General features: G+C 67.2%; 93 protein-coding genes, 1 tRNA gene and 1 pseudogene (2 of these 95 cut by a window edge). 49 read left to right on the forward strand and 46 right to left on the reverse strand.

What is annotated here, in order from left to right:
* A protein-coding gene (locus tag Pla123a_RS17900) for a hypothetical protein (protein WP_146589488.1) crosses the window boundary here: on the forward strand, positions 1-1,168 show its 3' end. It extends 2,258 nt beyond the left edge of the window; 1,168 of the gene's 3,426 nt are visible here — the last part of the coding sequence; the start codon falls outside the window, past its left edge; its stop codon occupies positions 1,166-1,168.
* A 9-nt stretch (positions 1,169-1,177) separates the two neighbouring features.
* Positions 1,178-7,645: a hypothetical protein gene (locus tag Pla123a_RS17905; RefSeq protein WP_146589490.1), complete on the forward strand. Its 6,468-nt coding sequence runs from the start codon at positions 1,178-1,180 to the stop codon at positions 7,643-7,645.
* A gap of 19 nt (positions 7,646-7,664) precedes the next feature.
* On the opposite strand, the gene Pla123a_RS17910 is transcribed toward Pla123a_RS17905, so the two are convergent.
* Positions 7,665-8,213 (reverse strand): helix-turn-helix domain-containing protein, encoded by a 549-nt coding sequence (locus Pla123a_RS17910; RefSeq protein ID WP_146589492.1) that lies wholly within the window; start codon positions 8,211-8,213, stop codon positions 7,665-7,667.
* 602 nt (positions 8,214-8,815) lie between these two features.
* Entirely contained in the window at positions 8,816-9,403 is a 588-nt protein-coding gene (locus Pla123a_RS17915; RefSeq protein WP_146589494.1) for a glycosyltransferase, read from the reverse strand.
* Positions 9,404-9,685: 282 nt separating this feature from the next.
* Here Pla123a_RS17915 and hisI point away from each other — a divergent pair, with 282 nt between their 5' ends.
* On the forward strand, positions 9,686-10,072 hold the full coding sequence (hisI, locus tag Pla123a_RS17920; RefSeq protein ID WP_146589496.1) for a phosphoribosyl-AMP cyclohydrolase: 387 nt from the start codon (positions 9,686-9,688) through the stop codon (positions 10,070-10,072).
* 89 nt (positions 10,073-10,161) lie between these two features.
* The gene (locus tag Pla123a_RS17925) at positions 10,162-10,629 is read left to right on the forward strand and encodes a RidA family protein (protein ID WP_146589498.1); all 468 of its coding nucleotides are present in this window, start codon (positions 10,162-10,164) and stop codon (positions 10,627-10,629) included.
* A gap of 75 nt (positions 10,630-10,704) precedes the next feature.
* Here Pla123a_RS17925 and Pla123a_RS17930 read toward each other — a convergent pair whose 3' ends face one another.
* The gene (locus Pla123a_RS17930; RefSeq protein ID WP_146589500.1) at positions 10,705-11,829 is read right to left on the reverse strand and encodes a hypothetical protein; all 1,125 of its coding nucleotides are present in this window, start codon (positions 11,827-11,829) and stop codon (positions 10,705-10,707) included.
* A gap of 175 nt (positions 11,830-12,004) precedes the next feature.
* Positions 12,005-12,796: a hypothetical protein gene (locus Pla123a_RS17935; protein WP_146589502.1), complete on the reverse strand. Its 792-nt coding sequence runs from the start codon at positions 12,794-12,796 to the stop codon at positions 12,005-12,007.
* A 342-nt stretch (positions 12,797-13,138) separates the two neighbouring features.
* On the opposite strand from Pla123a_RS17935, the gene Pla123a_RS17940 reads away from it, so the two are divergent.
* The gene (locus Pla123a_RS17940) at positions 13,139-13,993 is read left to right on the forward strand and encodes a radical SAM protein (protein ID WP_146589504.1); all 855 of its coding nucleotides are present in this window, start codon (positions 13,139-13,141) and stop codon (positions 13,991-13,993) included.
* 109 nt (positions 13,994-14,102) lie between these two features.
* Positions 14,103-14,489 carry a hypothetical protein gene (locus Pla123a_RS24725; RefSeq protein ID WP_197528083.1) on the forward strand — a complete coding sequence of 129 codons (387 nt, stop codon included), beginning with the start codon at positions 14,103-14,105 and terminating at the stop codon, positions 14,487-14,489.
* Between the two features lie 146 nt (positions 14,490-14,635).
* Here Pla123a_RS24725 and Pla123a_RS17945 read toward each other — a convergent pair whose 3' ends face one another.
* A complete protein-coding gene (locus Pla123a_RS17945) occupies positions 14,636-15,214 on the reverse strand; it encodes a hypothetical protein (protein ID WP_146589506.1) in 579 nt (192 codons plus the stop codon).
* 144 nt (positions 15,215-15,358) lie between these two features.
* Positions 15,359-16,876, reverse strand: a complete 1,518-nt coding sequence (locus Pla123a_RS17950) for a trypsin-like peptidase domain-containing protein (RefSeq protein ID WP_146589508.1) — start codon at positions 16,874-16,876, stop codon at positions 15,359-15,361.
* Positions 16,877-17,218: 342 nt separating this feature from the next.
* Here Pla123a_RS17950 and metG point away from each other — a divergent pair, with 342 nt between their 5' ends.
* Positions 17,219-19,369: a methionine--tRNA ligase gene (gene metG, locus Pla123a_RS17955; protein WP_146589510.1), complete on the forward strand. Its 2,151-nt coding sequence runs from the start codon at positions 17,219-17,221 to the stop codon at positions 19,367-19,369.
* 132 nt (positions 19,370-19,501) lie between these two features.
* Here the strand turns inward: metG and Pla123a_RS17960 are convergent, their stop codons facing one another.
* Genes Pla123a_RS17960 through wbaP form a run of 6 tightly spaced genes read right to left on the reverse strand, consistent with a single transcriptional unit; the run spans position 19,502 to position 27,015 of the window.
* Positions 19,502-20,689, reverse strand: coding sequence for a glycosyltransferase family 4 protein (locus tag Pla123a_RS17960; RefSeq protein ID WP_146589512.1), 1,188 nt, complete (start codon positions 20,687-20,689; stop codon positions 19,502-19,504).
* A gap of 22 nt (positions 20,690-20,711) precedes the next feature.
* On the reverse strand, positions 20,712-21,602 hold the full coding sequence (locus Pla123a_RS17965) for a sulfotransferase domain-containing protein (RefSeq protein ID WP_146589514.1): 891 nt from the start codon (positions 21,600-21,602) through the stop codon (positions 20,712-20,714).
* 10 nt (positions 21,603-21,612) lie between these two features.
* The gene (locus Pla123a_RS17970; protein WP_146589516.1) at positions 21,613-22,749 is read right to left on the reverse strand and encodes a glycosyltransferase family 4 protein; all 1,137 of its coding nucleotides are present in this window, start codon (positions 22,747-22,749) and stop codon (positions 21,613-21,615) included.
* A gap of 47 nt (positions 22,750-22,796) precedes the next feature.
* Positions 22,797-24,173, reverse strand: coding sequence for a hypothetical protein (locus tag Pla123a_RS17975; protein WP_146589518.1), 1,377 nt, complete (start codon positions 24,171-24,173; stop codon positions 22,797-22,799).
* A 49-nt stretch (positions 24,174-24,222) separates the two neighbouring features.
* Positions 24,223-25,443 (reverse strand): glycosyltransferase family 4 protein, encoded by a 1,221-nt coding sequence (locus Pla123a_RS17980; protein ID WP_146589520.1) that lies wholly within the window; start codon positions 25,441-25,443, stop codon positions 24,223-24,225.
* A gap of 33 nt (positions 25,444-25,476) precedes the next feature.
* Positions 25,477-27,015: an undecaprenyl-phosphate galactose phosphotransferase WbaP gene (gene wbaP, locus Pla123a_RS17985; RefSeq protein WP_146589522.1), complete on the reverse strand. Its 1,539-nt coding sequence runs from the start codon at positions 27,013-27,015 to the stop codon at positions 25,477-25,479.
* Between the two features lie 964 nt (positions 27,016-27,979).
* Between wbaP and Pla123a_RS17990 the strand changes: the two genes are divergently transcribed.
* Together Pla123a_RS17990 and Pla123a_RS17995 are read left to right on the forward strand one after the other, a co-directional pair.
* A complete protein-coding gene (locus tag Pla123a_RS17990) occupies positions 27,980-29,644 on the forward strand; it encodes a PEP-CTERM sorting domain-containing protein (RefSeq protein ID WP_146589525.1) in 1,665 nt (554 codons plus the stop codon).
* A gap of 103 nt (positions 29,645-29,747) precedes the next feature.
* Entirely contained in the window at positions 29,748-30,635 is an 888-nt protein-coding gene (locus Pla123a_RS17995) for a hypothetical protein (RefSeq protein WP_146589527.1), read from the forward strand.
* Positions 30,636-30,654: 19 nt separating this feature from the next.
* Here the strand turns inward: Pla123a_RS17995 and Pla123a_RS18000 are convergent, their stop codons facing one another.
* The 3 genes from Pla123a_RS18000 to Pla123a_RS18015 all read right to left on the reverse strand — a co-directional run bounded on the left by Pla123a_RS18000 (position 30,655) and on the right by Pla123a_RS18015 (position 33,772).
* Positions 30,655-31,437, reverse strand: coding sequence for a segregation and condensation protein A (locus Pla123a_RS18000; RefSeq protein WP_231956532.1), 783 nt, complete (start codon positions 31,435-31,437; stop codon positions 30,655-30,657).
* 169 nt (positions 31,438-31,606) lie between these two features.
* The gene (locus tag Pla123a_RS18005; RefSeq protein ID WP_146589536.1) at positions 31,607-32,185 is read right to left on the reverse strand and encodes a hypothetical protein; all 579 of its coding nucleotides are present in this window, start codon (positions 32,183-32,185) and stop codon (positions 31,607-31,609) included.
* A 951-nt stretch (positions 32,186-33,136) separates the two neighbouring features.
* On the reverse strand, positions 33,137-33,772 hold the full coding sequence (locus Pla123a_RS18015; protein WP_146589538.1) for a hypothetical protein: 636 nt from the start codon (positions 33,770-33,772) through the stop codon (positions 33,137-33,139).
* 215 nt (positions 33,773-33,987) lie between these two features.
* Between Pla123a_RS18015 and Pla123a_RS18020 the strand changes: the two genes are divergently transcribed.
* A complete protein-coding gene (locus Pla123a_RS18020; protein WP_146589540.1) occupies positions 33,988-34,638 on the forward strand; it encodes a hypothetical protein in 651 nt (216 codons plus the stop codon).
* Here Pla123a_RS18020 and Pla123a_RS18025 read toward each other — a convergent pair.
* Positions 34,635-34,967, reverse strand: coding sequence for an ASCH domain-containing protein (locus Pla123a_RS18025; protein WP_146589542.1), 333 nt, complete (start codon positions 34,965-34,967; stop codon positions 34,635-34,637). The two genes, Pla123a_RS18020 and Pla123a_RS18025, sit on opposite strands and share 4 nt — an antisense overlap.
* A 125-nt stretch (positions 34,968-35,092) precedes the next feature.
* Here Pla123a_RS18025 and Pla123a_RS18030 point away from each other — a divergent pair.
* From Pla123a_RS18030 to Pla123a_RS18060, 7 genes are all read left to right on the forward strand, one after another.
* Positions 35,093-35,165 (forward strand) — tRNA-Gly (locus tag Pla123a_RS18030).
* A 365-nt stretch (positions 35,166-35,530) separates the two neighbouring features.
* A complete protein-coding gene (gene tig / locus Pla123a_RS18035) occupies positions 35,531-37,036 on the forward strand; it encodes a trigger factor (RefSeq protein WP_146589543.1) in 1,506 nt (501 codons plus the stop codon).
* A 109-nt stretch (positions 37,037-37,145) separates the two neighbouring features.
* On the forward strand, positions 37,146-37,853 hold the full coding sequence (locus tag Pla123a_RS18040) for a ClpP family protease (RefSeq protein ID WP_146589545.1): 708 nt from the start codon (positions 37,146-37,148) through the stop codon (positions 37,851-37,853).
* A gap of 134 nt (positions 37,854-37,987) precedes the next feature.
* Positions 37,988-38,575 carry an ATP-dependent Clp protease proteolytic subunit gene (locus Pla123a_RS18045; protein ID WP_146589547.1) on the forward strand — a complete coding sequence of 196 codons (588 nt, stop codon included), beginning with the start codon at positions 37,988-37,990 and terminating at the stop codon, positions 38,573-38,575.
* A 125-nt stretch (positions 38,576-38,700) separates the two neighbouring features.
* Positions 38,701-39,420: a hypothetical protein gene (locus Pla123a_RS18050; protein WP_146589549.1), complete on the forward strand. Its 720-nt coding sequence runs from the start codon at positions 38,701-38,703 to the stop codon at positions 39,418-39,420.
* Positions 39,421-39,472: 52 nt separating this feature from the next.
* Positions 39,473-40,207, forward strand: a complete 735-nt coding sequence (locus Pla123a_RS18055; RefSeq protein ID WP_146589551.1) for a hypothetical protein — start codon at positions 39,473-39,475, stop codon at positions 40,205-40,207.
* Between the two features lie 149 nt (positions 40,208-40,356).
* A complete protein-coding gene (locus Pla123a_RS18060; protein ID WP_146589553.1) occupies positions 40,357-41,343 on the forward strand; it encodes a hypothetical protein in 987 nt (328 codons plus the stop codon).
* 69 nt (positions 41,344-41,412) lie between these two features.
* On the opposite strand, the gene Pla123a_RS18065 is transcribed toward Pla123a_RS18060, so the two are convergent.
* A complete protein-coding gene (locus Pla123a_RS18065) occupies positions 41,413-41,949 on the reverse strand; it encodes a TlpA family protein disulfide reductase (protein WP_197528084.1) in 537 nt (178 codons plus the stop codon).
* Positions 41,950-42,337: 388 nt separating this feature from the next.
* Between Pla123a_RS18065 and Pla123a_RS18070 the strand changes: the two genes are divergently transcribed.
* From Pla123a_RS18070 to Pla123a_RS18100, 7 genes are all read left to right on the forward strand, one after another.
* Positions 42,338-43,012, forward strand: a complete 675-nt coding sequence (locus Pla123a_RS18070; RefSeq protein ID WP_146589557.1) for an NfeD family protein — start codon at positions 42,338-42,340, stop codon at positions 43,010-43,012.
* 64 nt (positions 43,013-43,076) lie between these two features.
* Complete coding sequence (locus Pla123a_RS18075) at positions 43,077-44,738, forward strand: flotillin family protein (protein ID WP_231956533.1); 1,662 nt, start codon at positions 43,077-43,079, stop codon at positions 44,736-44,738.
* Between the two features lie 147 nt (positions 44,739-44,885).
* A complete protein-coding gene (locus tag Pla123a_RS18080) occupies positions 44,886-45,131 on the forward strand; it encodes a hypothetical protein (protein WP_146589561.1) in 246 nt (81 codons plus the stop codon).
* Between the two features lie 205 nt (positions 45,132-45,336).
* The gene (locus tag Pla123a_RS18085; protein WP_146589563.1) at positions 45,337-46,668 is read left to right on the forward strand and encodes a DUF2254 domain-containing protein; all 1,332 of its coding nucleotides are present in this window, start codon (positions 45,337-45,339) and stop codon (positions 46,666-46,668) included.
* 245 nt (positions 46,669-46,913) lie between these two features.
* A complete protein-coding gene (locus Pla123a_RS18090; RefSeq protein WP_146589565.1) occupies positions 46,914-47,618 on the forward strand; it encodes a hypothetical protein in 705 nt (234 codons plus the stop codon).
* Between the two features lie 236 nt (positions 47,619-47,854).
* Positions 47,855-49,504, forward strand: coding sequence for an exosortase U (gene xrtU, locus Pla123a_RS18095; protein ID WP_146589567.1), 1,650 nt, complete (start codon positions 47,855-47,857; stop codon positions 49,502-49,504).
* 163 nt (positions 49,505-49,667) lie between these two features.
* Positions 49,668-51,395, forward strand: a complete 1,728-nt coding sequence (locus Pla123a_RS18100; RefSeq protein ID WP_197528085.1) for a tetratricopeptide repeat protein — start codon at positions 49,668-49,670, stop codon at positions 51,393-51,395.
* 94 nt (positions 51,396-51,489) lie between these two features.
* On the opposite strand, the gene Pla123a_RS24730 is transcribed toward Pla123a_RS18100, so the two are convergent.
* Entirely contained in the window at positions 51,490-51,636 is a 147-nt protein-coding gene (locus tag Pla123a_RS24730) for a hypothetical protein (RefSeq protein WP_197528086.1), read from the reverse strand.
* A 526-nt stretch (positions 51,637-52,162) separates the two neighbouring features.
* Between Pla123a_RS24730 and Pla123a_RS18105 the strand changes: the two genes are divergently transcribed.
* Entirely contained in the window at positions 52,163-52,633 is a 471-nt protein-coding gene (locus Pla123a_RS18105; RefSeq protein ID WP_197528087.1) for a rhodanese-like domain-containing protein, read from the forward strand.
* Positions 52,634-52,728: 95 nt separating this feature from the next.
* Here Pla123a_RS18105 and Pla123a_RS18110 read toward each other — a convergent pair whose 3' ends face one another.
* Positions 52,729-54,630, reverse strand: a complete 1,902-nt coding sequence (locus Pla123a_RS18110) for an ABC transporter ATP-binding protein (RefSeq protein ID WP_197528088.1) — start codon at positions 54,628-54,630, stop codon at positions 52,729-52,731.
* Between the two features lie 282 nt (positions 54,631-54,912).
* Here Pla123a_RS18110 and glmS point away from each other — a divergent pair, with 282 nt between their 5' ends.
* Positions 54,913-56,787 (forward strand): glutamine--fructose-6-phosphate transaminase (isomerizing), encoded by a 1,875-nt coding sequence (gene glmS / locus Pla123a_RS18115; protein ID WP_146589575.1) that lies wholly within the window; start codon positions 54,913-54,915, stop codon positions 56,785-56,787.
* A 1,409-nt stretch (positions 56,788-58,196) separates the two neighbouring features.
* Here the strand turns inward: glmS and Pla123a_RS25330 are convergent.
* Positions 58,197-58,919, reverse strand: a complete 723-nt coding sequence (locus tag Pla123a_RS25330) for a hypothetical protein (protein WP_391542764.1) — start codon at positions 58,917-58,919, stop codon at positions 58,197-58,199.
* Between the two features lie 351 nt (positions 58,920-59,270).
* Here Pla123a_RS25330 and Pla123a_RS18125 point away from each other — a divergent pair, with 351 nt between their 5' ends.
* Entirely contained in the window at positions 59,271-60,053 is a 783-nt protein-coding gene (locus Pla123a_RS18125) for a PEP-CTERM sorting domain-containing protein (protein WP_146589577.1), read from the forward strand.
* 72 nt (positions 60,054-60,125) lie between these two features.
* Here Pla123a_RS18125 and Pla123a_RS18130 read toward each other — a convergent pair whose 3' ends face one another.
* Positions 60,126-62,189, reverse strand: coding sequence for a cellulase family glycosylhydrolase (locus Pla123a_RS18130; protein WP_146589579.1), 2,064 nt, complete (start codon positions 62,187-62,189; stop codon positions 60,126-60,128).
* Positions 62,190-62,630: 441 nt separating this feature from the next.
* Here Pla123a_RS18130 and Pla123a_RS18135 point away from each other — a divergent pair, with 441 nt between their 5' ends.
* From Pla123a_RS18135 to Pla123a_RS18150, 4 genes are all read left to right on the forward strand, one after another.
* Positions 62,631-63,665 carry a hypothetical protein gene (locus tag Pla123a_RS18135; RefSeq protein WP_146589581.1) on the forward strand — a complete coding sequence of 345 codons (1,035 nt, stop codon included), beginning with the start codon at positions 62,631-62,633 and terminating at the stop codon, positions 63,663-63,665.
* A gap of 191 nt (positions 63,666-63,856) precedes the next feature.
* Positions 63,857-65,551 (forward strand): HD-GYP domain-containing protein, encoded by a 1,695-nt coding sequence (locus Pla123a_RS18140; protein ID WP_146589584.1) that lies wholly within the window; start codon positions 63,857-63,859, stop codon positions 65,549-65,551.
* A 93-nt stretch (positions 65,552-65,644) separates the two neighbouring features.
* Positions 65,645-66,133, forward strand: a complete 489-nt coding sequence (locus Pla123a_RS18145) for a hypothetical protein (RefSeq protein ID WP_146589586.1) — start codon at positions 65,645-65,647, stop codon at positions 66,131-66,133.
* Positions 66,134-66,282: 149 nt separating this feature from the next.
* Positions 66,283-66,603, forward strand: coding sequence for a DUF4235 domain-containing protein (locus Pla123a_RS18150; protein WP_146589588.1), 321 nt, complete (start codon positions 66,283-66,285; stop codon positions 66,601-66,603).
* Between the two features lie 61 nt (positions 66,604-66,664).
* Here the strand turns inward: Pla123a_RS18150 and ygfZ are convergent, their stop codons facing one another.
* Together ygfZ and Pla123a_RS18165 are read right to left on the reverse strand one after the other, a co-directional pair.
* Complete coding sequence (gene ygfZ, locus Pla123a_RS24740; protein WP_197528090.1) at positions 66,665-67,483, reverse strand: CAF17-like 4Fe-4S cluster assembly/insertion protein YgfZ; 819 nt, start codon at positions 67,481-67,483, stop codon at positions 66,665-66,667.
* Positions 67,480-68,685: a hypothetical protein gene (locus Pla123a_RS18165; protein ID WP_197528091.1), complete on the reverse strand. Its 1,206-nt coding sequence runs from the start codon at positions 68,683-68,685 to the stop codon at positions 67,480-67,482. The genes ygfZ and Pla123a_RS18165 overlap by 4 nt, the downstream gene beginning before the upstream one ends.
* Positions 68,686-68,962: 277 nt before the next feature.
* Between Pla123a_RS18165 and pgk the strand changes: the two genes are divergently transcribed.
* The 7 genes from pgk to Pla123a_RS18200 all read left to right on the forward strand — a co-directional run bounded on the left by pgk (position 68,963) and on the right by Pla123a_RS18200 (position 75,836).
* Positions 68,963-70,354 (forward strand): phosphoglycerate kinase, encoded by a 1,392-nt coding sequence (pgk, locus tag Pla123a_RS18170; protein ID WP_197528092.1) that lies wholly within the window; start codon positions 68,963-68,965, stop codon positions 70,352-70,354.
* A gap of 138 nt (positions 70,355-70,492) precedes the next feature.
* Positions 70,493-71,197 (forward strand): Uma2 family endonuclease, encoded by a 705-nt coding sequence (locus tag Pla123a_RS18175; RefSeq protein ID WP_197528093.1) that lies wholly within the window; start codon positions 70,493-70,495, stop codon positions 71,195-71,197.
* Positions 71,184-71,423, forward strand: coding sequence for a hypothetical protein (locus Pla123a_RS18180; protein ID WP_146589595.1), 240 nt, complete (start codon positions 71,184-71,186; stop codon positions 71,421-71,423). Before Pla123a_RS18175 ends, Pla123a_RS18180 begins: the two co-directional genes overlap by 14 nt.
* A 15-nt stretch (positions 71,424-71,438) precedes the next feature.
* Positions 71,439-71,894, forward strand: coding sequence for a carboxypeptidase-like regulatory domain-containing protein (locus tag Pla123a_RS18185; protein ID WP_146589596.1), 456 nt, complete (start codon positions 71,439-71,441; stop codon positions 71,892-71,894).
* Between the two features lie 147 nt (positions 71,895-72,041).
* Positions 72,042-73,565 (forward strand): right-handed parallel beta-helix repeat-containing protein, encoded by a 1,524-nt coding sequence (locus Pla123a_RS18190; RefSeq protein WP_146589598.1) that lies wholly within the window; start codon positions 72,042-72,044, stop codon positions 73,563-73,565.
* Positions 73,566-73,811: 246 nt separating this feature from the next.
* Positions 73,812-75,413 carry a DUF7453 family protein gene (locus Pla123a_RS18195; protein ID WP_146589600.1) on the forward strand — a complete coding sequence of 534 codons (1,602 nt, stop codon included), beginning with the start codon at positions 73,812-73,814 and terminating at the stop codon, positions 75,411-75,413.
* A gap of 168 nt (positions 75,414-75,581) precedes the next feature.
* Complete coding sequence (locus Pla123a_RS18200; protein WP_146589601.1) at positions 75,582-75,836, forward strand: DUF202 domain-containing protein; 255 nt, start codon at positions 75,582-75,584, stop codon at positions 75,834-75,836.
* A 190-nt stretch (positions 75,837-76,026) separates the two neighbouring features.
* Here Pla123a_RS18200 and Pla123a_RS18205 read toward each other — a convergent pair whose 3' ends face one another.
* Complete coding sequence (locus Pla123a_RS18205) at positions 76,027-77,262, reverse strand: PEP-CTERM sorting domain-containing protein (protein ID WP_146589603.1); 1,236 nt, start codon at positions 77,260-77,262, stop codon at positions 76,027-76,029.
* 399 nt (positions 77,263-77,661) lie between these two features.
* Between Pla123a_RS18205 and Pla123a_RS18210 the strand changes: the two genes are divergently transcribed.
* The gene (locus Pla123a_RS18210; protein ID WP_146589605.1) at positions 77,662-78,327 is read left to right on the forward strand and encodes a hypothetical protein; all 666 of its coding nucleotides are present in this window, start codon (positions 77,662-77,664) and stop codon (positions 78,325-78,327) included.
* Here Pla123a_RS18210 and Pla123a_RS18215 read toward each other — a convergent pair.
* Positions 78,324-78,968 (reverse strand): YdcF family protein, encoded by a 645-nt coding sequence (locus Pla123a_RS18215; protein WP_146589607.1) that lies wholly within the window; start codon positions 78,966-78,968, stop codon positions 78,324-78,326. The two genes, Pla123a_RS18210 and Pla123a_RS18215, sit on opposite strands and share 4 nt — an antisense overlap.
* Before the next feature lie 121 nt (positions 78,969-79,089).
* On the opposite strand from Pla123a_RS18215, the gene Pla123a_RS18220 reads away from it, so the two are divergent.
* Both Pla123a_RS18220 and Pla123a_RS18225 read left to right on the forward strand, forming a co-directional pair.
* Complete coding sequence (locus Pla123a_RS18220) at positions 79,090-80,004, forward strand: ceramidase (RefSeq protein ID WP_146589609.1); 915 nt, start codon at positions 79,090-79,092, stop codon at positions 80,002-80,004.
* 105 nt (positions 80,005-80,109) lie between these two features.
* Positions 80,110-80,529: a hypothetical protein gene (locus Pla123a_RS18225; RefSeq protein ID WP_146589611.1), complete on the forward strand. Its 420-nt coding sequence runs from the start codon at positions 80,110-80,112 to the stop codon at positions 80,527-80,529.
* Between the two features lie 80 nt (positions 80,530-80,609).
* Here Pla123a_RS18225 and Pla123a_RS18230 read toward each other — a convergent pair whose 3' ends face one another.
* The 10 genes from Pla123a_RS18230 to Pla123a_RS18275 all read right to left on the reverse strand — a co-directional run bounded on the left by Pla123a_RS18230 (position 80,610) and on the right by Pla123a_RS18275 (position 92,937).
* Positions 80,610-81,062: an SMI1/KNR4 family protein gene (locus tag Pla123a_RS18230; RefSeq protein WP_197528094.1), complete on the reverse strand. Its 453-nt coding sequence runs from the start codon at positions 81,060-81,062 to the stop codon at positions 80,610-80,612.
* 90 nt (positions 81,063-81,152) lie between these two features.
* Positions 81,153-82,511 carry a phosphoglucosamine mutase gene (gene glmM, locus Pla123a_RS18235; protein WP_146589614.1) on the reverse strand — a complete coding sequence of 453 codons (1,359 nt, stop codon included), beginning with the start codon at positions 82,509-82,511 and terminating at the stop codon, positions 81,153-81,155.
* Between the two features lie 597 nt (positions 82,512-83,108).
* Positions 83,109-83,960 carry a hypothetical protein gene (locus Pla123a_RS18240; RefSeq protein ID WP_146589616.1) on the reverse strand — a complete coding sequence of 284 codons (852 nt, stop codon included), beginning with the start codon at positions 83,958-83,960 and terminating at the stop codon, positions 83,109-83,111.
* A complete protein-coding gene (locus tag Pla123a_RS18245; RefSeq protein ID WP_146589618.1) occupies positions 83,945-84,655 on the reverse strand; it encodes a hypothetical protein in 711 nt (236 codons plus the stop codon). The genes Pla123a_RS18240 and Pla123a_RS18245 overlap by 16 nt, the downstream gene beginning before the upstream one ends.
* 47 nt (positions 84,656-84,702) lie before the next feature.
* On the reverse strand, positions 84,703-85,398 hold the full coding sequence (locus Pla123a_RS25335) for a DUF1559 family PulG-like putative transporter (protein WP_146589620.1): 696 nt from the start codon (positions 85,396-85,398) through the stop codon (positions 84,703-84,705).
* 94 nt (positions 85,399-85,492) lie between these two features.
* Positions 85,493-86,107, reverse strand: coding sequence for a hypothetical protein (locus Pla123a_RS18255; protein WP_146589622.1), 615 nt, complete (start codon positions 86,105-86,107; stop codon positions 85,493-85,495).
* Between the two features lie 145 nt (positions 86,108-86,252).
* On the reverse strand, positions 86,253-87,524 hold the full coding sequence (locus Pla123a_RS18260; protein WP_146589624.1) for a hypothetical protein: 1,272 nt from the start codon (positions 87,522-87,524) through the stop codon (positions 86,253-86,255).
* A gap of 819 nt (positions 87,525-88,343) precedes the next feature.
* Positions 88,344-89,705, reverse strand: a complete 1,362-nt coding sequence (locus Pla123a_RS18265; protein WP_146589626.1) for a PQQ-binding-like beta-propeller repeat protein — start codon at positions 89,703-89,705, stop codon at positions 88,344-88,346.
* Between the two features lie 196 nt (positions 89,706-89,901).
* Entirely contained in the window at positions 89,902-91,161 is a 1,260-nt protein-coding gene (locus tag Pla123a_RS18270; protein ID WP_146589628.1) for an aminotransferase class V-fold PLP-dependent enzyme, read from the reverse strand.
* 495 nt (positions 91,162-91,656) lie between these two features.
* Complete coding sequence (locus Pla123a_RS18275) at positions 91,657-92,937, reverse strand: ATP-dependent 6-phosphofructokinase (RefSeq protein WP_146589630.1); 1,281 nt, start codon at positions 92,935-92,937, stop codon at positions 91,657-91,659.
* Positions 92,938-93,333: 396 nt separating this feature from the next.
* Between Pla123a_RS18275 and Pla123a_RS18280 the strand changes: the two genes are divergently transcribed.
* Together Pla123a_RS18280 and Pla123a_RS18285 are read left to right on the forward strand one after the other, a co-directional pair.
* A complete protein-coding gene (locus tag Pla123a_RS18280; RefSeq protein ID WP_146589632.1) occupies positions 93,334-93,972 on the forward strand; it encodes a hypothetical protein in 639 nt (212 codons plus the stop codon).
* Positions 93,972-94,547: a hypothetical protein gene (locus tag Pla123a_RS18285; protein ID WP_146589634.1), complete on the forward strand. Its 576-nt coding sequence runs from the start codon at positions 93,972-93,974 to the stop codon at positions 94,545-94,547. The genes Pla123a_RS18280 and Pla123a_RS18285 overlap by 1 nt, the downstream gene beginning before the upstream one ends.
* A 21-nt stretch (positions 94,548-94,568) precedes the next feature.
* On the opposite strand, the gene Pla123a_RS18290 is transcribed toward Pla123a_RS18285, so the two are convergent.
* Both Pla123a_RS18290 and Pla123a_RS18295 read right to left on the reverse strand, forming a co-directional pair.
* On the reverse strand, positions 94,569-96,293 hold the full coding sequence (locus Pla123a_RS18290) for a hypothetical protein (RefSeq protein WP_146589636.1): 1,725 nt from the start codon (positions 96,291-96,293) through the stop codon (positions 94,569-94,571).
* Positions 96,294-96,427: 134 nt separating this feature from the next.
* Positions 96,428-97,750 (reverse strand): UDP-glucose dehydrogenase family protein, encoded by a 1,323-nt coding sequence (locus Pla123a_RS18295; protein ID WP_146589638.1) that lies wholly within the window; start codon positions 97,748-97,750, stop codon positions 96,428-96,430.
* A gap of 374 nt (positions 97,751-98,124) precedes the next feature.
* Between Pla123a_RS18295 and Pla123a_RS25235 the strand changes: the two genes are divergently transcribed.
* Both Pla123a_RS25235 and Pla123a_RS18305 read left to right on the forward strand, forming a co-directional pair.
* The gene (locus tag Pla123a_RS25235) at positions 98,125-99,456 is read left to right on the forward strand and encodes a methyl-accepting chemotaxis protein (protein WP_197528095.1); all 1,332 of its coding nucleotides are present in this window, start codon (positions 98,125-98,127) and stop codon (positions 99,454-99,456) included.
* A gap of 307 nt (positions 99,457-99,763) precedes the next feature.
* On the forward strand, positions 99,764-101,101 hold the full coding sequence (locus tag Pla123a_RS18305; protein ID WP_146589642.1) for a methyl-accepting chemotaxis protein: 1,338 nt from the start codon (positions 99,764-99,766) through the stop codon (positions 101,099-101,101).
* A gap of 124 nt (positions 101,102-101,225) precedes the next feature.
* Here Pla123a_RS18305 and Pla123a_RS18310 read toward each other — a convergent pair whose 3' ends face one another.
* Positions 101,226-102,437: an acyltransferase family protein gene (locus tag Pla123a_RS18310; protein ID WP_197528096.1), complete on the reverse strand. Its 1,212-nt coding sequence runs from the start codon at positions 102,435-102,437 to the stop codon at positions 101,226-101,228.
* Positions 102,430-103,827 carry a dicarboxylate/amino acid:cation symporter gene (locus Pla123a_RS18315; protein ID WP_146589644.1) on the reverse strand — a complete coding sequence of 466 codons (1,398 nt, stop codon included), beginning with the start codon at positions 103,825-103,827 and terminating at the stop codon, positions 102,430-102,432. Before Pla123a_RS18315 ends, Pla123a_RS18310 begins: the two co-directional genes overlap by 8 nt.
* 264 nt (positions 103,828-104,091) lie before the next feature.
* Between Pla123a_RS18315 and Pla123a_RS18320 the strand changes: the two genes are divergently transcribed.
* Positions 104,092-105,363 (forward strand): SpoIIE family protein phosphatase, encoded by a 1,272-nt coding sequence (locus Pla123a_RS18320; protein ID WP_146589646.1) that lies wholly within the window; start codon positions 104,092-104,094, stop codon positions 105,361-105,363.
* Positions 105,364-105,504: 141 nt separating this feature from the next.
* Here Pla123a_RS18320 and smpB read toward each other — a convergent pair.
* Positions 105,505-105,960 (reverse strand): annotated as a pseudogene (gene smpB / locus Pla123a_RS18325) (SsrA-binding protein SmpB); the annotation flags it as partial.
* A 118-nt stretch (positions 105,961-106,078) separates the two neighbouring features.
* A complete protein-coding gene (locus tag Pla123a_RS18330) occupies positions 106,079-107,221 on the reverse strand; it encodes a DUF1559 family PulG-like putative transporter (protein WP_146589650.1) in 1,143 nt (380 codons plus the stop codon).
* Between the two features lie 342 nt (positions 107,222-107,563).
* Here Pla123a_RS18330 and panB point away from each other — a divergent pair, with 342 nt between their 5' ends.
* The gene (gene panB / locus Pla123a_RS18335; RefSeq protein WP_146589652.1) at positions 107,564-108,355 is read left to right on the forward strand and encodes a 3-methyl-2-oxobutanoate hydroxymethyltransferase; all 792 of its coding nucleotides are present in this window, start codon (positions 107,564-107,566) and stop codon (positions 108,353-108,355) included.
* 119 nt (positions 108,356-108,474) lie between these two features.
* Here the strand turns inward: panB and Pla123a_RS18340 are convergent, their stop codons facing one another.
* Positions 108,475-108,972, reverse strand: coding sequence for a hypothetical protein (locus Pla123a_RS18340; protein WP_146589654.1), 498 nt, complete (start codon positions 108,970-108,972; stop codon positions 108,475-108,477).
* Between the two features lie 229 nt (positions 108,973-109,201).
* Between Pla123a_RS18340 and gyrA the strand changes: the two genes are divergently transcribed.
* Together gyrA and Pla123a_RS18350 are read left to right on the forward strand one after the other, a co-directional pair.
* On the forward strand, positions 109,202-111,955 hold the full coding sequence (gene gyrA, locus Pla123a_RS18345) for a DNA gyrase subunit A (protein WP_391542751.1): 2,754 nt from the start codon (positions 109,202-109,204) through the stop codon (positions 111,953-111,955).
* A 37-nt stretch (positions 111,956-111,992) separates the two neighbouring features.
* The gene (locus tag Pla123a_RS18350; RefSeq protein WP_197528097.1) at positions 111,993-112,499 is read left to right on the forward strand and encodes a GNAT family N-acetyltransferase; all 507 of its coding nucleotides are present in this window, start codon (positions 111,993-111,995) and stop codon (positions 112,497-112,499) included.
* A 28-nt stretch (positions 112,500-112,527) separates the two neighbouring features.
* Here the strand turns inward: Pla123a_RS18350 and Pla123a_RS18355 are convergent, their stop codons facing one another.
* The 4 genes from Pla123a_RS18355 to Pla123a_RS18370 form a co-directional block, all read right to left on the reverse strand.
* Complete coding sequence (locus tag Pla123a_RS18355; RefSeq protein WP_146589658.1) at positions 112,528-112,938, reverse strand: PilZ domain-containing protein; 411 nt, start codon at positions 112,936-112,938, stop codon at positions 112,528-112,530.
* A complete protein-coding gene (locus Pla123a_RS18360) occupies positions 112,935-113,936 on the reverse strand; it encodes an HD-GYP domain-containing protein (protein ID WP_146589660.1) in 1,002 nt (333 codons plus the stop codon). Before Pla123a_RS18360 ends, Pla123a_RS18355 begins: the two co-directional genes overlap by 4 nt.
* Before the next feature lie 174 nt (positions 113,937-114,110).
* Positions 114,111-114,557 carry a hypothetical protein gene (locus tag Pla123a_RS18365; RefSeq protein ID WP_146589662.1) on the reverse strand — a complete coding sequence of 149 codons (447 nt, stop codon included), beginning with the start codon at positions 114,555-114,557 and terminating at the stop codon, positions 114,111-114,113.
* A gap of 109 nt (positions 114,558-114,666) precedes the next feature.
* On the reverse strand, positions 114,667-115,343 hold the 3' portion of the coding sequence (locus Pla123a_RS18370; RefSeq protein ID WP_231956535.1) for a helix-turn-helix domain-containing protein. Its footprint extends 202 nt past the window's final position; only the last 677 of its 879 coding nucleotides appear in the window; its start codon lies off the right edge, out of view; it ends in the stop codon at positions 114,667-114,669.

The raw sequence follows: 115,343 nt of genomic DNA on the forward strand, positions 1-115,343 counted from the left end.
GCCGCTGCTGACCCCGCGCGGCGTGCCGCGGATCTCGTTCGACGCGGCCGTCTACGCGCCGGGCGAGGCCGAGCTCAAACTCGACGCGGCGTCCGCGGGCTGGGACGTCGACGAGTCGGCCGCCGGACGCCTCAAGGTCCGCGGGACGAGGGCCTCGGGGACGCTACGCGTGTCGACCGCGCCGCAGCGCAGGCTCCTCGAGGCGCAGCCGATCGTGACCCGAGTGCTGCGGCAGAGCTGGCGGCGGGGGTCGACCCTGCAGCAGCGTTCGGCCTGGCAGGTCGTCGGCGCTGGCGGCGAGGTGCGGCTGAAGCTGCCCACCGGCGTCGACCCGGCTTCGGTGCTGTTCCATGTCGACGGCGTCCGCGCCCCGCTGCCCGAGCCCCGGGACAACGGCGAGCTGCGTATCGCGTTGCCGGCGGACCTGACTGGCGATGGGGGGGCGCACACCATCGAGGCCCGCCGGGTCGACCGCCTGTCGTCGGAGAGCGGCGGCAGGATGACGCTCCGCCCACTTCAGCTGCTGGGGGACGACAGCCAAGCGTTCTGCTACTGGCAGGTGATCCTGCCGAGCGACCGCTGGCTGGTGGGGGCCCCGAAGGACCTGCGACCGGCGTGGCGTGTCGGCTGGTCCCGCGGCCGGCTCCGCCGGCTGCCGGCCAAGAACGCGGACGACCTCGAAAACTGGGTCGGCGCGTCGCACCAGAACCTCCCGCTCGCCGACAGCGAGCACGCCTACTTGTACTCGGCGCTCTCCCTCCCGACGGGGCAGTGGCGGACCACGACCGTCGACCAGAAGCTGGCCGCCCTCGCGGCGTCCATCGGCGTGCTGGCGGTCGGCCTGCTGGCGGTCTACGCCCCGGTCCGCATCCGCTACACCGTGGTGGGCGCGGCCTGCGTGCTGGTGCTGCTGGCCGGCTACTGGCGGCCGGCCGATCTGGCCCTGGCCGCGCAGGCGGGGGCGCTCGGGCTGGTCGCGATGTTCGCCGGCTGGATCGCGATGCTCACCCTCGCGCCGCGCAAGAGGCCGCTCGTTAGCCTATCGGACGACTCGACCTCCATCCGCCGCTCGACCGCCGGGCACTCGCCCCAGCTGAGCGTGGCGGGCGGCGCCGTTTCGACCAACGCGCAGACGGTCTCGCTCGAGACCTCCAAACCCCTCTCCTGAACCCGCGTCATGCGTCCGCAGCCCACCCCGCCGTTGCCCGTTGCGCCGCCGTTGCCCATCGCGCCGTTAGGGCTCATTGCGCCGCTGCTGCTAGCTGCGTTGGCGGTGGTCGCGGCGGCCGACGAGCCGGGGGTTGAGCCCTACCGGCGGGTCTACGCGCCGGCCGACCGGCCCGACGCGTGGCCCAAGACGACCGACGCCTGGGTGCCGGTCGCACGGGACGAGGTCGCGCGGCTGCTGAACGGCCCCCAGCTCTCTGCCCCGCAGGCCGACGACGCCGCTGAGCGTCTGACCGTGCGGGCGCGGGTCTCTCAGTCAACGCTGACCGCCGAGGGGGAGTTGACCGTGGAGCTGCACGGCCGCCCCGAGGCGTTCCTGCCGTGGCCAACTGGTCAGACGCCGGTGAGGTCGGCGAGCTGGGCCTCCGACCAGCAGCCCGCGGTGCTGGGCGACTGGGGCGGGGGTCCGAACCCCCCGCACGGGCTGCTGATCGACCGCGCCGGGGTGCTTAGCTTTGAGCTTAGCGGCAGCCCCGTCAGCGAGACCGCCACCCGAGCCGAGTACCTGCTCGGGCTGCCGGCGGCCGCCACCACCACGGTGACCCTCGACCTGCCGGCCGGCGTGACGCCGACCGTCGACCGGGGGATCGTTGAGGCGGGCCCGCCGGACGACAACCAAACCGAAGCTGCCGGCGACCAACGATGGGTCATCCGCGTGGCCCCGGGCGGGCCGCTCCGGATTGTGCTCGCGAAGCCGACCCCCGCGGCGGCGGCCGAGGGCCCTGGGTTCGACGCCACCCAGCAGGTGACCCACACGATTGACGAGGCCGGGGTGGTTTCGCACTGCCGGTTCCATCTGACCGCGGCCCGCGAGCTCCCGGGCGCCGTGCGGCTGATCGCGCCGCCGGGGGCGTCGTTGATCGGCGCGACGCAAGACTCGCTGCCGGTCACCTGGACGCTCCGCGAGGAGGAAGCGGCCGAAACCGTTATCCGCGTGGCGTTGAAAAGAAGCTCGGAAACAGAGTGCGACCTGGAGCTGGTCTTCGCAGCGCCGTGGGAGCCCGGCCAGGAGGCCGCGTTGCCGATGCCGGTGCTGCTTGGGGCACACTGGAAGGAGGGCTCCGCCGAGGTCCGCCTGTCCGAGCCGCTCGAGCTGATCGACATCGCGGAGCTGACCCACGCCCACCGGCAACCGACCCCGCCAGAAGATCAGGATCAGGCGGCGCTCTCGCTGCGGCTGTCGCGTCCCAACGCGAGCGTCCGCTTACAGGTAGCGAGTCGGACCGCGGCGATCGAGGCCTCCGTTGCGCGGCGGGTAACGCTGACCATCGATCCCCAGCGGGACCTCCTGCTGGCGCAGTCGACCGTTACGCTGGCAGTAGACAACCCCGCCGAGGCCCCGCGGCACGAGCTGCGGGCCACGCTCGACCGCAACTGGCGGCTGACCTCGGTCGAGGCGACGCCGAGCAGCATCCTCGAGAGTTGGGACGACGTCCAACACGGCGGCAAGCGGGTCGCGGTTATGCGGCTCGCACCCAGCGCCGCCGAGAACGCCGGCGCCGCGGTCACGTTGCAGCTCGCCCGCCGCGTCCGCCGGGGTGACGAGGGCGTCGCGTTGACCGAGCTGCTTGGCGTCGGCCTGAGCGGCGCGCGAATCCGGGCGGACTCACTGACCCTGACGACCGCCGCGCCATACCGGCTGCGGCTGCAGGACGCCCCCAGCCCGGCGAATTCTGCCGACACGCCCGAGGGTTCCGTGCGATTCGAAACCGGACGGACCCCGCTGCGTGCGCTGCTGGCGGGCGGGGTAGCGGAGGTTATCTCTGACCGCACCCCGCCGCCCGGCAGATGCGCGGTGCGGGTCGCTAATTCGGACGGCGAGTGGACCTACCGCGCCGAGCTCACCGCCCCGGCGACCGAGGGTGGCCAGCTGGCGCTGGTGAGGTTCGAACCGCCGCTGCCGGAGTCCGCCGTGCTGAGCGTCGGGGACCGCGTGCTGGGACGGTCGGCGCTGTTAGTGTCGCCGCGGGACGACTCATTCCCGGTGCAGGCGGGGATGCTGGCGTTGCCGCTGGAAGAGAGTGGGCCCACGCGGTTCCGCATCGACTTCAGCCTGCCCAACCAGGCGCCGCTGGATATCCCGCTCCCGTCACTCGACGGGGTCAGCGTGCAACGCGGAGTGCTGACGCTGGCCGGGGCAGGGCGGGGGAGCGTCGGCCTGCGGTCGAGCGGACTGACGCCGGCGGCCAGCGACGCAGCCGGCGACAGCGAGCTGCGGTTTACGTTCGACCCCAACCGGGTCGGCGCGCTCGACCTGTCGGCGATCGTCACCCGTCAACAAACAGGCCCCGCCGAGCTGCCGCTGCGGCTCCGCGATATCGAAACCCGCGTGCTCGCCAACGGCCGGCTGGTGCATCATGTCCGCTACCGGCTGCGGCCAACCAACCGCGAGCAGACGCTGCCGCTCCCTGCCGGGGCGGTGCTGCTCGGCGCTCAGGACGGGCTGGGGCTGCCGATTGCTCAGGACATCAACTCCCGGGATCAGGGGGTGCTCGCCTTCGCCGCCGCCGCCGAGCCGCGCGACGTCAGCCTCACCCTCGAGTCTATCGGCCAAGGCTGGTCGCCGGGCGCGCCGCTGCCACTGGCGGGCCTCCACCGCGGCGCCGCGGCGGGCTGGGTCTGGCGCGTATACCTCCCCAGCTCCTACGACCTCGGGGGCCCCTCGTGCGCTGTCATGACCGACTACGGCCGGCGGCAGAGCCGGCTGCTGGGGCCGGTGGCGGGCGTGCTGCGGGCGGGCGGGCTCAACCCGTTTGTCCCCCGCACTTGGTGGCCGACCGAAACCGCTTCACGGTCGGGCGAGCCCTGGAGTGCGCTCAACTGCCCCCCCGGCTGGCGTTGCTACGAAATCCCCTGCGTCGGCTCGACCACGCCGGACCTTGTGGTGCGGCATCATGATCAGCTGGTCGGTGGCGCCGCGACGCTGGGGGTGCTGGTCGCCTGCCTGTCTGCTTGGCGGTGGCCTCGCACGCCGCGCTTGCTTGTTACTGTCGCGTTGAGCTCGGCAGTGCTCGCGTTGCTGCTGCCGGCCACGCTGGCGGTGTGGGCCGCGTCGGTATGGCTTGGCCTGATCGCCGGCGCCATGCTCGGCCCCCTGGTGCGGGCGGCGGCGCGGCTTGCGCCGCTGCCGCTCGGCTGGCGGGCGCCGCTGACAGTCGCGACGCCGACCACCCCAACGACGGCGACAAGCCTCGGGGTGCTGTTGGCGGCGGCGGTGTTCACGGCGCCGACCGCCGCGGCGCCGCCGGACGCCCCCCCGCTGCCAACCGTGCTGATCCCGGTCAACGCCGACGCCGAGCCGGTCGGCGACAAGTGGTACCTCGAGGGCGAGTTCCTGAATCGGCTGCGGCAGGCCAACGGACCCCGGTCGTCGACGCCCGCCGAGTGGGCGCTCAACCGGGTCACGCTGCAGGGCGCGTTGCGGGGGCCGCTGGCCGCCGCCGGCGGCGGCGCCGAGCCGTGGCAGATGATCATCGAGGTGACCACCCGCCGCCGCGACACCGTGGCGGAACTCCCCCTGCGGCGGGGCGACGCGGCCTGGCCAGACAAGGCCGATGTCGACGGCATCGCCGAGCCTATCGAGTGGGACAGCAGTGGCGACGGCTGCGCAATCCGCATCGCCGAGCCGGGCCGACGGAGGATCGCGCTCACGTTCACCCCCGTCATCGAGGTCGACGAGATCTTGCCGGAGATCCAGTTGTCGCTGCCACGCTGCAGCCGCTCGCTGCTGCGGCTGGCGGTCTCCGACGCGGTGACGCCCGTGCGGGCGCCGGGGCTCGCCGCGCCGCTGCAGCGATCCGCCGGCGGTGATGAGGTGGTCGCCGACCTCTCGGGCGAGGACCACCTCGTGCTGCAATGGCAGGCCGGCGCCGAGAGCGCGCAGGTCGGTCAGGCGTTGTGCGACCAGCAGCAGTGGCTGCGGGTCACGCCCAACGGGGCGTCGATCGAGGTCCGCTGCGTGCTCGAGGGGACCGCCCCGCTCCCCCGCCAGCTGCGGTTCGCAGACGCCGGCTCGCAGCCAATGGCGGACGAACTGCTCCTTGCCCCCCTCAGCGATTGGGACGCCAAGCAGACCAAGCTAACCTACACCGGCCGGTTCCCGCTCGACCGCGAAAGCGGCTACGGCCGGTACAGCATCGCCGCCGCGTCCCCGGCCAACGTCACGGTCCGGTCGCGGTTGATGGCGTTCACCGCCGCGCGGGGGCTGTCGGTCACCACGCCAGCGACCAGCGGCGTCGCGACGTTCGACGCCGACGAGTTCGCGTTGCGGTGGAACCAGGGCGAGAGCGAGCCCGACGAGGCCCCCGACCGGGCGTTCGTCGCCTCGACCGTGTCGGCCCGCTGGGAGGTGCAGTCCGACCCGCGGCCCACGCAGCTCAGCATCGACGAGCAAAGCCTGCGGCTGGTGGTCGGGCAGGACGAATCGACCGCGCGGCTGACAGTCGCCTCCAACCGGAGCGGGTGGCCGCTCGGCAAGCTGGACATCGATGTGCCCGCGTCCTTCGAGCTGCTCGACTGCCGCCTAGTCGAGGGCGCCGAGTCGACGCCTCTGCGGGCCACCCGGCCGTCGCCTACGCGGGCGGTGGTATTCGCTACGCCGACGCCGGGCGCTCTCACCGAATCCGCGACCGCGTCCGGACCCGAGGTGCGGCTGTACGGCCGGATTGACGTCACCGCCGGCCGGCCCACGCCGCTCCCCGTGCTGCGAGCCACGGTCGCCCAAGCGGGCGCCTTGGCCATCGATCTCTGGCGGACGCCGGACAGCCTGGTCCGCTTGGCGGCAGAGCACACCGCCGCGCTCGACCCGCCGACAACCCCGCGGACGCAGCGGCGCGAAACCATGGTTGGCTCGGTACGACTCCTGCCCGGCCAGGCGGTGCCCGAGATCGTGGTTTCAAACAACAACCTCGGCTACCGGGTCAGCCACGTGACGGCCCATCAGCGGACGCCGGCCGGCGTGCGGCACCGCATCGCGGCGACCGTGCGTGTGGTGTCGGGCGAGGTGAGCGAGCTGCCGCTGCAGCTCGCCGACGACTCGCCGACGTTCAAGCTGGTTGCGCCCGAGGGCGGAACGCTAACGGCCGCCCCGCTGGAAGGCGTCGGTCGCTGGCGGATCAGTCTGCCGACCCCGCTCAGGACGGGGCAGGCGGTCGAGGTGCAACTGGAGTCGCGGCAGGAATCCGTTCCGGGAGAGCACTCGGCCGTGATGGCGCGGTTCCCCGACGCCCAGGAAAGCGACTCGCTAGTGGCGCTGCACGCGGGCCCGCACCTTGCCGAGGGGCGCTGGCTGACCGAGAACCTGGCGCCCGCGAGCGGACGGCACGAGGCGCCCACCGTGGCGTTCGCCGGCCCCGGGTGGACGCTCTACCAGGCGAACCGGTCCAGCCGCGCCGGGGTCGCCTGGACCCGCCGCGACAAGCGACGGCCCGAGTGCATTGTGCGACTCACCGAGACCACCGCCACGCCCGACCCCTTGGGCCGCCTGGCGATCACCGCCCGCCTATTGGTGGACCCCAACGGGGCGACGTTCTGTCGGCTGCAGCTCGATGAAGCGAGCGAGCTTGCCGCGATCGAGGTCGACGGCCGCGGGCCGGTTACGACCCGCGAGTCGCCCGGCGTGTGGCGGGTCACGCTGCTCAACCGCCGCACCCCCCAACTGCTGAGCGTCACCGCGTTGTGGACGCGGCCGGCCGGCAGGCAGGTGGTGATGGCGCCGCAGCTGGTCTCTGCGGAAGGCGAACCGATCGAGCCCGAGAAAGCGATGGTAGAGCTGGTCGAGTCGCCTGCGGCGCGGCTCCGCATCGCGACCACGGGCGACCAGATCACCGCCGACGAGCAGTCGATACTGCGTCTGCAGGCAATGCTCGAGCACCCGCCGCGCGCGGGCGAGGAATCGGCGTGGTGGCTGAGCCGGCTGCGGGACGCGAAGCAGTCGGTCGAGGCGGTCCATCGTGGTGAAGAATCTCGACGCGACCAGACAACCGACCAGGGGGGCATCCCGGCGGTCGCGTCTTCCGACTCCGCACTGCTGGCCGCGGCCGACAAACAGCTCGCGGCCGAGTTCACCTACCAGCCCAAAGCCGAAGCCGCCCCGATTGACGGCGAGCGCCGACTAATAACGCTGCCGTCGGCGGGCCCTGAACTAACTATAACCGTCGACGCGCGACGCGCGACCGACCTGGCCGGGCGGGTCGTGCTGGCGTTGGTCGCGGCGGCCGCCGCGGTCGGCTACCACGCGGTGTGTCAGCGGCCGGAGGTCATCGGCGTGCTAGAGCAGCGTCACAACACGGTAGTGGCCCTCGGCGGGCTGGCGTGGTGGCTCTGGCTGCCGCTGCCGGCCTGCGGCCTGCTGCTGATGGCCGCCGCTGCCGTGGCCGAGGCGCAGGCCCGCTACTGCCGGATCCTCTCGAACCGCTGACCGGCCTAAGCAAGGCCGCTCAACCGAGGCCGTCGCGGACGAAGCTGTCGGAGATGGTGCGTTCGGCGACGCGGCCCATCTCCTCGTGCGTGCGGCGCTGCCCCACGGTGTGCCAGGCGGTCACCTCCTGCAGCTCCGGCATGATCTCCAGCAGCTGGTTCTCCAGCATAGTGATGAACCGGTCCATGTTCTGCTCGTTGTTGGCCTCCTTCATGGCGCGGACGGTCTTCATCGTCCGCAGCATGCGGGCCCGGTTGAGCACAGCGCCGGAGAGGGGCGCCTCGGAGTCGACCAGCAGGTCCGCGATTGGCACCTCGAGAGCCTGCTGCCAGGTGTAGAGGTCCGAGAGCCGGAGGTCCGCCTTGGGATCGAGCTGCGAGCGGACCTGCTCCATGCTCATCCCGGTGCGGCGGACGACACTGCGGTGCGAAACGCCCTGTTCTTTCTGCACCTCGCTGATGCGGTGCAGGGGCCGGGTCTGTGCGGGTTGCTTGCCCGTCGGCGCGACGGGGGCTCCGCTGCCGTTGTTCAAGCCGGGGGTGGCGCTGCAGTCGTCGACAAGATTCATGGGGGCCTCCGTCCTCTAGTTCCGTTGGCAGATGAGAAAAGGGGGTGCCGGCGGTCCCCGCTCCCAACGTACGCACCTCGGGCGTCGTTGGATCGCTAGAGAACGCCTCATGTGCCGTGCAGTCGCCCGTGCCTGGCGACGCTGGTCTGCTGACAGCGAAGCCGTTTGCCGTGACACGGGCAGCGACGGACCCAGCACTTTCAGCCGCGGCGAATCGGGTCGCCGCCGGCGTTTGGGTCCGCAGGAGAAGGGGGCCGATCAGTGGCCGCCAATCCCCGTTCCGCGATCATCCTAAGCAGGTGATCGAGCCGGGGCAAGGTTTCTTGGCGCGAATCCTAACTGGCGACTCGGTAAGAAGTTACAGGCCGCGGCGGGGCCTGGGCGAATCGACACACTCTTGTGGTCGACGAGAGAACTTTTGGTCGATCTCACGACACGAAACCCGCCACGCTGTTGCATATTCGAGCACGCTGCAGCGTTCCGCATTTTGCGAAAATTTTTCTCCGTTCCAGCCGACGGCTTGACCGTTTCGCCGATTCTGGCGTTGCCGCCAGCCGGCGCCTGCGGCGCCGTGGTTGATGTCGCACCGGCGGCGTGCCGCATCACTCGCCGAGGGCAAAGTCGCCCATCGCGCCCAGGAAGTTGGGCTTCGGCAGCGGCGGGATCTGGCCGACGCCCGGCTGCGACTTACTCGCCTCCGCCCGCTCCCCACGCGGGGCCCGGAGCGGAGCGGGGACGTTGGCTTGCGCGGGTTCGACCTCGATCACCTGGAAGCCCCGCAGGCGGCTGTGCGCGGCCACCATCGCGGCGTGCGTCGCGGCCGGGCGGCGGAGGTCCTCGATGCTGAGGTCGTCGTCGGCGCCCATGTACAGGGTCCGGAGCTCATTGGCGTTGATCGTCGAGACCCCGTCGTGCACGATCACCACGCGGCCCGCCGCGCGACGCTTGACGTCGCGGAGCGTGCCGCCGAGGCCCTGCCGCGATCCGCTCCGCACCACCGACACCTGCGGGAACTTGGCCGCGATCTCGTTGGCGATCTCGAACGAGTCGTCGGTCGAGCCGTCGTCGACAATAAGGAGCTCGAACCGCGGGGTCAGCTCGGCCGCGACTTCCAGCACCCGCTCCACGTTGCGGCGCAGCTGCGCCTCGGCATTGTGGATGGGAAGAACGATGGTCAGAGAGGTGTCCATGGTAGGTTGGTTCCCGCGGGGGTACAGGGCTCGCGTCCGCAACAGGGACGCGTCGCGCCCTGGCTGCAACTACGCATCGACGGTTTGGGGCGCCCGCTCTAGGCGCCCGGCGAGTTGTCGGACTGCTCCACGTTTTCTGCCGGCAGTGGTGATCGGGGTGGCGCGTCTGGCGCCGGTCGCCCGACCGGGTCGCAGCGGTTTTGCGGCGTATGGCTGCGCGCGGCCCGTTGCGGTATGCTCGACCCTCTGGTTTGCCCCCTCGCCACGACACGCTACCCACCCATGGCCGAGCCCGCTTTCACCGACCCCACGACGCTGCTGCCAGCCGTGGCCCAGGACGCCGCGTCGGGCCAGGTGCTGATGCTCGCCTACATGAACCGCGAGGCCTACGAGGAAACCCTCCGCACCGGCCGCGCCGTCTACTACAGCCGCAGCAAGCAGCGGCTGTGGCGCAAGGGCGAGCAGAGCGGCAACGAGCAGCTCGTCGAGCAGGTCCTCATCGACTGCGACGCCGACGCTATTGTGCTGCGGGTCAAGCAGCTCGGCGGGGCCGCCTGCCACACCGGCCACCAGAGTTGTTTTTACCGCGAGGTCACCGACCAGGGGCTGCGGGTCGTGGGCGAACGCGTCTTCAACCCCGACGACGTCTACGGGCCGCCCCAGTCCTAAGCGGCCGCCCACGGCGGCCCCCACACGCATCTATCACCAACGCGGGAGGCCGCTGACCAGCGTCCCGGCCCGACGGAGAAAACTACCCCATGAGTGCAGAAGAACGACTCGCTTCGCTTGGCGTCGAACTCCCCCCGGCCCCCAAGGCGATGGGCTTGTACAAGCCCGTGCTGACGGTCGCCGGCCTGGCCCACACGTCCGGCCACGGCCCGCTGCACGCCGACGGCACGCTCACCAAGGGCCGCATCGGGGCCGAGCTCGACACCGCCGCCGGCTACCAGGCGGCCCGCCAAACCGGCCTGGCGATGCTCGCCACGCTCCGCGAGGAGTACGGCAGCCTCGACCGCATCGAACGCCTCGTCAAGACCTTCGGCCTGGTCTGCTGCACCCCCGAGTTCACCGACCAGCCGGCCGTGATCAACGGCTTCAGCGAGCTGATGCGGGACGTCTTCGGCCCGGACCACGGCGTCGCGGCCCGCAGCGCGGTCGGCGCGCCGGCGTTGCCCGCCGGCATGGCGGTCGAGATCGAGGCCGTCTTCGCCCTCAAGCCCCAGTAGCGCGGCAAACTCCGTAACGCGGCAAACTCAGCAACGCGGCAGACTCCGTAGCTCCGCAAACCCAGCAACTGGCGGCTACAGCTCGATTGTCTGCGGCACGACTTCGAAGTCCGCCGGCGGGGCCGGCGTCGGGAAGTTGCCGTCGTGGTGGAAGGTGCGGTTGACGCCGAACCGGGCCGACTCGTCCAACGCCTCGCGCAGGCGGTCGAGCACGTCGTCGCGTGACTCGGCGCCCGGCAGGTCGGCGATGGCGCAGGTGATCGTGTTGGTCAGCTCGTGGCCATCGACGACGAACTTGGTCTCGGCGATCTGCTGACGCACCGCGTCGATGGTGTCGGTCATGCCGTCGATGTTCCCCTCGTCCAGCATCAGCAGCAGCTGGTCGTCGTCGTAGGCGGCGACCAGCTCGGCGTTGGGGGCGGCGTCGCGGACCAGCTGGGTGATCTTGGCGCGGAGCTTGTCGGTGGCGCCCGCCTCCTGCTCGCCCTCGCACGGGTCCCGCCGCACGAGGACCGCGGCGCGGAACGTCTGGTCGGAGCCGTCGTTGAGCACGTCGTCGAGCTGCTTGAGCAGGCTGTCGAGCGTGGCGATGCCGGCCTCGGCCGCGGCGTCCGACGCCGCCGCGCGGCTCTGCTCTTCCTGCGAGTCGCGGACCTCGCCCACCTTTTCCGACAGCTCGCCCGACTTCTCCACCAGCTTCGCGCGGACCTCCTCGCTCTCCAGGCCCTCGTCGACCAGGGCGTCGAACTCACCGCTGATGCGCTCGACCTCTTCGACCCCCGCCGCCGCGGACTCACGCAGGCCCTCGTTGGGCAGTTGGTCGATCTGGCTCTGCGCGGTCTCGAGGTACGCGTGGTTGGCGTCCTGGATGCTCTTGGCGTTGGCGTCGAAGGCGTCGGCGTCGTCCTGCGACTCCTGCAGCTCCTGGCCCATCCGCGACAACTGCGCCTGGAACGCCGCCAGCCCGGACATCAGGTCCTCGTCCTCGGGCTCCTCGGCGACCGGCTCCTGGGCGGGCTCCTCGACCGGCGACGCGGCGTCGACCGGCGACTGCACCAACGGCTCCTCGTCCCCCTTCTTGCGACGCAGCGCAGGCAGCCGCACCGAGGGGAGCTCGAGGGCCATCCCGAACCTCGCCCCCAGCACGTAGCCCAGGCAGAGGTTGAATGAAGCGATCAGCGCGATAGTAAGCTGCAACATAGTCTCGGCTCGGCCGAAGGGAAGTGGGCGCACACGTGCAACCCTACGTCGCTCCGCGGCGCCACGCCGCCGGCCCTGCCCGGACCGCGACAACCGCCACGGGCGGGTCGTCGCGAATGCAACGGCAACGACAATCGCACCGGCTAATCCAATTCAAGAACAAGAGCCGGCGGCGTCAGCCGCCGGAGCAGCTCGCCGTGCAAGTCGCCGGCGCGGGTTCGGCTCCCCCGGCAGACGCCGGGGGCTCTTGGCTGGCTAGCGTTTGTGGGTCGACTTCGTTCTGTCCGAATATTCGCAGCGAGGGGACAAAACCCTCACCGGCCGGATCGCCGTCGTTTGTGTTTCCCCCTACTGCTGCAGGCTCTGCCGAGGTTTCCGACACACGCTGCGGCGCCGGTTTTGTCCGCTGCGCTGACTCCCGGTTGGCCGACGCTTTGATTTGATCTGCCATCTCACGCAGCGCTGCGGCGACCGGCGAGGGCCGCTTGGTTGTGCTTGCAGGCTGCGCGGCGGGGTGGGGCTGCTCCCCCGGCTGACGCCGGGGGCTCTCGTTGAGCGTGCAGCGCTCCCCTGCCGCTGGTCTCGCGGAAGCGATTTGCTGGATCTCTTGCTCGAGGCTCCACGGCTGCTTCGGCTTCGACTTGGCTAGCTGCTGCTTGCGTGTGGCTAGCTCACGCCGCGCGCGGCGCTCCCGCTCTTCTTGGCGGTCCTGCCGGTCGACCAACCACGCCGCGGCCCGCCAGTGCGTGGCCGCCGCCTGCCGCACCGCCTGCAGCGGCCCGAGCCGCGCCGCCATCCGCGCCCGGCGGACCCGCTCGTCAAAGCCGTCGTCGCGGGCCTGCTCCCGCCGGATCGTCTTCTCGCAGCAGCCGACATAGTCGGCCGCCTCGCGGACGGTCATCCCCGCGGTCAGCAGCGCACAAACCTCCCGCTGCTTCCCCTCATCCAGCACCCGTGGTCGCGCCATCATCGGCCCCCTGTCGTTGTCGGCTTGCTTGCGAACATATACATGCGTACACACAGCAATTCTCGCCGACACGAGGGCCAATTTCTACCGAAAAGCACCAAAGTAGCACGACTCTCCGAGTCGTGAAAAAGAGACGCCGCCCCCCACAATCGCCCGCCCAAACGCATCAACCGGACGTCGGGTGGCACGTTCTGAAAGGGCGTGGTGAATCAACAGCGGGGCCACCCGACGCCGCCATCAGCGCCGCTACCTGCCCCCCCGCAGCAATACCCGTCGGCAGAACGGTTTCGTACAATTCCTGTTGCGATTGCATCGGGATCGTTCGCCGCACTGCCCTGAACCATGTCCGCCCAGCCCCTCTACACCCAGCACCAGCGCCTGTTCGCGGGCAACAAGTTTGTCTACCCGGTGCTCAGCCGGCGGTCGGGGGGGATCTCAGTGGGGGTGAACCTGAACCCCGACAAAGTCTGCAACTTCGACTGCGTCTATTGCCAGGTCGATCGCACCACGCAGAGCCCGCAGCGGTTTGTCGAGGTCGATCGCTTGATCACTGAACTGCGTGACGTGCTGACGCAGGCCCACACCGGCGCCCTCTACGACACGCCAAAATTCGCCGCCGTGCCCCCCGCGCTGCGGCGGCTCAATGATCTGGCCTTCAGCGGCGACGGCGAGCCCACCACCTTCGTCAACTTCGACGAGCTGATGCAGCGCTCCGCCCAGGTCAAACGCGAGCTCGGCCTCGACGACGTGAAGATGGTGCTGATCACCAACGCCAGCATGCTGCACCGTCCCCGCGTGCAGCAGGGCCTCGCCACGCTCGACGCCAACCAGGGGGAGATCTGGGCCAAGCTCGACGCCGGCACCGAGGCCTACTACCGCCAGATCATGCGGACCGTGATCCCTCTCACGCGCGTCCTCGAGAACCTGACCACCGCCGCCCGCACACGGCCGCTGGTGATCCAAACCCTGTTCTGCACGCTCGACGGCGCGGCGCCGAGCCCGTCAGAACTCGGCGCGTACTGCGACAGCCTGAACGAGATCACGGCCGCGGGCGGCCAACTCAGCCGCGTGCAGATCTACACCGTCGCCCGCCGCCCGGCGGAGTCCACCGTCGGGCCGCTGCCGCCCGCGGAAGTCGATCGCATCGTCGAGCTGGTGCACCGCCGCACGGGCATTGACGTGCAGGGGTATTATTAGGGAGCGCACCCGCACAATGGGTGGCCGCGAAGCGAACACCCATCGCTAGCGGCTCGCCATCCCGCTAGCGGTGGGCCTGGGGGCCCACCGTACTTGAAATCGAGTTCAGATGGAAAACAGCACACCGAACCCGTACGAATCGTCGCGGGTCGATCGAGATCCCAACGAGAACGTGCTTAATGCGCACTTATCTGTGGCTTGCATAGTTTGGACAGTGATATCCATCGCAATCTGGTTCGGGCAACTACAAATGGCGCCGATCTACGCCGACTTCGGTGTTGAACTGCCTTCACTAACGAGAACACTAATGCATCCTGCATTTCCCTTGCTCCCCATGGCGACCGCAGGCTTCGTTGCTATCGCCGCTCCCTTTCTGTCGAGGCCACAACGTCATCGCCTCTGCCTTGCTTCGAACATCGTTGCGATTTCGTCTGCGTTGCTGGCCACCTATCTCCTATTTGTGCCTGTTGTGATTCTGCTCAACTCGCTGCGATGAACCGAAGCGTAGTAGGGGCGGTAACGAAGCGAATGTCCATCACGAGCGGCTCTCTATGGCGTCGGCAGTGGTTCTGCAGGCCAACCCGATTTGCTTTCGGCGCGACTTTTCTAGCCGGCCGTCGGGTGCTGTTATCGAACCGGACGCTAACGCGTGCCGGCTGATGGCCTTGCTGGGGGTTGCCCGCTGTCCGCCGACATCCCGTCGCCCGCAAACCACCGCCGCGCCGAGCGGCGCCCCAGCGCAAACACCGGCGTCCACAGGCAGAGCGTCGCCAGCGCGGCCCACGCCAGCGTGACCACTTGGAAGAACATGATGTCCGATGCGGCGACCGGCTGGCCGTTCACCGAGACGATGGTGGGCCCCGTGCTGCCCGGGGCCGGTGGCAGGAACATCACGACCACGACAACGAGCATCCAGGTCGAGAGCAGGGCGCCAAGCAGCACCGTCAATCGCGACAAGGCGCGGGCGGCCCGCCGCCGACTCAGCAGGCCAATCAGCAGGGCGACACCAACCGCGAACGGCGCCAGGGTACTCAGCGTCGAGCCCTGGGGCACATGCCGCAGCAGTCCCACCACCAGCCCCACGCCGAGGCACAGCGTGAGCAGCCCGAGGGACCCCAGCGACAGCTTCACGCTGACCGGCATGCGGGCGTCAGCCACGACGGCGTCATCAGTCGCCGCCGTCGCCGGCGAAACATACGGGTTGATCGATTCACCTGTCATGCGGCGCCCGGGAGAGGAGATTCAATAGATGGACCTGTCCCTGGTTTCTCCCTCAACCCGGCCAAGGAACCGGACGCTAACGCGTGCCGGCTGATGGCCATTCGTGGGTTCTCATCCCTCGCTCATCAGCGGCCATCAGCGTTCCTAAAACGCCGCGGGAGCAGCGTCAGGCTGCGAGTGGTACGCCGCCAGGAGCGCCCGGACGAACTCGGGCGAGACGTCTTCGATCGTCAGGACCTTGCTGCGGGACTTGCCGTCCTTCGAGCGGATGACGCACACCACTTCTGAGTTGCCTGCCTGCTGCACGATCTCTTGCATCGCGGCCCGCTCACGCGGCGACAGCGCGGCGAGCGTGTCGGTCGAGTCGGGGCCCTGCGAACGCACGGCGGGCTGGCCGAGGGGCGCCATCGGCTGGCGGTCGAACGTTGCCCCAGGTGCTTGGGCCCCAGGTGCCTGGGCGACGGATGCCTGGGCGACGGACGCCTGGATCGCAGGGGCCGGGCGGGTCGGCGGGGCAGGGCGTTCGTCGGCCAGCGACTGCAGCGGGCCGCCGCGGTAGATCGCCGAGAGCTGCAGCTTGTCGAGCTCGGCGTGCACCTCGGCCAGGGCCGCGTAGATGCCCTCGTCGTCTTCGTTGTCGGCGGCGTTGCAGACGCCCACCACCTCGCCCTTGGCGCTGAACAAGCCGCCGCCGCTGCGTCCGACGACCGGCGCACCGCTGGCGGTGATGTTGGCGGGGCCCTGGTAGCGATTGACCGCGGTCACCACGCCGGTCCGGACGCTCGGGTCGGCGCCGTGGTCGCAGCCGCTGCTGAGGACCGGGTCTCCCTGCCGCAGCAGGTTGGCGTCGGCCGCGATGCGGGCGGGCGCCACCTGGCCGCTGGCCTTGAACGCGACCAGCGCGACGTCGCTCTCGAAGTTGCAGCTCAGGATCGCGCTGAGCGCGACCCGCTGCACCACGCGGGGCTGACCGGCCTGGGCCTGGTACAGCTCGACCGTCACGGCGGACGGGTCGTTGATCGGTTGGCCCTCGGGGCCGCGGAACAGGTGGGCGCAGGTCAGCACGAGCGCCTCGCCCTCGCGGGCGTCGACAATGGTGCCGGTGCCGTAGCTCTGGCCAGAGGCGTCTTCGACCGTCATCCGCACCGTGGCGTTGAGCATCGCGTCGACGTCGGCCGACGGGGCGGGGGCGAGGGTCTTGGGCGCCCGGCCGGGGATGTCGATCGGCGGGGCCCCGCCCGCGGCTTGCAGCGTGGCGTTTGTCTGCGACGAGCCAGGGACCGTGCGGAAGGTCGCCGGGCCACCGCGCGGGGCCGCTGCGGCCGCCTGCTGCGGCGCGGCGCTGGTTAGCATCTGCCGGAGCGACTCGTACGAAGTCAACCCGACGACCCGTTTCACCTCACGGTCGCCGGCCAGCACCACGAACGTGGGGTAGCGGTCCACGCGGAACTGCTGGGCGACCTGCGGAGAGCGGGAGCCGTCGATCCGCTTGACGCGGAAGCCCTCGGACTCGAGCCGGCTGACTACCGGGTCCATCTGCCGGCACGGGCCGCAGGTCGGGAGCGAGAAGTCGAGCAGCGTCGCCTGCGCCGACGACTGTTGGGCCGGCAGCAGCAGCAGCGCGAGAACGAGAATAGCGGCGCGGGGAGTCGCGAAGACCATGCGTATCCCTCCTTGGAGACGTGGTCGCCTTTTTCAGGCATTTAGGGTGACGAGCGAACGCATCCTGCGGTCGCGGTGTCGTTGGTGCTTGTCCGTTGGGTCGGTCGTGGGTAAGTCACGTCAATGTGCGCCGGATCGGGGCAGCGGACAAGACCAAGTCCGCTCGGTTTCGCCCGCCGACGCTAGCAAGGGCCGCCCGGCGGCCCGCCCAACGGAACGGACACCCCAGAAGCAACGCCCGTGCCATCCGGGTCGCTAGCTCGGGGATGGAGCGTTAGAATGCGTGCCCGCCGATCTCCGTCCGGAGACGCTAGCAACCGGCCTACAACGCCCTTTTACACTATGCCCTCGCGTCGAATCCTCGTCACCGCGGCCCTGCCGTACGCCAACGGGCAGATCCACATCGGCCACCTGGTCGAGTACCTGCAGACCGATATCTGGGTCCGGTTCCAGAAGCTGCGTGGTAACAATTGCAAATACTTCTGCGCCGATGACACGCACGGCACCGCTATCATGATCCGCGCCCGGCAGGAGGGCCGCAGCGAGGAGGAGCTGATCGCCGACGTGCAGCGCCAGCACGAGGAAGACTTCGCGGCCTTCGGCATCGAGTTCGACAACTACGGCAGCACCAACAGCGCCGAGAACCGCGAGCTGTGCAACGAGATCTGGGCCGCGATCCGCCAGGCCGGCCTGGTCAAGGAGGCGGACGTCCAGCAGCTCTTCGACCCTGAGGCGGGCGCCTTCCTGGCCGACCGCTTTGTCCGCGGCGAGTGCCCCAAGTGCGGCGCCGCCGACCAGCCGGGCGACAACTGCAGCAGCTGCGGCACGACCTACACCCCGGCCGAGCTGAAGCACCCCAAGAGCACCCTCAGCGGCGCGACGCCCGAGGTCCGCAACGCCGAGCACCTGTTCATCGAGCTCGAGCAGCTGCACGGCTTCCTCGAGGAGTGGACCCAGTCGGGCGACTCGCTGCAGCCGGAGATCGCCAACTACCTGAAGGGCCACTTCCTGCAGGCCAAGGATGAGGACGGCCAGCGGATCCCGCTCCGCGACTGGGACATCAGCCGCCCGGCGCCGTACTTCGGTTTCGAGATCCCCGACTCGCCCGGCAACTACTGGTACGTGTGGTTCGACGCGCCGATCGGCTACATCGCCAGCACCCAGCAGTGGTGCGACAAGCACGACGAAAAGCTGGACGACTGGTGGAAGTCCGACGACTGCGAGGTGCACCACTTCATCGGCAAGGACATCACCTACTTCCACACGCTGTTCTGGCCCGGCATGCTGAAGACCGCCGGCTACAGCCTGCCGACCAAGGTGCACATCCACGGCTTCCTGACCGTCAACGGCGAGAAGATGTCCAAGAGCAAGGGCACCTTCATCACCGCCCGCAGCTACGTGAATCACCTCGACCCGTCGTACCTGCGGTACTTCTACGCGTCGAAGCTGTCCAGCCGCGTCGACGACATCGACCTGTCGCTCGAGGAGTTCATTGCCAAGGTCGACACCGACCTGGTCGGCAAGTTCGTGAACCTGGCGAGCCGCAGCGCGAAGTTCGTGGCCCAGACCGGTCTGGCCAAGGAGTACCCGGACGACGGCGGGCTGTTCGCCGCGGCGGCGGCCGCGGGCGAGGAGATCGCCGCCGCCTACGAGTCCTGCGACTACAGCCGCGCCACGCGGCTGATCATGTCGCTGGCCGACAAGGCCAACCCGTACGTGGAGGAGCAGAAGCCGTGGGAGCTCCGCAAGGACGAGTCGCAGGCCCAGCGCCTGCAGGACGTCTGCACGGTGGCGCTCAACCTGTTCCGGCAGATCGCCGTCTACCTGGCGCCGGTGCTGCCCGACGTGGCGCGCCAGGCGGGCGAGCTCTTGAACGATCCGATCACCGACTGGGCCCAGTCGCAGCATCCGCTGCTGGGAACCCCGGTCGGCAAATTTAAGCACATGATGAACCGAGTCGACGAGAGAAAGGTAGCCGCGATGATTGAAGAGAACAAAACGCCCGACGACGAGAACGCACAACAGGACGCCGAGTCGGTGATCGCCGACAACGAAGGCGACCTGGACGCCTCCGCGGAGCGGACCGCCATCTTCGTCAAACCAGGCGAAGAGGGCGACCAGTGGAACGACAGCGGTCAGCCATTAGCCGACGAGCCGCTCGCCGACGAGTGCAGCTTCGATGACTTCATGAAGGTCGACCTCCGGGTGGCCCGGGTAGTCTCGGCCGAGCACGTCGAGGAGGCCCGCAAGCTGCTCAAGCTGAAATTGAGCCTTGGCGGCGGCGAGTACCGCCAGGTGTTCGCCGGCATCAAGGCCGCCTACGACCCCGAGAAGCTGGTCGGCCGGCTGGTCGTGATGGTGGCCAACCTCGCGCCGCGGAAGATGAAGTTCGGCCTGTCCGAGGGCATGGTGGTCGCCAGCGGCCCCGGCGGCGAGGAGGTGTTCGTCCTCTCGCCGGACGACGGAGCGAAGGCGGGCCAGCGGGTGCACTAGCCAGCGCTACGAGGTGGGTGCCGGGGGCGCTCCGCGACAGCGGAAGCCCCCGACTGCCTGCGAGTCGCGGTAAGTACCTCTCGGGGGCTTCCCTAGCGGGAGCGCCCCCGGCACCCTGCATCTGCTGCAGGATCAACCGCCGAGGATCTGCTCGAACCGGTCGGTGATGCGCTCGATGTCGAAGGTCGCCTCGGCGTACGCCCGGCCGGCGGCGCCCATTTCGGCCCGCTGCTCGGGCGAGTCGGCCAGCTGCATGCCGGCGTCGCAGAACCCGGCAATATCGTCGGGCGCGACGATCAGCCCGGCGCCCGTCTCGCGGACGATTTTGGCAGCGAGATTCTCGGACGGCATCGCCATCAGCAGCGGCCGGTCAGCGCACAGGTAGCTGAGCACCTTCGACGGCACACTGAACACCCCCGCGTCGGGCTCGAGGATAGCGACCAGCACGTCGGCGCTGGCCAGCACGTCGGGCAGGTCTTCGAAGGGCTGGAAGCCCATCACCCGCATCGCCAGCTCGGGGCGGCTGGCGGCTTGTTCGCGCAGCCACTCCACGCCCGGCCCGCCGGAGACAACCACGAGCTCTCCCCGACCGGTCGCGGTGAGCTGCTCCGCGAGCTCGAGCAGCAGCCGCGGATTGTGCTTCATCGCCAGCGTGCCGGAGTAGACAAACCGCAGCTTGTCGCCGAGCTGCTGCTTGCGCGACCAGTCGTTGTCGCGGTCGCCCACGGGCAGCTGATCCACCAGGGCCCAGTTGTGGATCGTGTGGATCCGGTCTCGGGGGATGCCCCAGTCCGCGAAGATGTCGGCAAAGTCCTCGGAGATGACCACGAGGTCGCGGCTGCGGGCGGCGCACTGCTTGTCGATCCGCAGGAAGTGGTCGCCGACCATCGCGCCGACGATCGGCAGCTTGCTCTCGAGCACCTTCTTGGCCGCCATGCCGTAGATGTCCTGGATCCACGACACCAGCGGCAGGCCGGCCCGCGTGCACGCCTTCACCAGGGCCTGCTGCGCGATGGTGGGCGTCTGGCCCGAGATCACGACATCGGGCTTCCAGCTCAGGCACGCGTCGACGAGTAGGCCGCCGTACCGGCGTTCCATACCGAACCGCTTGAAGAACTTGGTCTTGGGGATCTCCTCGCCGAGGTCGATGACCTGGATCTGCCAGTTGTCGGGGTCGTCGGCGCGACGCTGCAGCTCGCCCCGCGGGGTGAGCGTCGATCCGCAGTACAGGTGCAGCACCTCGTGCCCACGAGCCGCCAGATTGCGGCTGAGCTGAATCGGGAACGCGTGGCCCGCGTAGTCGTGGACGATAATTCGCATGGTGGTCGTTGCCGGAGAAGTCTTATTCGGTTGATTGGACCCACTGGCGGTCGGCCTCGTAGCCGAGCTCGATCAAGAGCGGCCCGGCGACCTCGTCGAATAGCGCCCGCAGTTCGGGGGTGAAACTGTTCCGCCAGCCGCCGCGCTTGCCGCTGCGGTAGGTGTGCGATTTTTCCGGCGCGGCGGCGTCCTTCATCGCGGCGGCCAACGCGGCCGGGTCGACCGGGTCGCTCGACCGCGCGGCGTAGTGCTGGGCCATCCGCAGCAGCTCAGCCTCGACGCCGGGGCCGGTGAGGTCCTCGAACCGCACGGCGCAACAGTCCGGGTCGGAGAGCCAGCCGGCGCACTGGCCGAACCGCGCGCCGATGTTGGGGTACTCGAAGTCGGGGTGCTCGGCTCCGACGCCGGTGATCGCCAGCCGGATGGCGTCCTCGATGGTCGCGGTCTGCTTGAACACCTGGTGGAGCCGGTGCCAGCGGTTCATGTCGCGGAGGTAGTGGGCCTCCGAAACCACCACGTCGCGCGGGTCGCGGTAGATGTAGTAGTGGGCGGCGTTGACCGAGCGGAGCGCGTTGGAGGCCGGCCGGCTGTAGAACAGGTGCGCGCGGACGATCTCGCCCGGCCGGTTCCGCGCCATGCAAGCGGCGGTCTTCTCGTCCGGGACGCGGCGGAACACGAACGAGCTGGTCATCGACGAGTGGAACTCGCCGTAGTTCACCCGCCCGGGCAGGGCGCCCACCAGCTGGTCGAGCAGGTGGGTGCCGCTCTTCGGGAACGAGTTGGCGATCGCCGGCGGCAGCCGTCGCAGGTCCTCGGGACGCGGCGTCGGCTTGGCGCGTTTGGCCAGCCCCAAGGCCTTCATCGCGGCCTTGCGGACAAACGGGTTCTTGTGGTGGAGGGCGTCTTGCAGCATGGCGGTAGAGTCAGACAGCGGCGGCCCCGGGGAAGACCCATTCGCAGAACGCGTCGAGGTCGTGTTGGGCGTCGCGGCGGAGTTCAGCCGCGCGCTCCAGGGCTCGCTGCGAGGCGGATTGGTACTCGTCCGGGCGGGTGATCCAATTCTCGATCACGCCGCTGGCCTTGTCGACATAGTTTGCTTTCGGGCAGATGTTCCAGCTGTCGTTCGGGCCAATCAGGCCCGGGATGCACGACCAACCGATCGCGAGCACCGGCTTGGCCCGCTCGAACGCCTCGCTGATTACCACCGGCTGCGCGTCGAAACGCGACGGCAGCAGCAGCAGGTCAATGTCGCGGAAGAAGGCCTCCTTGTCGGCTCCGTACACCGGGCCGCGGTAGTCGAGGCGGTCGGGGTAGTCCCGCTGCGCCCCGGCGAGTCGCTCGCGCGCCTCGGCGTCCATCACCGGGCCGGCCAGGACCAGCTTCACCGAATCGTGTGACTCGAGGAGCTTGGAGAATACGCCGAACACGTGGTCGATGCCCTTGTCGTAGCTCAGGTTGGCGAGGTGGCCGACGCGGAACTCTCGCTGCCCACCGAACGGCTCTTCGGTCGATTCGGACGAGTCCTGCGTGGCGTCGTCGGCCCCGCCGGTCATCATTACCGTGCTAGGCAGCTGGAGGAAACCGGCGCGGCAGCCGTAGAGGCTCTTCAGGTGGGACTGCATATCGTCGCACAGCACGACGTGCACCCCGCTCGGGCCCATCACCCGGTCCAGCAGCTTGACCCGCCAATCCGGCTTCGTGATGTACGCGTAGATGTGGTGGTGGGCCGCGACCCGGCTGCCCCACAGGCGGGCGGCAGCGGCGGCGGCGATGTTGTACCACATCGCCCGGCGGGCGTTGACCGACATGTACAGCGCGCCCCCGCGCGACGCGCCCGACAGCAGCCGCAGCAGCGCGCCGAGGGTGCGGAAGAACTTCGCCACGCGGAAGCTGAGCGTGATTTTTGCTGATCCGTCGGACAGGTTGAGCTCGCCGACGGCGCCGATGGCCGCCAGCCGATCGGCGATCAGCCGCGTGCAAAGAGTCATCCCGGTTGTCGGCGGCGGCAGGACCGCGAAAACGGTCGCCTTGCGGGCGGACGGTGTTCTAGACGCTGCCATCGCACAGAGCCTTCACTGGGCCTTTATTGGGCCTTTACTGGGGGTCTTCACTGGGCGCTGGCGGCGCGCGAAGCATACGGGTACGCCTGGGCGGGGGCCTGCAGCGTGGTCCGAGTTCCCCAGAACGCCCTCGAGACGAATCCCAGCAGCAGCGCGAAAAAGACGCACTCGCCGACTTCGACCGTCATCACCGCGATGCTGCCGCGCGTCCAGTTCATCAGGTGCGGGAACGCGGCGGTCAGCGTTGCGATTAGGAACGGGTTGGTCGGGTCGGCCTTGAGCGGCTCGTCGATGAAACGGATGCCAATCGTGGCGAGCAGCGCGTAGATTACCATTACCACGCCGCCGCCCTCGTAGTAGCTCTCACCGACGACTCCCAACCCCCAAGTGGTTTTGTAGGGGAGTCGCAACGTCCTGAGCAGCAGGTGGCCCGGGGGCTGGGGCTTGCTTGGCCACCACAACCGTGGGATCGGGTAGCCCACGACAAACTCGAGGCTGTTGAGGGGCTCGACGCTAATCCGATCGTTGTCGACCAGCTCCATTGTCAGCATCGAGTAGAAGCCGGCGTACTGCCCGAAGTAGTGCAGGCCGTCCTGAGCCGTGCTGTTCAGTGAGTCCAGCACGGACACAGACTTAACCTTCTCTACCAGGACCGCGACATTCCGCTCGACACCCTTCTTGTTGGAGAAGTGGCGGAAACTCGAGTACACCGAGGCGCCCACGAGCAGCGTGGCCAGCGCAACGGCGCAGAACCCGGTGGTGACCATCGGCCCCCGTTCACGCCACTTTGCCCAATACATTGCGGCCAGCGGCGCGAACAGAACCGACAGCAGCAGGCGGCGGCCGTTAAAGACCAGCATCGCGTACAGGCCAGCGAACAGGTACATGCCGATGAACAGCGCGAGCAGCGGCAGGAGGTGTTTCTTCCGGTACCAGGCCAGGAACGAGAACACGCTTCCAAACACAATTGCCTTGTGCGAGATGTTGTACAACAGGACGCCCAGCACGGGCACGTTTTGCACCACTAGTCCGAACAGCGACGTCAGGATGCAAACAACCGTGAGCGACACCAGGACCACGTTGTTGATCGGCGGCCACTTTTGCAGGCGCCCTTTGGCGAACCACGCGGTGAGGGGCCGGCAAGCGTAGTAGAAGAAGTACAGAGACCCGTAGAACAGCAGCGAGTAGGCCACGAACCGCGTCTTCAGATCAGAATCGGGGTGGAACCATTTGAGCTCCGGCCAGTGGAAGTTGCCGTAGGCGACTTCCAGCGACCCAAACCCCGTCGAGAGGGCGCCCCCCAACAACAAGAAGTTCCAACCGGTCAACAGGTCATTCCGGCCACGCGCGAAGGGCACGAAGATTGTGAGCCCTATCGCGAGGAGGAATAAGAAGCCAAACGAGGCCATAATATCGTCGAACATGCTCGTCTCTGGCCTGGTTGCTCTCTGGCTGGTGGTCTGGCCGCGGCGCCTAGGCTTCGCGTCCGCCGTTTACTCGCGTCTTTTTCTCTGGGTTACGCGCTTCGTAGGCCCGGCGGATCGCTTCCTCAAAACCGTCGACCATCCGATCGACCGTCGCGGTCCCCTCGACGCTCTCTCGAGCGTTGGCGGACATCTCTTCGAGCCGGGCGGGGTTCGCCAGCAAGCCGCCAAGGGTTTGGGACAACGACCCCGCGTCCCCGTGACGGTAGCACTCCCCATTGCGGCCAGGTTCGAGATACACAATCTCGGGATTGTGACAGTCTCGCCGGTCGCTTGTCACCACGGGCGCCCCATACCACAGGGCGTGGAGGATGCTGAGCCCGATGTTCTCTGGGTAGCAGAACACGTCGGCACTCAGGAACCACGGAGCCAGCTCTTCCTCATTGTATAGCCCACGCTCGAAGATCGTGATGTCATCGATGCCCAACTCGGCAGCCCGTTCTTGTAGCGACTGTCGCTGCGTGTCGCCGTTTCCGATTATGACGATCCGAATGTTCGGAATCTGCCGCCTGAGGTCGACCGCCGCCTCGAGCAGCAAGTCGACGCGGTTTGCCGGCAGCAGACGCGACACAAACAACACGGTCCGCTGTCCGTCCAGCCCCTTCGACCGGCGGAACTCGTCCAGCCGGCCGGGGGTCGAAAGCCATTGATCTCGCGCGCGGTCGATGGCGGCGTGATCGATCGCGTTGGACGCCACGCTGATCCGCTGCGGGGACCAGCCTTCGTCGAGGTACCCCTGGGCGGTGGCCCGGTCGTAGAACAACAGGCAATCGGCCCGGCGGGCCAGGAAGTCGCGGGCCCGCTTCCAGAAAGGGCGGTCCGACTTCGAGAGACCGTGGCCCCACAAGACTACCCCCACGCCAGCCAGCTTCGCACGAAAGATGCTCGGCAGCAGCAGCACGTAGCGCGGGGTCCAGGTGAGCATGAGCACGTCGCAGTCCTGCCGGCTGGCGGACCAAAACTGCGCTGGGTACACCAACGCCTTAGAGCCGAGCAGGCGGGTGGTCTTCAGCCCGGCCGGCTCGGCCCGGAACCCGTCGGCCTCGACGTTGTCCAACCCAGGCGTCACCCCGTAGACAACCTTCAGCTCGATGCCGGGGCGGGCGGCCAATTCCCTGAACACCGGGATACGGTACTTGGCCAGCGCCGGCTGGACAATCGTGACCCGGATAGTAGGGGCGGAGCCGCTGACATCGGTGATTTGCGACACGCGAAAGCGTCCCCTAGCCCTAGCAGGCTCGTCTTAGTAGGCGCCTTCGGCGAACAGCACGGTCCGGACGGTCCGAATCATCAGGTAGAGATCGAGCCACGGTGACCAATTCCGCACGTAGTACTCGTCGAGCTGCACCCGCTCGTCGTAGGTAGTGTTGTTGCGGCCCGACACCTGCCACAGCCCGGTAATGCCCGGTTTAACGGATGTGTACAGCCCCCAGCAATCGCCGTACTTCTCGACCTCTTTGGTCACAATGGGCCGTGGACCAACCAGGCTCATCTCCCCGCATAACACGTTCCAGAGTTGCGGCAGCTCGTCGAGGCTCAGCTTGCGGAACACCCGGCCCACGGTCGTGATGCGGGGGTCCCACTTGAGCTTGTGGTCCTTCTCCCACTCGGCCCGGAGTTCGGGGTGGGCCTGCAGGTGCTTCTCCAGCGTCTTGTCGGCGTCGACGACCATTGTCCGGAACTTCCACGCCTTGAAGCCCCGGCCGTCGAGCCCCAAACGCGTGTGCCCGAAGAAGATCGGCCCCCGTGAAGTCAGCTTGACGGCCAGGGCGATCGCCAACAGCACTGGAAAGAGAGCAAGCAGCGCTGAAACCGACACCGTGAGGTCCATCAACCGCTTCATCGCCCGCTTTCCGGGCAGCATCAGGTTCTGCTGGATATGGATGCCGTCGAGGCCGTCGACCGGGCGGCGCCCGCCCCAGTGATCGGGGAGACCGGTCAACTCGGAAATCAGCTGCACATGCGGCAGGATCTCCAGGCAGTTGCTCACCTCGTCGGTGATATCGGAATGGGCCTCCTCGCTGGGGATCACCAAGGCCCAGTAGGCTTTGTTCTCAACCGCCGCAGAGCGTACGCTCGACCAGTCGCCAATGAACCACGACTCGCTGCCATCTAGCTCCAGGGTGGAAGGGTCTGCGATCACCCCAACCGGCCGCAGGCCAACATGGGGGCTCCCTCGGAGCCACTCGAAGACCTCGATAGCCCTTGTGTCGTCGCCGCAGACCAACGTGGGAAACCCCCACCATTGGCACCTCCCGAGCACCCGCCGGGCCACACTGCGGCCCATCACCAGTGTCGTCGCGCACATCAGGAAAGAGAGCGCCAGAAACCCTTTCTGCACCGTGAACACTTCGCTCACAATGAGTATCGCAACCGTCCACACGGCGAACATTGAGGTCGCGGCTACGATGAGTCGGCGGAACTCCTCAACAGGGCTGAGCTGGATGCCTGGGTACAGGCCAAGCTCCGCACCAATCAGCACGAACCCCATTGCGATGGGGGGGAAGATCACCGAGATGTTCATGCCGGCGGCGCCCCCCAGCACGGTAATCAAGAACTGCCTGCTCACCGCAATTGCCACCACCAACGCCAGCAAATCGATCACGACCAGCGGCAGGCTTGTGCGGATGGACTGCGCAAGATACTCCCAGCCAACTTTGCGGGCGCTGGTGCTGTTTGATGGCGGTGTTGACAAATTGACGCCGGAGCGGATCGGACCGGTGTGGATCGGCGACGGGAGCGCGGAACGCGTCGCGGTCACGGGGACGCTGATTCTAGCCATGGCAATCGCGGTGTCGAGTCAAGTGGGTAGAAGCAACGTCAGTGTAGCAGCGTGCCGCTCAGCGGGCTTGGGAGCACGATCCTCTGAAGCAACGGCAACAGTTAGCCGCTCGCACTAGGATAACACAGCGGCCTACCCCCAACATTCGGAGGCGTTCGGTCACGGGAGCAGACGGCACGCGCGGCCTTCGTTCCGAGCGGCTGTGGGTCTCCCACCGCCTGTCTAATCGTAGCAGAAAAGGTCGCCCTGCAGGGACTATTGGCAGTATACTTATGCCTCTTTAGAGGGTCAACGAACAGGCTTGCGGCCTCACTCACTCTGCGCTCATTCGCAAACCAGCAAGAAGCGTTGTTCCCTTTCTGCCGATTACGCGGAAACGAATCTCGGGCGCGCTGGGTTTCCCTCTTGCATACGACGCCCACTCAAGACGGTTCGATTGTTTATGCAAAAAGAAGCGGGGCGTCAGCTAGCGGACCGAGTCGCACCAAACGGGAAGCGTCAGCCACCCTGTTAGGCATTCATTGGGATCCTCGCAGCCGGGAAGCGACAGCAGCGTCGCTAGCATCGCCCGCGTCCGACGATCATCTACCGCAGCCAAGTCCGCCGACGGGCGACCCTGGCCTGAGGAAGGAACCTGAGGCATCGAGTTCTACAGCAGGCCGGAGCAGGCCCAGGAGCCAGCTCTTGGTAGGGATAATTTCTCAACTCGAGTACCGGGGCCGTTTGTCCGGGTTCTGAGCCTTCCGAGCTCGCAGAATCAACCGCAAATGCAGATTACTTGCCCAGATTGCCAGTGGGCCGATAATAATAAGTACCGGAACAGCGACTCTGCCGAACGGCGCCCTTGCTGCACTTACCCCGCAGCTAGGCCGCGGGTGGGGAGTCTGGCCTATCTATTCTCACTGAGCTCGCCCCTTTGCATCTGACCCCCGCAACCTCTGACTTCGCACGTCAAGCAACTCGATTGGCCTTCGTAGCTCTGTTCGCGGCCTCCCTGCTCTCAGGCTCGGCCTGCCATGGCTTCAAAGACGAAATCGGGTACCTGACGTTGCTTGCCGAGTACGAAGGCACACTGCCTGATGGGTCGGGTGTGCCGGTCTCGATGGTGGAGGCCGACGCCGACAACAACGCCGCCAATTCTGCTCACCTGTACCTCCCCGACTCGGCGAACTCTTTCCTATCGGGACAGACCATCACCAACGGCAGCAGCGTCACTTCCCCCGAGATCTCGGACCACGCGACCAATCAGGCGCGGAACTTCTTTGGTTCAAGCCGGAGCGTCGCGTTTGGGGTCACACAGGTGACGGTCTACGAGGCCAACGACTACCTCGATTCAATCCTCAACCGAGGCAACACAAATCCAACCACGGGCCCGCCCGACGCGCCGACTTACAAGGTGCAGAACCATAGCTGGGTGGGCTCGTACGAATCGTCTTCCAACAACATCGACTTGTTGAACCGATTCGACTACCTCGTCGACACCTACGACGTCATCGCCCCCGTTGGGCTCAACAACCTCCGCAGCCCGCCCGACTACGTCGAACTATTCGGCCAGAGCTACAACGGCATCGCCGTGGGCCGCTCCGACGGCAGCCACACCGGCGGCCTCACTCCGCTCAGCAGCGGCAACTATTCATCCGGCCGGGTCAAGCCCGACATTGTCTCGTCACCAACCTCGACCAGCGCGGCCACGGCCTCGGTCAGCTCGGTCGCCGCGATGCTCTACCAGTCGGCGACCGACACGGCCAACTTCGCCAACGCCGACTCTGACGCCGCCCGCAGTGAGCCCATGAAGGCGATCCTGATGGCGGGCGCCACCAAGGACGAGTTCCCCGGCTGGGAGAACTCCTCGCCGACTCAGCCGCTCGACCTCGTTTACGGGGCAGGCGAGCTGAACGTCCGCAACAGCTTCTACATCCAGCAGGGCGGGCAGTTTGACGGCGCGGCCACAGCTGGCGGGACCCAGGCCGCCGACTACGGCTGGGACTACGGCGATATCGCTCAAGGAGACAGCCTGTTCTACGACCTCAGCGTCCCCGACTACCACTCCAATGGCGAGCTGTCGGTTGTGCTTGCGTGGAATATCGAGGTCACCGACGGGTCGGCCCTCGTATCCCGCTGGGTGCCCAAGGCCGAGCCGCTCGCCAACCTCGACCTCAAGGTTTGGGACTCGACCGGCGCCCCGCTCGACTTCGAGCTCGCCACCAGCGTCAGCACGGTCGACAACGTCGAGCACGTCTACCTGACCGGCCTAGCGGCGGGCGACTACACCATCGAGGTCCTCGGGGCCTCGGGGGGCCGTGACTTCGGCCTTGCCTGGCGGCTCGACTACGACACCCCTTACCGCATCACCGGCGACTACAACCTGGACGGCATTGTCGACGCCGGCGACTACACGATGTGGCGGGACACCCTCAACTCCACAACCAACCTCGCCGCCGACGGCGACCTCAACGGGGTGGTTGATGAGGGCGATTACGCCATCTGGCTGGCCGCGTTCGGATCCATTCCGACCCCGCCGATTGTCTCGCTGCCGGCCGCCGCGGCCGCGGTCGGGGCCCCGGAGCCGTCGTCGCTGGCCCTGCTGGCGGGCCTGACCGCGCTGGCTTGCCGACGCCGGCGCCGCTAGCGGCCGGCCCACCTTCGCGGCGCGGCCCAATCCGCCTTGACGCACCGGCCTTGTCTGAAGACGATCCCCGGCGGTACCCGCACACCGACCGCAAGGAATAGTCATGGATGGCGCCCCCGCCCGGCCCCGGCCGCACCTCACTATCGGCATCGCGCTGGCGTTGCTGACCGCCGCCAGCGTGGCCCCCGCCGCCGAGACTCCGTCGGTCACGTTCGGCCGCCGACCGACCCCCAGCGGCGAGCAGCTCGATCAGACCACCGAGGTCGGGCTGACGCTGAAGACTCAGATCCGCAAGCAGCGGGAGGTCCTCGAGAAGCAGCAGAGCGAGGTGGTCCGGACCCGCCGCCGCGTGCTCGAACCGGTGCTGGTCGAGGACGGCGTCACGACCGCCGCGTACGTGCGGTACCTGCAGAGCAGCGCCCGCCACAACGACTCCCCACCGCAGACGGACCCGATCGCCGGGAAGTCGTACTACTGCCGCCGCATCGGCGACGCCATCCAGGTCCTCACCCGCGACGGCGCCGAGCCGCCGGTCGAAGAGAAGAAGCTGGTCGCCGAGAACATGGAGCCCCTCGGCAAGCCGAACCCGCTGGCCGACTACCTGGCCGGCAAGACGGTCTCTGTTGGCGACAAGCTGGCCCTGCCGGTGGACGTCGCCCAGCGGCTGCTCGGGCTGGGCGGAACGCTTGGCGAGGTCACGAAATTTGAACTCACCCTCACCACGCTAGCCGAACAAGACGGCCAGCCCTGCGCTGTGTTCCAGGCCGACATCGAGGCCCAGCGGACCGACGGGTCGCAGATGAGGCTGCTGATCGGCGGTCCCATGACCATCGAGGCGGCCACCTGCCGCGCGGTGTCGTCGGAGTTATCGGGCCCGATCGGCATGAGCCACTCGCTGAACGACCCACGGGGACGGCTGCAGCTCGACTCGACGGGCCGCGTGAAGGTCCGGGTGAGCAGCCGACCGGCGTCGGAGGGGGCGGCCCGCTAGCGGCCCCGCCGGCTTCGCGCTACTCGCCGGCCGGCGCCGCGTCGTCCGACGAAGAGGTCACCAGACCGCCGCGGTACGGCTCGGCGCCCGGCTTGATGAGCATGTCGCCGTAGCGGGTGGGCTGATCCGCGAGGGCGTGGCGGTGGCGGACCAGTTCGAGCACCGCCAGGAACGTGGCGACCAGCGTCGACTTGTGGACCGCGGTCGGGAAGAGCGACGTGAAGTACACCTCCCGCTCGGCCTCCAGCCGCTTGTAGATGCGGCCCATGTAGACGTGCACCGGGGTCTCGTCGTAGCGGATGCTGGTGGTCTCGGGCGGAGCGAGGTTGTCGCGCATCACGCGGCCGAAGGCGCTCACCAGGTCCCACAGCTCAACGGCCTCGAGCGGCTGCTCGGCGGGGTCGGTGCGTCGCTCGGGCGTGTCGCGGGCCAGGCGGCTGAAGCGGAGCCGCTGCTCGGCGTCGCAGGCCTCGAGCAGGGCGGCGGCGTCGCGGTACTGCTTGAACTCGAGCAGCCGCTGCACGAGGTCCTCGTGGGGGTCCTCGATCTCTTGCTCGACCTCTTCGTGCTGCGGCAGCACTATCCGGCTCTTGAGCTCGATCAGGTGGGCGGCGAGCTCGATGTAGTCGCCGATCTCGTCCAGGTCGAGCTGCTCGAGCAACGCCACGAAGTCGAGGAACTGCTGCGTGATCGATGCGAGCGGCAGCTCGGCTACCTCGAGTTCCTCTTTACGCACGAGGTACAGCAACAGGTCCAGCGGACCGTGGTACGTGTCGAGGTGGATGCGGAGGTCGGAGGTCATCGGCAGCGGGTCGGGGCAGGGGATCGGAACCGACTCTAACAACTGGCGGCCCAACCGGGGAGACGAGTTGCTGCTGACCAGAAACGAAAACGGCCAGGCGCTGGGCGCCTGGCCGTGGGGTTCGTTCGGTGCTAGCTGCTAGGCAGCGGTTCCGATGCCGCCAATTCGTCTACTCGTCGTTGGCCGGCGGCTGAGGCGCCTCGGGAGCTTCCGGGGCTTCGGGCGCCTCTGGGGCATCGGCGTCCGTGTCGGCGTCGGCATCAGCTTCCGGCGCCGCGGGGGCCTCGGGGACGCTTGGCAGCGTCGAGGGCTCCTCGTCGCCGGGCGAGGCCGCGGCGGTCGGGGACGACTCGTAAACGACTCCGCCGCCGCAACCACAGTCGCTGGTCGCGGCAGCAGCCGCGCCGCAACCGCAGGGAGTGGCTTCTCCGCAGCCGCACGGGGTGGCAGCTTCGCAACCACACGGGGCCGCCTGCTCGCAACCGCACGGCTCGGCGGCTGCTTCGCAACCACAGGGCTCAGGCGCTGTTTCGCAGCCACACGGCTCGGGGGCCGCTTCGCAGCCGCAGGGCTCAGGCGCGGCTTCGCAGCAGCTCGGCGCAGGCTCGCAGCAGCTCGGAGCAGGCTTGCAGGACTTCAGCTTGCAGCGGAGCTTGGAAAACAAGCCAGCGTTGGCCGACTCGGCGCTGCCCAGCAGCAGGCCGAAGGCCAGCAAGGCGAGCGAGACATTCTTGAGAATCTTCGTCATTGGGGAGGTTCCTTGTTCGCGGGGATTCGCCGCCCGACCTTTCGAGGCCGGACGCTCGAGCACGCTAGCTAGCAAACCTTGCGCCAGCATCCCAAGTTCGCAGCAACAAAAACGAAGAGCATGGTCACCCGCCTTGGCGACCATGCTCCTGTTTATCTCAAACACTCAAAGCAGCCAGCTCAAAGACTAGCAACCGCACGGGGCGGGGCAGCAAGGAGCGGGGCAGCAGCGGGCAGCGCGACGAGCGGCGCACTTGGCCTTGATGCGGTCCAGCAGGCTCGGCTTCTTGCAGCAGGGATCGCAAGGATCACAGCAAGGAGCGGGCTCGCAGCAGGTCGGGGCCGGCTCGCAGCACGGGGCGGGCTCTTCGCAGCAAGGAGCGGGAGCGGGCTCGCAGCAAGGAGCCGGAGCAGCCTCGCAGCACGGGGCGGCTTCTTCGCAGCAAGGAGCGGCTTCTTCGCAGCAGGCCTTCTTGCAGCACAGCTTCGACAGCAGGCCGGCGTCAGCGCTCGAGGCGCTCATCACGATCATGGCCGCAGCGGCCAACGCAAAAAACTTCGCAAACTTCATCGCTAGTGTCCTCCGTAAGGGCAACTAAAAAACGCATCAGGGCGTCAACAAGACTGCCCAGGAACTTGCTCGGTATACAACGGACGCCAGGCGGCAGGCCTGCGGCCGGATGGGATGGCAACTTCGCTCAGAATTAGCGGGGGCGGGTCAAAAACACACGGCGAACGGCGGCTTTGCCGATCACGCAAAATAGGCAGCTTGGACTACCTTTCGCGGAAGCTTACCACCGAGAAGCTGGGTGTCAACGGGCCGCCGCCCCGTTGCGGGTAGATTTCCTGCCCGTCGGCCCGGCCCTAAACGCAAAAACCCCTCGGAAATCCAAGGGGTTATTCGCGTGAAGTCACGATTATGACGCCGCCAGCTCGGCGGCGTGGCCGCGGACTACTGGACAAGATAGCCCGGTTGTCCGTTGGCGGTCCGCGGGGCCGCCGACGACGACTCCTGGGCCGGCGGGATCTGCGGAGCGGGGGTGTCCACGTAGCGGTCACCCGAGGGGGGCTTGGGGGCCGCGGGCGCGGCTGGGGCGGCTGGGCTCTCGAAGTTGACGATCTGCGGCTCCTCGGTATCGCCGCCCTGCCAGGCGACTCCGTACACCAGCCACTCGCCGCCCACCTGGCGGAGCACGCAGAGCAGCTCGGAGGGGCCATCGCCCGGCGTGGCGCCCTGGCTGACAAAGCACTGCACGGCCGCTTCGCCGCTGCCGTCCTGCTTTACTTCGCCCATTTCGAGCTTGGCCGCCGCGGCGCCCCACTCGAAACGCTTGTCCTGAGCCTGCAGGTTCTGGATCGCCTCGGGGGTCAGCCGCTGCGTGGCGCGGGCGATATCGTTGGCGAACACCGCGTCCATAAAGTCGTAGGCCGCCGCCGCGATTGGGTTCTCGGTCGGGGCACCCGACTTGGCCGCGGCCGTAGCGGGAGCCGCGGCAGTAGAGGCCTGGGGGGAGGGGGCGTCGCCACCGGAGCATCCCAGTGAGAGCGACAACAAGGCGGATGCCAGCGACAGCTTACGGATCGACATGGGCTCGACCTGCTAGTCCTGCGTGAACGGGGCGGGGAATGGGAATAGGACGATCAGCGGGCGGAGTCTGTCAGACCTGCCGAAGTGGGTCAATGTCAGCCCACCGAGCGTTGTTCTCGGCAGCGGTGCATGCTCTGATAGGGCCTCGCCGTTCGCGTCGCCCCGGCGGCCGACCGGCGTTCTAACCTTCTGCTGCCCCTAACCGGCCCGCGTCCATGGACCCGCTGCGTACTGCTATCGCCCTGGTGCCGCTCGCCTCGTACCTGCTGCTGCTGGGGCTGGTGAACCTCCGCGGCCGCCCGCTGGTGACCACCGGCGCCAACGACCTGGCGACCCTCTGCGTCGCTTTGTCGGGGGTGGTATTTGTCGGGCCGCTCGAGCTGTTCCGGCCCGAGCCCGCCACCATCAAGCTCGGCGCGTACGTCTGGCTGCTGCTGCTGGGGCTGTACTGGTTGTGCGTCTCGCTGGCGGCGATGATCCTCCGCCCGCGGCTGACGATCTACAACATCACGCTCGAGCAGCTCCGGCCGGCGGTCGCCGAGGCGGTCTCGCAGGTCGACCCCGACGCCCGCTGGGCGGGCGACAGCCTGGTGCTGCCGCGGCTGCAGGTGCAGCTGCACCTCGACTCGTTCGCGTCGATGCGGCACGCCTCGCTCGTTTCGAGCGGCGGCAACCAGAGCCTCGAGGGGTGGTGGCGGCTGAAGCGGGCCCTAATCCGGTCGCTGCAGGACCTGTCGGTCGGCCCCAACCCGCGGAGCGTCACGTTCCTGACCGGCGCCCTCGTGCTGTTCGGCCTGTCAGTCGCCGGGCTGGTCGCGGCGCCAGAGCAGGTCGCCCAGGCGTGGGCGTCGCTGACGAGCTTCTAGCGAGGCCTCCCGCCCGCCGCCCGGCCCGTGGGTTCGCCCACCCGGAACCGGACGCGGTAGGCCGAGTACCCCGCGGCGAGCTTGTCTCCGTAAATCAGCTCGAGCTCTTGCCGCAACGCGGCGGCGTCCGCAAACCCGTCGCGCAGGGCGTCCTGGTCGGTGAGCTCCTCCAGGCGGACCTCCGCGACCTCGGTCACCTCGATTGGCCCGATCCCCGGGATGTAGCTCTGCTGCCCGGCACGCATCCGGCGGTGGCTCCAGAGGCGGATGGTCTGGGTCTTCCGCCCGGCGCGGATCGGTTCGAGGAACTTTTTCTTGAAGAGGAGCATACGAGCCGTATTTTACGCAGGAAAAATTTCCTAAGCAGCCCAGGTTAAGGACCTCTTGCAGCTTTGCCGATACGGCATATAATTCAGGGTCCCGTGAGGGTGCTAAGGCTCCCTACAGGGTAGATGCGGCTGTAGCTCAGTTGGTAGAGCATCACGTTGCCAACGTGATTGTCGTCGGTTCGAATCCGATCAGCCGCTCTTGTAACGCGTCGCTTAAAAGGCGCCACTAGTTACGAAGCGTCCGACCCAGGCCGGGTCGGCGCCAACCGGTTCGGCCCGCGGACTCAGCTGAGAGGACGCGGGCTGTTTATTTTTCAGGGCATATTTTATTCTCACGGCTGAGATTCGGTGGCCGGGAACCCCGTCGGCCCCGAACACGCTGCACATTAAACGGCGTCCCGCAGTTCAGCGGGCGCGACCTTGTGGCAGGCGGTGGAATCGCAAGCGTCGGTTTGGCAGGCGGAGGGCGCGGTCCCGTTGGGGACGCGTCGCCCAAGCAGCAGCCAAGCCGCCGTGTTCCAAACCACGCCACAACATACAGACGCATCTGAGGGAAAGCTGAGATGGCCGAGACCGACGAAACCCGTGACGACGAAGAAACCACCGACGTGGCCGTGCAGGAGCCCACAGCGGAGGCCTCTGACGAGGATCAGCCGCTCGACCTGAAGGTCGATATCGAGAAGCCCAGCGCGTGCGAGCGCCACGTGTCGGTCACCGTCTCGCGGGCCGACATCGACCGCTACCTCGACGACGCCTACAGCGCCATGATGCCCAACGCGGCGGTCCCCGGCTTCCGCGCCGGCCGCGCCCCGCGCAAGCTGGTCGAGCAGCGGTTCAAGACCGAGGTGGTCGACCAGGTGAAGGGCTCGCTCCTGATGGACAGCCTCACCCAGATCAGCAAAGAGGGCTCGTTCGCCGCGATCAGCGAGCCGGACCTGAACCTCGAGGCGGTCGAGCTGCCGGACGACGGCCCGCTGACCTTTGAGTTCGACATCGAGGTCCGCCCCGACTTCGACCTCCCCAAGTGGAAGGGCCTGAAGCTCAAGCAGCCGAAGCACGAGTTCACCGACGAGGACATCGACAGCAACCTCAAGCAGACCCTCGGCCGCTACGGCCAGCTGGTCCCGCACGACGGCGCCGCCGCCGAGGACGACTACATCACCGCCAACGTCACCTGCAAGGCGGACGGCAAGGTGGTCTCGGAAGACGAGGAGCTGGTGCTCCGCATCCGCGAGAACCTCAGCTTCACCGACGCCCGCCTCGAGGGCTTCGCCAAGCTGATGACCGGCGCCAAGTCCGGCGAGAAGAAGAACGCCACCGTGACGGTCGGCCCGAACGCCCCCAACGAGGAGCTCCGCGGCAAGGACGTCGAGGTCGAGTTCGAGGTCGTCGAGATCAAGAAGCTCAAGCTCCCCGAGCTGACCGAAGACTTCCTGCAAGAGATCGGCAACTTCGAGTCCGAGGGAGCCCTCCGCGAAGCGGTCAAGCAGAACCTCGAGCGGCAGCTCGAGTACGCCCAGCAGCAGCAGGCGCGCGGACAGATCACCGAGCTGCTCACCGAGTCGGCCACCTGGGACCTGCCACCGGGCCTGCTCAAGCGGCAGAACGCCCGCGAGCTGGAACGGGCCATCATGGAGCTCCGCCGCAGCGGCTTCAGCGAGTCGGAGATCCGCGCCCGCGAGAACACGCTGCGTCAGAACAGCGCCGAGTCGACCGCCAAGGCCCTCAAGGAGCACTTCATCCTCGAGCGGATCGCCGAGGACGAGGGGATCGACGTCGAGGACGGCGACTTCGAGAAGGAGATCTTCTTGATGTCGATGCAGTCCGGCGAGTCGCCGCGTCGGGTCCGGGCGCAGCTCGAGAAGCGCGGCCTGATGGACGTGCTGCGGAACCAGATTGTCGAGCGTAAGGTGATGGAGGCCGTTCAGGCCGAGGCCAACTTCACCGAAGAGCCCTACAACGCCACCAAGGACGACACCGAGGCCGTCCAGCTGGCCGTGGGCGGCCGCGGGGCCGAAATCCCCCAGGCGGTCGACAAGCAGGAAGAAGAGGCCGCGGCCGAAGAGTAGGCCCGACCTACGCAGACCACCCGCCCGGCGCCGCCCGGCGGTTCATGTACACCACGGATGCCGCCCGGCCGGAAGCCGGCCTCGGCGGTTGCTCACAGGAGGAGTCAACATGACCGATCCCCTCGGTTTGCTCACCGGCGTCTCGCAGTGCGGCGGCCCGTCGGGCCAGCTTGGCGGCCAGCCCGGCGGCCAGCACATCGCCCCGCTAGACGCGCACTACTCGCCCGCCCAGGCGGCCCGCGACTACCAGCGCCAGCGGCAGATGACGCTCGGCGACCTGCTGCTCGAGAACCGCGTGATCTTCCTGCAGGGCGAGATCTGGGACGGCAACGCCAACGAGCTGGTGATGAAGCTGCTGTACCTGCAGAGCGAGAACCGCCGCAAGGACATCCACTTCTACATCAACTCGCCCGGCGGCAGCGTCACCTCCACCATGGCGATCTACGACACCATGCAGGTTGTGACCTGCCCGGTAGCGACCTACTGCGTCGGCATGGCCGCGTCGGGCGGCAGCGTCCTGCTGGCCGGCGGCGAGAAGGGCAAACGCTACGCCCTCAAGCACAGCAAGGTCATGATCCACCAGCCGCACGGCGGCGTCGGCGGCCAGATCTCGGACATCGAGATCCAGGCCAACGAGATCGTCAAGACCCGCGAGACCCTCGACCAGCTGCTGGCCGAGCACTGCGGACGCAGCGTCGACGAGCTGATCAAGGCCCGCGACCGCGACTTCTACCTCACCGCGGAAGAGGCCAAGGACTTCGGCGTGGTCGATGAGATCATGGTGAAGCCGCCCGGCGGCGAGGACGACGACGAGTAGCACGAAGGGGAAAGGCGAAAGGGGAATGCCGAAACCCTTCCGCCTCTCCAACCCGGCTTCCCCTTTCGGCATTCCTTTTTGAGCTGTCGGCGCACCAACCGCGTCACGCCGGCTTCAAAACCACGGACGACACAATGCCCCTGATCCCCTACGTCATCGAGAAGAGCGGCCGCGAAGAGCGGGCGATGGACATCTACAGCCGGCTCTTGGCTGATCGGATCATCATGCTCGGCTCGGCCATCAACGACGATGTCGCCAACAACGTCGTGGCCCAGCTGCTGTTCCTGCAGTCCGACGACCCCAAGGCCGACATCCATCTGTACATCAACTCGCCCGGCGGCAGCGTCACGGCCGGCATGGCGATGTACGACACCATGCAGTTCGTGACCTGCGATGTCGCGACCTACTGCCTGGGTCAGTGCGCGAGCATGGGCGCGGTGCTGCTGGCGGCCGGAGCCGCCGGCAAGCGTCACGCGCTGCCCAACAGCCGGATCATGATCCACCAGCCGCTGGCCGGCATGCAGGGCACCGCCGCCGACATCGAGATCCACGCCGCCGAGTACAAGCGGACCAAGGACAAGCTCAACGGCATCCTGGCCCACCACACCGGTCGGACCCTCGAGGAGCTGCAGCGCGACACCGACCGCGACAAGTTCATGTCCGCCGACGAGGCCAAGGAGTACCGGCTGGTCGACAAGGTGATCGAGTCGATGCCGGGCTAACGGCCGGGCGCCAGCGGCGGCGAGTTCTGAAACATCTCATCAGAGCCGCGCCCGATAGGAAGCGGACTCGGTCGCTTCCTAACGGGCGCGGCTCTGTGCTTGTGACACGACCGCGAGAGCCCCCGATGGCCACCGACCCCTTCCCCAAACCGACCCACCCGCTGGTGGTTTCGTACATCGCGATCCGCCGGGCGATCGGCGTCAGCGGCTTGGTGCTGCCGGTCGCGCTCGGGCTGGGGGGCCTGCTGCTGTTCGACGTCCCCATCCAGGACAACCTCAGCAGCTACTACCACACCCCGCTCCGCAACCTGTTTGTCGGCGTGCTGTGCGCGATCGGCGTGTTCCTGTACTGCTACCAGGGGCACGACTGGGTCGAGGACTGGACCGCCAACCTTGGCTCGGCGTCGGCGCTCGGCGTGGCGTTCCTGCCGCTCGACCCCAACAGCGACCCGCTCTACCAGCAGTCGCTGGTCGGCTACCTGCACAGCCTGTGCGGCGGCGTGTTCTTCTCGACGCTCGCCTTCTACTCGCTGTTCCACTTCCCAACCGGCAAGCTCGCCAACGACGAGCGCGAGCCCCACGAGCGGACCCGCGACCTGGCGTACCGCGCCAGCGGCGTGGTGATCCTGCTCTCGATGCTGGCGATGGGCGGCTACCTGTTCCTATTGCGCGGCGAGTGGCGCGAGCTGGCCGACCGCTACAACGCCCTGTTCTGGCTCGAGTCGATCGCCGCCTGGGCGTTCGCCGCCGCCTGGCTGACCAAGGGGCGGGTCATCATTGCCGACTTCGCGATCGAGGTGATGGCGGAAACCCAGAAGCGGCTAAACCTGGGGGAGGGCGACTGAGCGGCCGCGCCGGCATCGAACGTGATCGGCCCCAGCCGAACGACTACAAGCCATGGCTCCCTCCCATCAAGCGGACAACGCCGCGGAACGCCGCTTCCCGATTCGGATCAGTCACCTGCTGCTCCTGAGCGTGTGCTGCGCAGCGGTTGCCGCGGTTCAGAACCTGGCCACCGAGTGGAGCGCCATCCCGGCCGATCAGCGTTGGCTGGTGCAGCTCAATCACCTGTTCCGCACGCTGGGGTTTGGCGCGGCCCTGGCGGGCGCGGCGGCGGCGGTGTCCTACTGGCGGAGCAGGGCATCCGGCTACCGCGCGTCGCCGGGCGCCTGGCTGCTGCTGTGGATTGCCTCCCTCGCACTCGTGCTGGGCGCCACCGATATTGCGGCGGCCGTGCTGGCCGGCGACACGCACCCCTTCTTCGTGTACCAATACCAGCTGGGCGCGCTCCACACCGCCGCCGCCGTGGCGTGCGTTGTCTTCGGCGTGCTGCTCCCTGCGCGGCTCGATTGGAAGCTGCTGCTTTTCCTCCCCGCGATCCCACTGCTGGTCGCGGCGGGCGTCAACTTCTGGGCGGCGCGTCACGCGTGGGCCAACTACGCTGTTCTCGATCTGCTGATGATCGCGACCTACCTCGTCGAGGTCCTGCTGCTCGGGTACGCCTGCGTGCGTGACCAACGCGAGGGCGTCCGGCGTGACTGGCTGCACTGGCTGGGCGTCGTGCTGTTCTGCGGCATCGCGGCGCACGACCTGGCGATCGCCTTGCTACAGTTGTTAGGAGTTCTCAACTAGCTGTGGCGGCAGGCGTCCCACGCCGGGGTGCAACCCGAGCCCTCGCGGCCGGCGCCCACATCGCCGCGGAGGTGATGGCGTTTGTGCCGCAGAAGCGTAGACTGGGGGCAAGCGAGTAGCCACGGTCTTCCCTCTGACGGCCATCAGAAATGCGTATCCCTCGCTATTGGGCAGAATCACGCCGCCAGCGGCGACAGGCGGGGCGGCAGGTCACCGTGCGGCGGTTCGGCTGGTCCGACGAGGGCGTCGAGGGCGCCCAGCGGCACGCGGACCAACGGGCCGAGGTAGCGCTCGACCAGGCCTGGCAGGGCCGCGACGTGCTACGCCGCGAGCCGAAGGTCGCCTACAACGGCGCCGAGGGCGTGCCGATCCGCGAAGAGATTGTCGCCGAGCACGGCTCGACCATCATCACCCGCAACTCGTACGGCGCGCTCTGCCTGAACACGCCCGACGTGCTGTTCGCGGACATCGACTTCCCTACCGGAACGCTAGGCTGCCGGGCAGTCGCCTTGATCGCGCTGGCGGCTGCCGCCGTGCTAATCGGCGCCGCTGCCGCCGACGGCACGACAACCGTTGTTGCGGCGGTGCTGCTGACGCCGTTCGTGGTGGGGGTGACGCTGTGGCTCGCCAGCCTGCTGGTGCGACTCACGCGTCGGGTGCGAGGCGGGCAGCCCGCGATTGCGCTCCGCCGGATCCAGGCGTACGCCGAAAGCCGCCGCGACTGGCAGCTCCGCGTCTACCGCACGCCGGCCGGGCTGCGGGTGCTGGCGATGCACCAGCTGTTTGACCCTACCGATGAGGCCACCCACCAGCTGTTCGCGTCGCTGGGCGTCGACCCCGTGTACGCGTTAATGTGCCGCCGCCAGGCGTGCTTCCGGGCCAGGGTGACCCCGAAGCCGTGGCGGATTGGGTGGGGTGAGTACATTAAGCCCAGGCGCGGCGTGTGGCCAATCGCCGAGGAACGCCTGCCTGCCCGCCGTGCATGGGTCGCTGAGTACGAACAGGCGGCTCGAAACCACGCCGCGTGCGAGTACGTAACGAGCTTCGGAACGGGCCGCACGCATGAGAAGGCTCGCGCCGTGCAAAAGCTGCACGACGAGCTTTGCCGCGCGACTTCGGGACTGCCAACCGCGTAGGAGCGCGGCGCCAACAAAAAAACCCGCGGCTGCCGCCGCGGGCTGCTTAGCACGATAGAGAAGGGCCGGCTACTTGCCAACCACACTCGCCAGCGTCTGCTTCAGCTCGCGCCGGGTCGAGCGGCTGTACTCGATGTCGAACCAGACTATCTTGCCCGCGGCGTCCAGCACGTAGACGCGCGGCAGCCGGCCGCTGCCGACCTTGGCGAACTGCTCGCCGCTGGGGTCGGTCGCGACAGTGAGCGGCGAGCCCTGCGGGACCTTGGCCGGGCTGCCCGCAACTTTCACCAGCACCACGGCGACGCCCTTCTCACCATACGGCTCGAGCACGTCGCCCGGCAGGTCGGCGATCAGCTGGGGGTTCATCCAGTGCTCCTGCCCAACAAACGCCACGACCGTAGCGGTCTTGCCACGGAGGTCGGCCAGGGACTGGTCGCCACCGTCGGCGGACAGCGTCAGCTCTGGCATCGCGTCGCCGATGCCGACCTGACACATCGCCCGGTGCTGGGTCGAGAGCAGCACCGGCGGGACCTCGGCCGCGGCGGGCAGGGCGAACGTGGCGGCCAGCAGCGTGGCCAGGCACGCGGTAGTCATGGGGGCAGTCATTAGCTTCGTCATAGGGCTTATTGTCGGAATCTCCCGAACAAGCGTCAACGGCCATTGGGAGAGAGGGATCAAAGGGGGAGCGCTGCCCTAGGGTAGCCCACCCCGCAAGGGGTGGGACCGAACCCGCAAGAAGTCCCAGCCCCTGCGGGGTGGGCGGTTTGGGGCAAAGTCCCCCCAGGGTTCTGCGCATGCGGTTTTTTGACAGCCCGGGGATAAAGGGTACGATTCAGCGAGATCCTCGGGGCGGGCCGCCGCCCGGGGGAAGAATCTCATCAAGATCCCTCCCCCACTGGCGAATACACCGCTGACGATCTCCCCGTAGCGAAGATGACGGGCGATTCCCCTTTCCCCAATCGGCGCCGGCCCTGATGCCGGCGGAGTGTTCGCCATGTTGGACTTAGTTTTCATGTTCTGCGCCGGCGTCGGCGGGGTGATCATGGTCATCCAGTTCGCCCTGATGCTGCTCGGCGTTGGCGACGATCTTGACGGCGGCAACCTCGACGCCGATTTCGACGGTGGGATCGACGGGGACTTCGACGCCGACGTTGACATCGACGCCGACCACCCGAACACCGTCTCGGACGCGGCCGACGCCGACTTCGACCACCCGGACAGCGTCTGGGTCTTCCAGGTGCTTTCGGTCCGCGGCATCATCGCCGCGATCACGTTCTTTGGCCTGGGCGGCTGGTGGGCCCGCGCCGGCGACATGGCGCCGACTTCGGCGGTCGCGCTCGGGGCCGTGCTCGGCCTGTTTGCCCTGTACGCGATGTACTGGGCCATGAAGCAGCTCTACAAACTCCGCGCCAGCGGCACGGTGAACATCGCCAACGCCCGCGGGCGCGAGGCGACCATCTACGTGCCGGTGCCCGCCGCCGGCGACGGCCGGGGCAAGGTCCACCTGATGCTGCAGGGACGCACCATGGAGTACGAGGCGGTCACCGACGAGCCCGAGCGGCTGGCGACCGGCGAGCCGGTCGTCGTGACCGACGTCCTCGGCGGCGACCTGGTGCAGGTCGCCCGCGCCCACAAGACAGCCAGCCAAACCACTCAGGCGAGCGCCTGACTGACACACCGACCGGCCGCTCCGCGGCCGGCTTATTGCAGGGGGAAATCGAATGAACGCTGCCGTGCACACACCCGTCCCGCTTCCGCTCGCGGAGCTCGGCGACACACAGAGCATCATCCTGATCGCGGCCATCGCGATCGCCGCGATGCTGTTCTTCGGCATGCTGATGCTGCTGGTCAAGAACTACAAACGCTGCTCCAGCAACCAGGTGCTGGTCATCTTCGGCAAGACCGGCAAGGGCCAGGCGGCCAAGACCGTGCACGGCGGCGCCGCGTTCATCTGGCCGCTTATCCAGGACTACCGATACCTGAGCCTCGACCCGATCCAGATCGAGATCCCGCTACGCGGCGCGCTCTCGATCGAGAACATCCGCGTCAACGTGCCGAGCGTGTTCACCGTGGCGGTCGGCACCACGCCCGACGTGATGACCAACGCCGCGATCCGCCTGCTGGAGCTCTCGACCAACGAGGTCCGCAAGCAGGCGGAGGAGATCATCTTTGGCCAGCTCCGCCAGGTGGTCGCCTCGATGGGCATCGAGGACATCAACCGCGACCGCGACGCGTTCCTCTCGCACATCCAGAACTCGGTCGAGCCGGAACTGAAGAAGATCGGCCTGGTGCTGATCAACGTCAACATCACCGACATCACCGACGAGTCCGGCTACATCGACGCGATTGGTCGCAAGGCGGCGGCCGAGGCGATCCAGTCCGCCCGCGCCGACGTGGCCGACGAAGAGAAACGCGGCGAGATCCGCGTCGCCGACGCCGAGCGTGAGCGGGTCGTCAGCGTGGCGAACGCCACCAAGCTCCGCGAGATCGGCACCCGCGAGGCCGAGCGCGAGCAGGCGGTCAGCATCGCCAACCTGCAGAAGGAGCAGACGGTCGGCGAGCGCGCGGCCGAGTTCCAACGCGAGATGCAGGTCAAGGACGCCGAGCGTGAGAAGCGGATCGCGGTCGCCAAGGCCAACGCCTCGGCGGTCGACGGCGAGAACATCAGTGAGGCCGCCATCGCCCAGAGCCAGGCGACCCTCTTGGTCGAGCGGGCCGAGGCCTACGAGCGGGGCGAGTCCCGCAAGCGTGAGGCCGAGGCCGCCGTCATCGAGATCCAGAACCGCGCCATGGCCAAGGCCGCCCTGGCCGACGCCGAGCGCGTCGAGGCCGAGAAGCGTGCCGAGCTCGAGGCGCCCGCCAAGGCCGAGAAGGCGCGGATCCTGGTCGAGGCCGAGGCCGAGGCCGGCAAGCGCCGCCTGGAAGCCGAGGGCGAAGCGTCCGCCATCTTTGCCCGCCTGGAAGCCCAGGCCCGCGGCGAGTACGAGATCCTGGCCAAGAAGGGCGAGGGCCTGAAACAGATTGTCGCCGCGTGCGGCGGCGCCCGCGAGGCGTTCCAGCTGATGATGCTCGAGCACCTCGACAACCTGGCCGAGAGCTCGGCCAAGGCGATCAGCAACATTAAGTTCGACAAGGTCGTGGTGTGGGAGAACGGCGGCGGCAAGGGTGGCCGCACCAACACGGCCGACTTCCTGCACGGCATGGCCGGCACCCTGCCGCCGATGATGAGCGTGCTGAAGGACATCGGCGGCGTCGAAATCCCCGAGAGCCTGGCCAAGCTGGCCGGCACCGAAGAGGGCGAACGCGAAGAGGCCGCCAAGACCCGCGCCGCCGGCAACGGCGTCGCCAAGGCAGCCGCCAAGAGCGACGACGATGACCTGCCGTCCCGCGGCTAGCCCATCAATCCACGCTGGAGCAGCCCACCCCGCCAGGGGTGGGACTGCACGGCGATGGATTGGGTACACTGATAAGCACAAATGGCCGCCGATGAAGGATTCATTGGCGGCCATTGGCTTTTCTAAAATCGGCGGCAGGCACGATCGATGGATATTACCAACCTCGCCGGCTTCCTACTAGTTGTCGGCATGATGGCAGGCGGGATTGTCGCCGCCGGGCGCGGCGTTCTCAGGCTGCTCCGCGAGGGCCACACCTACGACAGCACCAGCAGCCCTGTCCCCTACGACGAGGCGCCCCACCTCTACTGGCTGCACTTCGCCGGGTTTGTGGGGCTCGGGCTGTTCTGCTTGTGCTTCGGCGTCTTTGTGGGGTACGGCCTGCTTTCGTGGTGATCTCACTCAGGGGGTCGCCAGGCTAGTGCGAAGCACCGGCGGCGGTCCCACCCCTGGCGGGGTAGGCTGCGAATGGTCCTCGGTTTGCACCTGGGTTGGTAGTTGGCACGGCCGCCCGCGACTACCCACGCGGCCGCGGCTGTCTAAACTAAAGGTCTGACGGGACGCCGCCGCGGCGTTCGGCCGCCCCCGCTTTCGAGGCCCGATGAACGCTTACCTGCTGAACCTCTGGGACAAGGCCCGCAACAGCTATTGGTTGGTGCCGGGCCTAATCGCCCTTGGCTCGCTGTGCCTGTCCTACCTGATGCCGCTCGTCGACAGCGCGGTCGGTGAAGCCAACATCGAACTCCCGGAGTGGGTCCGCACCACAACGGACACCGCCCGAGCGACCCTCTCCGCGATGGGGGGCGCCATGATCACGGTGACCGGCACCGTGTTCTCCATCACGATCGTGACACTTTCGCTTACCTCCCAGCAGTTTGGGCCGCGGCTGCTGCGCCGCTTCATGCACGATCTCCCTACGCAAATTACGCTAGGCGTGTTCCTCTCGACCAGCCTCTACTGCCTGCTGCTCCTGCGCGTCGTCGAAAGCCGCGAGGACGGGCTCGTCGCGCCCCACATTTCGATCTCCGTTGCGGTGGCGTTCACCGTCCTCAGCATGATGATGCTGATCGTCTACATCCACCATGTCGCGGTGCTGATCCAGGCGCCGAACGTCGTGGCCTCCGTCGCGCGGGACCTCGACTCGGCGATCGACCGGATGTTCCCCGAGCGGCTGGGCGAAGAAGAAGACCCGCCCAACCACGGCGACGAGTCCCCGCCCGAGAGCGAGGGGATCGTGCTCTTCTCCCACCAAGAGGGCTACATGCAAGCACTCGCCGCCGAAGACCTGATGAGCTGGGCCCGCGCCGAGGACCTGATCGTCCGCCTGCAGGAGCGGCCCGGCAGCTTCGTCGTGCGCGACGCGCCAGTCGCCGAGGTCTGGCGCCGCGGCCTCTCGGACCAATCACGCGACGACCTCGAGCAGCACTTCAACAGCCTGTTCATTGTCGGCGAACGCCGCACCCCACGGCAGGACGTCGAGTGCGCGGTAGACGAGCTGGCCGAGGTCGCCGTGCGGGCGTTGTCGCCCGGCGTCAACGACCCGTTCACCGCCGCCACCTGCGTCGACCGCCTGGGCGCCTCGCTGGCGCGGTTCGCCGAACGCCGCGTGCCGGACGCCTACCGCTACGACGACGACGGAGTGCTCCGCGTCATCACCCGGCCGATCGACCTGGGCAACATGCTCGAGGCCGCCTTCAACCAGATCCGCCAGTACAGCCGGGACAGCGTCGCGGTGACGATCCGCCTGCTCGAGTCGCTCGAGATCGTCGCCTCTCGGGCCTCAACGCCCGACGACACCGCGGCGGTCCGGGCCCACGCCGAAATGATCGTCCGCGGCTCCGAGTCGCTCCCCGAAGAGTTCGACAAGCGGGGCATCCGCGAGCGGTACGAACGCGTGCTAAAGGCGATGCAGACTCATCAAAACGCCACCTAAATGCGCCTGGCCGCAAACTTCTTCGCTAGGAATCCCTCAATTTCTAGGCGTTTCGCAGCCCCTCAGCCTCAATCGCTAAATTCCCCCTATTTCTCGCCATCGTTGAATTGACTGCGGCAAGTCGCGTCACTATACTGCGTGGCAGTGCGGGAAACTGTGGATCCCCCGTACGAAGGCAGTCGGCACCAGCCGCTTGCTGCACCGACCGTCAACAGGCGCACCCAGAAATTCGGACCAAACTACCAATGAAGCTCAAGTCACTATTCGGCGTATGTGCCCTTTCGGTCGTGATGCTTGTGGGATCACAAGCGTCGGCGATGCTCAAGGTTGACTTCAACCATGGCGGCAGTCCGACTGAGGCCGGGTACTACGGCGTTGGTGTCGGCGGCGCAACTGGTCTTAATGGCGGAGCCGTCGGTGCATCGATCGATCTTTCGCTCACCGCGGTTGGCGGCACTTTGGATTCGCGCAACCGGACTTTCGGGCCAATTCCCGAAGATCTTTCCCGTGACTTTGTGTTCACCACAACCGGAACTAGCAGTGCTGGTGACTACCTCGACATTCTGCTGAAGAATGTGACTGCAGGCACCTACACCTTTACGGGGTTCTTCCACAACTCTGAGCTTGCCAGCCCAGTAGGGGCCTACGAAGACGCGGAAACGAATGTTTCGTTCGCGAATGGCGCATCGCCGGCGCCCGGCGACTTCATCTTCGGTGCCAGCGGTGTCCGGACCGACTACGACGAAGAGCCTATCGGCGAGGCTTCGTTCAACTTTGTCAGCACCGGCGAAGACCTGACCTTCCGGATTGGCTTGGCCGATTCGAGCAAGCGAGCCGTGCTGATCAACGGCTTCACGCTCGCTGCTGTCCCCGAAGTTGGTTCCTTCTTCGTCGGCTCGCTGCTGTTCGGCGTCGGCATGGCCCGCTACCGCGGCAAGCGTCGTGCTTAGCCGTCAGACAACGACGAGCTGAATTCAAAATACGAAAAGCAGCCGGGGCTAGCTCCGGCTGCTTTTTTGCGCTCCTGTTGGATTCCCCCGCCGCCGCGAGGTAGCCTCGGTTAGTTGGCTCCTTCCAATGCGGGGACCTACGAAGCGGCCCCTCTGCCGTTGTTGCCTCGATTGGTCTCGAGGCGCTCGCTAACCACCGCCGCCGACCAGTGTTCCCCTCGGCATAATCCCCTGCTATGCACGCTCCCCTCCTCGCTATCATTGTCGCCCTGGCGTACGGCCCACTCCTCACGGAGTACGCGGCGAACCTGTGGTCGCGGCCGTACTACCAACACTTCCCCTACTATCTTGCGACATGCCTCTTGCTCGCGAACCGCGCGCTCCAGTTCCCCCGCTCAGACAAAACACCGACCCGCGCCACCTACGCCCCGCTGCTGGCTGCTGCGGCTTGTGCGATTCTCCCTCTGGCCTACTGGCTGGCTTCGCCGCTCTTGGCGGCTGTATCCTTCCTGCTGCTGCTAGGCTGGTGGCTCAACCGTTTGGCGACTGAGCTAGGGTCGCCGTTCCCAACGGCCGAGTGGTTACTGTTCTGGCTGCTCATCCCGCCCCCAATCAACCTCGACCGCCAGCTCATGGAGTCGCTGCAGCGGTGGAGCAGTTCGCTCAGCAGCGCCGTGCTGGACACCCTCGGGGTAAACCATTTGATGCAGGGGAACGCCCTGCTGCTGTCCGGGAAAGAGCTCTTCGTTGATGAGGCGTGCAGCGGGATTGTCTCGGTGGTGTCGATTGTCTCGTGCGCGGCGTTGTACGGGGTGTGGCGGTACCGCGGTCCGGCCCACACCATGCTACTGATGGCCTCCGCCGCCGGGTGGGCCGCCCTGCTCAATGTCGTCAGGATCACGACCATCGCCGTAGCCTACCAGTCTTGGGGCGCCGACTGGACCGAGGGGCTGTCGCACACCATCTTAGGTTTGGTTGTGTTCCTGCTAGCCCTGGGCGCCGTGCTCCTCACCGACTGGGCACTGAACGCCCTGCTCACCTCCGTCAGTGATCGCTACGCCGAACAGAACGACACCCGCCTACGGCGTGGCGCTAAACTGGTGGCTATCTGGGACCGTGTGGCTACAAACACCCGGGTCCGCTTGAGGGAGTCCGAGGCGTCCGTCTCCGCAATCGCCACGGCATTTCGCGCGCCGCTGCTGCTGGTCGCCGCTTTGTCGCTGCTGAGCGCCGGGCAGCTGCTGAGTGCGGGGTCCCCGACGTCAACGTCACCGACTCCGCCCCGGGTGGACGACGCCGCCTTTTCGCAGGCTCTTCAGCAAGACGTGCTGCCCCTCGAGATCGAAGGCCTGCAACTCACCGGGGTGAACTACGAAGAACGATCGCGGGACGACGCCTTTGGGAATCACTCCGTGTACTTCGACTACCAGAGCGACCGGGGTGAGACGTACCGCGTCTCGTGCGACTTCTCGTATACCGGCGGCTGGCACGAGCTGTCGATCTGCTACCGCGGGATTGGGTGTGAGCTTGTCGAGCGTGAGGTCCAGACTCTTGATCAAGCCGGTGACGCGGAAACCGCGCCCGTGGAGTACGCCACGCTCGACCTGAGACAAGAAGATGGGAGCCTGCTGTGGGTCGCGTTTTGTGCCTGCGGTTTTGACGGCGCCCCCGCCGAGGCCGAACAGACCGACCTGATTGGGCGGCTGACAAATCGGACGACGCGGCAACACAACGACGCCCTCGGGGCGTCGTTTCAGGTGCAAGTGATCGTCCAACGCGAAGACCGCGTCAGCGCCCACGACCGCTACATTGGAACACTCCTCCTAGCCGACGCCCGATCGCGTTTTGTCGAAGTCGCAAGACGCATGAGTCAGGAACAGGAATAGAATCAGTGGGTATCGATCCTGCCGATCAGCCATCATGAGTCGCCGCAGAGGTTCACATTCGCCGCACCGCTCGCGCCTGTCCAATTGGATAATGGGTTGCTGGTGGTGGTTGCTGGAGACCAGAGAACGTTTTAGCCGCCGCGTGGCACGAGTAGGCAGGCGTGTGTCTCGCGGGTTCTCGTCGGTGCAGGACGGCCTTGAGGGGATCGAATCCGTCGCCACCCGCGTTATCCGGCGCCCGTTCCGCTTTCTGTCGGGACGTTCCAGTAGTGGTTCGACCTCAGCGATTGGTTCTCTGGGCGAGGCGACCTCACGGTTTCTGGGCGCCCCTTTCCGGTACGCCGCGAGAGGGAAGCGGCTGTTTCGGACGGTCGACTCGCTGGAAAAAGTGCTCGACCTCGTCTTCCTGCCCGTTACCTCTGTCGCCGGATTTGCCTACGCCTGGGTAACGACCCGCCGGGTCCGTGAAGTACTGCTGGCGCTCCCGGTGCTTGTTCTGATTCTCCCCTTCGCATATGTCGCGCTGTCGGCCTCGTTGCGGGGGCGGGGTCCGATCGCCTCTCGCTACCAGGAAGCTTTGCAGGTCGCCCGCAAGGAAGGCAGGCTGCAGGACGCGGAGCTGCTCCGAGCGAAGCTGGCGCAACTAGGAGTCGACAACAGTCGCACCGAGTACCTTGAGGCGTTAAAGATCGTCGACAAGGGGGACTACTCCACCGGGTTCTCCCTGATGCAGCAGCTTGCCCCGGCAGAAGCTCCGGGCTTCGCCGAAGCTCACTACTGGATCGCCTTTAATCTTGTCAGGAACGACCAGTCGACGGACGAGCAATTCGGCCCCACCAGCATTGAAGAGCGATCAAGGCTGGCCGAAAAGCACCTCGATCAGCTGAGGGCCTACGGCGTTGAGTCGCCCGTGGTGAAACTGCTGCACGCCGTCGTGCTGGCCCGCACCGGGCGTTTGAAAGAAGCTGCGGAGATGCTCGAGCCAATCTCCGACTCGGTTTTCGCCGCCGCGGCGATGCGGGTGAGGTTGCTCGTTTCTCTCGAACGCCCCGTCGAGGCGGCGAAACAGGCCGAGTCGGTCAATCGGCTGTACCTGCAGCTCGACGTGCCCGCGAGCACCCTGACGGCCGACGAACACCGCAGCCGGGTCCTTGCTGCTACCCTCCTTGGTGACGAGCTGCTGAAGGAACAGGCCCTGCTCGCGTGGCGGCGCGTGGACCCGACCAACGTCGAACCGGCCGTGCTGCTGCTGCGGCACACGGAATCGCTCATCACCGAGACCTTCACCAAGGACGAGTTTTCCCCGGACGCCCTCGTGACCCGGCTGTGCCGCGCCGAAGAGCTCGGCAGTCCGCGCCCGTGGCTGGCCCTCCAGCTGCGGGACCTGATAGAGCTTCGCGGCCATTCTGAATCGTACCGCTTTGCATGGCTTGGCCTCCTCGGTTCGCCTGACGCAAGCGACGAGTTCATCGAGCTGGCCGGGACAACCGCCGCCCTGCGTGGGCAGGTAGACCAGGCGCGGAAAGCGTTCTCTAGACTCACCGATGACGGCCAAGCCGATCCACTGGTGTGGAACAATTACGCGTGGGCGTTGATGCAGCCGCCGCAGCCCAATCTCCTCGAGGCACTCCAGGCAATCGAGGGCGCCTTGAAGCAAGAGCCCGAGAGCGCTATTTACCGCGAAACTCGCGGGCAGATCAACGTTCTGCTGCAGCGGTGGCCCGACGCCATCGAAGATCTCGAGTTCGCAGTCCAGGAATTCCCTGAGAACAAGGTGGTGCACAAGGGGCTTGGGCTGGCCTACGACGCCACAGGGAAGAAAGAGCTCGCCGCCACTCACTGGGAGCAGTCGGGGGAGCCCCGCCCCCAGAACCCGATTGCAAACCCATGACGCCATCCATTGCCCCGTCTCAAGGGACCCCCCCGTCCCCCACACCGAAGGCGCGTCTCTTTGATCGCGCGGGGCGGCCGTCGTCAGTTCCGGCTTAGAGAACCAGACGCCGCTCGCCGACCCAGGGGGCGGCCTGTCGGCTTTCGGGTTCGTCCTCGCCGCTCGCTGCTTGGTCGGTCAGGGCGGAGTCGAGCCTCGCGGCCTCGGTCGACGGTTTCACGAAGTCTTTCGGCGGACTCATGGCGAGGTATTCGATAAGGTCCGCGGCAATTGCGTACCGCTCAGCAGTCGCCGTGCCGGAACGAGGACACGCTGGGCAGCCCGTTGGTCCACTCGCCGTCAAGTAGGATCGACTTAATCGAGAAGCGGGCCTCGGGGGCAATGCATCCGAGAAGGAGTGGTCTTGGTCGAGGCCGCCGGTCGCGTTGCGGACCGCGGCGCCCGCAAGAAACACGGGACCGGCCCACGGGTCGTTGAGCACTACGCGGTAGGCACCGGCGTTGCATGCGTCGGCTGCGCCGCCAGTCGCTAGCGCCGGTCCGATCGCGACCAACGCCTGGTCCTTCCATGTCCACCTGCGGAACGCTGATCTGGTCGACGACCGGTCCGAGGCGGAGCATTTCCGCCAGCAGGCGATTCGGCCGCTCCCTCTCGGCTGCAGTGGTCGAGGGGTGGGCCGATCAAGTACGGACGCTTTTGTGGGAACTCTCCGGACGGCCGAGGCGTCTCAACCCCGCTGGTCTGTTCCTCAAAGCAAAGGTATGCCGATGATCCGTTCCATCGCGTTGGCGGCCGCGTTCGCCATCCTTGCTTACCCCTTTTCCGCAGCAGCCGATTCCCAACCCGGTGCGTCCCAGCGGGCCTCCGCTCCGACAAAGAACCCCCAAATCGATTACGGCGGATTCTTGGAGCTGTGCCTCGAGGTTCAGCCCTACCGAGAAGAGCGACGCGTCGACGAAGCAGCGTTTCTCGCTCTCGCCAAGAAGTCCGGCACAATCATTCTCGACACCCGGAGCAAATGGGCCTACGACGACCTGCACATCAAGGACGCGGTGCACCTCAACTTCTCCGACTTCACGACCAAGTCTTTGGAAGAAGCACTCGGGGACAAGAGCACTCGGGTGTGGATCTACTGCAACAACAACTTCAAACCGACCACCAGGTCACTAGCGACCAAGATGGCGCCCACGGCGCTGAACATCCCGACCTTCGTCGCCCTCTACGGCTACGGGTACTAGAACGTCTACGAACTGGCCCCTGTGCTCGACCCAGGGCACACTCGCCTGGATCTGGTCAGCAGCGATCGCGGGCGAAAGTAATCTCGCTGCCGCCGCTACAGCGTCGACGTCAGCTCGCTCTGCATGGCGTCGCGTTGGCGGGTGACCATTTCGTGGTACGCGCCGCGGGCGGCGAGCAGCTCTTCGTGGGCGCCCCGTTCGATGATCCGCCCGTGCTCCATCACCAGGATCATGTCCGCGCTGGTGACCGTCGACAGCCGGTGGGCGATGACGAAGGTCGTGCGGCCGTGCATCAGGTCGGCCAGCGACTGCTGGATCAGCTGCTCGCTCTCGGTGTCGAGGTTGCTGGTGGCCTCATCGAGGATCAGGATCTTGGGGTCGGCCAACAATGCCCGGGCGATCGACAGCCGCTGGGCCTGGCCGCCCGAGAGCCGCACGCCGCGCTCGCCGATCACTGTGTCGTAGCCTTCGGGCATCTGATCGATGAACTGATGGGCGTTCGCGCGGTGGGCCGCTTCGACCACTTCCTCATGGGTCGCCTTGGGCCGGCCGTACGCGATGTTGCTGCGGATCGAGCCGTCGAACAGGAACACCTCCTGCTGCACTACGCCCAGCAGATTACGGTAGCTGGCGAGCCGCAGGTCGCGGAGGTCGTGCCCGTTGAGCGTGATGGCTCCGGAGGTCGGGTCGTAGAAGCGGGCGACCAGGTCGGTGATGGTGGTCTTGCCGGCGCCGCTGCGGCCGACCAGCGCCACGACGCTGCCGCCGGGCACGGTGAGGTCGAAGTCGCGGATCACGGGCTCGCCGTCGTTGTACTCGAAGTCGACGTGGTCGAACCGCAGCTCGCGGACCTCCTGAGGCGCGGCGATGGCGTCCGGCTTGTCGGGCTTGTCGGTCGGCGACTCGATCACCTCGAACACCCGCTCCATGCCGGCGAGCGATCGCTGCAGCTCGGAGAACGAGTTGACGATCTGCCACACCGGCTCGAGCAGCATCAGCGTGTACATCTGGAAGGCCATGATGTCGCCGATGGTGGCCTTGCCGTAGATGGTCATCGCGCCGCCCATCCACACGATCACCACGTTGACCGACGCCAGCAGGAACCCCCAGCTGGTCCACAGCACGATCTCACGCCAGTGGGCGAACAGCTCCTTGCGGGCGATGGTGTGCCGGCCGCCGAGGTAGGTCGCCTCCTCGTTGACCTCCCGCTGGAACGCCCGCACCACGCGGATGCCGCCGAAGGTCTCGCTGACGCGGGCGTCGATGGCGGCGTTCTCTTCGCGCATCGAGCGGTAGATCGGCCGCACGCGGCGGGCGACCGTCAGGCTGAGCGCCATGGCCGGCGGCAGCACCACCATCGCGGCCAGCGCCAGCTTCCAGTTGATCGACAGCAGGATCCCCAGCGCCACGAGCAGCCGCACCAGCGACACGCCCGGCGAGATGATCGCCAGCTGCAGCAGGCCGGTGGTGCGGTCGATGTCGCCGCTCAGGCGGCTGATGATGCCGCCGGTCTTCATGTCGTTCAGGTCGTCCAGCGGCAGGCCGAGCATCCGATTGAACAGCGCCCGGCGGAGCGACAGCAGCACCTTCACGTTGAGGATCCGCTGGTGGAAATTCCGCGTCGCGTCCAGCAGCCGAGCCAGCACGATCACGCCGAGGAACAGCCCGCCGACCAGGTTGAGCCGCATCAGCCGTTCGGCGCTCGACGGGCCATCGCCGCCGATCACGTTGTCGATGATGTACCGCAGGAACAGCGGCTGCATCATGTCGAGCACCGCGATGGTCAGCGCCAGCGCGCCGATCGCGATGACCGTCCCGCGGTAGGGGCCGAGCCACCGCAGATACATCCGCAGGTACTTGCGGCGTTCGGACTTGTCGGTGTTCTCGACGCGGTCCTTGTCGGCCTTGGCGCGGGCGGACAGCTCGCGCACGCGGCCCTCGCGGTACGCCTGGCGGAACTCTTGGAAACGGCTTCGGGAGCTATCACGATTGGACAATGCAACAGGGGCGCAGCAGGGGCCCGGCGGTCGAGGTGGGCAGGGGGAGGAGCAAGGTGGCAGGCCGGCTCCGCGCCGGCCCCCCAGGATCCAGCGCAGTCGCAGACGGACGAATGGTACGCAGGCAGGGCCCGAAAGTGCAGCCAAATTCCGGGAATCCGTCCCGCCCGCGCTAGCCCACCCCGTCCGAATGCCGGCGGAGTCAACATTGGGCCATTCGCAGAAACTTCGTAGAATCCAGCTAGCGACCCCCATTCTCTCATTTGCGTAACGGAACCTCCTATGTGCGGTATTGTTGGCTACATCGGACCCAAGCAGGCGGCTGGCTACCTGATGGAAGGCCTGCGGCGGCTCGAGTACCGCGGCTACGACAGCTCCGGCATCGTGACGCTCGAAGACACCGGCGAGGTGGCCATCACCAAGGCGGCCGGCCGTATCGACCAGCTCGCCGCCAAGCTCCGCGACGCCAGCCACCAGGGCGGGGTTGGACTCGGCCACACCCGCTGGGCCACCCACGGCGCCGCCAACGACACCAACTCCCACCCGCACCTCGGCGGCCAGGGCGAGGTCGCCCTGGTGCACAACGGCGTCATCGAGAACTTCCGCAACCTCCGCGACCAGCTCGAGCAGATGGGCTACGAGTTCATCTCCGAGACCGACAGCGAGGTGGTCGCCCACCTGATCGCCGCCGAGCTCAAGGCGGTGCTCGAGTCGCTCGGCGACGACACCACCCACGACCCCTACGCCCCGCTGGTCGAGGCGGTCCGCGCCGCCACCTCCCAGCTGCGCGGCACCTACGGCCTGGGCGTCGTGTTCCGCGACTACCCCGAGGTCGTCCTCGCCGCCCGTCTCGGCAGCCCGCTGGTGATCGGCGTCGGCTCTGGCGAGAACTTCATCGCCAGCGACGGCTCGCCGCTCGTGGGCCACACCGACCGCATCACCTACCTCTCCGACCACGAGATCGCCGTCGTGACGGCCGACTCGATCCGGCTGCACGACCGCGAGCAGGGACCGATCTCGCACAAGGTGTCGCTGCTCGAGATCGACGAGAGCCAGGTCTCGCTGAACGGCTTCCCCCACTACATGCTCAAGGAGATCTTCGAGCAGCCCGAGACCATCCGCGCCGCGATGCGCGGCCGCCTCGACGAGGACGAGGCGACCGCCAAGTTCGGCGGCCTGAACCTCACCCCCCGGCAACTCCAACGCGTCGACCGGCTGGTGCTCACCGCCTGCGGCACCAGCTGGCACAGCGCGCTGCTCGGCGAGTACATGCTCGAGGCCTTCGCCCGCATCCCGGTCGAGGTCGAGTACGCCAGCGAGCTCCGCTACCGCAACCCGCCGCTGTCGACCAACAGCCTGCTGTTCGCCATCACCCAGTCCGGCGAGACCATCGACACCCTCGCCGCGCTGCGCGAGATCAAACGCAAGGGCCACCCGACGCTGGCCATCTGCAACGTGGTGGGCAGCACCATCGCCCGCGAGGCCGACGGCGGCGTCTACCTGCACGCCGGCCCGGAGATCGGCGTCGCGTCGACCAAGGCGTACACGTCGCAGTGCACGGTGCTGGCCCTGCTGGCACTCTACATCGGCCGGCTCAACCACCTCAGCTTCGAGGCCGGCCTGCGGATCATCGAGGAGCTCAAGGCCCTGCCCGACCAGGTCGAGAAGGCGCTGGACACCAACAACGAGGCCCGCCGCATCGCGGCCAAGTACGCCGGCTGCAACAACTTCTTGTACCTCGGCCGCCAGTTCAACTTCCCCACCGCGCTCGAGGGCGCGTTGAAGCTCAAGGAGATCAGCTACATCCACGCCGAGGGCTACCCCGCCGCCGAGATGAAGCACGGCCCGATCGCCCTGGTCGACGAGAACACGCCTAGCGTGTTCATCGTGCCGCAGGGCGGTGTGTACCACAAAGTCATCTCGAACATGGAAGAGATCAAAGCCCGCGGCGGCCCCCTGATCGCCGTGGTCGACGACCCCAGTGGCCGCGCCGCCGAACTGGCCGACGACGTCATCTGCGTGCCGTCGGTCAGCGAGTTCCTGCAGCCGATCGTCGCCGCGGTTCCGCTGCAGCTGCTGGCCTACCACATCGCCGTGCACCGCGGCTGCGACGTCGACAAGCCACGGAACCTGGCGAAGAGCGTCACCGTGGAATAGGTAGCCGGCGAGCTACGCCTCGCCGGTGGCCCCGCCAAACGAGCCCGCCAGCGTTTCTCCTTCCGACGGCGTTTTGTCCCTTCCGACTTTTGTCCCTAATTCCGACAACGATTTCTAAGGACAAAAGTCGGGGCCCGTTTCGGGCGCCGGTCGCCTTAAGTGGTGCTATTGATTAAGGTTGCGGATCTGCCCTCAGCAGGCTCCAGCGACTTTTGTCCGATCTTGTCCACCAGCGCGGACAAAAGCCCCACCAACGACCGGCTTCCCCGCCGCAACCGCCGGCGGAAGCCGCCGGGATTGCGTCCTGCCAGCGACACCACGGCCGGCATCCAGGGGCCCCCAGCAGCCCCTCTATTGGACCGCGCTGCCGGCCCAATTTCTACAAAGAAATGGTTCAGCGCCGCCAATTGTGGCGTGGTGGTTCCCCACCGTGATCGGCCCGGGCGCAGAGAAGGGAACCGCCAAGACGCCAAGTCGCCAAGAGGGCGCTCGATGAGCACCGGGTGGCTCGCACCCAAGCGCGTGGTGCCTCGCCAACAGCGCGACCACGCCCTTTCAGGGACGTGCCACCCGAAACCCCATCAGCCGCCGGGCGTTCGCCCCCGGTTCGGAAGCACTCGTCCGCGCGGCGGCAATTGCCCTGAAGGGGCAACCTACCACAGCCCAGGGCGCAGCCCTGGGATACCGGCCCGCGCTGCCCTCAGGCCTGAAGGGCCGCGCTAACATTGGTAGTAGCGCGGAGCTTCTCTGAGGCGACAATCCAACGACCCCAGCGCAGTGTGAGCGAGGCTGACGGCAAGCCCCGCCGCGACGCCGTGCCCGCCCGCAGAACACGTTCGATCCCCTCGGCGGTCCTCCCGCGGTCGAGCCGGGCGCCATGCCCCACGCTGGCGTGGGCGTGGGCCCCGGGTTCAGCATTGCCACGCGAGCGTGGCAACGGCACCCGCCTACGTAGCGCGGCCTCCTCAGTTAGCTTCACCCGGCGCGCCCCATGCGCCAAAGCTCTGCCTTAGACTCAGTCGTTGGTCAATATATACACAGGCATGTCCGACATCACGCACGCCAACATGAAACTTACAGGCAGCCTAGTCTCCATTTGGTCAACATCTATCCACATATCGAACAGTACTTGGGTCTCATACCCAGACGTTCTCAGTTCTCTGAGGAATACAGATTGCTCACAAATCCAAGCCGAAGCTGAATCCAGGCCCAGGGCCATTCGCTCCATAACTTGACTTGCGCCGCGTTCATCAAACAGCTCTATCCTCACCGTACGCCAAGTGCGCTCGGACGGATCCAGCAGACGAGCCGGTTGCTTGATTGCCAATCGCGCTATGTCATCTCGAGAAACTTCACCTCCGCCTGGCTTCCAAATCTGCAACACACATGTGGCGGATTTAACGGCAATATCAGAACCCTCCTCCGCGAATGATAGCTTCTCTGTCAATCAGATTCCCCGGAGGCTGCACAGCACGAGTCCCACCCGGATGGCCAAGGACCATGTGCTCTCGTCCACTGCCGCGAGCCAGGAAATGGATATTGCGAGGGTCACCCGCATATGCGGGCAGATCCTTGACACGATTGATGTGATGCCCAGTGTATCCCATTGGCGCCCTCGCGGACACGATCTGAGTAGGGTCTACATTGTCCAAAACCTGCCGAATCTCCCCAAGCGTCCAATCTCGTGACCCACGCCCTGTTCTCTGAATCAGTTCAACCTCGAGAGCCCATGCCCGGTTGATCGCTGTCTGCCTTGATCCCGGCAACGGCGCCCCGAGGGTTTGCGCTGCAGAAACCGAAAGCTCAATGTTCCTGTGCCCTTGTATGCGAACATCATCAAGCGAGACGAAGCCATCGGGACACTGGTTGTGCGCCAGCAGCCCCAGGTCGCCGACGTAATAGACATGCTCCCCTTCGACCGTGAGGTTGTAAACCCGCTGGACGCCCGGCAGCGGGGCCGCGGCGGTGACGCGGAGCGGGCCGCCCCGGCCGCGGACGACCTCGCCCGGCTCGAGCCCGCGCGCGACGACCCACGCACGGCGGGTCTCGCTGTAGAAGCGGTGGGCGCCGGTCGGCCGGAGCGTCTGCGACGCCGCGGGGGACGGGCCGCCCCCGCCGGGCGGGCCGCGGATCGGCTCGGCTTTTTCCTCAAGGGAGCATTCCTGAAGACCGCCATCCGTGCTTGACGGCCACGGTTAAGGCCTGCGTGCACCTCGCTTTCCGCCACAAGTCTTCAGAAATTGACTAATTTCGCGTCAGGATCGCCCGCGGCCGCCCATGTACTGCTGTCGCCGCCGTGTGCGCGGTCGCGACGGCCTTCAGGAGCCCCCCGCTGCGGCGGGGGAGACCTCGTCCGTGGCCCGTTCCGGGCCGGTGATTCGACTCGCCCGATTCGGCTCGTATCGGGCGAGCGGGGCTCCTTGCGCGCTCGCCGCGCTTGATTCGACAACTTTTGTGCTCTTATCCAGTTGGGAGATCGTCTCATGAGATTAATGATGTGGGCGTGCGCCGCGATGGCGGCGCTGCTGACGACAAACGCCGCGTTCGCGGCCCCGGTCGTGCTGACCAACGAGGCGCCGGGCGGCGGCGCCCCCGGCGATGTCCACGACCCGACCTCCGCGGGCGGGCCGGACACCTTCTCGGCCTCCTCGACCGACCTCCTGCAGGGGCTCATCGGGGTCTACTCCGGGAACTCCAACGCCGGCTCGCTCGGCGGCGACTACCCCCACCCGATGGCCGAGGTCTCGACCGGCGCCGCCGCGTGGACCGACGGCATCCTGGTCAACTACTACCCGGGCGACGTCGACGGCGACGGCTCGACCTCCAACGACCTCGAGGACTTCGCCGTGTTCCACAACGGCTTCGGCACCGTGGGCGGCAACGGAAATGATCCGGGCTACGTCACGTTCGACCTCGGCGGGCTCTTCAACCTGACCGGCGTGGACGTGTTCACCGGCTGGAACGACGGCGGGCGGGACGACATGTCGTTCAACGTGCAGGTCGCCGGAAACGACGGGGTCTTCGCCACCATCGACTCGTTTGCCAAGACCGACGACGGCAACGCCGGCACGGTCCCGACCAACTACCTCTCGTTCGACTTGGCCGCCAGCGCGGTGCGGTACCTGCAGCTCGAGGTGACCGACGCCGACAACGGCTATGTCGGCATCATGGAGATCGACGCCTTTGGGTCGCGGGTTCCGGAGCCGGCCGCGCTCGGCTTGGCGTGTCTAGCGGGCGTGGGTTTGATCGGCCGCCGCCGGAGGTAGTCGGCGTCCATTGGCAAGAACTATCCACAGAGCGTCCCGGCGATTCTCCGCCGGGACGCTCTGTTATTGCGTTCAGGGCGTGCGACTCGACCTGCCGACCGGAACGGGGGCGCGCGGCCGATCGGTCTCAAGAACGCGGCGACGGCTTGCGACCGCGAACCCAATCGCTGCGAGCAGCGCGAGCGTGCTGGGCTCGGGCGCCGCTAGCATCGCGGCGAACGCGCCGGCGCCGTTGGCGGCGTTGAAATCGAACTTGAAGATCTGGAAGTCGTCGTAGTCGTTGTCGCCGTCGCGGTCGAGGTCGCCGTGCAGGAACCGGCCGGCCGGCGTCAGTCCGCTGAGGTCGACCCGCTGGTTGGCCGTGAAGATGGCCCAGTCGGCGGCGGTGATCTGGCCATCGAGGTTGAGGTCGCTGGTCTGGCCGAGGGTTTCGAGCAGCGAGTCGACCGCGATCAGCCGGATGTCGTCGAAGAAGGTTTCGTAGCCGGTCGAGTTGAGCCGGATCTCGAGCGGCTGCCCCAGGAGCGGGTCGCCCGGCGCGGCGTAGTAGATCTTGCTGGAGTCGGTCCAGGCCCCCTCGACCGGGTTGGCGAGCGACTCCGACAGCGGCGTCAGCTCGACCCCGCCGGCCAGCAGGTTGAGGTCGTAGTCGGGCAGGGTGCGTTCGGCGCGGTGGCCGATGGCGGCCATCAGCACGTAGTAGGTGTCCTCGGTGAACGTTTCGTCGAGGACCTGTCCGACCTCCAGGTCGACAGCGAACATCGCCTGCGAGCCATTGGGCAGGTCTTCGTCGAAGTGCCAGGTGTCGGGGACAATCGTGCCGCCGACCCAGCCGCCCTGTTCGCGGACGACCGTCCAGCCCTGGAACTGCCGGTGGGCCGCCGCGTCGGGCACGCCGCCGAGGTTGTCGGCCTCGAAGCTGGCGTTCTCGATGGCGACCCGCCGGCTGTCGACCGCGCGGAGCAGGTTGTCGAGGCCGCGGTAGTGGTTGTACTGGTCGAGCTCCGACTGGCGGTACGGCGTGCCGTCGCGGCGGAAGAGGTCGTGGAACCAGACGTCCGGCTCGGTGGTGTCGGTCTGCGGCTGCGAGCCCCACGCCCAGTGGGTCTGCTGGTCGCCGTTCACCAGGCCCCAGTTGTAGGCCCCGACGCCCATGTCCATCAGCTCGGGCAGGATGTCGGGGATGGTGCTGCCGAAGGTGCGGGCCATCCATTCGGTGAGGAAGACCGGGCGGCCGCTCTCGGCCCAGCGGCGGACGTTGCTGATGGTCGCCTCGGGCCCGGCGTAGATGTGGTAGGAGTAGACGTCCGACTGGGCGGCCGCCACGCCGTCGGCCCCGCTCCCCCAGACGTCGAACGAGATCGGCTGCTGCGGGTCGAGCTCGCGGGCCCAGCTGGCCGTGGCGTCGATCAGGGCCCTGGCGTTGGCGGCCGACTGGCCGCCGTTGGCCGGCTCGTTGTAGGCGTTCCACATCAGCACCCGGTCGTCGCTGGCGTAGGCGCCGACAATGTCCTGGATGTACTGCTTGGCGCCCGACCCGTCGGCCGGGTCGGTGCGGGGGAGGTCCCAGTTCTGCGAGTTCGTCAGCACGGCCGTGCCGCCGGTGCCGGTCCACTGCGAGTTGTGCATGCCCGGGACCGGGTCGGCCTGGGCGCCCAGGTAGGGCTGGCGGGTGGGGACGTTCGGGTCGTTGGTGAAGTTGACGTCGTCCCAGAAGATAAACGCGGGGCGGATGCCGCGGGCGTCGCTGGCGCTGACAAACTGCTTGAGCCGCTGCATGAATCCCTCGCGGTCGTCGCGCCAGACCTCGTAGCTGAGGGTCACGCGGAGCGTGTTGAAGCCGGCCTGCTGGGCCCTGTCGAGTTCGAAGGCGATGCGGTTGATATCAAACGTGTTGGCCCCCGGAACGGTCGTGTCGGCCTGCCACATCTCGGTGGCGGCGGCGGCGTAGCCCATCACGTAGTTGGCGCCGAACATCCGCGGCTGGTCCTGGTACCACGACTGGGCCTCGGCCGGGGTCCAGCGGTCGCGGGCGGCGGCCGGGTCGGGGCAGAACGCGGGCGACGCCGCGGCGGCGATCAGCGGCAGGAGGACGCGAAACGAAGCAACAAGCCTGGCGGGCAGGGGGTGGGACATGCTCTCACGGGGGCAGAGACGAAACGGACGCCCGTTCAGATCGTCGGCGTGCCCAGGCGGTCGGCGTCGACAGCTCGGCGACGGACCGTGGGGTCGGCGACGGGGAGCGGGCGTCTACGGGTGGGAACTACGCGCCAGGTAACCGTTCACTCTAAACCGGCCCCGCCAAACGAGCAATCGATTTGGCGGCCACCGGGGGCCCGGGATCCCGCCTCCTTCCCGCGGCCCGACGCAGCCGGCCGGGGGGGGCCGCTGGGCAAGAATCGCAGGCGCCGCCAGCAAGGCCTGATATTTGCCTGCCTGATAGTCGGCTGATACGATAGGTTGAGGCAGCCAACGAAGGCCAACGAAGCACGGCGCGTGCCGTCCCCGCCTCGACGCATCGTACCCTCCCCCTCACCCCGATCGTCCGCTGCAGAGCGCGCTGTCCTGGAGCAAAACATGTTTGGTGAACACACCGAACGCTGGAGCCTATCGCTGGGCACGTACCGCGGCGTCACGATCCGCTTGCACCTGTCGTTGTTGGTGGTCGCCGCGGTGATCTTGTCGTACACAGCGGTGAGCGCCCCGGCCGCGGGCGGCATCCTGCTGGGGGTGATTGTCCTCAGCGCGGTGCTGCACGAGGCGGCCCATCGGTTCGCGGCCCACCGGCTGCACGGCGGGCTCGAGCCAATCACGCTGACCCCCATTGGCGGCCTGCGGCTGCCCCGCGTCGCCTCGGACCCCGAGGCCCAGCTGCTGGTCGCGATGGTCGGGCCGCTGGTCAACCTGATGGTGGTTGTGGTTGCGGCCGGAGCGTTGGCGTACACCACCAGCAGCCTGGCCGACGTCTTCTCGATCGTGCTGCCGCTGGGGCTGCTCGAGGACCCGCCCGCGATCCTCGCCCTCAAGGCGGCCGTGTGGGTCAACTGGCTGACGTTTGTGCTGAGCCTGATCCCGTGCTTCCCGTTCGACGCCGGGCCCGCCCTGCGGGCGTTGTTCTGGCCAATGCTCGGCCGCACCTCGGCCGAGCTGTTTACCGCGCAGCTGGCGCGGGTGATTGGCTGGTCGACCATCGCCGCCGGCGCCCTGCTGCTGCAGGCGGCGCCGCAGTACCCGCCCTCGGTGAGTGCCCTGCTGGCGTCGCTTGGGTTGCTGGTGGCTTGCAGCGCCCAGCACGAGCTGACGCTCGCGGCGCGTTCGCCGGGCGCGCCGTTCGCCGGCTACCTCGAGGACCTGCCCGATCCGGTCTCCGCCGCGCGGACGCCGGCCCGCCTGCCGAACGAGGCGCTGGAGCTGACGGTCGAAGAGACCTGGAAGCCGCAGGCGCTGCTGACCAACGGCGATGCGGCCCCCGAGCTAGACGGCCCCGACGAGGACGAGGCGGTCGACGCCATCCTCGCCCGGCTGCACGTGCACGGCCCCGAGCACCTCTCGGACGCCGACCGCAAGCTGCTGCAGCGGGCCAGCCTCCGCTACCGGGAGCGGCACAGCTAGCCGCCCGCGGTTCGACTCGGCCCCCTTCGCAGGCCCCCTACAACCGCTACGTCCCACCCCCTCTGCTGCGCCGCGGGAAATGCGGGCCAGAACAGGGATTGCCGGCGGGCGGTTTGACGACCGTGGCGCTGTAGGCTTCTGTTGGGTCGCTCCAGGCGGCCCAACCACACCTGTCCCGCAGCCCCCGTTTCGTGCCCCAGACCGCCAACCCGCTCGCGAACCCCGACCAGTCGCCCGAGGCGTCCCTCGGCCAGGCCCAGGGATGGTGTGCGCCCGCAGCGGTCGAGTCGTTCCTCCGCCGGCTCGAGGAGGCGTTCGACCAGTCGTTCTTTGTCTACGACACCGCCACCGACACCGTGCACCGCACAGGGCCGGACGACCTGCTGTTCGACATCCACTCGCGGCTGGCGGTCTGCGACCACGTGACCCACAGCGGCCGGCCCGAAGTGCTAGAGGACTTCGCCCCGCTGCTGATCCTGGCGGCGCCGCTGCACGACGGGGCGGCGCCGACCGACCTGGTGGCGGTCTCGACCTTCCTGACATCCAGCGACCCTGCCCACGAACAGCTCGAGGCGGCCGCCCAGGCGGTCGGCGCCGCCCCCGTTCAGGCCGCCAAGTGGGCCGCGGGAAGAGAGGTCTGGAACCCGCGGGGCGTGATCGAGCTGGCGAAGTCGCTCTGCGTCAGCGCGGCCCAGCAGGCGGCTGCCAGCGAGCGGAAGCAGCAGATGGCCGAGGTGTCGTCGCACCTGCTGAGCACGTTCGAAGAACTGAACATGCTGCACCGGCTGACCGAGCGGCTGTCGATCGCCAGCTCCGAGGCCGAACTCGGCAGCCAGGCCATCCAGTGGCTGGCCGACGTGGTGCCGGTCGAGAGCGTCGTGATCGCGAACCTGCCGGACGACGCGCCGCAGTCGACCGACCCGGCGGCGCTGCCGCTGACCATCGAACAAGCCTTCGGACCCGCGCCGCTCGACGCGGCGCAGCTCGGCGAGCTGGTCGGCTTCCTCGGGCCGCAGGCCGCCCACTCGTGCGTCGTGTTGAACCAAGACGCCACGGCCCACGACGACTGGCCGCTGACCGAGGTCCGCGAGCTGATCAGCGTGCCGATCCGCTCGGGCGACAAGACGCTCGGCTGGGTGATGGCGTTCAACCACACCGGCGGCCGCCGCGACAACTCGTTCGGGTCGGTCGAGGCGAGCCTCGTCTCGAGCGTCGCGGCGATCCTGGGCGTCCACGCCGGCAACTGCCGCCTGTACGCGGAGCAGAAGGAGTTCTTCTCCGCCATGGTCCGGGCGCTCAGCTCCGCGATAGACGCCAAGGACCCGTACACCTCGGGCCACAGCGAGCGGGTGGCCGAGCTGTCGGTTTGCCTGGCGGACGAGCTGGGCTGCACCGAAGCGGACCGGCAGACTATCTACCTCGCCGGCCTGCTGCACGATATCGGCAAGATCGGCATCGAGGACCAGGTGCTCCGCAAGGTGGGTCGGCTCACGGCGGCCGAGTACGAGCACATCAAGACCCACCCCGAACTGGGCCACAAGATCCTGGCCGGCATTAAGCAGCTCGACCACGTGCTGCCGCTGGTCCTGCACCACCACGAGGCGTGGGACGGCAGCGGCTACCCGGGCGGGCTGGTTGGCGAGGAGTGCCCCCGCCTGGCCCGTGTGCTGGCGGTGGCCGACTCGATCGACGCCATGGGCAGCGACCGCCCCTACCGCCCCGGCATGCCCGACAGCAAGCTCGACGCCATCCTCCGCGACGGCGCCGGCCGGCAGTGGGAGTCCGACGTGGTCGACGCGGTGTTCCGCGTCAGAGAGAAGGTCCGCGCGATCTGCCAGACCGGCCGGAAGGAACCGCTCGCGCCGGATCAGGAGTGGCTTGTCTAGTTTCGACCGCCTGCCGAGCCGAGTGCGGAGAAGAACGTGCAGGGGAGGCCGCCCCTGCTTCCGCGCGCCGCAATTGCCGCGCATACTCTCGGCATGGCCCGTCAAGAGATTCCCCGCGAGGACCTGCTGCGTGACGCCCGGGCGTTGGTGCGCCGCGGCGAGTTCCACGTCGAGGGGATCGAGGAGCCGGTCGTGATCGGCTTCCGCCAGGGCGGCGCGGCGAGCGTCTACTTCGGCGAAGACCCGGCGGTGCACTTCACGTCGGACGGACTGCTCCGCCGCGGCTTTATCGGCGGCTCCCTCTACAAGGCGGTCGAGGGCCAGCTGGTCCGCATGCAGCGGGTCCGCACCGACAGCGAGGTGCAGCTGCAGAGCCGCACGCTCGACGCGGCGCCGCAGCAGGAGCTGCTCGACTCGCTGCGCGGGCGGCTCCAGACGCTGGCCGAACGCCTCTCCGCCGGCCGCTACATCCTGGCAGGCCAAGCGCCGACTGAAGGCAGTATCGACACCGCCGCCGGTGAGTGGCTCGCCGGCCTGCTGGTTCACCCGCTCCGAGTCGCCGACGCGCCGAACGTCGCCTGACTGGCAGCCGCCCCAGCAAGCCGGTTGCCCGGCGACCAACGACGCCGCGTTCCCGCCTTGCCCCGCCGCCTCTGGCGTGACCGGCAAGCGATTTGCTTACTTCTGGGGGCGCACTGCTAATCGCCACGCAATCCAGCCTCGTGAGCCCGATGGAAGACCTCCTCGACCTGCAAAAAATACCCAAGCACCTCGCCGAGCTCGTCACCGACGCCGAGCCGGATCCCGACGCCGCCTCGGAAAGCGTGTATGTCACCGTGGCTGCGCTCGGCGGCGCGCTGCTTACGCGGCGGCTGCTGGAAGGCTACTGGCGACGCCACCGCGGCTCAGCCCCGCCAGAGAACCCGGCGTCCCATCAGGTCGGCTGGGGCGAGGCGCTCGCGTGGGGGGTCGCCGTCGGCGCCGCGGTGGGCCTCAGCAAAGTGCTCAGCCGCCGCGGGATGACCTCGGTGGTTAAGCGACTGCGAGCCTAATTAGAGGGCCCAATTAAAGGGCCCAATTAGAGGGCCTAGTAGAAGGGCTCGTTCAGAAAGCCTAGTCGGCCGAAACGGCGGGCCCCGCCAGGACCTCGGCAGCGCCCGCCGACGACTCTAGCTTGGTTCCCGCCCCGGCATGCTCGCGACGCACGTAGGCCAACGCCAGCGGCGCCGCTAGCTCTTTCGAGTAGCACGCCGAAGTCACCACACCGACCGGCTTGCCGTCGGCGGTTAGCTCGGCCCCAACGCTCGGTGGCTCGCCGCCCGCAAACGTGACGCTCACCAGCACGCGGTTGACGTGCCCCAGGGCATCGATCCGGGCGACCGTCTCTTGCCCCAGGTAGCACCCCTTGGTGAAGCTGATGGCCGCGGCGTCGCGGTTCACTTCTTGCGGCAGCCGGCTGCTGTCGACATCCACTCGGTCGAGCGGAAACCCGCGCTCGATCCGCAGCGTGTCGAACCCGCCCGGGCTGAGCCGGACCATGGTGTCCATGCAGGCGTCGTTCAGGCAGAGTCGGGCTCCGAGCGCCGCAATGTCGAACAGCTCTCCGGCCGCCGCCGGCCTTCCCCAAAACAGCGACAGGTTCGCTTCGCTATCGACGCCGACCTCGAGCTCTTCGCGGATGTGGTACTTCTCGAGGTGCGCCGCGAGCTCCGCTGCGTGCTTGGAGGTCACCACCACCGCGTACCCGTCCGCGGTGCGGCACACTAGCGCGAACGCCAGCACCTTGCCTTTGACGTCGGTGAAGAACGCCTCGCAGCAGCCGCCTGGCGGAAGCTGCTTGATCTCGTTGGTGCACAGGTTGTGCAGGAACGACGCCGCGTCGGGCCCCTTGACCCGCAGCACGCTCCATGGTGGCGAGTAGGCCTGCATCATTCTCCCCCGTCGGCGGCGATCTCGATGTGCTGGGCGTGCTCGAGCAGCAGCACCCGCTCGAACCGGTCGGCCAGCCGCTGCAGCTCGCCGACGCCGGCGATCGGGGCCATGCCGAGGTCCTCGACCACCTCGTCGCCGAGCCGGCTCATCAGGAACACCGGACCGCGCTCGAGCGCGTCGGCCAGCGCCCGCGCGGCCTGGGTGTCGGCGTGGCCGTCCTTGCCGAGCCGACGCCGCACCTCGTCCATATCGCCCGCGCCGCGGAGCCGGGTCAGCGACTTGCCGACCCGCTGCTTGAGCGACGTGCAGACAGCCACCGGCGCACCCGGCGCGGCGGCCCGCTCGGCCGCTTGCAGCGCCCGCGCGACGTCGTCCCAGGTCTGGCGGTCGGGGTCGCCGGTGACGGTGGCGATCACCAGGTCGGCGTCCTGCTCGACCACGCGGACCCAGGCCTGGCGGGTGGCGTGGGCGGCGCGCTGCTCTACCTCGCCGGGTGCGCCGGCGAACACGCCCGCCACGCTGCCCCCCTCGCCCGGCGCGACGCGGACCACCATCGGCGCGCCGATCACCCAGCCCGCCTCCTCGGTCCGCTTGCGCCACCACTCGGGACGCTCGTCGAGCGTGCTCCGCAGCGACTGCAGCGCCTCGGAGTTGAAGAACGCCGGGTACAGCCCGTCGTACGGGCCGCGGTTGTGCGGGTCGTCGGGGGTCGCGGCGCACGACACCGGGATCATCAGGTCCGCGTGGAACAGGGCGCGGTTCAGCAGCAGCCCGACGTCGTCCTCGCGGGTGACGCCCGCGTAGCACAGCTCGTTCTCGTCGGACGGGTCGTGCTCGGCGACCGCCACCGCCTCGTCGACCGCCGCCCGCACCGCCTTGGCGTCGCGTTTGGTGGTCGTTAGCAACGTGACCTGCGCCGGCTCGACGCCGGCCCGCACGACCGCCTCGACGACGCCCCGCGCTACCGCGGGCAGGTCGGGGATGCCGGCGCCCAGCGCGACCGCGACCGAGTCGCCGGGCACAATGCCGTCGGCGATCGGGGGGAAGCCGAGCGGCTGCTCGAGCGCCTGCACCACCGCATCGCGGGCGTGGTCGCCGACCAGCGGCCGGAACGACTCGTCGAGCCGCCGCGGCAGCGTGCAGCCGTCGCGGAGCTCGATCGGTTCTCCGCTGGGGGATTCGATCTGCAGCAGGGTGGGCATGTCGGGCGGTCGGGAGCGAAGGGGTTGCGTGATTGCCGGAGGCCGTGGGGCAGGGCGTAGCCCCTCAATTTTCCCGCCCTTGGGCCGGCCGGTCAACGGTCCGTCAGCCCCGCCCACCGAGACGCTAGTCGAACCGGCCCGCGGTGTGATAGGCTGCCGTGCCCCGCGAGAAACCCCTCAAAATCCCCTACGGGTCTCCCCCCGCCCGGCGGTGGGACGCCCCTCGATATCGACCCGCAAGTCAACCCAGCCAGTTAAATTTCCCGAGGTACCCGCCATGTCCACCGTGTCCGTCGCCCAGATGAAGAGTTGGTGCGAGAAGATCGTCAAAGGCCGTGAGGCCGCGCCCGACCTGACGCTGGGCGACTACCTGTCGGCGGTCCCGTCGCTGGACTCGCTGTCGGACGTGCCGGCCGGCACGGTGGTGCTGGTCCGCGGCGACGTCGACGCCAAGCCGGGCGCCTCGGTCGGTGAGGGCGACATCCGCCTCCGCTCGATGGTCGAGACCCTCAAGTACGGCATCGCGAAGGGCTGGAAGCAGGTCGTGTTCGGCCACATCGGTCGCGAGCCCGAGAAGAGCCTGGACAAGGTCGCCAAACGGCTGGGCGAGCTGCTCGGCCAGGAGGTCCCGCTGATCAAGGACTGGGTGGACACCGACGCGAACGAGATCAAGCTGGCCGCCGCCGAGGCCGTCAAGGCCGCCGAGCCGGGCTCGGTCGTCGTGCTCGAGAACACCCGCGCGTACGACATCGAGCGCGTGCTGTGGAAGGCCAAGGTCGAAGAGCTCGAAGCCCTGGCGCCGAAGCTGGCCGCGTTCGCCAACAGCATCGCCGAGCACCTGACCAACGTCTACGTCAACGAGGCGTTCAGCGCCGGCAGCCTCGACGTCTCGAGCGTGGTCGTGCCGGCCGTGATGGACCGCGTCGCGCTCGGCAAGTACGCCGCCGGCGAGTTCAACGGCCCAATGCAGAAATGCCTAAAGACCGACCTGGCCGTCTTCTCCGGCATCAAGATCGACAAGCTCGACGACATGGAGGCGATGATCGCCCGCGGCACGATTAAGCAGATCTTCGCGTCCGGATCGTTGGCGATGGCGATCCGCAAGGCGATCGGCATGCTGGACAACGAGCCGGTCTGCCTGGGCGCGGCCGAGGACCCCGCCAATAGCGGCGCCCCGTGGTACATCCCCCCCGCCCGCGTCGAGCAGGCCAAGGCGATCGTGGCCGACGGCCGCGAGAAGGGCATCACCTTCACGGTGCCGGTCGACTCGGTGATCGAGGACGGCTCTGCCAAGGACACCCTGACGCCTTCCGACCAGCAGCTCGACATCGGCCCGAAGTCGATCGAGCACTTCCACAACGGCGTGGGCGACTTCATCGAGAAGAACGCCAGCGGCGGCGCGGTCGCCTTCCACAACGGCGTGTTTGGCATGTTCGAGGACCCCAAGTTCGAGGCCGGCACCAAGGCCTGGATTCCCGAGCTCAAGCGGATGAAGGACGCCGGCGTCGAGGTGTACGTCGGCGGCGGCGAGGGGGGCAAGGCGCTCGACAAGTACGGCGAGCCCGACTGGGTCACCCACTGCTTCACCGCCGGCGGCACCGTGCTGAACGCGCTGGGCTCCGAGCCGGTCCCGTACCTGGTCGCCCTGAAGATGGCGGCTGAGAAGTAGTAGGTGCGGGCTGCCAGCGTCCAACGCCCGATTCGCCCTCGCGGCGGGTTTAGGTGTACAATAAGACAGAGCCAGCGGCTCCTGCCGCTGGCTCTGTCGTTGCGCCGATTGCCGACTCTTCCAGCAAAGGAGGAAGTGGTGAGCACTTCTCATTCGCCCGACACCGGCTCGTCCGCCGAGCTGTTTGTCGCGTCCCCGACGCCGAACGCCGCCCCGTCGACCGACGGCGCCGTGGTGCTGCGCAGCGTTTCGTGGCGCCAGTACGAGTCGCTGCTCGAGGTCTTCGACAACCAGTCGCTGAGGCACACCTACGACTCCGGGAGGCTCGAGCTGATGTCGCCTACCCTGACGCACGACTGGGAGAAGCACCTGCTGGCTCGGCTGCTCGACCGCATGGCGGAAGAGCTCGGCGTCGAGACCAAGGGGATCGGCTCCACGACCCTCCGGCTCGCTTCGCAGGAAATCGGCGTCGAGCCCGACGAGTGCTTCTACATCGCCAATGAACCCGCCATGCGGGCGCGCGGCGGGCGGGGCGACAAGCTGGACCTTGCCAACGACCCGCCCCCCGACCTGGCCATCGAAATCGACGTCACTAGCAGCAGCCTACCGCGCCTGCCCGTGTTCGCGGCCATCGGCGTCCCAGAGGTATGGCGGCTCGAGGAGTCCGGCCTGCAGTTCCTGCGGTTGGTAGAGGGTGGGTACCAGGCGTGCGGCCACAGCGTCGCGTTCCCGTTCCTCCCCGTGGGTGTCCTGCAAGAGCTCGTGCAGAACAAGCATGGCCACAGCGAGCTGCAGCTCGTCAAGCAGTTCACCGCCTGGGTGCGTGAGCATGCCGGCGACTGACCCGGGTCGGGCGCCGTTCTGGCGTTTCTCGCTGCGCGGGCTGCTAGCGCTGATAGCGGCGGAGTCGGCGCTGTTGGCGTCGGTCGTGTACTCGCAGTCCTTCCGCCACACGAGCGACCTCGTCGCCATCCCGATTGTGGCCGCAACAGTCTTGCTTGCTGGCGTGCTAACTCGCCGTTGGGAAGTCTCAGTAGTGCTGGTGCTGTTTGCCGCTTGGTCCTCCTAAGCGCTTGGCCCGCGCATGAACTGGGACGGCGGCTACCTCGAGGCGCAGTTCGCGATCTCGGTGCGCGACAACGCCGGGCGCCCCATCGAGGGCGCCACGCTGCAGGTATTCAACGAGGATGACACTCCGCACACTAGGCGGCTGGTTGGCGACAATACCACCGACACCAACGGTCAGATGACCTTGGTCAGCCCCGGATCTGGCTTCGGCGGCCAGAGCTGGTTCCTGTTCATGCTCGTGCCGATCGGCGCCCACTCCCCCCAGCCCTACGTAGTCCTATCACACCCCGATTTCGAGCAGCAGAGCTACAACTACCACCGTTTAGCGAACGTCGACGATCTAGATTGGGAGGCCGGCGAGTATGTTCTCGTCGATGCAGAGATGCAGGCGGCCGACCGACTGCTGCACCGTGGAATCGGTGACCAACTGCCGGTCGTTCGCCGAGAGTTCGTCATGACGCGCCGGCGCTAGAGCCGCGGCGGCGGGCGGCTCGTTTTGCGTTCAATCGCCCCCTACGTTGCGTTCACGAAACCGCAGCGAAGCACGCCGGCTGGTAGAATAGGTGCTTGGCGCCACGCCGCCACGCCTTGCTCCTCTGCTACCGGAACGCTCGCCATCATGGCCCCCCGCCTGTCTGGACTGCTGCTGATCGTCGCCGTGTCGCTGACCGCTGGTTGGACCGGCGGCGCGGAGTTCTACGTCTCGCCCAGCGGGATCGACGCCAACCCGGGCACGCTCTCCTCACCGTTCGGCAGCCTCGCCCGGGCGCAGCAGGCGGTCTCGCCGGGCGACACGGTCTGGATCCGCGGCGGCGACTACAACTTCGTCGCGGGGCAGGGCGCCAGCGAGTACGGCGTGCTGTTTAACAAGAGCGGCAACGCCCGCAACCCCATCAAGTACTGGGCCTACCCGGGCGAGACGCCGGCCTTCGACTTCAGCGAGTACCTGCCGACCGAGCGGATCCGCGGCTTCAGCGTCCAGGCCGACTACCTGCACTTCAAGGGGATCGAGCTCCGCGGCGTGCAGCAGACCATCACCAACGTCAACGAGTCGTGGGGCATCCGCGTCGAGGGCGCCGGCGGCGACTTCAACATCTTCGAGCAGCTCAACCTGCACCACAACGAGGGGCCCGGCCTGTTCATCGCCAACGGCGGCCACAACCTGGTGCTCAACTCCGACTCGCACCACAACTACGACCCCGACCGCGGCGGCGAGAACGCCGACGGCTTCGGCAGCCACAGCAACGACGACGGCAACACCTTCATCGGCGCCCGCGCCTGGGAGAACAGCGACGACGGCTACGACTTCATCAACTCCGACGGCCGCGTCGAGCTGATCGGCTCCTGGGCGTGGCGTAACGGCTTCATCCCCGACACCAACACCGCCGCCGGCAACGGGGCCGGCATCAAGGCGGGCGGGTTCCTGCTCGACTCCAGCCGCTTCCCCGACCCCGAGGACGTGCCGACCAACCTGGTGCAGGGCAACCTGTCGTTCGACAACCGCGTGCAGGGGTTCTACGCCAACCACCACCCGGGCGGCATCGACTGGGTCAACAACACCGCCTTCGACAACCCGCGCGGCTTCGACCTGCTGAACGACGTCGACCCCGCCAACTGGCCGGCCGACCACTACCTCCGCAACAACATCGCCTACGCCAACAACTCCGACCTGGCGAACGCCAACCACAGCCTGATCGACGACGAGGCCAACAGCTGGAACCTGCCCAACGGGCTCTCGTCGCAGGACTTCCTGAGCCTCGCCCCGACCGGCGTCGACGGGCCCCGCCAGGCCGACGGCGGGCTGCCGGTGCTCGACTTCCTCCGCCTGGCCAGCGGCAGCGGCCTGGTCGACGCCGGACAGGACGTTGGGCTCGACTTCAACGGCCTGGCGCCCGACCTGGGCGCCTTCGAGAGCGGCTATGCCGGCGACTTCAACGCCGACGGCCTGGTCGACGCCGCCGACTACGTGGTCTGGCGTGACAATCTCGGCACGGTGTTCTCGCTGGGTGACCTCCAGGCGTGGGTCGCGAACTACGGCTGGAGCGACGCGACGTCCGCACCCCAAACGGTCCCCGAACCGGGTGTTGCGATGCTGCTCGCTCTGGTGGCGCTGCTGACGAGCCGGCGCAAGCCCGCCCGTTAGTCGGCCGAGGTAGATGCGGCCTCACAACTCTTCGTAGTGCACCGAAACTGGTCACGGGCAATTCGCCGCGACCAGATACAGAAAGATGAGATCCATGTGGGGTGCTCCCCGTTGCGTAAGACCGCATGCAATGGAATAATTAATGCGCGTCTGTGGAATCTCTTGCGACTGCCCGGGTCTGGCGCAACCTCGCCGGAGCGAAACGCATCGGCAACCACACGCCGGTAAACATCCTGGAGTCTGAGTATGGCGGCCCAAATCTCGCTCGCGTTGTTGCTAGCGATTTCGTTTGCACAAGTCTCTTCCGCATTTCCCGTACGCACGGTCGCCCTGACCGGCGCTCAAGCGCCCGGAGCCCTTGAGGGTTGGCGCTACTCGAATATGTCTCAACCGGCTATCAACGCCGTCGGCGAGGTGGCCTTCTCCGGGTTCGCACGTTCACCCGGAGCGAATCCAACCTTTCGTTCCGGCAAGTGGAGCGAAGGTGGGGGCAGTCTCCACAAGATATTCCTGGAAGGCGATCCGGCCCCAGGAGTCTCGCCGCCGGATCGATTTGAACTCGGGTCCGCGACCAGAATCAATCTCGCTGGACAGTCCGCGCTATCTGTCGGTCTGTCCGACTCGAACGCTTTGTACTTGGAAGAGAACGGAACTCTAACCCTTCTCGTCCGTACGGGACAGGCCGCCCACGGCTTGGCCCCTGACGTCAGCTACTCTCGGGTAGGGCAGAGTCCCGTCGTCGATGATCGCGGGCATGTCACCTTCGCGATGCTCCTGGACGTGCCCGGACTTTTCAATGCCGCCGGCATTTGGAGCAACCGCAGCGGGGAGATCGCTCCAGTAGTCGTGGGCTACACTCTACCTTCGCCGCCGCCAACCGCGATCAGCGGCGTCGACTCGTTCCGGATGAACGGCTCGGGGGAGCTCGCTTACCTCGTGCAATACGGCAATGGACAGGTCACCGGCGTCAGGGCCGAAGGCGACGGCGTTACCTTTGAGATCGCTCAAACCGGACTCCCGGCGGCGGGCTTCCCAGACGGGTATTCTTACGCGAGGCTCGACGGTCCCACGATCAATGACGCGGGTCACGTGGCGTTCACCGGCGGGCTGACCGGGCCCAGCATCGACCCTTCTAACGACAAGGCCATCTGGGAGGGAGGCCCCGATGGACTGCGGGTCGTGAGTCAACTCGGCGCCCAAGCGCCGGGCGCCGACTCAGCCGCAAACTTCTCCAGGTTCTACTGGACAAACCTCAACGGCGAAGGGGGAGTTACATTCGTAGCAAGCCTCACCGGGCCGAGTGTGACAGAGAACGACGATGTCGGGCTCTGGTCGGAAGTCGACTCTGAACTAAAGCTGATCGTCCGAGAAGGTGAGCCTGCGCCCGGCGCTCCCCTCGGCGCCACATTTGGTTCGCTCTCTCCCAATTTCTTGAGCAACTTCGTTCCCCACTCCAACGCACGAGGTCAGGTTGCCTTTACCGCCCCGCTCACGGGAGCGGACATCACACCCGAGAACGACCAGGGCTTATGGGTGACCAACCTCGCTGGCGAGCCCCAGCTCGTTGTCTGCGAAGGCGATCTCTTCGATGTAAACGACGACCCGCTCATCAACGATTTTCGCACCATCTCACGAGTCGCTATCAACAACATCACCAGCAGCGGCGGTGAAGACGGCTTGGGGTCGGCGCTGAATGCCTCGGGCCAGCTTACCATGTACCTGAGTTTCACCGACTTCTCAGCGGGAATCTTCGTCGTTGAAACGTTGGTCCCAGAGCCTTCCTCGGCCGCGACGTCGATCCTGACGTTGGCGCTACTGGCCGCGGTCCGCCGTCGACAGCCAGCCTAGCCTCTGCGCTACGTACTTGGTGATGCTTGATGGTCGGCTGCCTGGGCGGGCGGACGAGCGCGACCGCCGCGTTAGCAGGGTTGGGGGTTGTCCTCCTCCCACCGCTTGCTGCAGACTAATTGGTACGGCGCAAGGGCGCTGTATTTCGCCCCCAGAGCTTTAACGCCTATGGACCCCTCGGCTACCCCACTCCGCGACACGCTAGCTGTCGAGCGGACCCGCCTGGCCAACGAGCGGACGCTGCTCGCCTACGTGCGGACCGCCATCATGCTGGCCGCCACCGGCGCGACGCTGGTCACGCTGTACGACGACATGCCGACCCGCGTTGTCACCGGCTGGACGCTGATACTCGCGGGGGCGGTGGTTGGCGGGGTCGGCTTTGGGCGGTTCCGCCGCGTCGGTCGGCGGCTGGCCGGATCGTAGCCGCTTACCCCCGCCCGCGCCGGCGCCGACAGAGCGGTTCGTTCAACCGCTGTCGCAACCGGCCAGCGGAGGTCCTGCTAGGTCCGGCATTAATGTCAGCCTAGGAATAGAAGAAAGGCGGCGCTCCAACGAAGAAAACGCCGCTTTTTAATTTCCGCTGAGAGCGGTCGCCCCCGCACCTCTGCCCCGTCTAGCAGCCAACCGTCCGGCGGCGGCGGGCGGCCAGGCCGGCGGCCGCGGTTAGCAGGACCAGGGCGCCCGGTTCGGGGGCCGCGATCGACGCCGCGGCGACTCCGTAGTCCGTGCCGTAGTTATCCTTCCAGAGCTGCAGGTCCTTGGCGTCGACGCCGTCGAGGCCATCGCCGTTGAAACCGATGGCGGTCTCGTCGGCGTCGCCGGAGTTGTCACGCCACAGCGTGTAGTCGGCCGCGTCGACCAGACCATCGGCGTTGAAGTCGCCGGCGGCGCTAGGCGCGACATCCGGCTCGAGAGCCAGCAGCCCGTCGAACACCTGCAGGTTGTCGAAGATGCTGAACGAGAAGTTCGGGTCGACCGTGACCGACGACGACAGGTCCGACATCAGCAGCGCGATCTGGTTCCCCAGTGGGATGGGGGCAACCTCCGGGTTGGCGTTGTTGCTGTTGTCGACGGTCCCAATCGCCAGCACCCTGCCAGAGGAGGCGCTCTTCATCGAGAACCTCGCGAAGCCGACGTCGGACGTCAGGCCGGCCGGGCCGATCGAATCCGTATCGACCTCGATGTTGACAGTCATCCACTGGAAACCGGCCGCGCCGGCCTGGTTGACGCCGGTCGACCCCTGCGTTGGGACGGCGGTCGCGATATCAATCTCCGGGAACGCCTCGAGGATGAGCGGGTTGGTGTGGTTGCGAGACCCGGCGGTCGTGCCGAGGTCGTACCCGCCGTCCTCGGACTGCAGCTCGACCTCGTTCTGGTACAGCCGGTAGTCCAGCGAGGAGTCGGCGTCGGACGAGTACATGAACGACGCCCCGAACGGTCCGGACAAGAGCGCGTCGTGCCCCACCGACGCGCCAACAAACTCCGTGGTGCCCTGCCCGATCGTGCCGTTGTCGGGCGCCCAGTTCGCCCAGATGTCGACACGCACCGTGTACTCGGTCGGCAGCGAGGCGACCGACGTGAACACGCCGATGGTCTCGGAACCGGGAGAGGCGTCGCCGTTGTTGACCTCGAGCTTCAGACCGATCGAGTCGCTGCCGTTCGGGGCGAGGGGGAGTCCCTTAGTGGAGTAGTCGAAGCCAAAGGCGAACGACGCGTCGTTTGTTTGCTTGGTGGTCCAGTTGGCGCCGCTGCTGAGGCTGTCCGTGTAGATTTGAGCGGAGGCTGCCGAGGCGAAGCAACCGGCGACGACGAGGGCAGGAACGCCAATCAGAAGTCGGCAAATGCGCATAGTGATCCTGGGCTGACTGATGTAGGTGGTCTGATTCGCGTGCGGCGTAGGCCGCGGGACGCACTACATTCGGGGGAGGGAATCGCCTGAATCCGTCGAGTGCTCTGCATGATAGACGGACATCCGAGCGGGCCCGCTCCCCCTGCGGCTAGAAAAGAATCTTCTGCGCAATCGAGCGTCCGGAATCGCTCCTCGCCCCCGGGGAAGTCGGCTTAGCACGGCCCGCCACGGACTAGACAGCCCTTGCGCAGCCAACATGCGGCCGACCGCGTTCGCTGATTGCGTCGCACATCCTGGGCCCGGGCGTGGGACGTCTGATTGACGCCGATCCGGCTGCAGGAGTACACTCCCGGCGCTTTCCAAGATCTACTAGATCCTCCTCCTCCCCGAGTTGTCCTCATGAAGCCGTCGCTTGCCGCTGGGGTTTGCTTTGTTCTTTCAATGACGCTCGGAAGTGGACCTGCGAGTGCAGCCCCGATCGCCTGGACCGACTGGGTGTTCTCGAATTTTCCCGTCTCGGCAACCGGGCAGATCACGGTCGGGGCCGAGGTGGTCCAGGTCACCTACACCGACGGCGCCGGCGGCGCGTCGTTCATCCAGACCGGCCCGGGGACCGATTTCTGGCTGCCCGACGCGCCGTACCTGTCGACCCAAGTCGACAACGCGCCGGTTGGCCCCGACATTGTCGCCCTATTCTTTGGCGGCACGGTTTCGGTTAACTTCTCCAAGCCGGTCGTCGACCCGCTGATTGCCTTGGTGAGCTGGAACAACAACGTGGTCGAGTTTGGTGAGCCGATCGAGGTCCTCAGCTCTGGGCCAGGCTACTGGGGCAACGGCTCATTCTCGGTGAACGGCGGTGGCACCGGCTTCACCGGCGTCGGCGAGCTGCACGGCGTGATCCGCCTGCCGGGCGTGCACAGTTCGTTCAGCTTCACCCATACCACCGAAGACTGGCACGGCTTCACGGTCGGCGCGGTCGATATTGTGCCGGCGCCTGGTGCGGCGTTGCTATCGCTTGTCCCGCTAGCGATGCTTTTACGGAGGCAAGCAGGCCGCTCCGCCTAGTCTGCAGGCCGCTGCATGAGGTGATTGGTAAAACCAGCCGCGACCAGCGACCGCCACGCGGTCGTGATCGCATCCGGGAACACGTGCGGCGCCTGGTAGCCCCGCGCAGGGTACTCGACGATCCGCTCGTAGTCGCCGACCATCTCGTCGATCGTGCCCAGCACGCCGACAATCTGCGACGCGTCGGCCGGAAAGTGCAGCGGCGGGGAGTCGACAAACGCCGTGACGGCCGGCCACTGCGCCTGAGCCGTCAGCCGCACCCGCAGCACCGAGTTCGGCTTGGTGATCAACGTCACGCGCCGCAGCTCGGGCAGCAGTCGCTTGGCGAACGTGATGTTCTCGCCAAAGTTGGTCGCCTCGCGTTCCAGACGAATGCATTGGGGATCGATGCCGTTCTCGATTGCCTGGTCGCGGAACACGTCGGCCTCCGGCCTCGACCACAGGTGCCTGGTCCAGTTGCCGGTGTTCCCCGACAGCACCAATAGCGGCGCCAAGCCGTCGTTGATGAGCCCGCACGCGTAGTCGCAGACCCGCAGGTCGTACGAGCAGCAGACCACCACGGCGTCGCACGGGCCGCGAGAGCGGCCGGCGGCGTAGTAGTTCCAGAGCTGCTGAGCGGCGGTAATGACCCGAGAGTTCACGCGACAACTTGGTGCTTGGCAAAGTCGTATGCGACTATGATGGGGCGAACGGGGGTCAAGCGTAGCGTCTCCACCAAGGCCGACGCTACCGCAGTTCGAGCGATTAGAGAGCGAACCGCCAATGCGTGACGAAACACTGACGCTCGAACAACGGCGCCGGCTCGGCTCAGCCGAGCGGCTCAAGCTCGACCGGCTGCCGTGGTGGGTGCACGCCGTGGGGCTCGGGGCGCCGCTGCTGGTGCTGCTGTTCTTCGTGGGCGTGTTCCTCGCCTACCGTGATGTGCCGGTGTGGGACAACTGGCGGCCGGCCGGGGAACTCGACAACCCGCAGTACAACGAGCGGATCTACCGCGACAGCGTCGTCCGCACGCGGATGAACACCTGGTCGAACGTCGGCTACCTAGGGTTCGGCTGCTACGCCATCGCCTTGGCGATCCACGACTGGCAGACGCGGCGGCCGCTCGAGCGGGGCTACCTGGCGCACGCCCCGGTGCAGAGCCTGTTGTTCGGCGTGGCGGGCGTGTACCTCGGACTCGGCAGCGGGTTCTTCCACGCCTCGCTGACGCGGTGCGGGCAGCAGTGCGACGTCGGCGGCATGTACGCCACGATGATCTGCATGGCCGGCATCGCGCTGGGGAGCTGGCTGCCGCGGCTGGAAGAACCGTGGGGCCGCCGCTGGCTGCCGACCTGGCCCGTGCTCGCCGTGGCGATCGTGTACGGCTCGGCGTACTTCACCTACTACAAGTGGGACTACTCGTTCGGCAAGATCTCGACCTACCTCGGAGCGGTGCTGTGGGCGTTCGCCGCAGTCAGCCTGCTGCAGCCGGGCAAGCGCCTGCAGCTCCGCTGGTTCGTCGCCGCGTTCGCCGCAATCGTTATCGGCTCGGAGATCCGCGACCTCGACATCGAGGGCCGCTTCAGCAGCCCCGACTCAATCTTCCAGGGCCACGCCGTGTGGCACCTGGTGTCGTGCTTGTTGTACGTGTTTATGTTCTGCTACTTCCGGTCGGAAGAACGGGCGAGCTCAACCACATAGCGTGGGCCGCCAGGGCTGCTGACGATGCACAACTTCAGCAACACTATTGACAGTCCCAGCGCCTAGCAACCTCGTAGCCATCAATGTCCTGAATCAGTTCGAACCATGACAGACTTCCCGAGAGACCGCTATTGCCCGGAAGCCTTCGTGTCGGCGTTCGAAAGCAGCGCCGCCATCACAAACGCGGATCCGCCCTACTACTCCTTTGCCATTGGTGACGAGATCATTGAGGTGCACTTTCCAGAGCGATTCATGGAAGATCTTACTCCCAAGGATCTGTCTATGGCACGCAGCGCGCTACAAAATGTGCGGGCGATGGACAATCTCGTTCAAGAGACCTGCGAGCGTGACTTCAATCGGTCGGAATACGACGTAAGCCAATTCTTGTTTCGCATCGCGTACTTCGAGATACGCGGTGGCGGGACTGCATTATGCTACTGGGGAACCGCGGTGAATACTGAGTGGGAAGCTACTTTCGCACCTACCAGCACGGGAGTATGGCGGCCGATCGGCAACTGGTGTTGAATCACAAGAACGAGCGTGGGCCGCTAGGCCCGACCTGCTCCCAACCCACTATCACCCATCCGACATCCCTTCCGCTGGAATCACTCGTCTCTCAACAGCCCAAGAAACGCACCAAAGCTCGGGGCGACAAACTTGATGCAATCGTCTCGCATCCGCTCCCAGGCACGCCGCGACACGCCCGGCAGAGCATTGATATCCTTGTAGAGCACCTGACCGGCCTCTGGTCCTCGCAGCCGCAGCAGGAGCACGTCATCGCGGCAGCAACGGCCAATGATCAGCGTGTCTTCCGGCAACAGGCCGCGGAACTTGAACGCAGAGAATGCCAGACTCTGGTAGTCGGAAAACTCCGCGGGCTCTGCCACCCGCTCGTCGATCCAGCAGAACCAATCTACCCAAAATTCCGGATCCTCGCCGATCGAGAACATGTTGCTCGCCGGTCGACCCCCGTTGTGTGTTTGAAGGAACTCCCTGTAGTCGCTCGGCAGCTTGGCGCTCAACTGCTGCTCAAGTTCCCCGAGCTCGGCTTCGGACATGCCCGGTCGGCTGGCTTCGATTTCTGGATTGTCCATGGCTCTCTAGCCCGGCGTCCGTAGGCCGCCGGCTGTTGGGACTCGATTCAGCCGTTAACCCATCACGCTGGCCGCTTCATCAGCGACCTGCTTGGCCTCCTCGGCGGTCGCGGCTTCGCAGAAGATTCGCACGATTGGCTCGGTGTTGCTGGCGCGGACCAGGAGCCACTTCTTTTCGTCCTGCCAATCGAGCCGCAGGCCGTCGGTGCGGTCGGCGGCGGCGTCGGTGAAGTGGGCCGCGAGCGCGTCGAGGGCGGCGGGGATCTTGTCCCGCGTGACGGTGACCTTCGCCTTGTGGATGGCGTAACGGGGGAGCTCGTCGATCAGCTTGCTCAGCGGCTCGTCGCGCGTGGCCAGCGCCTCGAGCGTCAGGGCCATACCGATGAAGCTGTCGCGGACCGGGCCGATGCGGGGGTCGATCACGCCGCCGTTCCCCTCGCCGCCGATGATCGCCTGGACCTCGTTCATCTTGTTCACGACGTTCGCCTCGCCGACGGCCGAGTGGTGGAACGCGACCGCGTGCCGCTCGGCGATGTCCTGCGTCATGCGGCTGGTCGAGCAGTTGGTCACCACCGGGCCGGGGTCCCTGCTCAAGAGGTGCTCGACGCAGAGGGCGAGCGTGTACTCCTCGCCGACGTAGCGGCCGGTCTCGTCAATCAAGGCCAGCCGGTCGGCGTCGGGGTCCTGGCAGAAGCCGACCGCGGCGCCGAGCTCGGTCACCTTCGGCAACACACTCGACAGGTTCTCGGCGGTCGGCTCGGGCGTGTGGGCGAACTGGCCGTCGGGCTCGGCGCCGAGCACGGTCACCTCGCAGCCGAGCACCTCCAGCAGCGGCCGCCCGAGCACGGCGCCGGCGCCGTGGTTGGCGTCGAGCAGCACGCGGAACCGCTTCGAGCGGATCAGGTCGACGTCGACCGCGTCCTCGATCGCCATCAGGTGGGCGGTGACGGTGTTGTGGAGCGTTTCGACGGTAGCTGGCTCCTCGCCGATTCCTGGCCCACGGGGCGCGGCTGGGGCCTCGCCGGCCAGGTACCGCTGGCGGACTGCCTCGCCGGCCTCGGCGGGGATCACGCGGCCCTCGGCGCTGAACAGCTTGATGCCGTTGTACTCGGGCGGGTTGTGGCTGGCCGAGATCTGGAAGCCGCCGACGCACTGCTCGGCGCGGACCAGGATGCCGGTGGTCGGCGTGGCGGCCGGGCCGGCGTCGAGCACCGGGCGGCCGGCCGCGGTCAGCGCGGCGGCGATCGCCTCGGCCAGCATCGGCCCGTGGCTGCGGCCGTCGCGCGTGATGACGATCGGCCCGGGGGGCAGGGCGCCAGCAAACGCCAACGCGTAGCGGGCGGCGACCTCGGCGGTGAGCGACTGGCCGACAATGCCGCGGAGACCGGAAACGCTGATGATCAACTCGTCCATTGAGGTCCTGTTCGGGTTGCGGAAGCTAGGCAAGCGAGGCCTGATTGTCGCCCGGCAGGGCCGATGGTTCAATCGTGCCCCACCGCCGCCCGCGACGGCGCGAGCGGGGCCGAACAGCCGTGGCTTCTACGCACGTGTCACGACACGGCGAGCCGTCTTTACACCGCGGATTGGTAACTTCTTCGCCGCCGTGGAAACAATTACATGCCCGCCTGCCCGCAAGGTTTGCCCAGCCGCGCCGGTCAGATTCAGATTGCAGTGCGAAAAGTTTTTTGGCGCGTTTGGCGCCCCGTTCGCAATAGTGCCTGTCATGACCTCAGGAGGAGGTCGCCAACAACGCCAACGAGCGCGTGCCCTTAATCGACAAGGACGGAACCAAATGATGGACGCAGGAATCCTTAGCTGCCTTTCAATGCTCGCCTTCTTGCTGGTAGACACCTACCGCAACGGCGCCTAATACACCGCTATTCGCTCTCCACCCCAACTCCGCTTCAGGCTCCCACTCGCTACGCTTCATCGCTTTCCTTCGCGCACGCGGCCCCGTCCCAGTTGGCGGGGCCTGTGCGTGCGCGGGCGGAAAAACGGGGCGCCACTTCTCTATAGCTCTCTACAGCCGCCGTTGCGAGGTCGTCGGGACGCCGCTATGACTACGGCCCACGCTAGCAGGCCGAACGCCACCGGCTCGGGCGCCGCGGCAGCGACTGCCGCCGCGACCGGCGTCTGGTGGTCACGCCACAGCGTGTAGTCGCCCACATCGACGAGCCGGTCGCCGTTGCCATCGGCGGCCAGTGAATCGCCCCCGGCGCCGTACTGCTCACTCCACACCGCGTAGTCCAGTGCGTCGACGACGCCATCGTTGTTGTAGTCACCCGGCAGCGGCGGGGTTGCCAGGAACGCAAAGGTCACCTCGGCCGCGGTGTAGTCCGGCACTGGCTCGCCCGTGGCGTCGTAGCCGATGTACATGCGGTAGCTAGCGAACAGCTCTGACTCGCGCGGGCGCTCGATAGCGTAGAGGTTGTGCATCATCACGCCGCTCCACCGCCATCGCGGCGACGAGCCGTCCGTGCCGAAGATCGGCTTGCCAGTGTCCTGCTCGTACGCCCGAAGCCCGGGGGACGCGTCGAGTTGCTCGATCCAGAACCACGCGCCGACCGGCGGGTACGCGTCGACGCGGCTGAAGTTCCAGCCGTACTGTGAGTTGTACTGGCTGCCGTTAAGCATCCCCCACGTGCCCGCCGGGTCGAACTCGTCCGGCTCATTAAGCGCCCTCAACAGCGGGACCGGAACCGACTCGTCAATACGCACAGATAGCGTTGAACCATAGTAGGTGGTGTCGGCGTGCTTCATCGGCGCGGTGACCTGGGCCCCGCCGCGGAACGGCTGCACGTAGGACGCGGCGGCCGAGCCGGCGACCAACGTCAGCAACGACGCCGCTACGATTTTCTGCATGTCGTCCTCCTCTCGAGACAATCGGGCCCGCGGCGCCACGCCGCGACCGGTAGCAGGCCGCACAGCAGTAGCCCCGCCGCGGCAGGCTCCGGCGCAGGCACGACGAACGAAAAGGTTGTGGTCGCCGGCGTGATTCCCGCGAGCGGATCGCCGGTCGTGGCGTCGCCGAGGTAGACCTCGAACGACACGCTGTACGCGCCCGGCAGGTCGGCCACGTAGAGGTCGTGCTGCATGAACCGGTCCCACAGCCAGATGGCGCCGTCGGCGGCGTAGATCTCATTCATGGTCCAGCTCGCCATTGCGTTGCCCATGCCGCCTTCGTAAACGTGCAGCTCGGCGCCGGCAGGCGTGGTCGCGCCGGTACGCTTGATCCACACCTCGGCGCCTGCGGGAGGAACCAGCACGCCGTCGGGCAGCCAGCCGTGCTGGCTGTTGAAGTGCTTCCCCTCGAGCACATCGAACAACGCGTCGTAAGACTTCCCCACGCCCGAAGTCATCGTGACCGGCGACGCCGGCGGGGCGTCGAGGTGCACCGAGAGTGCGTCGCCCGCGTAGGCGACCAGGGCGTGCTTCATGCCGTTGTTGGCGAGGTTTGCGTCGCCGTTGGTCATAGGTGGCAACGGCGGCAGCTGGGCCGACGCGGCGGCCGCCCATAGCGTCGCCGCAAGGCAGACAAAATCCGTAGCAATCTTCATAGCAGCAGCCTTCTTAGATGTTTCTCGGATCGCTGAGCCGTGTGCGCCTACGGCAGGGCCGCGGCGCCGGGGTCCCAGCGGTCGAGCTGTTGGTCAATGGAAAACGTCTCTTCGAGCGCGTGGGGCGACACGTGCGCGTCGACCCACAGGAAGTTGCTCACGCTCTGGTGGCGGTCGGCGGCGACCTCCGGCTCTCCTCCGGTCAACCAGAAGTGGGCCATGATGTGGTCCGCCGTGCTGCCGGTGTCGAGCTCGCCCACCAGCACCGTGCGGCTGGTGGACGGGATGCTCCGCAGCTTGTGGTAGGTCGGCCCCTCGGCGGCCCCGTGGGCCGCGCCGCTCTCGCTCTTGGTCAGCTCGAGCCAGGCGTTCTTGCCGTAGCTCCACAGCCGGGCGTCGCCCCGCGTGTCCTCGGGACAGCGGTACGGGCCGAGCATCAGGGCGTCGGGCAACGCCCCCATCGCCGGTTCGTAGCTCGGCTCCAGGTACGGCCCAATCCGGGCGCCCCAGGTCAGCTCGCGGTGCGCGAACGCCGAGTGCGAGCTGCGTGGGAACCGGCCCTCGTTGGCCTCCAGGTACAGGTGGAACGCCAGGCCGATCTGCCTCTGGTTGTTGGCGCACGAGGTGCGCCGCGCGGCGGCGCGGGCCGCCTGGACCGCTGGCAGCAGGAGCGCAATCAACACGCCGATGATCGCGACCACCACCAGCAGCTCCACCAGGGTGAAGCCGCGTCGAGCTGTCATCGTAGGGTTCCCCTAGCGCGCACGGGCGCAGCCGAGTCGGCGCGGACCGTGGGCCCAATCGAGCAAACGGAGAGCAAGCGGAGGGTGAGGGGCCTCAGCTCGCGGCGTCCGGCGGCGGGGTCGCCGGGGGGAAGGAGCAGCCGTCAAACAACGGCGCCGCTGCCAGCCGCGTCGCGACAGCGCGGGGCAGGGCGGGGGACTCGTCCTCGGCGGGCGGCAACGCGACGCTCAGCGACACCCACAGCGACAGCACGCCGTTGCACGTCAGCGAACGCCAGCCCTGCGAGCCATCGCTTGAGTCCTGCTCACGATCGCTCTGCCCGTTGGGCGTAGGCGCCGACTTCTTCGCGCAGCAACAGCACGCCTTCTTCTTCGGCTCGGCCGCCTCTGCAACCAGCGTTACTGGCGACGCGGTCGGGATCCAGCGGCTCACGTCGTGCCCGGCGCACTGCGCCTTGCTCAGCACGTGCTGCGGCGGCCGGATGTCCTCGCGGGCGGCCCAGGCGAGCCGCTCGCTCAGCGAATTGCAGCAGCAGTTGGTCCAGCAGACCTCGGCCGAGCCGCAGCCGCAGCCGCAGTCCTCGCACGGGAAACGCTCGGCCGCCGCCCGCGGGGGGGCCGGGCCGCGCAGCGGCAGCCCGGTCGCCGCGGCCGCGTAGGCGGCCAGCAGCAACGACGCGAGCAGACGGCGGCAGCGGGGCGTGAACAAGCGATCAACCGCGGGAGGCGTGACAGGGCGGATCCGCCATTGTGGCCGATCGCGGCGCCAGAATCGAGGTCGTCCGACGCGTCAGATTGTCACGCCTGCCGAGCTGCCGATGGCGACCGCGAACGGCTCACTGACTGGCGCCCCGTTACTTGTCGGGTTCGCCCTTGATGGCCTGCGCCCGGACGCCGCCGGTGAAGTGGCCGAACATCGCGCCGCCGACCGCCCACAGGCCGCCGCCCGGCACAATCGCGCCGATGTCGCCGCCGATCTCGGCGCCGAGCCGCGGCTCGAGCACCCGCCGGGCCTCCTTCCGCGCGTCGATGTCGCCGTTGGCGTCAACGTACTCGTAGACGTCGTCCCGCTTGCGGCTCTCGTGCAGCAGACCGACAAACGGCAGCGCGTGCGCCGACGCGTAGACGCTCGGCGTCTCGCGACTGCGGACCTCGTGCGCGTAGGCCGCCTGCTCCAGCGCGACCGCCGGGATGTCCGAGTACAGGTGCACGCTGTTGGTGAACGGGTTGTACCAGTCGCCCCCGAACAGCCTACCCGGCGCAAGCGTGTAGCCGAGCGTGTACAGGCTGCCGACCGTGTACCGCCAGGGGGCCGCGTGCGCATCGTTCTCGCGGAGCCGACGCCACTCGCCCAGCGGGTCGTACTGGTTGACCCGCACGAGCACGTCGTCGACCTGGTGCGACGCGAGGAACTCGACCGCCTGCGACTCGGTCTCCGGCGAGACCGCGTGGTTGTCGGCCCGGCGGTCCCAGAACACCAGCTTCGCCGGGATGCCGAGCGTCCAGCCGACGCCGTCGATGAAGGGCCGCGGCCGGCCGCGCTCAATCGCGATCCCCGCCGCGGCGTCGCCGGGCGTGACCGCGGCGGCGGCGGGGGACCCGTCGGCGTCTGTCGGTTCTGTCGCTTGCGGCGGAAGGTCCAAGTCGAGCGACGCGTACGGGTTCACCGGCCGGGTCGGGGCCTCGTTGGCCCGCTGCGGGCCCGCCAGGGTGGGGCCGGCCGGGGCGGCGGTCGGCTCTTCCGGGTCGCTGAGGTACGTGGTCGGCTGCGCCGGTCCCGCGGCTGCCGGTCGCATCAGGTCGGGGCAGGGCATCGCCGAGCTGTACCGGTTCTGACTTGCCTCGATCGCGTTGGTCCTGATCGCGTTGGTCCTAGTCACGCTGGTCTCAATCGCGTTGGCCTGCAGCGAATTGGCCTGCACTGAATTGGCCGGGGCCGGGCCGGCGTAGAGCGGAGTCGTCACGCCCCGGACCGGGGCCGCCAGCTCCAATCCGGAGCCAATCGAAACAGGCGCGATCGGCTCGGGCGCCGGGGGCATGCTGTAGTACGGCTGGTCGCCGAGCGCTAGCGGAGCAGGCGCCGCGGCCAGAACAAGCAGCAGGGAGCAAACAGACAGACGCTTCATCGGTTCACCCTCCATAGTGAAGCAGGTGGGAAGGCAGACCCCGCCTGCGGGCGCAGGACAAGGCCGGCGTCGATCTCGCGAGACGCTTGCATCGGTGGGGTTGTCGAGCCGCTGCGCGGACGCTGCTAGCAGACTCGGATGGGCAGGAAGTCGCCGCGGGCGTCGGCCGCCGTTGGCAAAGATCGTCACGGCTTATAACGGAGTCCGCTGGACGCGTCGACGCCAGTCGGACCCACGGCGCCGCGCAAGCGTTTTGTCCGAAAACACGACCGGAGGGGACAAAACCCCCGCCACAACTCCCCCTCGGCACTCGTTTCACGCTTGTTAGCAGCCTATTCTCAGTACCGAGCAACCATGGCCGCGTGGGTTTTGTCCCACCGCGCCGCCGACTGAGACAACCCCCAAACACCGCCGACGCTCGCTGCCGCAGATCCCCATCGACCGCGAGCTACCCAACCGCGCAGCAGCCGGCGCCGACCTGCGATACGAGCCTCGCCGCCGCGCCAAAGAACCGGGTGTCGGTATGCCGCCATTGGACCACACCGCGCGGCGCTTCTCTACAAAGAAATGCCAGGCACTCCCTCGCATGCGGGGGACGTCGGGGGCGCTCCGCGCTAGCAGAAGCCCCCGATGACGAGCGGGCAATCAGCAGCGCGCAGCCAATCCAACTAGTACGCCTTCCCTGCAGTTAGTTCCTGTGCCTCCTCATGACGCGCGCACGAATCCCGCAGTTTGCGAAGGGTTCGTGCGGGCCTACCGGTCACGCGGCAGAAATATTATTCGTGTCACCGGCACTAGCCGAAAACGTCGCCAGTCGAACTAATCCTTCGACAGGTCCACACAAATAATCTCCGAGTCGTTCCGCAAGTAGGCGCAGCGGTTGGCCAGCGCCGGGTGCGACCAGACCACCTTGCGGCCGGGCATTGGATTGTCTGCTTCGATGACATGCGCCCGGCTCAGTTCCTCGTAACCTGTGGGCGTGAGCTTGGCGATAATCAGATCGCCTTTCTCATTCGCCAGGAAGAACCGGTCCTCGTGCGGGATCAAGAACACATTCGCCCAGCGATTGGATGAATCGCGAAGGTCGCCCGTCGACCCGCTGGCGGTTAGGTCCTCCCAACTCCGCTCGCCCGTTTCCAGGTCCAAACACCGCAGTTGGCCGTAGCTATCGACGCCATAGATGTGGCCATCCTGAATCACGGGCGTGCTCATCACCGAGTGAAGTTTGTCGGTGTTGCGTTCGCTGTGGCTATTTCCCCGCCACAGGAGATCGGGCCCGGCCTGGCCCTCTTTAAACTCAAGCATCATCGGCCCATCGTAGAAATTGGTTACGAACAGCCGCTGGCCAGCCTGGCGGGGCGTGGGGATCGTCATTCCTGCCCTGACGTCGAACGGCGTCGACCAGTAGACCTCGCCGGTTTCCGGATCGAGCCCGTTGATTGCCTGCGGATGCCAGATAATGAGTTGCCGCTTCCCGCCGAGCTCAAGAATCACCGGCGGACAGTATCCCGGCTCGGCCGCTGAGAGAGATCGCCAGATTTCCTCGCCGCTGTCTTTGTCAAACGCCACCGCGACGCTCCCTTGGCCGCCAACCAGACAGATGAGACGCTTGCCGTCTACCAAGGGATGCCCGGAGAATCCCCACACCGGCGCCGGCATGTCGTAGTCCTCCTTGAACTGCTTCGACCAAAGCGGTTCGCCAGTCTCCGCGTCGAGGCACACCAGGTCCCCCTCGGCGCCCACACTGTAGAGCTTGCCGCCCGTGACGACCGGCGTGGTCCGCGGGCCCGCTGCGTAGCTGATGGAGTACTCGCAGGGGTACTCGTGCGTCCACAGAATCTCGCCGCTTTCTGCATCGAGGCAGAGCACACGCTCGCTGCCTTGCGTGGGGGAACGATCAAATGCATTGGGAGAAATCCGCTGTCCCCCGGCCAACTGCCGATCGGTGACGAAGACCCGGTTCCCCACCACGGCCGGGCCCGAGTAACCGCCGCCGATTGGCGTACGCCACTTCACCGTCGGCCCCCCCTCGGGGAACTGCTCGATGATGCCGGACTCGCGCCACACCCCGTCGCGGTGCGGCCCCAACCATTGAGGCCAGTCATCGCCGTGGGCAAGCTGCGCGGCTGTCCCGAATATCAAGAAAAGACCAAGGATATAGTGCGTCTGGCGCGTCGACATGAGTTGTGTTCCGTCGCATGAATGAGGTAGGGGAGTCGCCGGTCAGACAGCGATTCTACTAGCTAGAGCTTCGCAATACCTTGGCCCACAGCTGTCGAGCAGGTCGCTCCACGATCCGAAGGTCCTGCGCGAGGGTGAATTGACGGCTTTTTTCTCGACGAACTTGGCGAGAATCGCTTCCGAAATAGAGGCGTCGCTACAAAGCTTGGTCGAGAGCGGCGATCAACTGCTCGATTTCGTCCTGCGTTGTGTAGTGCAAGAATGAGAGCCGCAGGACGCCCGGGCTGAGGTCGACGCCCATTGCTTCCAGAACTCGACGGGCGTAGAAGCTGCCTAGCCCCGCCATGATCTTCTCCCGTTCCAAAACGGCGATCACCTCCCGAGCGTCCTTCTTGAGAGGCACAATCGCGACGGTAGGCGCCCGGTCGTCGACGCTGGTCGGTCCCAGGATTCGCAGGTCGTCGCGGTCAGTGAGCCAATCTAACAGCGGCGCAAGTAATCGCCTTTCGTGCTCGCGGAACAGTTCATTCACCGCCTGTCCAGCCGACTGTCCAGCCGACGGGCCTTCTGCCGACGGGCCTTCTGCCGATTGTTCGAAGTGGTGCTGGAAGAGCCGGTGGTAGTATTCTGCGATGCCGCCCGCCGCGGCTTGCTGAGCATGATCGTGCCCGGCCGGGACCATCCGTTTACTTGGGACCTCCGTGTTGAAATGATGGCACTGCGGCGGCAACCGACTTAGCAGATCTTGCTGGATGTACATGAGTCCCTGGTGGGGACCGTAGGTCTTGTACAACGAGAATAGGTAGATATCCACGCCAAGCGAGCGGATGTCTGGAAGTCCGTGTGGGGCGTAAGCCACGCCGTCGGCCACGACTAGAGCGCCGGCTGCGTGACACATCGCAGAGATCTCGGCGACAGGGTTGATCTCCGCGACCACATTTGAACAGTGCGGAAAAATTACGAGCTTCGTGCGATCACTCAACAGCTCGTCCAGTTGAGCCACGTCTAGATGCCCCGTCTCCCGATCAATCCGCCACTCCTTCACCACGCACCCTTTGTCCGCCAAGCGGCGCCACACTCCCGTGTTCGCCTCGTGATCTTGGTTGGTGACGACTACTTCGTCGCCGGGCTGAAGCATTTCACCGAACGCTTTTGCTAGCACGTAGGTGTTCTGCGAGGTGGAAGGGCCAAAGTGCAACTCTTGCCCGTCAACGTTCAGCAGCTCGGCGAATTGCCGGGTCGACTCGTCCATTAAGTCGCCGGCGACGCGTGACGCGGGATGCCAGCCATGGGGCTGCACCCGGGCCTCAGTGTAAAGCCGGAGCAGACGGTCGATGACAGGCTGGCAAGCGTACGAGCCGCCGGCGTTCTCGAAGAATGCCCAACCCTGAAGTTCGGGTTCAGCAAACGCTGGAAACTGCTGGCGGACGAATGCCATATCAAGACCACGCGGCATGTGTAGCTCCACGGGGGGCGAGGCGGGAACAAAGGCTCAAAGGTATCTTGCGACGGATCAACTTGGGAGTCCACCGACGGAGTGCTGCTGCGAACGCCAAGCCAATCCGTCAAGGACACGCGCAGAGATCCGGTTGGCCTTTAGAGCACGCGTTGGTCGCGGATTCTGGGACAGTCTGTCGAGGATCGCCAAGTATCGGATGAGCCCGCGATCGCGCTCAGTAGCCGCGGCAGGCTTCCCGGACATGACAACGCCTGAAGACCTTGGCCTCGCTGGTGCAGCCTTGTGGAATTCGAAGCGAGTCCGGTGGCATCGCCCGGTGTGGTCTCGCGATGGGCTTAACCTGCTTCGGTCGTCAGTGCCGCTGAAAAGGGAGCGGCTGAGTAGAAAGCCGGATGCAACCGCCAACGGTTTAACCGGCCGCGGGTTGCCAATCATCGGGGGCTTCCGCTATCGCCGAGCGCCCCCGGCGCCCCAAAGGACCTTGCGCCCGCGTTACCACTTCTCCTGGCCGGTGGTCGCCAGCACGGCGGACCACAAATCGCGGGCGGGTTCCATCCGCTTCACCTGGCCGACCGACACCCGCAGCGGCACGTGCACCGGGCGGTTGTTCCAGAGGCCGATGAACAGGTCGGTCTTGCCGGCCAGCGCGGCGTGGGCGGCGCAGCGGGCGAACATCTCGCACAGCAGGCTGTCGGCGGCGTTCGCCTGGACGCTGCGGATGTAGTAGCTGGGGTCGAAGTACTTGACCGCGGCCGGCTTGCCGACCTCGTTGAAGTGGTCGGTGATCGCCTGCTTGAGGAACGGGCCGATGTCGCCCAGCTTGCGATTGCCCGACTTGTCGCGGCCTTGTTCGTGGTCGATCAGGTCCTGCCCGGCGCCCTCGGCGACGACAATCACCGCGTGGTCGCGCTTGTCGAGCCGCCGCCCAATTGCCGGCAGCAGCTCGTCCAGCGAGAACGGCGCCTCCGGGATCAGTGTGAAGTTGACCTCGCCGCTGGCGATCGTGGCCGCGGCCGCGATGAAGCCCGCCTCGCGGCCCATCAGCTTCACCAGGCCGACGCCGCGGGGCGTGCTCTTGGCCTCGACGTGGGCGCGGTCGATGACCGTTTCGGCCTCGGACACGGCCGACAGGTAGCCGAACGAGCGGTAGCAGAACTTGATGTCGTTGTCGATCGTCTTGGGGACGCCCACCACGGCGATCTTCAACCCGCGGCGCTCGATTTCCTGGGCGATCAGGTGGGCGCCCTTCTGCGTGCCGTCGCCGCCGATCGGGAAGAACAGGTTCACACCGAGCGACTCGAGGTAGTCGACCATCACCCTCGCGTCCTGCGGCCCGCGCGACGTGCCAAGGATCGTGCCGCCCTGGTGGTGGATCTGCTCGACCACCGAGTCGGTCAGCGGGAACGGCTCGCGGCCGAGCTCTGGGTTCAGCCCGAGGTAGCCGTTGCGGATGCCGAGGATGGTCGGCACGCCGTAGTCGCCGTGCAGCTTGTAGTACAGGTTGCGGATGATGTTGTTCAGGCCGGGGCACAGCCCGCCGCAGGTGACGATCGCCGCGCGGCACTCGGCCGGGTCGAAGTACAGCTGCTCGCGGGGGCCGGCCTTCTCGAACCCCAGCGGGTTGACGATCTCGTCGCCGCAGTACTCGATGTGGTACATCACGCGGCGGTCGTCGGGAACGAACGAGCGGGGACCCTCCCGCAGGTGACGCAGCGGTGAGAGCAGCTTGCGGGGGCCGAGGGACGTGATCCGGAGGTCTTCTTGCGTCAGCATCGGGGTGGCCCGGGCAGGGCGGCTTCGGGGCGGGCGGGGCGCTTGGGGAGGGCCCCTGGGTAGGATGGCGGGGCCTGCTGCGCCTGCAGGATACCAGACCGCCGAGCAACCGTCACGCAGTGGCTGGGGCGAAATAGTCCTGCCGGTCGGCAGCGAATGAGCACGGCCGGTGTGGTATACCTGGGGCGCCCTGTTCGTCACGCAGCCAGTCGGCGTGAGGGTGCCGGGGGCGCTACCGCAGGGAAGCCCCCGACGATGTACCAACCGGCGCCCGCTGGCGGTCGGGGGCTTCCGCTATCGCGGAGCGCCCCCGGCACCCGGCGCTGTTCCGGAAGAACCAACCCGCAAGCGCCGGAATCGCGATGACGCTTGTTCCGGCCCACCTTGGAAGCTGATATGCAGTTCTCGCTGAAAGAGTTCCTGGCGATCGCCGGCGTGGTGTCGGTCGGCACGGCTTCGCTACTGTACGCCAGCAGCCTGGTCAGCGGGCTCTGGCTAGCGGTGGTCGGGGCTCTGTTGATGGGCGCCGCGATCCACTCGGCGTTGCTCGCAGGCGCCCGGCGTGCTTCTGCGGTTGGGTTCCTCGTCGCCGCTCTCGTTTACACGTCTGCCCTGCTCACTCAGAGCTACGATCGGAACGGCTATCCGGTCAACCGCGAGTTCGAACCGTGGGCTGGCCGATTCCCTACCACCATCGCGATGCAGCGGCCTTACCAGGGAGCGACTTTTTCCCGGTCCTACTACACCGACGAGAACGGCAACCGCTACTCGCAAGTCCCGGCCGGCGCCACCGTCGACGACGGCTTCGGCGGAGGCGGATTCGCGTTCGGCGCCGCACCGCCCGCGCCGGGCGCGCTGAAGGTAAAGCAGGTGAGCGCCCCACCCATGCAGCAATTCATGGAGGTCGCCCACTGCCTGTGGACGCTGCTGTTCGGCTACGTCGGCGGCAAGTACGCCGTGTGGCTTTACACTGCCGCGACGCCGCCACGCAGTCGCCCGACGCCCGACCCCGCTGACCTGAACCAGGGAATCTGATGCAGTTCTCGCTCAAAGAGTTCTTGCTGCTGGTCGGCTTCGCATCGGCCGGTATGGCGTCGCTGCTGTACGCATCGCCCGCGGTTGGCGCGGTGTGGCAGCTGCTGGTGGCGGCGCTGGTGTTCGCCGCCGCCGCCCGCGCCTGGCTGCTGCCGGGGCCACGCCGCGTCTACGCGGTCGGCTTCCTGGCGGTCGCGGTCGCCTACACCGCGGTGCTCTACTCCTACGGCAACGAGGTCAGCAACGGCTACCGCTCCAACTACGAGTACAACCCGGGCGGCGGCAAGATGCCGACGAACAAGCTGATGCAGCAGCCGCACACCTGGGTCGCCGCGAGCCGCTCGTACTTTGTGGACATCGACGGCAAACGCTACCCGCAGGTTCCGCCGGGGCACACAATTGGGGATATCTACAACAACTCGACGGGCCAGAAGCTGGTGGCCTACCACGTCCTGCCGGAAGCCGAGTCGTTCATGACGGTCGCCCACTGCCTGTGGACACTGCTGCTGGGCTACGTTGGCGGCAAATATGCGGTGTGGGTCTACACGCGCAACAAGAACACAGCCCCAGAATAGCTTTCGAGCAGAGCCGTGCTGCTACGAAGCGTCGCGGCTCCGCCGCGCTGCCAGACCAGCAACCACCGCCGCCAGCAGGCAAGCCGCGGCCGAGGGGCTCGGGGCCGCTACCGATCCCTGGGCCACCGGCGCCTGAGCGACCGCGCCGTAGTTGGCCTTCCAGATCGTCAGGTTCTGGGGGTCGCCGAGCGTGTCACGCCACACGGTGTAGTCGGCCGCGTCGACGACGCCGTCGAAGTTGAAGTCGCCGTCGAGCAGCGTGTTCTGGTCGACCGTCACGCTGAGCGACAGCGTGGTCGCGCCGTAGCTCAGGCCAAACTCGACCCCCTGCACGTTGGGGAACAGCGGCGGGACGAACTCGCCGCTGATGCCGCCGTCGGCCGTGATCAGGGGGATCGACTGGCTGACGCTGAGGTCGAACTCGGGGTCGAAGCTGAACGCCAGCTCGCCCCCCAGCGTGGCCGCGCCGGCGACCTCGATCTGGGCCGCGCCGTCCGAGGTCAGGCCGAGCGACAGCAGGCTGTTGGAGGTGAAGGTCAGGTCGGAGAGGAACAGGGCGTTGCCGCGGGCGAGCACGGTGGTGGCGCCGTTGTCGGTGTAGGCGTCGTTGAAGACGGCCACCGACTCGCTGGCGACGACGACCGTGCCGTCGTTGGTGACCTCGCCGTGGATGTTGTTGACCCCGTCGGCCGAGGCGATCACGCCGGCGTTGGTGACGTCGTTGAGGAAGCGTACCGTGCCGTCCTCGAGCGTGTAGCGGCCGGCAGCCGCGTTGGTGTTGGTCGACAGCAGCCGGAGCTCGCCGCCGGTCACGGTGACCGCGCCGGCGTTGTTGAAGGCGCCCTCGAAGTCGAGCCGCTGGCCGGCGTTCACCTCGACGTCGCCCGTGGCGAGCACGTCGACCTGGCCGCGGACGACGCCGTCGCCGCCCAGGTAGCCGGCGACGTTGATGTCGCGGACGACCAGCTCGCCCTCGGACAGGTACAGGCGGCCGAGCGTGCCGACGGTCGCCTGGGCCAGGCTGTTGTTGTCGGCGTCGAAGTAGGCGCCGTTGGTGATGTGGAGCTCGCCGATGCCGGTCGCCCCGACGTTCAGGCTGCCCCGGGCGTAGAAGATGGTCGCCGCGCCGTCGACGATCATCAGGCCCGATCCGCCCGCGGCGGCGCCGATCGTAATATCGCTGCCGGTGGTGGTGGTGCGCATCATCGCGCCGCCAGAGACCGTCAGCTTGCCGACGCCCGCGTCGCCGACGACAAGGTCGTCGTACAGCGCGGCGTAGGTTCCGGCTCCGTCGACCAGCACCGTGCCCTTGGCTCCGGCCAGTTCGCCAATCACCATGTCGCCGGTGGAGTTGAGCAGGTTGAGCGAGGCGCCCCCGGTCAGGTTGACGTAGCCGACGCCCGCCCGGCCGACGATCAGCGCGTCGCCGCTGCTGTCAAACTCGGCCGAGGCGCCGGGCCCGGTGACCGTCAGGTAGCCAAAGTAGCCGTCGTCGTCCCCGACATAGCCCTGGTCGTACTGCAGCGTGCTGCCGCCGTCGACCGTGACCGTGGCGAACGGGCTAACGTCGTCGGGGAAGCTGCCGTCGCCGATCTTGAGGTCGACCGAGAAGTGGTCGCCGACCGAGGGCTCGGGCGTCACCTCGCCGGTAGACGAGATCGCCGCCAGAGCGGTGCGCGGGCCGGCGGCCAACGCGAAAGCCAACACCACCAGCCCCAGACGGGCCGTCCACCAGCAGCCAAACATACGACATCTCCTCTTAGGCGATCAAACGGCGCGTACTCTCCCCCCGCTTCCTGCAGAAAGAAACGCACAGCCCTGATTGTAGCCTACATGTCGATTCCCGCACCAGCTTGGTTTCACGGCCTTGTGCAGCGCGGCTACTTCTTGCGGCCGTCCACCATCGGGCGGCCGATGCTGTGGTAGCAGTAGCCGCGGCGGGCCATCCGCTCGGGCTCAAACAGGTTGCGGCCGTCGAAGACCGACGGGTCGGCCATCAGCTGGTACATCTCGGCGAAGTCGGGCGAGTGGTAGTCCTTCCACTCGGTCATGATGCAGAGGGCGTCGGCGCCCTCCAGGCAGCTCATGCGGCGCTCGCTGTAGGTGATCTTGTCGCCGAGCTCGGCCCGCACGTTCTCGAGCGCCTCGGGGTCGTGGGCCACGACCTTGGCGCCCTTGGAGAGCAGCCAGTCGATCAGCACCAGCGCCGGGGCCTCGCGGATGTCGTCGGTGCGGGGCTTGAAGGCCAGGCCCCAGACGGCGATGGTCTTGCCGGACAGGTCGCCGCCGAAGTGCGCGTCGAGCTTGCCCGAGATGACGTGCTTCTGACGCTCGTTGACCTCGTCCACCGCGCGGAGCATCGACGGGGTGAGTTCCTTGTCGACGGTCATCGACTCCAGCGCCCGGACGTCCTTCGGGAAGCAGCTGCCGCCGTAGCCGACGCCGGGGAACAGGAAGGCGAAGCCGATGCGGCTGTCGTGGCCGATGCCGCGGCGGACGTCGTTGATGTCGCCGCCCATCTTCTCGCACAGGTTGGCCATCTCGTTGATGAAGCTGATCTTGGTTGCGAGCAGCGCGTTGGCGACGTACTTGGTCATCTCGGCGCTCTCGGGCGACATCACCAGGAACGGCTTCTCGGTCCGCAGGAACGGCTTGTAGAGCTGGTGCAGGGTGTCGCCGACCTCGGACCGCCGGACGCCCACTACCACTCGGTCGGGCTTCATGAAGTCGTCGATCGCGGCGCCCTCCTTGAGGAACTCCGGGTTGCTCGCGACGTCGCACTCGCGACCGGTGAACTCCTTGAGCATGCCGAAGATCTTGGCGTTGGTGCCGACCGGCACGGTGCTCTTGGTCACCACCACGGCGTCCTCGCGCAGGTGCGGCGCAATCGCCTTGACGACGCTCCACATGGCCGACAGGTCGGCCGAGCCGTCGTCGCCCTGCGGGGTGCCGACCGCCAGGTAGACCACCTCGGCTGGCGCGACCGCCGAGGCGGTTTCGGTCGTGAAGTGCAACCGCCCGGCCTCGGAATTGTGGATCACTAGCTCCGAAAGGCCCGGCTCGTAAATCGGGATCTCGCCCCGCTTGAGGCCCTCGATCTTGGCCTCGTTGATATCGATGCAGGTGACGTCGTTGCCGCTATCGGCGAAGCAGGTGCCGGTAACCAGGCCAACGTAACCAGTGCCAATAACCGCGATTTTCATAACGAGACTCGAAAGGCAAGGGAGCGGGGAGGGAGCGGGAAAGCCTCCAGTATTGCTAGCCGGGCGAGATCCGTCGAGAAGCGCGGCACGGATACCCCTTCCCCAGGCCCAGGAGCCGCCGCTGGACGCGGGATGGCACGGTTTCGACGGTCCTGCCGGCAGAACCTGGGGACGGCAAACCACCGTCGCGGCAACCCCTCAGCCGTGTCCGGTAGATCGCAGCCCATGTTTCCGTGATGCCGGCAGCCGATTTTGCACGCCTCAGGAAACTTCCCGTGGGGCGACCTGCGGGGCAAACCGCCCCACGGCGCTCGCCGCACCGTTTTGAAGCTGACCGAGCCCGACAACTCACCCGTTTAATAGGAGTCGATGCAATGTCGTCTACGCTGTTCAAGAGTCGCAACGAATCCCAGGCCCCGGCGGCGGTTGCCGAGGCCCCGCACAACGACGCCCAGGCTGTCCTCGACGCCCTTAGCCGCTCGCAGGCGGTTATCGAGTTCAAGCCGGACGGCACGATCATCACCGCCAACGACAACTTCCTGGCCGTGCTGGGCTACAACCTCCGCGAGGTCGAGGGTAGCCACCACCGCATGTTCTGCGACGGCCAGTACACCAGCAGCCCCGAGTACAGCCAGTTCTGGCGCGACCTGGCCGCCGGCCGGCCGGCGGTGGGCGAGTACGAGCGGTTCACCAAGTCCGGTGAGAGCGTCTGGATCTCGGCCTCCTACAACCCGGTGCTCGACGCCAACGGCCAATGCTACAAGGTCGTGAAGATCGCCAGCGACATTACCGCCACCAAGCGGGAGAGCGCCGACTCGGCCCGGCTGGCCAACATGGTCGCCAACATGCCGATCAACGTGATGTTCGCCGACCGCGACCTGAACGTGCGGTACATGAACCCGGCCTCGCTCAAGACCCTCAAGCAGGTTGAGCACCTGCTGCCGATCCCGGCCGACAAGATCCTCGGCTCAAACATCGACATCTTCCACAAGGACCCCTCCTACCAGCGCGGCGTGCTTGCCAAAGAGTCGAACCTGCCGGTCCACACGCAAATTACGCTGGGCGAGGAGATCCTCGACCTGCTGGTGAGCGCGATCACCGACAAGGCCGGCAACTACATCGGCGCCATGGCCACCTGGAGCATCGTCACCGAGCAGGTCCGCACCCGCGAAGAAGCGGCCAGCGTCGGCCAGACGGTCGCCGCCAGCACCACGGAGATGGCGGCGACGATCGAGGAGATCAGCAAGAGCGTCGGCCGGACCGCCTCGCTGGCGACCCAGACCGAGAACCACGTCCGCGACTCGTCGTCGGCCGCCGAGATGCTCCAGGAGAGCAGCAAGGCGATCGGCAAGGTCGTCGGCGTGATCCAGGAGCTGGCCGACCAGACCAACCTGCTGGCCCTCAACGCCACGATCGAGGCCGCCCGCGCAGGGGAGTCCGGCCGCAGCTTCGCGGTGGTCGCCAACGAGGTCAAGGAGCTCGCTCAGGAGACCGGCAACGCCACCCAGAGCATCGAGAAGAGCGTCGAGGAGATGCGGCAGCGGATCGATCAGGTGACCGGCGCTACCCAGCAGATCACCGAGAGCATCGCCGAGGTCAGCAGCAACACCAACACGGTCGCCGCGGCCATCGAGGAGCAGTCCATCACCATGGCCGAGCTCAGCAAGACCGCCGAAGGCCTGGTCAAGCTGGCCAACAAGACCTAGGCCTGCTCCCAGCGGCGGACAATAATGGCGTCTACCAAGCCCCCCCGGCCAACTGGCCGGGGGGGCTTTTTTTGCGCGACGCATCGGGCAACGGGTTGGGCGGCCTGCAGCGGATGCGCCGCCTGCAACGTGCAAGCGTGTGGCAATCTGCCGAATTGAGGCCCCCGTCGTGCAAAAATCCACACCCACTGGTCGAGCGTGACCAATGTTTTCGCGATCTGTTGAGCGCACTGACTTGGTCTAGCCGTCTCGCAGACGAGGCAACATCCCACGCTAAACAGCGCCACAGTAATGTAGGAAGCCGTCTATGCCCGCTACTTTGTTCAAGAATCGCCAGACCCCCGCCCCCACCGAGCCCGCAGCAACCACCAGCAAGGCTCAGGCGACACTCGACGCGTTCAGCCGCTCGCAGGCGGTCATCGAGTTCGAGCCGGACGGCACGATCATCACCGCCAACGATAACTTCCTGGCAGTGCTGGGCTACACCCTCGGCGAGATTACCGGCCGCCACCACCGCATGTTCGTCGAGCAGGGCGAGGCCGCCTCGTCTGAGTACCGCCAGTTCTGGGCCTCGCTCGCCACGGGCCGGCCGGCTGCGGGCGAGTTCAAGCGGGTCGCCAAGGACGGCAGCGAGATCTGGATCTCGGCCTCCTACAACCCGGTCCTCGACGACGAGGGAGTCGTGACCAAGGTGGTCAAGATCGCCAGCGACATCACCGACACCAAGCAGGCGGCGCTCGACCAGCTCGCCGTGCTCGACGCCCTCGGCCGCTCGCAGGCCGCCATCGAGTTCCATCCGGACGGCACGATCGTCACGGCCAACGACAACTTCCTCAGCGCCCTCGGCTACAAGCTGAGCGAGATCCAGGGCAACCACCACCGCATCTTCTGCGACGGCGAGTACACCAGCAGCCAGGAGTACGTCCAGTTCTGGAACGACCTCCGGTCGGGCAAGTTCTCTGCCGGACGCTACATGCGGGTCACCCGCGACGGGCGTCAGATCTGGATTCAGGCGTCGTACAACCCGGTGCTGAATTCTGCCGGTCAGGTGGTGAAGGTAGTGAAGTACGCCACCGACATCACCGCCGAGGTCGAGTCCGAGATGCAGACCAGGTCCGACGCGGCCGACGTCGGCCGCTCGGTGGCGTCGAGCGCCACGGAGATGGCGGCGACGATCGAGGAGATCAGCAAGAGCGTCGGTCGCACCGCCTCGCTCGCGACCCAGACCGAGAGCCACGTCCGCGACTCGTCGTCGGCTGCCGAACTTCTGCAGGAGAGCAGCAAGGCGATCGGCAAGGTCGTCGGCGTGATCCAGGAGCTGGCCGACCAGACCAACCTGCTGGCCCTCAACGCCACGATCGAGGCCGCCCGCGCAGGGGAGTCCGGCCGCAGCTTCGCGGTGGTCGCCAACGAGGTCAAGGAGCTCGCTCAGGAGACCGGCAACGCCACCCAGAGCATCGAGAAGAGCGTCGAGGAGATGCGGCAGCGGATCGATCAGGTGACCGGCGCTACCCAGCAGATCACCGAGAGCATCGCCGAGGTCAGCAGCAACACCAACACGGTCGCCGCGGCCATCGAGGAGCAGTCCATCACCATGGCCGAGCTTAGCAAGACCGCCGAGACGCTGGTGCGGATCTCCGGGTGATCAAGCAGTACCGGCTCTGATTTAAGAATTCACGAGAGTGAGAGTTGTCGAGGCGTTCCCCATCTTCGGGTGGGGAACGCCTTTTTTTGTCGAGGGCGAGCCGCTCCGGCTGGGCCGCTAGAACTCAGACCTTCAGGTAGAGCCTGCGGCGGTGCATCCACAGCAGCACCAGCCAGTAGGCCAGCATCACCAGCCCGCCCGACACCAGCGTGCGGTACGGCTCGCCAAACAGGGCGTCGTAATCCCGGCCGAGGTGCGTGCGGAGCATGTCGTCGACTAAGCCGTGCATCGTGTTGGCGATGACGTAGATCGCGATCGAGTTCATCCCGATCACCGTCAGCGGCCACGCCCAGCCACGCCAGCCGCGGATGTCGATCAGCCAGTACAGGGCGGCGAGCAGCAGGAAGCACCAACCGCCGCTCACCAGCACGAAGCTGGGGGTCCAGATCCGCTTGACCAGCGGGCAGACGCCGGCGTAGTGCGTCGCGTACCCGACCGCCAGGCAAACGGCGCCGAGCACGGCCAGCCGGCCGAGCAGGGCGCCGGTGCTGTTCTCCTTGGCCGCGGTGCGTTCGGCCAGCAGACCACCGGCAAGCAATCCTAGCACCATCGTCGTAAGCGTCGGCACGAACGACAGCGTCTGGTAGCCCCCCTCGTTGTCGACAAACGGCTCTTCTCGCGGTAACAGGTTCAGGAACCAGCGGTCGAACGCGGCGGACAGGTTGGTGTTCTTGTTCCAGTGCGACTCGAAGCCACTCAGCAGGTGGGGCCAGTCGGTGGGGACGCCGACCGACGCGTAGTCGAAATCGGCCGGCGGGGCAGGGTACAGGGCAAACGCGGCCCAGCTGACGAGCAGGATCACCACCACCGCGGCCCACTGCTGGCGGCGCGGCCTAAGAGCGATCAGGAACAAGAACCCGTAGCCGAGGCCGATCTGCGTGAGCGTGTCCTCGAACGTGAAGTAGGTCTGCCCGCGGCCGATCGAGCGGAGCCAGATGCCGAGCAGCACCAGCACCGCCGCGCGGTAGAACGCGTGCACGGCGAGCACCGCCATCGACTGCCCCCGCCGGCGGCGGCTGGCGATCGAGAACGGCAGCGAGACCCCGACCAGGAATGTGAACGCCGGCTGGATCATGTCGTGCACGCTGAGCCCGACCCACGGCACGTGGCTCTGGTGGTGGCACAGCCAGGCCCACAGGCGGCTCTCCGGGAAGTGCTCCGCGACGCCGCACAGGTGCAGCACCTCGGCGACCATCAGCAGCATGGCCAGGCCGCGGAACGCGTCGATCGATCCGAGCCGCGGGCTCTTGGCAGGCTCGGCGGTGGGGTCAGCCATCGGTTGATTCGGGCGTCTCTTCGCCCTCGTCCCGCGGCGGGTAGTAGTCGTCCCAGTGCTTCTCATGCGGGGCGGTCAGCTTGCCGGCGCTCTTGGCGACCAGCATCGCGACCGTGGCGTCGCTCGTGACGTTGACGATTGTGCGGCACATGTCCAGCACGCGGTCGACCGGCAGGATCAGGGCGATCCCCTCCACCGGCACGTGGACCGCCCGCAGCACCGCCACCAGCATGACGATGCCGGCGCTCGGCACCGCCGCCGTGCCGACCGACGCCAGGATGGCGGTCAGGGCGACCGTGACCAGGTCGCCGAAGCTGAGGTCGACGCCGTACGCCTGGGCGATGAACACCGCCGCGACCGCCTGGTACAGGCTGGTGCCGTCCATGTTGATGGTGGCCCCGATCGGCAGCACGAAGCTGGCGACCTCCTCGTCGACGCCCAGGTGCTCCTCCACGCGCTCCATTGTGACCGGCAGGGTCGCGGCGCTGGAGCTGGTCGAGAACGCCAGCAGCTGCGCCGGCGAAATCCCCTTGAAGAACGCCCCGTACCCAACGCCCGTGAACGCCCGCACCAGCAGCGGGTAGAACAGCGTGACCATCGCCGCCAGCCCGAACAGCACGCACAGGCAGTAGCTCATCAGCGCCAGGAAGATCGACCAGCTCTGGGTCTCGGCGACCATGGCGGCCATCAGCGCCAGCACGCCGATCGGCGCGTACAGCATGATCAGGTCGATCAGCTTGAGGACCACCTCGTTGACGCCGTCGAAGAAGTCCTTCACCGGCTTGGCCTTGTCGGGCGGCGAGAGCAGCAGGCCGACCGAGAAGAACAGCACGAACACAATCACCTGCAGCATGCTGCCGTTGTCGGCGGCGGCGGCCATCAGGTTCTGCGGCACCAGGTCGACCAGCGGCTGCAGCGGACCCATGCCGCTCTGCTCGGCGGCCAGCTTGAGCTTGCCCTCGACGTCCGCCTGCGTCGAAGCGGCCAGCGCCTCGCGGGTGTCGGCGTCGAGACCCCGCGCCGGGCCGACGAGGGTCGCCAGCGTGAGGCCGAGCACCACCGCTACGGCGGTAGTGATCAGGTACAGCACGATCGTGCGGCCCCCCATCGAGGAGAGCTTCGACAGGTCCTGCAGGTCCGTGACGCCCTTGATCAGCGACGCCACGATCAGCGGCACCGCCACGAGCTTGAGGCCGTTGATGAAGATCGTGCCGAACGGCTTGATCCAGTTAACGATCGCCAGGGCCCAGGTCCAGCCCTCGAGCTGCCCGTCGTCGTTAAGCTCCTGGCCATTGAGGCCGTTGGCGTCGAGCAGCACGGCCACGACCCCCATCGCCACGCCGATCAGCATGCCCAACAAGATCCGCCAGTGCAGGGGGACGTTCTTCATGCGCTCGTACTCTCCAGTTGCGGAGGCCCCGGAACTCGGTGTCCGGGAGGGGGCGGGGAGGCTCCGTTTCAGAGACCCTTCGGAGACCCGGTGGCGCCAGCATAACCTGTCGCCGCCCGCGATTTACAGCCGCGGATCCCAGTCGCCCGACGAAGCTTCGCTATTTTCCCATTCCACCCAAGTTTCCCACTCAACCACGCCGATAGCACCAACTACACAACCAACTCCGCCTACCCACCTTGCCAACGCCGCCCGACCGTCACTATGCCGACCGACGACCAACCCTTCGAGCCGCCGACGATCCTGATGCCCGCCCCGGGCTTAGGCCCCTCGCCGTACGCACCAGGACCCGGGCTGCCCGAAGGGATGCCCGCCACGGTCTCGTTTGCGGGCGAGGAGGCGTTGTTTGAGCAGCGGATCACCGCCATCCTGTCGGGCACGACCCAGGGGCTGCGGTTCGACCTGGCCGACTTTTTTGTGCTGGACGACCGCACCGCCGAGCTGCGGACCGTCGCGTCGACCGGCAAGCAGCAGTCGAGCTCAAGGCCGATTGAGGACGCCCCCGGCGACCTCACCGCGCTGGCGGGCGAGGCCGTAGTGCTAGAAGACGGCGAGCTGATGCGGCAGTTCGGTGTGCCGCGGCGGTGCGGCGCGGCGGTCTGCGTGCCGGTCTCGAGCGACTCGACCATCCACGGCACGCTGTGGCTGTACAGCCGCGTCGCGCGGCCGGTCTCGGACCCCGAGCTGCAGCTGATCGAGATCGTGGCGGGCCGCCTGGCGGTCGAGCTCGAGCGCCGCGAGCTGCTCAAACCAGCCCCCAACTCAACCAATGCCGTCGTGCAGAGCGAGGCGCCGACCGAGCCCTCCGCGCTGCTGCTTCCCACCGACGCGCTGCAGCTCGACGAGCTCGAGGTCGCCGGCCTGACCGAAGCGACCCTCGCCCTGCACGACTGGCATACCCTGAGCGACGGCCGGGTGCTGACCTACGCCGCGGCGTTTGTGGGGGCCCCCGGAACCCGCGACGACGAGTCGCAGCTCGCGCTGCAGGCGGCGCGCATCGCGTTGCGCTCGCACGCCGAACACGCCGCCAACGCCGGCCGGCTGCTCAACCGCGTGGCGGACACCCTCTCCGAGGCGTGCCCCGGCGGGTCGGGCGTCTCGATCGCGGCGTCGCTGGTCGACCCGGGGTCGGGCGAGGGATCGTACGCGTTGGCGGGCGCGGCCATCGCGCTGCGGATCCGGGCGAGCCAGCAGCACGCCGAGGCAACCGACGACCCGCCTGTTGGCTGGGACGCCGATCAACGCCACACCAACGTCCCGTTCGAGCTGGAGATCCGCGAGCGGCTGGTGCTGGCGGTGGGCGACCCGCGGAGCCTGGACGAGCGGCGCGCTAAGCGGGTGCTCAAGGCGTTCGCCCGCGTCACGGCCGACGAGCACCGGCAGATGGACGCCTGGCGGGCGCTCGAGCTCGCCGCCCGGCGAGCCGACTCCGCCGGCGGTCCGCTTGACGCCGCGGTGGCGTTGCGGCGGCGGTAGCAATAAAACCTCCCTCCCCTTCTGGGGGAGGGCCGGGGTGGGGGTGAAGCGGGTGCCCGGGGCGCCCAAGGCAAGCCGAATCCGCAGGGCACCCCCACCCTAACCCTCCCCCTCCCCCAAGGGGGGAGGGAACTACCTGGCCTAGCGGTCGCGGCGCATGGCGCGGTCGATGTCGCGCTGGGCGTCGTGTTTCTTGAGCGACTCGCGCTTGTCGAAGGTCTTCTTGCCGCGGCAGATGCCCATCAGCACCTTCGCTTTGCCCGATTTGAAGTACATCTTCAGCGGCACGAGGGTGAGGTTCTTCTCGTACGCGCGGTTGGCGAACTTGTCGATCTCGCGGCGGTGCATCAGCAGCTTGCGGCGGCGGCGCGGGTCGTGGGTCTGCTGGGAGTCGAAGGTGTACTCCTGGATGTCGCACTGCATGAGCCACACCTCGCCACGGTCGACGCGGCCGTAGGCCTCGTCGAGCGACATGCGCCCCTCGCGGAGGCTCTTCACCTCGCAGCCGGTCAGCACGATGCCGCACTCCAGGTGGTCGAGCACCTCGTACTCGTGCCGCGCCTTGCGGTTGTTGGCGATCAGCTTCTCGTTGGGGTCGTCCGTCTTGGACTTCGTGTTTTTGTTCTTCCCGGCCGTGGCTGGGGCCCTCCCTAATTAAAGCGGGCCGTGGGGAGGTCCCACGGCCCGGGGGGTGCTTTTTCCAACACTAGCAGCTCTAGTAGGTGCCATTTGCCAGAGGCGGCGCGCTCCGGTAATCGCTGATTGGCTGGTTGGAGTTATTGTGGTTGATCGGGTCGACAACCTTTCGGTTGTTTGGAGCCATCAGTTGCTGGTAAACAATGGGGTCCACAGACGGGTCGATTCCTTGCCCGTGACCATCTGCGAATATAACGTTGAAGGTACCACTCGGGTGGCCACTGGAAGGCCGCGCATAGGCCGGAGAATTGGGCGGAAAGTCGATGTCGACTTCTTCGCCTATCGGAGCTTGCCGGTTAATATTCGAACCATTTAGGTCACCCGTGGAGCGGGATATCAAATCGCTCAGCGGTAAATTCCCGTCGGCCGCCGTTATCCAGACGATGCCGAATACTGCTTCACCCATATCGGCGACGCGCCCATCGCTATCGGTCGCGCCCTGTGCAACTCCCGCCCAACAGTAGGTCGGGTTCTTCTGGACGTTCTCCGAGATCATGATCGTGGTTGAAGCTCCGTCAACGATGTCCGTGAGTCGTGTCTTTTCGCTTCCAAGCACGAGGTTATGGAACAAACCGTTGGCTTTCGTGTCGCCCCTTCCAGTTCCGGCTTGGAAGTTGCCCGAGTTGTCAAAATCCCACGCCCCAGTGTTGACCGCATAACTCAGCCCGGCGTTCTGTTGAATGGAAATCAGTTCCGCATCGGCAGGACACATATACACATCTACCCTAGGGATTGGGAACGGGTTGTTAATTTCGGTCATGGCGTCCCACAAGTCCTGTCGCTCGATTCGCGGAGTAATCACTGCCGCCCAGCTAAACCGAGACCCCAATTTGCGGTCTCTGACATCATCTGGTGACGGGGTGTTGCCCGCAGGCAGGCCATCCTTTAGCGAGGAGTTGGATAGTTGACCGGAGTTAATCCATGCGTACTGCTTGGCGGTTCGCTGCACAGGCTGCAGGTAGCCGGGATACTTCTGTTTGTCGGTCTCGTAACCCGCGACAGCCGTGCCCAACTGGCGGATGTTGTTCAAGCACTGGGAAGTGCGGGCCGAAGCGCGGGCCATCTGCACGGCAGGCAGCAGCAGGGCCACCAGCATGCCGATGATCGTGATCACGACCAGCAGCTCGACCAGGGTAAAGGCGTGACGGTTCGGGTTCTTCATGCCTCGAGACTCCAGGCAGGCCAGTAGTTGACCCAGTAGGTTGACCCAGTAGTGGACTGAGTAGGGAAGCCGTCCGCGCGTCCGGCGACGCCGGCTGCGGGGGGCAAGGTGTTCCTGGGGCGGCCGCTACGCTCATTGCTTGCGCGAACGGGCCCTGGATATCAGTATCGCCCAACCCTGCAGAAAAAGCCAGCAAGCCTCGCATCTTCCCGCCGCCGGGCGCGATCGCGTATTATCGGGGTTTCCCGAACTATTTCGCCGAACCGGACCTCGGCTATTCCCGTCGGCGCCGCGTCTGGCGTCCGCCGGGCCCCATTTCCCCCCGCCGCCAGGCCTGCCGCGATGCCCGAGCAACTCACCGCCCCCCGCTTTGCCGCCATGAAGGGGGGAGACCGCAAGATCTCTGTCCTGACGGCCTACGACTACACCATGGCCAAGCTGGTCGACAGCTGCGGGATCGAGGGGATCCTGGTGGGCGACAGCCTGTCGATGGTGGTCCAGGGGCACCAGAACACGCTGCCGGTCTCGATGGACGAGATGATCTACCACGCTGGCATGGTCGGCAGGGCGGTGGAAAACGCGTTGGTGATTGTCGACCTGCCGTTCCCCAGCTACCACCTCGGCCGCCACAAGGCGATCGAGAACGCCGGCCGGATCCTCAAGCAGACCCGCTGCCAGGCGGTCAAGCTCGAGGGGGGCGTCGAGCAGGCCGACACCATCGCGGCCCTGGTGCAGGCCGGCATCCCGGTGATGGCCCACGTCGGCCTGCGGCCGCAGAGCGTGCACCAATTGGGCGGCTACCGGGTCCAGCGCGACCGCCAGCAGCTGCTGGCCGACGCCCAGGCGGCCGAGCACGCGGGGGCCTTCGCGATGGTGCTGGAGTGCGTCCCCACGGCGATTGCCACGGAAATCACCCAGAAGGTGTCGATCCCGACCATCGGCATCGGCGCCGGCCCAGAGTGCGACGGCCAGGTGCTGGTCATCAACGACGTCGTCGGGCTGACCAGCGGCTACGTGCCTAAATTCGTCAAGGCGTACGCCGACCTCGGCAAGACCATCACCGAGGCCGTCACGGCCTACCGCGATGAGGTGCGATCTGGGGCATTCCCGACCAAGGAGCAGTCGTACGAGTAACGGCGCGGCGCTGGTGTGCGGTCCCACCTCTTGCGAGGTGGGCTGCCCTGGTGCAGAGCCGCAAGCAAGAACCGAGCCGCAAATGATGGTAGCCCACCCCGCCAGGGGTGGGACAACCCCTAGCGCGGGTCCCGCCAGCCAATCTCCTCGCGCCAGAACCAGCCGCTATGCTTCGGTAAGTAAGCGTTCACCAAGTGCTCGAAGTGCCGCCGCGACTCGACCTGCTGTCGGCTCGCACCGCGTGCGAACCACTTGTGGCCAACACAGTCGTGCTCGCGAGAAAGGTGAAGTGAGATCAGGTTCTTGATCCGGCCGCCGACCTGCTTCATCGGCGCCTGGAAGTCCCGCCAACTCGCTAGCAGGTGAACGTGCGACGCTTCACTCGCCGCGGCGTGGGCGCGGTAGCCTTCTTCTTGGCAGATGGCCTGGAACCGTTCGATGATCGCTCGCTGCAGCTCGGAGTCGAACGAGACCTCGGGCTGCGTGAGCAGACCACGTTGAATGGTCGCGAGCTTCTTGTTGGTCGGGTGGATCCCGCGATTGCGCTCGACGTATCCCTGCGGCCGGTCGGGGAGCCAGCTGCCGTACGCGTGGTAGGTGAATAGCGCTACCGGCATTGGAAGAGCCCCTGCGGTGAAAGTGTGCGCATGTACACATTAAGCAGCGGCGTCGCCATTGCAAGTAGATTGTCCCACCCCTGGCGGGGTGGGCTGCCCCAGGGCAAAGCCGCAAGCCTTGGTAGCCCACCCCGCCAGGGGTGGGACCGACCCCGCCGAGCATTGTGAAACTGGGGCAAAAACCCTAAAATACAGGGCTTACTACCCACTCCCGCGAGGATGCTAGCGCGTGGCCAACGACGACGAAGGAAACCCCGGCGATCCCCAGAATCCAGCTCCGCGGGAGCCTGGGTTTGACCCGGCGGAGCAGGCGATCGCCCAACGGCTGATCGACCTGCCGATCGAGGACGAGCTGAAGGACAGCTACCTGACGTACGCCATGAGCGTGATCGTCAGCCGCGCGCTGCCCGACGTCCGCGACGGCCTGAAGCCGTCGCAGCGCCGCATCCTGGTCGCGATGAACGACCTCAACCTCGGCCCCGGCTCGGCGCGGGTCAAGTGCGCCAAGATCTCTGGCGACACCAGCGGTAACTACCACCCGCACGGCGAGAGCGTCATCTACCCGACCCTCGTGCGCATGGCCCAGGAATGGAACATGCGCAACGTGCTCATCGACAAGCAGGGGAACTTCGGCAGCATCGCCGGCCTGCCGCCGGCCGCCATGCGGTACACCGAAGCCCGCATGTCGCCGATGGCGTCGATGATGCTCGAGGACCTAAAGCTCGACACGGTCGACTTCATCCCGACCTACGACGAACGCCACCTCGAGCCGACGGTCCTGCCGTCGAAGTTCCCCAACCTGCTGGTGAACGGCTCGGGCGGCATCGCGGTCGGCATGGCGACCAGCATCCCGCCGCACAACCTGGGCGAGGTCTGCCGCGGCGTGATCGCGCTGATCGACGACCCGGAGATCACCATCCCGGAGCTGATGGAGCACATCCCCGGCCCCGACTTCCCGACCGGCGGCATCATCTGCGGCCGCTCGGGCATCCTCCGCGGCTACCAGACCGGCCGCAGCACGATGACCGTGCGCGCCCGCACCAGCATCGACGAGTCGGGCAAGCGGACCCGCATCCTGATCCACGAGATCCCGTACCTGCAGGCCCGCGACCGGGTCGAGGAGCGGATCGCGGCGCTGGCCAACGAGGGCAAGATCGCCGGCATCGCCGACGTCCGCAACGAGTCGGACCTCAAGGAGCCGGTCCGCCTGATCATCGACCTGAAGCGCGACGCCGATCCCGACATCGTGCTCAACCAGCTCTACAAGTTCTCGCCGCTGCAGGACACGTTCAGCCTGATCTTCCTGTCGCTGGTTGACGGCAAGCCGCGGGTGCTGAACTTGAGGGAGATGCTGCAGGAGTTCGTGCGGCATCGGGTGACCGTCATCCGCCGCCGGACACAATTCCTGCTCGCCAAGGCCCGCCGCCGCAAGCACACGGTGCAGGGCCTGCTGCTGGCGCACGCCAACATCGACGAGGTGATCCGCGTTATCCGCGCCAGCAAGACGCAGCCCGAGGCAAAGACCGCCCTGATGGCGATCAAGACGCCCGGCGCCATGCTGCAGCGGGCGCTCGGCGACGAGGGCTTCGCCCAGTTCCAGGAGGAGCGCGGCTTCGCCGAGGAGTACTCGCTGACGCCGGTCCAGGCCGACGCGATCCTCAAGATGACCCTCGGCCAGCTGGTGAACCTGGAGCAGGAGAAGCTGACCGACGAGCACACGCAGCTGCTCATCGAGATCGCCGGCTACCTCGAGATCCTCGGCGACGAGGCGCGGATCTACGCCATCATCCGCGAGGACATGGAGGCGATCGCCAGCAGCAAGCACGCCGACGCCCGCCGCACCGAGATCAGCCACGCCGAGGTCGGCGACGTCGACATCGAGGACCTGATCGAGGAAGAGACCATGGTGGTCTCGATCAGCACGAACGGCTATATCAAGCGGACCCCGGCCAGCACCTACCGCGCCCAGCGGCGGGGCGGCAAGGGCATCCGCGGCGCGTCGGTCGCCGACGACGACCCGATCGAGCACCTGTTTGTCACCAGCACGCACGACTACCTGCTGTTCTTCACCAACCTCGGCAAGGTGTACTGGCAGAAGGTCTACCAGCTGCCCGAGCTGGCCCGCGACTCCAAGGGCCGCGCGGTGGTGAACCTGCTGAACTTCTCCGAGGGCGAGCGGATCGCCGACTGCCGCGCCATCCGCGACTTCGACCTGCCCGACCACTCGCTCTTCATGGCCACCCGCAAGGGCCTGGTGAAGAAGACCGAGCTGAAGGCCTACAGCCGCCCGATGAAGACCGGCATCATCGCCATCAAGCTCAAGGAGGGCGACGAGCTGGTGGACGTCGTCGTGACCAAGCCGGGCGACGAGGTGCTGCTGGCCACCGCCAGCGGCATGGCGATCCGCTTCAACGAGTCCGACGCCCGCTCCATGGGCCGCAACTCCAGCGGCGTGAAGGGCGTGAGGCTTGGCAAGAACGACTCGCTGGTTGGCATGGTCGTGGCCGACCCCGACGCCACGCTGCTGACCGCCACCGAGCACGGCTACGGCAAGCGGACGCCGTTCGGCCCCAACGCCGCTGAAGCCGGCGACGGACCCAGCGAAGGGGCCGACGAGGACGAGGCCTCGTCCTCGGCCAAGTACCGCACCCAGGGCCGCGGCGGCAAGGGCGTCCGCGACATTAAGACCACCGACCGCAACGGCCAGGTGATCGGCATCACCCGCGTCATGGACGACGATGAATTGCTCATGATGACCGCCCGCGGCAAGATCCAGCGGATCAAGGCCTCGGACATCGGCGTCATCGGCCGCAACACGCAGGGCGTGCGGATCATGGGCCTGGACGACGGCGATTCGCTCACGGCGATTGTCCGCGTGCCGGCCGAAGAAACGGACGACGACGCAGCTGCCGACGCGGCCGGTGAGGCATCGGGCGGGGACGCCGCCGGCAACGACGCGGGCGGGGTAGAGGGCGCCGAATAGGCCGTCGGCCAAGCGAACCGGAGGCGCCCGATTGGCTGTGCCCGCATTCCGAATCCGTCCCGAAGAAGCCAACGACCCGCCGGCGATCGACGCCGTCTTGCGGGGGGCGTTCCCCAGCCAGTGGGAAGCCCGGCTGGTCGAATCGCTCCGCGCCAACAACGAGCTGTCGGTGTCGCTGGTCGCCTTTTGCCGCGATCACTTGACCGGGCACATCGCCTTCAGTCCGCTGACGCTCGATGGCGAACCGACCTCGGGCGTCGGGCTCGCGCCGCTGGCGGTGCAACCGAGTTGGCAGGGGCGGGGGATCGGCGCCGCGCTGATCACGGTCGGCTTAGAAGCGTGCCTGGAGCAGGGTTTCGATTTCGCTATCGTGCTCGGCGAGCCCGGGTACTACCGCCGGTTCGGCTTCGAGCCGGCCACCCGCTGGGGCCTCGACAGCGTCTACCAGGCGGGCGACGCGTTCATGGCGAAGTCGCTACGGCCGGGCGGCCTCGAGGGCTTGGGCGGGCTGGTCCGCTACGCGAGCGCGTTCGAGTCGCTCTGAAACCCACTTCACGAATCTGTGGCACGGGTTAAACCGTCGCGACACCGCTGAGTGTGTCGGCGAAGACGGCCAGCGGGCCGCCATTGGCGTCGACCTCGAAGTCACAGCCGAGCAGGAAGCAGCGGGCTCCAATCCGCTTGCAGTGCCTCACCCGCACCCTCAGCGTGCGGCCTTCGTGCAGGGTGACCACGCCCTGCTCGAGCGGCAGCGCGTGGCACGGCGAGTACACCGCGACCCCCGTCTGCGAGATGTCGCGGCAGGACACGCCCAGCAGACTCCCGGGGCGGCTGTCGAGCGTCAGCTGCGATCGGCAGGGGAACTCCTTGCGGGGCCGGCGGCGGAGGTCGTGCCCCCCCGAGGCGCCGGGCCGCGTCGCCGCGGAGCTGATCGCCCCCATGTCGACGGTCGCGACAACGGATTGCCATGGGTCGTTGGTCATGCTCCCCCCATCAGCGTTGACCAGCAGTCGACCATCTCGGCGTCAAACTGCTTGCCGGCGTTCGCCTGCAGGTGCTTGAGCGCCGTCTCGGTGGTGCAGGGACGGCGGTACGGGCGGCGTCCGGTGAGCGCGTCGAACACGTCGACCACCGCCAGCAGCCGGGACCAGGGGTGGAGCTCCGCGCCGACGAGCCCAACTGGGTAGCCGCCGCCGTCGATGCGTTCGTGGTGCTGGTAGATCATCAGCAGCTGGCGCAGGGTCAGCGTGCCGCTGTTGGCGAGGTCCTCGAAGCCGCGCTGCGGGTGCTGGCGGATCGTAGCCCACTCCTGGTCGGTAAGGCGGCCCTTCTTGCGGAGGACGCCGACCGGGATGTGCCGCTTGCCGGAGTCGTGCAGCAGGGCGCCGATCGCCAGCTCCTCGAGGTCGGCGCTGTCGTGGATCCCGAGCGCCGTGGCGAGGGTCAACGCGTAGCAGCAGACGTTCGTGATGTGCGAGAAGGTGTAGTGGTCGTGGCGGGCGATCGCGTAGACCTCGGCCGGCGCCAGGTCGCCGCTCTGCATCAGCTGGTTGAACGCCCGGCCCATCTGACGCGACACGCCGACGAACCGCGTCGGGTTGATGAGCCCGGCCGCGACCTCGACCTCACCGGCGGCCGCGGTCTGCAGCATGACAAACCGGTCGGACTCGGGGATCGACTCGTCGCCCGCGAGCTCGTCCAGCCGCTCCAGCAGCTCAGACGACAGCCGCTGGAAGTCGTCGCTGCGGACGAGCACCGGCCCGTCCAGCGACGCGACCAGCGTCTCGATGCGTTGCCCTTCGACCTGCACGCCGGCTCCGCGGAGCAGCACCGGCTGCCCCCCTTTGGGGCCGGGGATGAACAGGTCGAGGTCCCATCGGCCCAGCCGCGCCAGCACCACCGATTCGATCGGCTCGAACCCGGGAATGGGCTGCGGCAGCGCGCTCCGGAGTCGGCTGGAGGGTGCGGAGGAGGTGGACATGCAAACGCAAACCAAGGTCAGGCTGCCTCTCTAGCAGCCGAGAGGTGACCTGCAAGTTTAGGTCACAACGGGCGGACACCCGCGGTGCTGCACCACTACCTTTCGTCAAAATCTACTCGGACTGTGACAATTGAACCCTGCAACCCAGTCAGCCTTCGGGAAATACCCCCCGGCCTACCGCTGGGCGGACAGCAACTGCCAGCAGACCCAGCCCAGCAGGCCCCCACGGGCGGTCCAGGCCGAGGTGCGGAGCCAGTTGGACGCCACCAGCAGATGGTGGGTTGCGGCTTCGTAGCCGCCGACCAGACGCCCGTGTGCGGGCGCCTGGAGCACGAAGGTCGACAGCCAGACGACGGCGAGCAGGCCCATCCCTGCCAGCGGGACCCACCGCGGCACGCCGTCGGGACGCCAGGCGAGCATCGCGGCGGCGGTCGCCAGCTCAACGAGCATCGGCGGGATCACCACGTAGCCGGTCAGCCGGCAGTGGGCCTGCTCATACTCGGCGAACTGCGGCTCACCCACCGCGCCCAGCAGCGGGTAGTGCACAAGCTGCACGAACCAGATCAGCCCGACCATGATCAGCGTCGCGGCGAGCTGCAGCACAAACAACAAGACTGGCATTGAGGCAACACGCGGGGTGAAGGAGCAACCAACCGTTTCTAGGCGCCCCGCCGCCCGATGACCAACGCCCCTTGGGCGGTTGTCGGCGCCGGCGTATCCGACAAGATCCTCACCGCTGGAACTGCTTGCGGTAGGCCCTGGGGGTCATGCCCGTCGAGTTGCGGAACGTGCGGTTGAAGCTGCTGATCGACTCGAAGCCCGCTCCGTAGGCGATGTCGATGATCGGCTGGTCGGTGGTGATCAACCTCCGCTGCACCTCGGCCACGCGGTGGCGGGCGATCTGCGTGTTGAGCGTCACGCCGAAGGTCTTACGGAAGGTAGTCGCCGCGTAGTCCGGGTGCAGGTCGACGCTCGACGCCACATCGGCGACGCGGATCGGCTTGGCGAAGTTGCGGGCGATAAAGCACGCCATCCGCTCGGCCTTCTCGAGAGTCGACCCCAGGGGCTTGGATCGCGTGTCCTCTGCGGCCGTGCTCTGCTTCGGAGTGGCGCGTTGCATCGACTGGCTCAGCCGCATCATGCGGGCCTGGATCTCGAGCAGCACGATCTCCCGCACCTCCTCGCTGGCGCCAATCAGGTCGTCGTGCCACCGCTGCAGCAGCATCGCGTCGATGGCGCCCTGCCGCGGGTCGTCGCAGGTCAGGGCGTCCCCCACCAGCAGCTGCGTGTGGAACGACTCGGGCAACCCCCACTGCAAGAACTGATCGAACGGGATGGTCACCACGAAGTAGGACGTCACCCCAGAGAAAGAAACAATCTGGTGTGGGAGCGCCGCCCAGAACAGCG

Source organism: Posidoniimonas polymericola (genome assembly GCF_007859935.1).
GTDB classification, from domain to species: Bacteria; Planctomycetota; Planctomycetia; order Pirellulales; family Lacipirellulaceae; genus Posidoniimonas; species Posidoniimonas polymericola.

What these genes read in the sequence shown, in the direction of transcription:
- Pla123a_RS17905 (WP_146589490.1), top strand. Translation starts at nt 1,178, where the DNA reads ATGCGTCCGCAGCCCACCCCGCCGTTGCCCGTTGCGCCGCCGTTGCCC.
- Pla123a_RS17910 (WP_146589492.1), bottom strand. Translation starts at nt 8,213, where the DNA reads ATGAATCTTGTCGACGACTGCAGCGCCACCCCCGGCTTGAACAACGGC.
- Pla123a_RS17915 (WP_146589494.1), bottom strand. Translation starts at nt 9,403, where the DNA reads ATGGACACCTCTCTGACCATCGTTCTTCCCATCCACAATGCCGAGGCG.
- hisI (WP_146589496.1), top strand. Translation starts at nt 9,686, where the DNA reads ATGGCCGAGCCCGCTTTCACCGACCCCACGACGCTGCTGCCAGCCGTG.
- Pla123a_RS17925 (WP_146589498.1), top strand. Translation starts at nt 10,162, where the DNA reads ATGAGTGCAGAAGAACGACTCGCTTCGCTTGGCGTCGAACTCCCCCCG.
- Pla123a_RS17930 (WP_146589500.1), bottom strand. Translation starts at nt 11,829, where the DNA reads ATGTTGCAGCTTACTATCGCGCTGATCGCTTCATTCAACCTCTGCCTG.
- Pla123a_RS17935 (WP_146589502.1), bottom strand. Translation starts at nt 12,796, where the DNA reads ATGGCGCGACCACGGGTGCTGGATGAGGGGAAGCAGCGGGAGGTTTGT.
- Pla123a_RS17940 (WP_146589504.1), top strand. Translation starts at nt 13,139, where the DNA reads ATGTCCGCCCAGCCCCTCTACACCCAGCACCAGCGCCTGTTCGCGGGC.
- Pla123a_RS24725 (WP_197528083.1), top strand. Translation starts at nt 14,103, where the DNA reads ATGGAAAACAGCACACCGAACCCGTACGAATCGTCGCGGGTCGATCGA.
- Pla123a_RS17945 (WP_146589506.1), bottom strand. Translation starts at nt 15,214, where the DNA reads ATGACAGGTGAATCGATCAACCCGTATGTTTCGCCGGCGACGGCGGCG.
- Pla123a_RS17950 (WP_146589508.1), bottom strand. Translation starts at nt 16,876, where the DNA reads ATGGTCTTCGCGACTCCCCGCGCCGCTATTCTCGTTCTCGCGCTGCTG.
- metG (WP_146589510.1), top strand. Translation starts at nt 17,219, where the DNA reads ATGCCCTCGCGTCGAATCCTCGTCACCGCGGCCCTGCCGTACGCCAAC.
- Pla123a_RS17960 (WP_146589512.1), bottom strand. Translation starts at nt 20,689, where the DNA reads ATGCGAATTATCGTCCACGACTACGCGGGCCACGCGTTCCCGATTCAG.
- Pla123a_RS17965 (WP_146589514.1), bottom strand. Translation starts at nt 21,602, where the DNA reads ATGCTGCAAGACGCCCTCCACCACAAGAACCCGTTTGTCCGCAAGGCC.
- Pla123a_RS17970 (WP_146589516.1), bottom strand. Translation starts at nt 22,749, where the DNA reads ATGGCAGCGTCTAGAACACCGTCCGCCCGCAAGGCGACCGTTTTCGCG.
- Pla123a_RS17975 (WP_146589518.1), bottom strand. Translation starts at nt 24,173, where the DNA reads ATGTTCGACGATATTATGGCCTCGTTTGGCTTCTTATTCCTCCTCGCG.
- wbaP (WP_146589522.1), bottom strand. Translation starts at nt 27,015, where the DNA reads ATGGCTAGAATCAGCGTCCCCGTGACCGCGACGCGTTCCGCGCTCCCG.
- Pla123a_RS17995 (WP_146589527.1), top strand. Translation starts at nt 29,748, where the DNA reads ATGGATGGCGCCCCCGCCCGGCCCCGGCCGCACCTCACTATCGGCATC.
- Pla123a_RS18000 (WP_231956532.1), bottom strand. Translation starts at nt 31,437, where the DNA reads ATGACCTCCGACCTCCGCATCCACCTCGACACGTACCACGGTCCGCTG.
- Pla123a_RS18005 (WP_146589536.1), bottom strand. Translation starts at nt 32,185, where the DNA reads ATGACGAAGATTCTCAAGAATGTCTCGCTCGCCTTGCTGGCCTTCGGC.
- Pla123a_RS18015 (WP_146589538.1), bottom strand. Translation starts at nt 33,772, where the DNA reads ATGTCGATCCGTAAGCTGTCGCTGGCATCCGCCTTGTTGTCGCTCTCA.
- Pla123a_RS18020 (WP_146589540.1), top strand. Translation starts at nt 33,988, where the DNA reads ATGGACCCGCTGCGTACTGCTATCGCCCTGGTGCCGCTCGCCTCGTAC.
- Pla123a_RS18025 (WP_146589542.1), bottom strand. Translation starts at nt 34,967, where the DNA reads ATGCTCCTCTTCAAGAAAAAGTTCCTCGAACCGATCCGCGCCGGGCGG.
- tig (WP_146589543.1), top strand. Translation starts at nt 35,531, where the DNA reads ATGGCCGAGACCGACGAAACCCGTGACGACGAAGAAACCACCGACGTG.
- Pla123a_RS18040 (WP_146589545.1), top strand. Translation starts at nt 37,146, where the DNA reads ATGACCGATCCCCTCGGTTTGCTCACCGGCGTCTCGCAGTGCGGCGGC.
- Pla123a_RS18045 (WP_146589547.1), top strand. Translation starts at nt 37,988, where the DNA reads ATGCCCCTGATCCCCTACGTCATCGAGAAGAGCGGCCGCGAAGAGCGG.
- Pla123a_RS18050 (WP_146589549.1), top strand. Translation starts at nt 38,701, where the DNA reads ATGGCCACCGACCCCTTCCCCAAACCGACCCACCCGCTGGTGGTTTCG.
- Pla123a_RS18055 (WP_146589551.1), top strand. Translation starts at nt 39,473, where the DNA reads ATGGCTCCCTCCCATCAAGCGGACAACGCCGCGGAACGCCGCTTCCCG.
- Pla123a_RS18060 (WP_146589553.1), top strand. Translation starts at nt 40,357, where the DNA reads ATGCGTATCCCTCGCTATTGGGCAGAATCACGCCGCCAGCGGCGACAG.
- Pla123a_RS18065 (WP_197528084.1), bottom strand. Translation starts at nt 41,949, where the DNA reads ATGACTGCCCCCATGACTACCGCGTGCCTGGCCACGCTGCTGGCCGCC.
- Pla123a_RS18070 (WP_146589557.1), top strand. Translation starts at nt 42,338, where the DNA reads ATGTTGGACTTAGTTTTCATGTTCTGCGCCGGCGTCGGCGGGGTGATC.
- Pla123a_RS18080 (WP_146589561.1), top strand. Translation starts at nt 44,886, where the DNA reads ATGGATATTACCAACCTCGCCGGCTTCCTACTAGTTGTCGGCATGATG.
- Pla123a_RS18085 (WP_146589563.1), top strand. Translation starts at nt 45,337, where the DNA reads ATGAACGCTTACCTGCTGAACCTCTGGGACAAGGCCCGCAACAGCTAT.
- Pla123a_RS18090 (WP_146589565.1), top strand. Translation starts at nt 46,914, where the DNA reads ATGAAGCTCAAGTCACTATTCGGCGTATGTGCCCTTTCGGTCGTGATG.
- xrtU (WP_146589567.1), top strand. Translation starts at nt 47,855, where the DNA reads ATGCACGCTCCCCTCCTCGCTATCATTGTCGCCCTGGCGTACGGCCCA.
- Pla123a_RS24730 (WP_197528086.1), bottom strand. Translation starts at nt 51,636, where the DNA reads ATGAGTCCGCCGAAAGACTTCGTGAAACCGTCGACCGAGGCCGCGAGG.
- Pla123a_RS18105 (WP_197528087.1), top strand. Translation starts at nt 52,163, where the DNA reads ATGATCCGTTCCATCGCGTTGGCGGCCGCGTTCGCCATCCTTGCTTAC.
- glmS (WP_146589575.1), top strand. Translation starts at nt 54,913, where the DNA reads ATGTGCGGTATTGTTGGCTACATCGGACCCAAGCAGGCGGCTGGCTAC.
- Pla123a_RS18125 (WP_146589577.1), top strand. Translation starts at nt 59,271, where the DNA reads ATGAGATTAATGATGTGGGCGTGCGCCGCGATGGCGGCGCTGCTGACG.
- Pla123a_RS18130 (WP_146589579.1), bottom strand. Translation starts at nt 62,189, where the DNA reads ATGTCCCACCCCCTGCCCGCCAGGCTTGTTGCTTCGTTTCGCGTCCTC.
- Pla123a_RS18135 (WP_146589581.1), top strand. Translation starts at nt 62,631, where the DNA reads ATGTTTGGTGAACACACCGAACGCTGGAGCCTATCGCTGGGCACGTAC.
- Pla123a_RS18145 (WP_146589586.1), top strand. Translation starts at nt 65,645, where the DNA reads ATGGCCCGTCAAGAGATTCCCCGCGAGGACCTGCTGCGTGACGCCCGG.
- Pla123a_RS18150 (WP_146589588.1), top strand. Translation starts at nt 66,283, where the DNA reads ATGGAAGACCTCCTCGACCTGCAAAAAATACCCAAGCACCTCGCCGAG.
- ygfZ (WP_197528090.1), bottom strand. Translation starts at nt 67,483, where the DNA reads ATGATGCAGGCCTACTCGCCACCATGGAGCGTGCTGCGGGTCAAGGGG.
- Pla123a_RS18165 (WP_197528091.1), bottom strand. Translation starts at nt 68,685, where the DNA reads ATGCCCACCCTGCTGCAGATCGAATCCCCCAGCGGAGAACCGATCGAG.
- pgk (WP_197528092.1), top strand. Translation starts at nt 68,963, where the DNA reads ATGTCCACCGTGTCCGTCGCCCAGATGAAGAGTTGGTGCGAGAAGATC.
- Pla123a_RS18180 (WP_146589595.1), top strand. Translation starts at nt 71,184, where the DNA reads ATGCCGGCGACTGACCCGGGTCGGGCGCCGTTCTGGCGTTTCTCGCTG.
- Pla123a_RS18185 (WP_146589596.1), top strand. Translation starts at nt 71,439, where the DNA reads ATGAACTGGGACGGCGGCTACCTCGAGGCGCAGTTCGCGATCTCGGTG.
- Pla123a_RS18190 (WP_146589598.1), top strand. Translation starts at nt 72,042, where the DNA reads ATGGCCCCCCGCCTGTCTGGACTGCTGCTGATCGTCGCCGTGTCGCTG.
- Pla123a_RS18195 (WP_146589600.1), top strand. Translation starts at nt 73,812, where the DNA reads ATGGCGGCCCAAATCTCGCTCGCGTTGTTGCTAGCGATTTCGTTTGCA.
- Pla123a_RS18200 (WP_146589601.1), top strand. Translation starts at nt 75,582, where the DNA reads ATGGACCCCTCGGCTACCCCACTCCGCGACACGCTAGCTGTCGAGCGG.
- Pla123a_RS18205 (WP_146589603.1), bottom strand. Translation starts at nt 77,262, where the DNA reads ATGCGCATTTGCCGACTTCTGATTGGCGTTCCTGCCCTCGTCGTCGCC.
- Pla123a_RS18210 (WP_146589605.1), top strand. Translation starts at nt 77,662, where the DNA reads ATGAAGCCGTCGCTTGCCGCTGGGGTTTGCTTTGTTCTTTCAATGACG.
- Pla123a_RS18220 (WP_146589609.1), top strand. Translation starts at nt 79,090, where the DNA reads ATGCGTGACGAAACACTGACGCTCGAACAACGGCGCCGGCTCGGCTCA.
- Pla123a_RS18225 (WP_146589611.1), top strand. Translation starts at nt 80,110, where the DNA reads ATGACAGACTTCCCGAGAGACCGCTATTGCCCGGAAGCCTTCGTGTCG.
- Pla123a_RS18230 (WP_197528094.1), bottom strand. Translation starts at nt 81,062, where the DNA reads ATGTCCGAAGCCGAGCTCGGGGAACTTGAGCAGCAGTTGAGCGCCAAG.
- glmM (WP_146589614.1), bottom strand. Translation starts at nt 82,511, where the DNA reads ATGGACGAGTTGATCATCAGCGTTTCCGGTCTCCGCGGCATTGTCGGC.
- Pla123a_RS18240 (WP_146589616.1), bottom strand. Translation starts at nt 83,960, where the DNA reads ATGCAGAAAATCGTAGCGGCGTCGTTGCTGACGTTGGTCGCCGGCTCG.
- Pla123a_RS18245 (WP_146589618.1), bottom strand. Translation starts at nt 84,655, where the DNA reads ATGAAGATTGCTACGGATTTTGTCTGCCTTGCGGCGACGCTATGGGCG.
- Pla123a_RS25335 (WP_146589620.1), bottom strand. Translation starts at nt 85,398, where the DNA reads ATGACAGCTCGACGCGGCTTCACCCTGGTGGAGCTGCTGGTGGTGGTC.
- Pla123a_RS18260 (WP_146589624.1), bottom strand. Translation starts at nt 87,524, where the DNA reads ATGAAGCGTCTGTCTGTTTGCTCCCTGCTGCTTGTTCTGGCCGCGGCG.
- Pla123a_RS18265 (WP_146589626.1), bottom strand. Translation starts at nt 89,705, where the DNA reads ATGTCGACGCGCCAGACGCACTATATCCTTGGTCTTTTCTTGATATTC.
- Pla123a_RS18270 (WP_146589628.1), bottom strand. Translation starts at nt 91,161, where the DNA reads ATGCCGCGTGGTCTTGATATGGCATTCGTCCGCCAGCAGTTTCCAGCG.
- Pla123a_RS18275 (WP_146589630.1), bottom strand. Translation starts at nt 92,937, where the DNA reads ATGCTGACGCAAGAAGACCTCCGGATCACGTCCCTCGGCCCCCGCAAG.
- Pla123a_RS18280 (WP_146589632.1), top strand. Translation starts at nt 93,334, where the DNA reads ATGCAGTTCTCGCTGAAAGAGTTCCTGGCGATCGCCGGCGTGGTGTCG.
- Pla123a_RS18285 (WP_146589634.1), top strand. Translation starts at nt 93,972, where the DNA reads ATGCAGTTCTCGCTCAAAGAGTTCTTGCTGCTGGTCGGCTTCGCATCG.
- Pla123a_RS18290 (WP_146589636.1), bottom strand. Translation starts at nt 96,293, where the DNA reads ATGTTTGGCTGCTGGTGGACGGCCCGTCTGGGGCTGGTGGTGTTGGCT.
- Pla123a_RS18295 (WP_146589638.1), bottom strand. Translation starts at nt 97,750, where the DNA reads ATGAAAATCGCGGTTATTGGCACTGGTTACGTTGGCCTGGTTACCGGC.
- Pla123a_RS25235 (WP_197528095.1), top strand. Translation starts at nt 98,125, where the DNA reads ATGTCGTCTACGCTGTTCAAGAGTCGCAACGAATCCCAGGCCCCGGCG.
- Pla123a_RS18305 (WP_146589642.1), top strand. Translation starts at nt 99,764, where the DNA reads ATGCCCGCTACTTTGTTCAAGAATCGCCAGACCCCCGCCCCCACCGAG.
- Pla123a_RS18310 (WP_197528096.1), bottom strand. Translation starts at nt 102,437, where the DNA reads ATGGCTGACCCCACCGCCGAGCCTGCCAAGAGCCCGCGGCTCGGATCG.
- Pla123a_RS18315 (WP_146589644.1), bottom strand. Translation starts at nt 103,827, where the DNA reads ATGAAGAACGTCCCCCTGCACTGGCGGATCTTGTTGGGCATGCTGATC.
- Pla123a_RS18320 (WP_146589646.1), top strand. Translation starts at nt 104,092, where the DNA reads ATGCCGACCGACGACCAACCCTTCGAGCCGCCGACGATCCTGATGCCC.
- Pla123a_RS18330 (WP_146589650.1), bottom strand. Translation starts at nt 107,221, where the DNA reads ATGAAGAACCCGAACCGTCACGCCTTTACCCTGGTCGAGCTGCTGGTC.
- panB (WP_146589652.1), top strand. Translation starts at nt 107,564, where the DNA reads ATGCCCGAGCAACTCACCGCCCCCCGCTTTGCCGCCATGAAGGGGGGA.
- Pla123a_RS18340 (WP_146589654.1), bottom strand. Translation starts at nt 108,972, where the DNA reads ATGCCGGTAGCGCTATTCACCTACCACGCGTACGGCAGCTGGCTCCCC.
- Pla123a_RS18355 (WP_146589658.1), bottom strand. Translation starts at nt 112,938, where the DNA reads ATGACCAACGACCCATGGCAATCCGTTGTCGCGACCGTCGACATGGGG.
- Pla123a_RS18360 (WP_146589660.1), bottom strand. Translation starts at nt 113,936, where the DNA reads ATGTCCACCTCCTCCGCACCCTCCAGCCGACTCCGGAGCGCGCTGCCG.
- Pla123a_RS18365 (WP_146589662.1), bottom strand. Translation starts at nt 114,557, where the DNA reads ATGCCAGTCTTGTTGTTTGTGCTGCAGCTCGCCGCGACGCTGATCATG.